This is a genomic window from Cyclobacterium xiamenense (genome assembly GCF_009467825.1).
GTDB lineage: Bacteria > Bacteroidota > Bacteroidia > Cytophagales > Cyclobacteriaceae > Cyclobacterium > Cyclobacterium xiamenense.
Genome location: NZ_WIOK01000004.1, coordinates 115,344 through 230,686 on the forward strand (window position 1 = coordinate 115,344; position 115,343 = coordinate 230,686).

82 protein-coding genes, 1 tRNA gene and 1 pseudogene (1 of these 84 only partly in view) are annotated in these 115,343 nt (G+C 49.0%); 58 read left to right on the plus strand and 26 right to left on the minus strand.

Annotated elements, in window-relative coordinates; translation table 11 throughout:
• Both GCU44_RS04330 and GCU44_RS04335 read left to right on the plus strand, forming a co-directional pair.
• Positions 1-1,192: the 3' portion of an arylsulfatase gene (locus tag GCU44_RS04330; protein ID WP_154854287.1), read on the plus strand. 320 nt of this gene lie to the left of the window's left edge; the window shows 1,192 of its 1,512 coding nt (coding positions 321-1,512); its start codon lies beyond the left edge, outside the window; the stop codon is at positions 1,190-1,192.
• An 8-nt stretch (positions 1,193-1,200) separates the two neighbouring features.
• Positions 1,201-3,336, plus strand: a complete 2,136-nt coding sequence (locus GCU44_RS04335) for a pyrroloquinoline quinone-dependent dehydrogenase (protein ID WP_154854290.1) — start codon at positions 1,201-1,203, stop codon at positions 3,334-3,336.
• 255 nt (positions 3,337-3,591) lie between these two features.
• Here the strand turns inward: GCU44_RS04335 and GCU44_RS04340 are convergent, their stop codons facing one another.
• Together GCU44_RS04340 and GCU44_RS04345 are read right to left on the minus strand one after the other, a co-directional pair.
• Entirely contained in the window at positions 3,592-5,154 is a 1,563-nt protein-coding gene (locus tag GCU44_RS04340; RefSeq protein WP_154854293.1) for a purple acid phosphatase family protein, read from the minus strand.
• Positions 5,155-5,495: 341 nt separating this feature from the next.
• Positions 5,496-5,569 (minus strand) — tRNA-Asp (locus tag GCU44_RS04345).
• A gap of 573 nt (positions 5,570-6,142) precedes the next feature.
• Here GCU44_RS04345 and GCU44_RS04350 point away from each other — a divergent pair.
• The 3 genes and pseudogenes from GCU44_RS04350 to GCU44_RS04360 all read left to right on the plus strand — a co-directional run bounded on the left by GCU44_RS04350 (position 6,143) and on the right by GCU44_RS04360 (position 12,029).
• Positions 6,143-6,868 (plus strand): VIT1/CCC1 transporter family protein, encoded by a 726-nt coding sequence (locus tag GCU44_RS04350; RefSeq protein ID WP_241684834.1) that lies wholly within the window; start codon positions 6,143-6,145, stop codon positions 6,866-6,868.
• A gap of 634 nt (positions 6,869-7,502) precedes the next feature.
• Positions 7,503-10,484 (plus strand): annotated as a pseudogene (locus tag GCU44_RS04355) (SusC/RagA family TonB-linked outer membrane protein).
• 24 nt (positions 10,485-10,508) lie between these two features.
• Positions 10,509-12,029 (plus strand): RagB/SusD family nutrient uptake outer membrane protein, encoded by a 1,521-nt coding sequence (locus tag GCU44_RS04360; RefSeq protein ID WP_154854299.1) that lies wholly within the window; start codon positions 10,509-10,511, stop codon positions 12,027-12,029.
• Between the two features lie 117 nt (positions 12,030-12,146).
• On the opposite strand, the gene GCU44_RS04365 is transcribed toward GCU44_RS04360, so the two are convergent.
• From GCU44_RS04365 to GCU44_RS04385, 5 genes are all read right to left on the minus strand, one after another.
• The gene (locus GCU44_RS04365) at positions 12,147-12,986 is read right to left on the minus strand and encodes an alpha/beta hydrolase (protein WP_154854302.1); all 840 of its coding nucleotides are present in this window, start codon (positions 12,984-12,986) and stop codon (positions 12,147-12,149) included.
• A 233-nt stretch (positions 12,987-13,219) separates the two neighbouring features.
• Positions 13,220-14,428 (minus strand): 6-bladed beta-propeller, encoded by a 1,209-nt coding sequence (locus GCU44_RS04370; protein WP_154854304.1) that lies wholly within the window; start codon positions 14,426-14,428, stop codon positions 13,220-13,222.
• The gene (pckA, locus tag GCU44_RS04375) at positions 14,397-15,974 is read right to left on the minus strand and encodes a phosphoenolpyruvate carboxykinase (ATP) (RefSeq protein ID WP_154854307.1); all 1,578 of its coding nucleotides are present in this window, start codon (positions 15,972-15,974) and stop codon (positions 14,397-14,399) included. Before pckA ends, GCU44_RS04370 begins: the two co-directional genes overlap by 32 nt.
• 124 nt (positions 15,975-16,098) lie before the next feature.
• Positions 16,099-17,361 (minus strand): NAD(P)/FAD-dependent oxidoreductase, encoded by a 1,263-nt coding sequence (locus GCU44_RS04380; protein WP_154854310.1) that lies wholly within the window; start codon positions 17,359-17,361, stop codon positions 16,099-16,101.
• A 206-nt stretch (positions 17,362-17,567) separates the two neighbouring features.
• Positions 17,568-18,401 (minus strand): 1,4-dihydroxy-2-naphthoyl-CoA synthase, encoded by an 834-nt coding sequence (locus GCU44_RS04385; RefSeq protein ID WP_154854538.1) that lies wholly within the window; start codon positions 18,399-18,401, stop codon positions 17,568-17,570.
• A 117-nt stretch (positions 18,402-18,518) separates the two neighbouring features.
• On the opposite strand from GCU44_RS04385, the gene GCU44_RS04390 reads away from it, so the two are divergent.
• From GCU44_RS04390 to GCU44_RS04405, 4 genes are all read left to right on the plus strand, one after another.
• The gene (locus GCU44_RS04390) at positions 18,519-19,592 is read left to right on the plus strand and encodes an AMP-binding protein (protein WP_154854313.1); all 1,074 of its coding nucleotides are present in this window, start codon (positions 18,519-18,521) and stop codon (positions 19,590-19,592) included.
• On the plus strand, positions 19,577-20,011 hold the full coding sequence (locus GCU44_RS04395; RefSeq protein ID WP_092168364.1) for a DUF2141 domain-containing protein: 435 nt from the start codon (positions 19,577-19,579) through the stop codon (positions 20,009-20,011). Before GCU44_RS04390 ends, GCU44_RS04395 begins: the two co-directional genes overlap by 16 nt.
• On the plus strand, positions 20,008-20,184 hold the full coding sequence (locus GCU44_RS04400; RefSeq protein ID WP_154854316.1) for a hypothetical protein: 177 nt from the start codon (positions 20,008-20,010) through the stop codon (positions 20,182-20,184). The genes GCU44_RS04395 and GCU44_RS04400 overlap by 4 nt, the downstream gene beginning before the upstream one ends.
• 160 nt (positions 20,185-20,344) lie before the next feature.
• A complete protein-coding gene (locus GCU44_RS04405) occupies positions 20,345-21,187 on the plus strand; it encodes a universal stress protein (protein WP_154854319.1) in 843 nt (280 codons plus the stop codon).
• Between the two features lie 59 nt (positions 21,188-21,246).
• Here GCU44_RS04405 and GCU44_RS04410 read toward each other — a convergent pair whose 3' ends face one another.
• A complete protein-coding gene (locus GCU44_RS04410) occupies positions 21,247-22,974 on the minus strand; it encodes a phospho-sugar mutase (RefSeq protein WP_154854321.1) in 1,728 nt (575 codons plus the stop codon).
• A gap of 203 nt (positions 22,975-23,177) precedes the next feature.
• Here GCU44_RS04410 and GCU44_RS04415 point away from each other — a divergent pair, with 203 nt between their 5' ends.
• Together GCU44_RS04415 and GCU44_RS04420 are read left to right on the plus strand one after the other, a co-directional pair.
• Complete coding sequence (locus GCU44_RS04415) at positions 23,178-23,600, plus strand: hypothetical protein (RefSeq protein ID WP_092168370.1); 423 nt, start codon at positions 23,178-23,180, stop codon at positions 23,598-23,600.
• A gap of 329 nt (positions 23,601-23,929) precedes the next feature.
• Positions 23,930-25,228: a glycoside hydrolase family 99-like domain-containing protein gene (locus GCU44_RS04420; protein ID WP_241684835.1), complete on the plus strand. Its 1,299-nt coding sequence runs from the start codon at positions 23,930-23,932 to the stop codon at positions 25,226-25,228.
• Positions 25,229-25,275: 47 nt separating this feature from the next.
• Here the strand turns inward: GCU44_RS04420 and trpS are convergent, their stop codons facing one another.
• Positions 25,276-26,250 carry a tryptophan--tRNA ligase gene (gene trpS / locus GCU44_RS04425; protein WP_092168373.1) on the minus strand — a complete coding sequence of 325 codons (975 nt, stop codon included), beginning with the start codon at positions 26,248-26,250 and terminating at the stop codon, positions 25,276-25,278.
• 71 nt (positions 26,251-26,321) lie between these two features.
• Here trpS and GCU44_RS04430 point away from each other — a divergent pair, with 71 nt between their 5' ends.
• The 4 genes from GCU44_RS04430 (at position 26,322) to GCU44_RS04445 (ending at position 30,533) form a co-directional block, all read left to right on the plus strand.
• Entirely contained in the window at positions 26,322-27,419 is a 1,098-nt protein-coding gene (locus tag GCU44_RS04430; protein WP_154854327.1) for a DUF1573 domain-containing protein, read from the plus strand.
• A 154-nt stretch (positions 27,420-27,573) separates the two neighbouring features.
• On the plus strand, positions 27,574-28,545 hold the full coding sequence (locus tag GCU44_RS04435; RefSeq protein ID WP_154854330.1) for a tryptophan 2,3-dioxygenase family protein: 972 nt from the start codon (positions 27,574-27,576) through the stop codon (positions 28,543-28,545).
• A 3-nt stretch (positions 28,546-28,548) separates the two neighbouring features.
• The gene (locus tag GCU44_RS04440) at positions 28,549-30,135 is read left to right on the plus strand and encodes an NAD(P)/FAD-dependent oxidoreductase (RefSeq protein ID WP_154854333.1); all 1,587 of its coding nucleotides are present in this window, start codon (positions 28,549-28,551) and stop codon (positions 30,133-30,135) included.
• A 23-nt stretch (positions 30,136-30,158) separates the two neighbouring features.
• Entirely contained in the window at positions 30,159-30,533 is a 375-nt protein-coding gene (locus tag GCU44_RS04445; RefSeq protein WP_154854335.1) for a CoA-binding protein, read from the plus strand.
• A gap of 2 nt (positions 30,534-30,535) precedes the next feature.
• Here GCU44_RS04445 and GCU44_RS04450 read toward each other — a convergent pair whose 3' ends face one another.
• Genes GCU44_RS04450 through GCU44_RS04460 form a run of 3 tightly spaced genes read right to left on the minus strand, consistent with a single transcriptional unit; the run spans position 30,536 to position 33,394 of the window.
• Positions 30,536-31,402: a Brp/Blh family beta-carotene 15,15'-dioxygenase gene (locus GCU44_RS04450; protein WP_154854337.1), complete on the minus strand. Its 867-nt coding sequence runs from the start codon at positions 31,400-31,402 to the stop codon at positions 30,536-30,538.
• Positions 31,389-32,615 (minus strand): lycopene cyclase family protein, encoded by a 1,227-nt coding sequence (locus GCU44_RS04455; RefSeq protein ID WP_241684836.1) that lies wholly within the window; start codon positions 32,613-32,615, stop codon positions 31,389-31,391. The genes GCU44_RS04450 and GCU44_RS04455 overlap by 14 nt, the downstream gene beginning before the upstream one ends.
• A 26-nt stretch (positions 32,616-32,641) precedes the next feature.
• Positions 32,642-33,394 (minus strand): bacteriorhodopsin, encoded by a 753-nt coding sequence (locus GCU44_RS04460; RefSeq protein WP_092168390.1) that lies wholly within the window; start codon positions 33,392-33,394, stop codon positions 32,642-32,644.
• Positions 33,395-33,770: 376 nt separating this feature from the next.
• Here GCU44_RS04460 and gyrB point away from each other — a divergent pair, with 376 nt between their 5' ends.
• Positions 33,771-35,729 (plus strand): DNA topoisomerase (ATP-hydrolyzing) subunit B, encoded by a 1,959-nt coding sequence (gyrB, locus tag GCU44_RS04465; RefSeq protein WP_154854339.1) that lies wholly within the window; start codon positions 33,771-33,773, stop codon positions 35,727-35,729.
• Between the two features lie 111 nt (positions 35,730-35,840).
• Positions 35,841-37,964 carry a polyphosphate kinase 1 gene (gene ppk1 / locus GCU44_RS04470; protein WP_092168396.1) on the plus strand — a complete coding sequence of 708 codons (2,124 nt, stop codon included), beginning with the start codon at positions 35,841-35,843 and terminating at the stop codon, positions 37,962-37,964.
• Positions 37,965-37,998: 34 nt separating this feature from the next.
• Here ppk1 and GCU44_RS04475 read toward each other — a convergent pair whose 3' ends face one another.
• From GCU44_RS04475 to GCU44_RS04485, 3 genes are all read right to left on the minus strand, one after another.
• Entirely contained in the window at positions 37,999-38,889 is an 891-nt protein-coding gene (locus tag GCU44_RS04475; RefSeq protein WP_154854342.1) for a Ppx/GppA phosphatase family protein, read from the minus strand.
• Between the two features lie 145 nt (positions 38,890-39,034).
• Positions 39,035-39,244: a hypothetical protein gene (locus GCU44_RS04480; protein ID WP_154854343.1), complete on the minus strand. Its 210-nt coding sequence runs from the start codon at positions 39,242-39,244 to the stop codon at positions 39,035-39,037.
• An 83-nt stretch (positions 39,245-39,327) separates the two neighbouring features.
• Positions 39,328-39,603, minus strand: a complete 276-nt coding sequence (locus GCU44_RS04485) for a DUF202 domain-containing protein (RefSeq protein ID WP_154854345.1) — start codon at positions 39,601-39,603, stop codon at positions 39,328-39,330.
• Positions 39,604-39,706: 103 nt separating this feature from the next.
• Between GCU44_RS04485 and GCU44_RS04490 the strand changes: the two genes are divergently transcribed.
• From GCU44_RS04490 to nagA, 10 genes are all read left to right on the plus strand, one after another.
• Complete coding sequence (locus tag GCU44_RS04490) at positions 39,707-40,603, plus strand: DUF3078 domain-containing protein (protein ID WP_154854347.1); 897 nt, start codon at positions 39,707-39,709, stop codon at positions 40,601-40,603.
• Positions 40,604-40,806: 203 nt separating this feature from the next.
• Positions 40,807-42,189, plus strand: coding sequence for a TIGR00341 family protein (locus tag GCU44_RS04495; RefSeq protein WP_154854349.1), 1,383 nt, complete (start codon positions 40,807-40,809; stop codon positions 42,187-42,189).
• Between the two features lie 577 nt (positions 42,190-42,766).
• Complete coding sequence (locus GCU44_RS04500; RefSeq protein WP_092168413.1) at positions 42,767-43,663, plus strand: helix-turn-helix domain-containing protein; 897 nt, start codon at positions 42,767-42,769, stop codon at positions 43,661-43,663.
• Positions 43,664-43,814: 151 nt separating this feature from the next.
• Positions 43,815-45,197, plus strand: coding sequence for a glycoside hydrolase family 88 protein (locus GCU44_RS04505; RefSeq protein ID WP_154854351.1), 1,383 nt, complete (start codon positions 43,815-43,817; stop codon positions 45,195-45,197).
• On the plus strand, positions 45,194-46,024 hold the full coding sequence (locus GCU44_RS04510) for a sugar phosphate isomerase/epimerase family protein (protein WP_154854353.1): 831 nt from the start codon (positions 45,194-45,196) through the stop codon (positions 46,022-46,024). The genes GCU44_RS04505 and GCU44_RS04510 overlap by 4 nt, the downstream gene beginning before the upstream one ends.
• Positions 46,025-46,039: 15 nt before the next feature.
• On the plus strand, positions 46,040-47,182 hold the full coding sequence (locus tag GCU44_RS04515) for a Gfo/Idh/MocA family protein (RefSeq protein WP_092168421.1): 1,143 nt from the start codon (positions 46,040-46,042) through the stop codon (positions 47,180-47,182).
• A gap of 11 nt (positions 47,183-47,193) precedes the next feature.
• Positions 47,194-47,964: a 3-ketoacyl-ACP reductase gene (locus GCU44_RS04520; RefSeq protein ID WP_154854355.1), complete on the plus strand. Its 771-nt coding sequence runs from the start codon at positions 47,194-47,196 to the stop codon at positions 47,962-47,964.
• Positions 47,965-48,080: 116 nt separating this feature from the next.
• Positions 48,081-48,305, plus strand: coding sequence for a hypothetical protein (locus GCU44_RS04525; RefSeq protein WP_154854357.1), 225 nt, complete (start codon positions 48,081-48,083; stop codon positions 48,303-48,305).
• Complete coding sequence (locus GCU44_RS04530; protein ID WP_154854359.1) at positions 48,302-49,723, plus strand: sodium:solute symporter family protein; 1,422 nt, start codon at positions 48,302-48,304, stop codon at positions 49,721-49,723. Before GCU44_RS04525 ends, GCU44_RS04530 begins: the two co-directional genes overlap by 4 nt.
• 21 nt (positions 49,724-49,744) lie before the next feature.
• Entirely contained in the window at positions 49,745-50,953 is a 1,209-nt protein-coding gene (gene nagA / locus GCU44_RS04535) for an N-acetylglucosamine-6-phosphate deacetylase (RefSeq protein WP_154854361.1), read from the plus strand.
• Here the strand turns inward: nagA and GCU44_RS04540 are convergent.
• Positions 50,943-51,947, minus strand: a complete 1,005-nt coding sequence (locus GCU44_RS04540) for a Gfo/Idh/MocA family protein (RefSeq protein ID WP_154854363.1) — start codon at positions 51,945-51,947, stop codon at positions 50,943-50,945. The genes nagA and GCU44_RS04540 overlap by 11 nt on opposite strands.
• Before the next feature lie 412 nt (positions 51,948-52,359).
• Here GCU44_RS04540 and GCU44_RS04545 point away from each other — a divergent pair, with 412 nt between their 5' ends.
• From GCU44_RS04545 to GCU44_RS04575, 7 genes are all read left to right on the plus strand, one after another.
• Positions 52,360-53,760 carry a Gfo/Idh/MocA family protein gene (locus tag GCU44_RS04545; RefSeq protein WP_154854366.1) on the plus strand — a complete coding sequence of 467 codons (1,401 nt, stop codon included), beginning with the start codon at positions 52,360-52,362 and terminating at the stop codon, positions 53,758-53,760.
• Between the two features lie 103 nt (positions 53,761-53,863).
• Positions 53,864-54,250: a VOC family protein gene (locus GCU44_RS04550; protein WP_154854368.1), complete on the plus strand. Its 387-nt coding sequence runs from the start codon at positions 53,864-53,866 to the stop codon at positions 54,248-54,250.
• A 372-nt stretch (positions 54,251-54,622) separates the two neighbouring features.
• Positions 54,623-56,464, plus strand: a complete 1,842-nt coding sequence (locus tag GCU44_RS04555) for a rhamnogalacturonan lyase (RefSeq protein WP_154854371.1) — start codon at positions 54,623-54,625, stop codon at positions 56,462-56,464.
• An 81-nt stretch (positions 56,465-56,545) separates the two neighbouring features.
• Positions 56,546-56,794 (plus strand): hypothetical protein, encoded by a 249-nt coding sequence (locus GCU44_RS04560; RefSeq protein WP_154854374.1) that lies wholly within the window; start codon positions 56,546-56,548, stop codon positions 56,792-56,794.
• A gap of 309 nt (positions 56,795-57,103) precedes the next feature.
• Complete coding sequence (locus tag GCU44_RS04565) at positions 57,104-59,917, plus strand: DUF1553 domain-containing protein (protein ID WP_154854377.1); 2,814 nt, start codon at positions 57,104-57,106, stop codon at positions 59,915-59,917.
• A complete protein-coding gene (locus GCU44_RS04570; protein ID WP_154854380.1) occupies positions 59,914-61,401 on the plus strand; it encodes a DUF1501 domain-containing protein in 1,488 nt (495 codons plus the stop codon). Before GCU44_RS04565 ends, GCU44_RS04570 begins: the two co-directional genes overlap by 4 nt.
• A gap of 5 nt (positions 61,402-61,406) precedes the next feature.
• Positions 61,407-62,858, plus strand: coding sequence for a c-type cytochrome domain-containing protein (locus GCU44_RS04575; RefSeq protein ID WP_154854383.1), 1,452 nt, complete (start codon positions 61,407-61,409; stop codon positions 62,856-62,858).
• 2 nt (positions 62,859-62,860) lie between these two features.
• On the opposite strand, the gene GCU44_RS04580 is transcribed toward GCU44_RS04575, so the two are convergent.
• Entirely contained in the window at positions 62,861-63,940 is a 1,080-nt protein-coding gene (locus GCU44_RS04580; protein ID WP_154854386.1) for a serine hydrolase domain-containing protein, read from the minus strand.
• A gap of 392 nt (positions 63,941-64,332) precedes the next feature.
• Here GCU44_RS04580 and GCU44_RS04585 point away from each other — a divergent pair, with 392 nt between their 5' ends.
• From GCU44_RS04585 to GCU44_RS04665, 17 genes are all read left to right on the plus strand, one after another.
• Positions 64,333-64,923 (plus strand): LemA family protein, encoded by a 591-nt coding sequence (locus tag GCU44_RS04585; protein ID WP_092168468.1) that lies wholly within the window; start codon positions 64,333-64,335, stop codon positions 64,921-64,923.
• 11 nt (positions 64,924-64,934) lie between these two features.
• A complete protein-coding gene (locus tag GCU44_RS04590; protein ID WP_154854388.1) occupies positions 64,935-65,369 on the plus strand; it encodes a TPM domain-containing protein in 435 nt (144 codons plus the stop codon).
• Positions 65,370-65,375: 6 nt separating this feature from the next.
• Entirely contained in the window at positions 65,376-66,173 is a 798-nt protein-coding gene (locus GCU44_RS04595; RefSeq protein ID WP_154854391.1) for a TPM domain-containing protein, read from the plus strand.
• A gap of 527 nt (positions 66,174-66,700) precedes the next feature.
• Positions 66,701-67,756 (plus strand): linear amide C-N hydrolase, encoded by a 1,056-nt coding sequence (locus tag GCU44_RS04600; RefSeq protein ID WP_154854394.1) that lies wholly within the window; start codon positions 66,701-66,703, stop codon positions 67,754-67,756.
• A 249-nt stretch (positions 67,757-68,005) separates the two neighbouring features.
• Positions 68,006-70,345, plus strand: a complete 2,340-nt coding sequence (locus GCU44_RS04605) for a hypothetical protein (RefSeq protein WP_154854396.1) — start codon at positions 68,006-68,008, stop codon at positions 70,343-70,345.
• 260 nt (positions 70,346-70,605) lie between these two features.
• On the plus strand, positions 70,606-70,860 hold the full coding sequence (locus tag GCU44_RS04610) for a DUF6364 family protein (RefSeq protein WP_154854399.1): 255 nt from the start codon (positions 70,606-70,608) through the stop codon (positions 70,858-70,860).
• 205 nt (positions 70,861-71,065) lie between these two features.
• Complete coding sequence (locus GCU44_RS23165; protein WP_206670806.1) at positions 71,066-71,272, plus strand: twitching motility protein PilT; 207 nt, start codon at positions 71,066-71,068, stop codon at positions 71,270-71,272.
• A gap of 213 nt (positions 71,273-71,485) precedes the next feature.
• A complete protein-coding gene (locus tag GCU44_RS04620; RefSeq protein ID WP_154854402.1) occupies positions 71,486-72,769 on the plus strand; it encodes a DUF2157 domain-containing protein in 1,284 nt (427 codons plus the stop codon).
• Positions 72,762-73,343: a GDYXXLXY domain-containing protein gene (locus tag GCU44_RS04625; protein ID WP_154854405.1), complete on the plus strand. Its 582-nt coding sequence runs from the start codon at positions 72,762-72,764 to the stop codon at positions 73,341-73,343. Before GCU44_RS04620 ends, GCU44_RS04625 begins: the two co-directional genes overlap by 8 nt.
• A 474-nt stretch (positions 73,344-73,817) precedes the next feature.
• Positions 73,818-74,054 (plus strand): DUF4160 domain-containing protein, encoded by a 237-nt coding sequence (locus GCU44_RS04630; protein WP_154854408.1) that lies wholly within the window; start codon positions 73,818-73,820, stop codon positions 74,052-74,054.
• Positions 74,035-74,271 (plus strand): DUF2442 domain-containing protein, encoded by a 237-nt coding sequence (locus GCU44_RS04635; protein WP_154854411.1) that lies wholly within the window; start codon positions 74,035-74,037, stop codon positions 74,269-74,271. Before GCU44_RS04630 ends, GCU44_RS04635 begins: the two co-directional genes overlap by 20 nt.
• Before the next feature lie 292 nt (positions 74,272-74,563).
• Positions 74,564-75,046: a DinB family protein gene (locus GCU44_RS04640; RefSeq protein ID WP_154854414.1), complete on the plus strand. Its 483-nt coding sequence runs from the start codon at positions 74,564-74,566 to the stop codon at positions 75,044-75,046.
• The gene (locus tag GCU44_RS04645; RefSeq protein ID WP_154854417.1) at positions 75,033-76,106 is read left to right on the plus strand and encodes a DUF2279 domain-containing protein; all 1,074 of its coding nucleotides are present in this window, start codon (positions 75,033-75,035) and stop codon (positions 76,104-76,106) included. Before GCU44_RS04640 ends, GCU44_RS04645 begins: the two co-directional genes overlap by 14 nt.
• 202 nt (positions 76,107-76,308) lie before the next feature.
• Positions 76,309-77,922 (plus strand): phage tail sheath family protein, encoded by a 1,614-nt coding sequence (locus GCU44_RS04650; protein ID WP_154854420.1) that lies wholly within the window; start codon positions 76,309-76,311, stop codon positions 77,920-77,922.
• A 192-nt stretch (positions 77,923-78,114) separates the two neighbouring features.
• The gene (locus GCU44_RS04655) at positions 78,115-78,648 is read left to right on the plus strand and encodes a GRAM domain-containing protein (protein WP_154854422.1); all 534 of its coding nucleotides are present in this window, start codon (positions 78,115-78,117) and stop codon (positions 78,646-78,648) included.
• Positions 78,649-79,409: 761 nt separating this feature from the next.
• The gene (locus GCU44_RS04660; protein ID WP_154854425.1) at positions 79,410-80,858 is read left to right on the plus strand and encodes an arylsulfatase; all 1,449 of its coding nucleotides are present in this window, start codon (positions 79,410-79,412) and stop codon (positions 80,856-80,858) included.
• A 26-nt stretch (positions 80,859-80,884) separates the two neighbouring features.
• Positions 80,885-82,456 (plus strand): sulfatase, encoded by a 1,572-nt coding sequence (locus GCU44_RS04665; RefSeq protein WP_154854426.1) that lies wholly within the window; start codon positions 80,885-80,887, stop codon positions 82,454-82,456.
• Here the strand turns inward: GCU44_RS04665 and GCU44_RS04670 are convergent.
• The 3 genes from GCU44_RS04670 to GCU44_RS04680 form a co-directional block, all read right to left on the minus strand.
• Positions 82,453-84,222: an SLC13 family permease gene (locus tag GCU44_RS04670; RefSeq protein ID WP_154854429.1), complete on the minus strand. Its 1,770-nt coding sequence runs from the start codon at positions 84,220-84,222 to the stop codon at positions 82,453-82,455. The two genes, GCU44_RS04665 and GCU44_RS04670, sit on opposite strands and share 4 nt — an antisense overlap.
• On the minus strand, positions 84,222-86,519 hold the full coding sequence (locus GCU44_RS04675; RefSeq protein ID WP_154854432.1) for an acyl-CoA dehydrogenase family protein: 2,298 nt from the start codon (positions 86,517-86,519) through the stop codon (positions 84,222-84,224). Before GCU44_RS04675 ends, GCU44_RS04670 begins: the two co-directional genes overlap by 1 nt.
• Before the next feature lie 132 nt (positions 86,520-86,651).
• A complete protein-coding gene (locus tag GCU44_RS04680; protein WP_154854435.1) occupies positions 86,652-88,082 on the minus strand; it encodes an alanine/glycine:cation symporter family protein in 1,431 nt (476 codons plus the stop codon).
• Positions 88,083-88,388: 306 nt separating this feature from the next.
• On the opposite strand from GCU44_RS04680, the gene GCU44_RS04685 reads away from it, so the two are divergent.
• Positions 88,389-89,216 (plus strand): CvfB family protein, encoded by an 828-nt coding sequence (locus tag GCU44_RS04685; RefSeq protein WP_154854438.1) that lies wholly within the window; start codon positions 88,389-88,391, stop codon positions 89,214-89,216.
• A gap of 168 nt (positions 89,217-89,384) precedes the next feature.
• Positions 89,385-90,308, plus strand: a complete 924-nt coding sequence (locus tag GCU44_RS04690; RefSeq protein WP_092168603.1) for an ROK family protein — start codon at positions 89,385-89,387, stop codon at positions 90,306-90,308.
• Here GCU44_RS04690 and GCU44_RS04695 read toward each other — a convergent pair.
• From GCU44_RS04695 to GCU44_RS04715, 5 genes are all read right to left on the minus strand, one after another.
• Positions 90,298-90,687: a hypothetical protein gene (locus tag GCU44_RS04695; RefSeq protein WP_154854440.1), complete on the minus strand. Its 390-nt coding sequence runs from the start codon at positions 90,685-90,687 to the stop codon at positions 90,298-90,300. The genes GCU44_RS04690 and GCU44_RS04695 overlap by 11 nt on opposite strands.
• 78 nt (positions 90,688-90,765) lie before the next feature.
• Positions 90,766-93,066: a hypothetical protein gene (locus GCU44_RS04700; protein WP_241684837.1), complete on the minus strand. Its 2,301-nt coding sequence runs from the start codon at positions 93,064-93,066 to the stop codon at positions 90,766-90,768.
• Complete coding sequence (locus GCU44_RS04705) at positions 93,050-97,003, minus strand: heparinase II/III family protein (protein ID WP_154854443.1); 3,954 nt, start codon at positions 97,001-97,003, stop codon at positions 93,050-93,052. The genes GCU44_RS04700 and GCU44_RS04705 overlap by 17 nt, the downstream gene beginning before the upstream one ends.
• A gap of 198 nt (positions 97,004-97,201) precedes the next feature.
• Complete coding sequence (locus tag GCU44_RS04710; protein ID WP_154854446.1) at positions 97,202-99,616, minus strand: TonB-dependent receptor plug domain-containing protein; 2,415 nt, start codon at positions 99,614-99,616, stop codon at positions 97,202-97,204.
• Positions 99,617-99,801: 185 nt separating this feature from the next.
• Positions 99,802-100,815 carry a nucleoside hydrolase gene (locus tag GCU44_RS04715; protein ID WP_241684838.1) on the minus strand — a complete coding sequence of 338 codons (1,014 nt, stop codon included), beginning with the start codon at positions 100,813-100,815 and terminating at the stop codon, positions 99,802-99,804.
• A gap of 295 nt (positions 100,816-101,110) precedes the next feature.
• On the opposite strand from GCU44_RS04715, the gene GCU44_RS04720 reads away from it, so the two are divergent.
• From GCU44_RS04720 to GCU44_RS04740, 5 genes are all read left to right on the plus strand, one after another.
• Complete coding sequence (locus GCU44_RS04720; RefSeq protein ID WP_154854449.1) at positions 101,111-103,021, plus strand: hypothetical protein; 1,911 nt, start codon at positions 101,111-101,113, stop codon at positions 103,019-103,021.
• A complete protein-coding gene (locus GCU44_RS04725) occupies positions 103,018-104,166 on the plus strand; it encodes a PKD domain-containing protein (protein WP_241684839.1) in 1,149 nt (382 codons plus the stop codon). The genes GCU44_RS04720 and GCU44_RS04725 overlap by 4 nt, the downstream gene beginning before the upstream one ends.
• An 89-nt stretch (positions 104,167-104,255) precedes the next feature.
• Positions 104,256-105,266, plus strand: a complete 1,011-nt coding sequence (locus GCU44_RS04730) for a Gfo/Idh/MocA family protein (RefSeq protein ID WP_154854452.1) — start codon at positions 104,256-104,258, stop codon at positions 105,264-105,266.
• Between the two features lie 13 nt (positions 105,267-105,279).
• A complete protein-coding gene (locus GCU44_RS04735) occupies positions 105,280-106,314 on the plus strand; it encodes a Gfo/Idh/MocA family protein (protein WP_154854455.1) in 1,035 nt (344 codons plus the stop codon).
• A 57-nt stretch (positions 106,315-106,371) separates the two neighbouring features.
• Positions 106,372-113,700, plus strand: coding sequence for a PAS domain-containing protein (locus tag GCU44_RS04740; RefSeq protein ID WP_154854458.1), 7,329 nt, complete (start codon positions 106,372-106,374; stop codon positions 113,698-113,700).
• Positions 113,701-113,821: 121 nt separating this feature from the next.
• Here GCU44_RS04740 and GCU44_RS04745 read toward each other — a convergent pair whose 3' ends face one another.
• A complete protein-coding gene (locus GCU44_RS04745) occupies positions 113,822-115,291 on the minus strand; it encodes a Gfo/Idh/MocA family protein (protein WP_154854461.1) in 1,470 nt (489 codons plus the stop codon).
• Between the last annotated feature and the right edge of the window lie 52 nt (positions 115,292-115,343).

The window sequence follows — 115,343 nt, forward strand, 5'->3', positions numbered from 1 at the left end:
CGGTAACCGAGGTCTGAACGGGGGCCAATACCCTTTACCGGAATCCACGCAAACCTTACCAAAGGTATTGAAAAATGCGGGGTACGTAACGGGCGCTTTTGGGAAATGGGGATTGGGCTATCCCGGTTCTACGGGCGATCCCCTGGTACAAGGCTTTGATGTTTTTTTTGGATACAATAGCCAGACCATTGCCCATAATTACTACCCCAGGGAATTAAACGATAACGATGCCATCTTGACCCTGGAGGGCAATCAGGGTGCCGAAGAGGGGCAATATGCGCCGGAACTGATTCAGGAACGACGGTTGCAGTTTATCGAAGCGAACAGAGACACTACCTTTTTCCTATACATGCCGTCCATTATTCCCCATGCGGAGTTATTCGCGCCGCAAGCGTATATGGAAACGTTTCTGAAACGAACCAATCCGGAGCCACCTTATCAATACGAAAGCCTGCTGGGCCCCGAAACGCCCTACCAAGGGGTAGACGATCCGGACCATCCCCGGTACAAAGTGGGCGGTTATGGATCCCAGCCCTATCCCCATGCCGCTTTTGCGGCCATGGTGACCCTGTTGGACGATCAGGTAGGACAGATTGTGGCCAGGCTGGATTCCCTCGGTATTCTGGAAAATACCCTGATCGTATTTAGCTCTGATAATGGTCCCCATCTGGAGGGAGGAGCAGATCCCGATTACTTTAACAGCAATGGACCCTTTCAGGGATACAAGCGGGATTTACACGAAGGAGGGATTCACGTACCCATGATCGCCAGCTGGCCGGCAAAGGTGAAAGCGGGCAGTCAAACGGATCATGTCAGCGCTTTTTGGGATGTTTTGCCCACACTGGCCGAAGCAGCGGGTGCGCGTTACCAACAAAGCATTGACGGAATTTCCTTTTTGCCTACCCTTTTGGGAGAAGGCGAACAGGAGACCCATCACCATCTTTATTGGGAATTTCACGAGCAAGGAGGCAAGCAGGCGGTACGCATGGGCAAGTGGAAGGGAATCCGCCTGAATGTTTTTGCAGGTAATCAGGAAATTTTGCTGTATGACCTTGAGCAGGACCCCGGCGAAACCCGAGACCTGAGCAAAGATCATCCCGAGATCGTGGCAGAAATGGATCGATTGATGGAGGCGTCCCGGATGGAAGATCCGGAATGGCCTTTCCGTTCGAAAATAGAAACCGAAAACTAGTAGCAAGAATGAGTAACGTAACGACTTGCCTTTTGATGCTGAGCGCTTGTGCGCTTTGGACGTCGGGTTGTACCTCTGATGAAGATCCGTTTAGTAGCTGGGAACAGTACCGGGGGAGTTCCACGGCTGCTCAGTTTTCCAGTTTGGATCAACTTACCAAAGAAAATGTACACCTGCTCGAACCCGCCTGGACCTTTCACACGGGCGACAAGCGGGAGCGAACACCCATGGAATGCAATCCCATCGTCCTGGGAACGACCATGTACCTGACTTCGCCACAGTTGGATCTCATCGCCCTGGATGCAGCGACAGGCGAGGAGCTTTGGCGTTTTGATCCGGAGAAGTACGGGCAATCTGGTGGCGTCAATCGAGGCGTTACGGCGTATACAGCAAGCGGTAAAACCCGTATTTTTATGGCAGCCGGGCACCTGTTGTTTGCCCTTGATGCGGAATCAGGAGCGCTGGTAGAAGCATTCGGGGAAAAAGGCATGTTGGACCTACGCAAGGACCTGGGGCGGGATCCGGAAACGCTTTCGGTATCCTTAAACACGCCGGGGATCGTCTATAAGGATCTGTTGATCATTGGATCGGCAACCGGGGAAGGATACGATGCCTCTCCGGGACATGTCCGCGCCTATTCCGCCGAAACGGGTGATTTTCGGTGGATTTTCCATACCATCCCGCAGGAAGGGGAATACGGATACGATACCTGGCGCTGGGTGGAGGGCGAAAATTACGGGGGCACCAACAATTGGGGCGGTTTGAGTCTGGACGAAGAAAGCGGATGGGTATACGTGGCCACCGGATCGCCCACCTACGATTTTTATGGGGGCAACCGCATCGGGGAGAACCTTTACGGCAATTCCATCCTTGCCCTGGATGCCAGCACCGGGGCCTACCAATGGCATTACCAGGCGGTAAGTCACGATATTTGGGATTACGACCTGCCCTGCGCACCGACCCTGGCAGACTTTCCCATGGATGGAAAAATGGTCAAGGCGCTGATTCAGCCGACCAAGATGGGGGAATTGATACTGCTGGACCGGGAGACCGGACAACCCTTGCTTGATTTGGAAGAGCAACTGGTGCCACCTTCCTATGTGCCCGGAGAAGTAGCCCATCCAACGCAAAAAATCGGACAGGGAATTCGGGTCGTCCCGCAGGGGCTGGACAGTACGTATTTGACGACGATTTCCGAGGAGGCAGCGACCTATGCAAAAAGCGAATTCAGAAAATACCGCAACGAGGGTATGTACACACCGCCCAGCCTGGAGGGCTCCCTTACCTTTCCGGCCACTCGTGGCGGCATGCTGTGGGGCGGGCTTTCCCACGATCCGGAAAACCACATGGTCTATGTGAATGCCAATGAAATCCCCATGGTACTTCAGCTAAGGAACCTTTCCGGGGATTTCGAGGAGGGAGATTTGGTCAGCGGGCCCGGTTCTGGCAGGTACATTTACCTGTCCAATTGTTCCAATTGCCATGGGGCAAATCGACAGGGCCTGGGGGAGGCATTCCCGGCTCTGACGGACCTGAAGGAGCGGTACGACCGTGAATCCGCAAAAAAGATCATTACCGGAGGCAATGGGGTGATGCCTGCTTTTCGCGGTTTTGGAGAGGAGCAATTGGACGCCTTGCTCGGTTATCTGTTGGACGAAGTACCCGCTACGACCCCTGAGGAATCGGGTGCAGCAGAAAAGGAAGCCATGGACCGGTACGTATTGCAAGGGTTTCGCATTTTTACAGACGAGGAAGGTTTTCCCGCGAGTCGACCACCCTGGGGAACATTGAATGCCATTGACCTGACCACCCAAACCATCAAATGGAAAGTGCCCTTGGGTGAATATCCCGAATTGAAAGCCCGGGGTGTGGCGCCTACGGGTACCCAAAATTTCGGAGGTTGTGTGGCCACAGCCGGAGGACTGGTGTTTATTGGAGGATCAGCCGACGAAATGTTCCGGGCTTTTGATGCGGAAACGGGAGAAGTGCTTTGGGAATACCAGCTGCCTGCCGGAGGCTATGCGGTGCCTTCGGTGTATGAAGTGGAGGGCAGGCAATACGTGGTCATCGCCGCTGGAGGGGCCAATCGCCTGGGTACCCCGGCCGGAGATGCGTATGTGGCCTTTGCTTTACCGGAGGAGTAAATTTGAGCAACGAGTTTGAAATCGAAAATGTGAGGACGTAAACAAAATCGTTCACCACAGATGGTCACAGATTAGCGCGGCTATTTTTAATACGATGCATTTGGATCACATGCCGCTTTCGCTGGTACTGCGAAGTAACAAGGTAAACGATAGGCTCTAAAAGACAAAACTCCCTCTGCGATTGCGGAGGGAGTTTGCCTGTTCTGTTTTTTAAGATGTTATTTTTTTGCAAAGGGAACGCAATCCGGCAAGCATTTATTCGCTAATAGTTCCCTGCTCGTCAATGCTGAGTTCTTTTCTTTCGCCGTCTTTCTCCAGTCGCACGGCAAAAATCAGGTTGTTCGCTTCTTTCCGGGCGCTTACCCGCGTGATGGCGTAATCCGGGTACTTGCTTTGAAGAATCGTTTGCAGGTTTTCCGGTAAGGGGTCTTCGTAAGGGATGGTGTTGGAAAACCGCCGTTCCGAGATGGCTTCGGATTTTCGCTCGATAAATTTGTTCGTGCCGTCTGCTTGTTTTTCCAGATCGAAAGCATCGTATAGCTCTCCAATGGCGGTATAGGACTCAAAGCTCAGCTTGTCGCCTTCGATGTGAATGACTTGAAACAATTGGGTGTTTTCAGCGGCCCGGTCGCGGTCGGCCTCTAGATCATCCCATGCGTTTTTGCGTAGCTCGTACATCTTTCCTCCACTTACGGACACCACGTATACCGTTCCGGTTTTGTCCCGCGCGTTCACGCCGTCCAACACATTGTCTCCCGGAGATACGCGTCCCCGTGCGTAGCTGTGGTCGTGTCCCTGCAGGGCCAGGTCGACCTTGTATTTGTCAAAGAGTGGCTTCCACGCTTCCCGAAGCCGGGCATTGTCTCTTCCTTCGGAGGCAGAGAACAGTGGATGGTGGTAAGTGACAATGGTCCATTTCTGGGGATTATTGGCCAAAACTTCTTCCAGCCAGGGGATTTGTTCTGCCTGCATCACGTTGCTGTTCAGAGAAATGATCCGGGCGTCCTGGTAGTCCATGTAGTAGACCGTTTCGGCTAATTCGTCCAGGCCTTCGGGTCCGTTTTCGGGCAAGGTAAACTGGGGTTTCCACTGCAGGGAAAGTCTGCGTTCCGCGTCTGCCCCGTCCCATTCGGGAATGCTGCGGTATTCGTGGTTTCCGGGCGTAGAGAGGGAGGGAACCATGCTGTGTATAAAACCTCCTGCGGTAAACCATTCGTGCCATTCCTGATCCCGGTGGGCAGTATTCACCAAATCTCCCGCGTGAATGATAAATTTGGCATCCGGTGCCTTACGGTACCCTTCCCGAATCAGCCGGGCCCACAGTTCCAGAATGTAATTTTGTGTGTCGCCCACATAGAGAAAGGCAAACGGTGCGTCCTTGTCGGTGGATGCCGTGCTAAATTGAATCCATTCGCTCCAGGTATCCCCATCGCCGACCCGATAGGCATAGGTGGTGGCTGGCTGCAGGTCGGAAAAGGTTACGGAATGGTAATGCGCCTTAACGCGGGCTACTTCCACCGAGGAGGCATCCAGTAATTCTGTTTTGGCAGGCAGCGTAGTTGCGTTACGCCAGAACTTGGGTGCGCCATCTGCCACCGCAATTTCCGCAAAAGTCTGGGTGATGCTGGTGTCGGTTCTCCAGGTGACACTGGCCTGATGGGCGGGGTCCGCGCCAAAATTCAGCACAATCCGATCCGGATAATACGAAGGTTTGCTCCATTCTTCGCGAAAAGATGGGGCTTTGTAGATGCGGTATTCCTGGGCCATGCTCCATTGGCAGGCGGCAATTAGTAACAGGGTAACAAGAAGGTTTTTCATTTTTTGGGAATGCTTTGAATGGATATCGAGCAAGGTACGAAAATCAGGTTTGGATTTCAACGAATGGTATCAAACAAAGCTACGAAAGCGGGGTTACACGTGTGTTACGAAAATGGTAAGTATTGATGAAAAGATTGTGAAAAACCGGATTGGTATAACAGCAGAAACCGAGGCAGTTTTCGTACCAAAAGACAATTGGTTGGTCTCATATACTTTAAAAACTCGTTTTAAAGGAGGACCAGCATAAGCTACCTTCCCGACGCGTCGGGACAATCTACCCAGCTGAATGGGTTAAGAAAAGTTTTAAATCAAAAAAGCCTGGGGAACCCCAGGCTTTTAAGCGGAATGGACGGGACTCGAACCCGCGACCTCCTGCGTGACAGGCAGGCATTCTAACCAGCTGAACTACCACTCCAATATTTATCTGTTTAATAGCTCGAACTCGCGACCTTCCCGATGCGTCGGGACATTCTAACCAGCTGAACTACCACTCCAATATTTATCTATTTAATAGCTCGAACTCGCGACCTTCCCGATTCGTCGGGACATTCTAACCAGCTGAACTACCAATCCAATTTTAGTCATTAACAGCGATTAGCCATCTTGATCACCGAATTTTTGCTAGCGAACTCCCTCGATTAATCAGGTATCCTTTCGGTTTTTGGTGTTAATTGTTTTGTACCTCTCTTTTGAAGTGATGCAAAGGTAGGCGATTGTTTTTTTTCACACAAGGCCAACCAGAAAAAAATATGATAGGGATATTTATTGGTTTCATACTCAACGAGATTAATTTCCCTGGTCGCCGCTAATCCGCAGGCGAGGTGGCGCGTTTCTAAATGCATTAGGGGTGGCACAACCGTTTAGGGGGATAATTTCACTCCCAAACTGGCCGGGGGATCGTAAGTTTTGCTGAGTAAAGGCCGTTTTAATCGAAATTTATTTTTACCTTATGCTATTCGTTTGTAAACGTTTTAACCGTATCCAGCCTTTGAAAGAATCTCAATTACATCAGGAAATACCCATTTTTAAAAACTTACAGGAATACCTGCGGGAATTCGTTTATGGTGGAATCGACGGTGCGGTCACCACTTTCGCTGTAGTGGCCGGCGCGGTAGGAGCCAACCTAGATCCCATCGTAATTATCATCCTCGGATTTGCCAACCTATTTGCAGACGGGCTTTCCATGTCCATCGGAGCCTACTTGTCCTCCAAATCGGAAAAAGAAAATTACGCCAAACACAAAAGCATCGAATACTGGGAAGTAGACAATTTACCCGAAAAGGAGCGCGAAGAAATTGAAGTGATTTACCGCGAAAAAGGCTTCAAGGGAGAATTACTCCAGCAGGTAGTGGATGTCATTGTATCCGACCGGCACCGCTGGGTGGACGAAATGATGAAAGATGAATTGAACATGATGGAAGAAACCAAAAGTCCGTTCAAAATCGGATTGGCCACCCTCATTTCATTTATTCTCGTTGGGTTTATCCCCTTGACCGTTTACGTGTGGGATTACTTTTACACCGTTGCCTTTGATGTGTTTTTCTGGACTTGCCTTTTGACCGGAATGGCATTTTTATTTGTGGGCGCACTGAAAAGCTGGGTCAATCAAACAGGACTTTTTCGAAGTGTTATGGAAACACTTTCTCTCGGCTTCATCGCTGCCTTGGTAGCTTATTATGTGGGAGATTTGTTGGAAACCTTCCTCCTGCAATAATAAAAAAAGGAGCCGATGGTTTGCAAAGACTCCTGGTATGGGTTTATAGTAACTGACTACAGCTATATTTTTTGGCAAAAGCCTCATTTCGCACGTAGTGTTTTGGAATGATTGCTAAACTTAGTAAAATCAACTGGAAGGACAAGCCGCTTGCCCAACTATCTGCCAGAAAAAAAAGAAAAAAATACAAAAATCTGTATATTTTATTTTCACGAAATAAAATTATGTGTTTTTCAGTCGGTTAAGAGTAAAATAAGTGTTTTAATTACATTTAATAATACTAGTTAGTGCTACCATTTTTGCTTTACGCAGGTCGGTGTAGAAGGGTTGTTGGCCCAAATTAATCCTTGCATTTGCTCAATTTTTCATGACGGGCGAGTACTAATTTTTATTAGCTAAATTTTTGGTTATATGCGTAAAAATACCTAAAATTAGCTATCATTCTTAAAAAGATGCTACCTAAGGTGCCGTTTTCATTCAGTACGGTTAACAGGTGCGTTGGGCTTGGCTTTTTAAGATCGTTCTAATTCAATTACCTATAAACCTAATTTTGTAATCTATGAAACACCTTATCAAACGCAGGGTTAGACAGACCCTGCTTCGCGCATTACTGTCCCTCTTTTGGGTCGGCAGTATGCTGGGTAGTGGCAATCAACTGTTTGCCCAGCAACGGACCGTCACCGGGACCGTAACCTCTGCCGATTCCGGCGAAACCCTTCCAGGCGTAAACATTTTAGTGAAAGGAAGTTCGGTCGGAACGGCTACCGACATTGAAGGAAAGTACAGCATTCAAGTGCCTTCTGCCGACGCCGTACTGGCTTTCTCCTTTATCGGTTTTGAAGTACAAGAGATTCGGGTTGGGAATTCGAGCAGCCTGGATGTGGCCATGCAGCCAGAGCTGTCTGCACTTTCAGAAGTGGTGGTGGTTGGCTACGGTACACAGGAACGCGCCAAGGTTACCGGGGCCATTTCTTCGGTAAGCAGCGAGCAAATTCGTGCCCTGCCGGTTCCTAACCTCGCCTCCGCCATTCAGGGCAGGGCAGCCGGGGTAAGCGTGACCAACTCGGGAGCTCCGGGGAGCAACCCCATCGTCCGGGTACGGGGTATCGGGACAGTCGGAAACAACGATCCCTTGTATGTAATCGATGGGGTACCTGCTGGAGGCCTGAATCAGATCAATCCGGCGGATATCGAGTCCATAGAGGTATTGAAAGACGCTTCGGCCGCGGCCATTTACGGGTCAAGGGCGGCGAATGGTGTCGTATTGGTGACCACCAAGAAAGGAAAGCAGGGTGCCCCCCGGGTGTCCGTAGATTCCTATTACGGCACCCAAACAGCCTGGAAGCAATTGGATTTACTCAACCGGGAGCAGTACCTGGATTTTGGCAGGGATTTATTGGCCAATGGGGGGGAGCCTGCCCCGCAGCGTTTTGATAACCTCGGGGAGTTTGCCAATGTGGATACCGACTGGCAGGCAGCGATGTTTCGCTCGGCGCCCATACAAGATCACAATGTGGCGATCAGTGGAGGTACCGAAAGCGTCTTGTACAATGTGTCGGTCGGTTATTTCCAGTAGGAGGGTATCATGCGGGGAACGGGTTTCGAACGGGTTTCTTTCCGAAGTAATACCGATTTTAAAATCAACGACCGCATCAGCATCGGGCAGACGTTAACCCTCGCCTATTCGGACCGGGACAACGAACCGTTTTCCGGTGGTAGAAGCCAAATCGAACACATTGTCAAGCAGGTGCCGTATATTCCGGTCAGGGATGCCAGCAGGCTGGGAGGCTTCCGTTCCCCGGACCGAGTGGACGGTTCCGATCCGGAAAATCCGGTGCTTAATGCCGAATTGCGTACCAACCGCCAGCAAGATTTTAAAATTCTGGGTACCGGCTATATCGATGTGGATATTTACGACGGCCTTTCCTACAAGTTTCTGGTCGGTTTGGATATAGGCCTGGGCACGCAGGATCAATATACGCCGCGGTTTGATGCGGGAGATTTTAATTTCCAGCCTTTTGCATCCATCCAGCAAAACAGGTCTACGTTTGTGTCTCCTTTGATCAGCAACCAACTTTCCTATAGCAAGACTTTTGGAGATCATTCCATCGATGCGCTTGCGGTACTTGAGCAACAGACCTTTAAACAAACTGGCCTGCAGGGTTCCGGGCAAAATTTCCTGACCAACGACGTGCGGGTGTTGCAAGGAGTACAAAATCAAACCACCAGCGGAAATCAAACCGAATATGCATTGATAAGCTACATCGGTCGGATTAACTACGACTACGCACAAAAATACCTGATTAGTGCCTCTGTTCGACGAGACGGTGGTTCCCGATTTGGTCCGGCCAATAAGTGGGGTACGTTCCCTTCCTTATCGCTGGGTTGGAGGATCAGCGAAGAGGGATTCATGCAGGCCCTTCCTGCGGTCAGCGACCTCAAACTTCGCGCAAGCTACGGAGAGACCGGAAACGACCGCATCGGCGATTACGTGTATCAAGGGACCATCAACAGTAACTTCTTTTACAACTTTGCCGGTTCGCTACAGGGAGGAAGTACGATTTCCTCCCTGGCCAATGCCGATTTGCGATGGGAGACCACCATCATGCGGAACATTGGCCTGGACCTGGGATTGTTCAACGACCGGTTTAGCCTTTCTGCAGAGTGGTTTGATAACACCACGGAGGGAATGATCCTGGGCGTGCCAATTCCCCCCTCACTGGGATACGACGGGGCACCGGTAGCCAATGTTGGAAACGTGTCCAACAGAGGGCTGGAATTTACGGCCGGTTACCGAAAGTACTCCGGCGCCTTTCAATTCTCCGTGGATGGAAATATAGGTTTTGTCAACAACGAATTGACTTCTCTGGGCACGGGCAATACCATCTTTGGACCCGGTTTTCAGGGGGATCAGATGACCTTTACCGAAGAGGGGCAACCCATTGCGTATTTCTATGGCTGGCAAACGGACGGTATCTTTCAGCAGGGTGAAGATACCAGCATGCAGCCAAATGCGTCACCTGGCGACATTCGCTTTGTGGATGTAAATGGAGATGGCACTATCTCAGATGCGGACCGAACGTTTTTGGGGCATTACCTTCCCGACTTCACGTATGGAGTAAATTTTTCAGCCAATTACAAAAATTTCGACCTGAACGTCTTCATGCAGGGCGTCCAGGGAAATGAAATTTTCAACTTGTTGCGTTTTCATACCGAAGGCATGACCCGTTTGTTTAATGCCGGTACCCAGGTGTTGGATCGTTGGACGCCCGAACGTCCCGATACCGATATTCCCCGAGCGGTTTCCGGTGATCCCAACCGAAACGCCCGGGCCAGTTCGCGCTGGATAGAGGACGGTTCGTATTTCCGGATAAAGAACCTTTCTCTTGGGTACACCATTCCGGGGGCAGCTCTCGAATCGTTTAGTCGAGGCACCATCTCCTCCCTACGGCTATACCTTTCCAGTCAGAATTTGTTGACCCTGACCAATTATTCCGGTTACGATCCGGAGATTGCCGTGCGCACAGGCGTGGATTCTACCCTGGGTACCGGCATTGATTACGGGCAGTTCCCGGCTGCACGAACCCTGATGGCAGGTGTACAACTTACCTTTTGATTCCACTTACAAGACACGAAAACCATGAAAACGAAATATATAAGCATGTTTATAGCCCTCTTTGTAGGAATGGTTTCCTGCGATGAGGAAAAGTTGGAACCGGTAAACCCCAATCAGTTGGGTATTGAAACCTTTTACCGCTCCGGTCCGCAATTGGAAGCGGCGGTCAATTCAGTCTATGCGGGACTACAGGCAAATAATTTGTACAACCGCGAATACTTCTTCCTGCAAGACCTCCTCTCTGACGACTGTGATACGGGTGGACCCCAATTGGAAGCTCCCCGTGCCCAGGTTCTCAATCATGTGTTCGATGCATCGAATCCCCTGGTCACGGCCAATTGGCGGGGTTGGTTTCGCGTGGTTCACCGGGCAAACCTGGTTTTGGAAAATGCCGACAAGGCGGTAGAAGAGATTACGGATGGCCTTCGAAATAGAATTTTGGGGGAAGCCTATTTCCTCCGGGCATTGGCTAATTTTGAATTGGTGAGTTTGTGGGGTCCAATCCCATTGATGACCTCTTCCGCCGAGTCGCCGGACGGCTTACCCCGGACCTCGGAGGGAGAAGTATACCAGACTATCTTTGCCGATCTTGGGGAGGCTATTTCTCGCCTGCCATTGAAAAGCGAGTATGCCTCGGAAGACATCGGTAGGGCCACCCGTGGGGCGGCACAGGCACTAGCGGCCAAGGTGCACCTATTCCGCGGAAACTTTGCCGAAGCGCGTCCCTTCCTGGAAGCGGTCATCAATTCCAACGAGTATGCATTGGTCGATCGCTATTTGGATAACTTTGAAGCAGAAAATGAAAACAATTCCGAATCCGTATGGGAGGTGCAGTTTTCGGAAGAATTCGGTAATGCGGGTGGCTGGAACGCAGATGGAAGCAATATCGCGGAGGTAACGTTTCGCGGTCAGGAATACGGACCTACTGCCTGGAGAAACGTCATCCCTTCCATCAGCCTGGTGGAAGCCTACGAAACCGTAGAAAACGGTGCCGAAAAGGACGATCCGAGAGGAAGGTATACGTTCTTCCGAATTGGAGATACGTACAATAACGGACAAAGCGTATTGACCGCAGATAAAGTACAGGGTGCGACCGATCGTCCCAGCTGGAGAAAGTACCAGGCCATTTACAAGCGAGAAAACGAAGACACCAACTCCGGCATTAATTTCCGGGTGATCCGCTATGCGGATGTGTTGCTGATGATGGCTGAGGTGGAAAACGAGACATCCGGACCCGCAGCTGCTTTGCCGTATATCAACCAGGTACGAGCCAGAGCAGATGTGGACATGCCTCCGTACCCGACGGCCCAGTATCCAACCGATAGCCGGGAAGAAATGCGGCTGGCCATCATGCACGAGCGTCGGGTGGAGTTGGCAGGCGAACAGATTAGAAACCGGGATATCCGGAGATGGAGGAGACAAGGAACCCTTCCATCCGAGCCAATTCCCGCCTTCCAATCCAGGAACGACGTATTGCCTATCCCATTGGTGGAAATTGACAACAATTCCGCCTTATCCAATGCCGATCAAAATTCCGGCTATTGATCGAAAAAAATTCATGAAAAAAGCCGTTGCAATGCATGCAGCGGCTTTTTCTATTTTCCAGAGAGCGTGTCTTGGCATACCAGCTGGCAACAGCACGCCGTTGGACAGAGTCCGGTGTCACCTGCCTGCTGGTAAGAAGCCCTGGGCAACCAGAAAATCTTCAGTTTCTTTCACGGTCTTCTCGTAAATCTCGCGATTTCGGTAATTAAAAAACCCATGTTCCTCGCCTTCATACAGGATCAATTGACAATCACTTCCCACTTTTTCCATGACCATGGCGTAGTATTCCGCCGTGATAACGGGGATCAACCGATCCCGGGTTCCCAGGAAAAACAGCGTGGGAGGGGCACCCTCAGCCAGGTTGTGCAGGGGAGAAAATTCCGGGTAACGCGAGCCGATGCGTTCGTAACCGTAGCCTCCCGGCCCATTGTCAATGACCGGATTAAACAGCAGCAGTGCCGCCGGTTTGGGACTGATTGGCGGATCCGCCGGCGCGTTGAAACCGGGAATAAGTGCCGTGGCTGCAGCTAGATGGCCTCCTGCCGATCCACCCGAGGCAATGATTCGGCTACTGTCGATTTTCAGTCGTTCCGCATGCATTTTCAGGTATCGGATCGCAGACTTGGCATCTTCCAGAGCGTCAAAGGGGCTTGTCTGATGCCGGGAGCGAACCCGGTAGTCGGCAAGTACAGTTACCAGTCCCTTTTTGGCAAAGTGTTCCGCGTGGGGTTTGAACTGATGCAGGCTTCCTCCATTCCAGCCCCCACCAAAAAAAAATACAATGGCCGGTTGGGAATCTGCCGGGTTTTCCGGGAAATATATTTCCATCTCCAGGCTATCGGTGCCTGCTACTTTGTATAATTCTTTTGCCATCGATTGAGCCACCGCAAAAAACGTGGAAGTATTGCCCGATACTCCCAAAAGAAGGAGCAGAAAGAATGTGATTTTTTTGTTCATGTATGCATGGGTTTTTTGATTGTCATTTGTTGATTTCACTACCTTCCCACTTTTGAGCAGACCACGGACTTACCTGACATTTACCGGCAGCTGAGCCGCCTCTGTCGGAGTCTCCAAACGGACCTGGCTTCCCTATTTTTTTGGCAATATAAGGCCATTTCCGGAAAACCACCATTTCCTTTTAGTCCGGTACAGCTTGCTTTTTTACCAGGTTTCGCTCGGCTAGTCATCGATTAAAACACGACTTTGTAGGTTACGATTATCGGATCCTCCCGGTCTGTTAATTGCTCAACCGTCTCAAGGAGTTTGTTTTCGTGGCTGCCGAAATAGCCGATATCCAACGCTCGTTGCCAATCGGACGGCTGCATCACCTGGTAGAAGTATCCATCTTTTGAATAGCTTTGATTGCGGATACCCAATAGCGACTTTGTAATTTTTTTCTTACCGGTATCCCGATGGATGAATACCTCGAAAAAGGGAAAGGTGACAAGGTCTTCACTTGAGAAGTTGGGGCTTCTTTCAATCCCGTAGACCAGGACCTTTGTAACCCCCTCGGTGAAGTCAATTTGCCCAGTATTGAAGGCATAGTTTTGAGAGAGCAGGACGTTTTCCATAAATGCTTCGCCGCTCAGTTCAAAGTCAGCGGGTAGCATGCCTTTTTCGCCAAAATTGAGGTGGATAAAGGTAGAAACCGAGTCATCGATGAATTGATAAATGGTGTCGCTTAGCCCGAAACTCAATAAATGGCCGTTTTGCATTTTTGTGATCATTCCGGGGTTAAGCTCGCCGCTGTGAGGCAAGGTAGCGATCGGAAGGGTTTTCGACGTTTTTGTTTCTACATTCACGGCATGAAATACCTGATTCCCGACATTTCCAACCGGTTCTGATGCGATCAAAAAGTTTTCGGGTGATAGTAGTGAAACCGTGGGAACAAAACCATAGTCGCCCAGCGTGATTTCTTGCTTCAGGTCAAATTGGGGTAGCTGGTACTTGAGAAGCGTTCCTCTTCCGGTATTGATATAGAGATCGTCTTTTTCCACAATCATGCCGTGAAGGGACGGATATTCTCCGGGACCGTCTCCTTTTCTATTCCAGCTTTTCAAGTGATTGCCCGCTAAGTCAAAGGAATGAATGGATAGGTCGTTAACGCATTTGTTGGCGTAATAGATTTTATCCGTTACGACCAATTCGAATACGCGACAAGACAGGTTAATGAGGCTATCTTTTGGCGCTACCAGGGGAATGAATGCAACCTCAGAAGCACAATTTTCAAAATTGACTAGCGTCGAATTGTCCAATTCCACGCTGGAGTAGTCAAGCAATTCGTTGTTTTTGGTTTGACAACTCAGGGAAATGCAGCCGCCAATCAAAACCAAAAGCAGGTATACCTTGACTTTACCCATGGTCGCTTCACCGAGGTCCGGCATTCGTGATCGCCGCATCAACCTGCTTTTCAAATTGCTTGAAGTTTTCGTTGAAAAGACGAACCAGTTTGGTTTTTACGTCACGGAATTTATCTGCGTCATCCCAGGTGTTTTCCGGTACCAATAGTTCCGCTGGCACACCAGGGCAGGACAGCGGTATGGTTAAGCCAAATTCTTTCTCCTCATGGGTAGCTACGTCTTTGAAGTCGTTGTTGTGAATGGCATCCAGGATTGCCCGTGTGTAGCGGAGTTTGATTCGGGCACCGGACCCGTAATCCCCACCACTCCAACCGGTATTTACAAGCCAGGCATTTACCTGGTGGTCTTTCATTTTCTGCGCCAGGAGTTTTGCGTAGGTATTCGGGTGCCACATCATAAAGGCTGCCCCAAAACAGGCACTAAAGGTGGCCTGTGGTTCTTTGACGCCCATTTCTGTACCGGCTACTTTTGCCGTATAGCCCGAAATAAAATGGTAACTGGCCTGCTCGGGACTGAGTTTGCTCACCGGTGGCAACACACCGAAGGCATCGCAGGTGAGAAAAATAATATTTTTGGGGTGCCCTGCGGTGCAGGGGATTTGCGTGTTGTCAATAAATTCGATCGGGTAGGAAGCCCGGGTGTTTTGAGTAATGGAGGTATCGCTGTAGTCTACCTCTCGGGTTTTCGGATCGTAGACCACATTTTCCAACACGGTGCCATAGCGGATGGCGTTGAATATGTCCGGTTCGTTTTCCGCACTTAGATCAATGGCTTTGGCATAGCAGCCGCCTTCGATGTTAAACACGCCTTCCTCATGCCAGCAATGCTCGTCATCGCCGATTAACCTGCGTTTGGGATCGGCACTTAAGGTGGTCTTACCGGTTCCCGATAGGCCGAACAATAAGGATACGTCTCCTGACTCGCCTACATTTGCCGAACAGTGCATGGGCAGTACATCCTTCATCGGCATCAGGTAGTTCATGATAGAAAACACGCCTTTCTTCATTTCTCCTGCATACTCCGTACCCAAAATGACCATTTCTTTCCGCTCGAGGCTAAGTCCGATGCTGGTTTTGGAGGTCATGTTGGTAGTAAAGTGGTTGGCTGGAAAGCTACCCGCATTGAAAACGATGTAATCCGGCTCTCCAAAAGATGCCAGCTCTTCGCTATTGGGCATAATCAGCATGTTTTGCATAAACAAGGCATGATAGGCCCGGGTACAAATAATCCGTATTTTCAGGCGGTATTTGGGTTCCCATCCGGCAAAGGCATCCACGACATACAGGTGATCCCGGGTATTCAAATAATCGATGGCCCGCTCTCGGTTCACAAGAAAGGTATGTTCATCCATCTCGTAATTCACGGCACCCCAGTCAATGTTTTTTTCCGACGTGGGATGCCGGACAACGCGCTTATCTTTGGGACTTCTACCGGTTTTGTTACCGGAATACACCATCAGTGCCCCCTTGTTGGAAATTGCGGACCCTTTTTCCAGCCGTAATGCCGACTCGTATAAAATCGCAGACGCACTATTACGAAAAATATCCGCCACGTTAATCCCGTAAGCCGTTAAATTAAAATCCATAAATGGGTTTGATTTTGGTCCAAATGAACCTAAAAGTACAAACCGATCCATGGATTATCAACTTATTAGTCGAATTAAGCAAAAAAACCTGAAGGGTATCAGGTTTTTTGGGGTTCCAACTAAATTACATTTTCCCTTTGAGCATCCGGTTCCAATAAAGGTAAGGCAAGCCGTATTTTTTTAGCAGCCACATGGGATACAACTCTTTTGACGTATCGAAAAGCTTGCTTAATAGCGGATCGCTGTCCCGAACATTGTCGTATTTAAACTCAGCCAATACCATTTTTCCATAGCCGGTAACCAAAGGACAACTGGAATACCCCTCGTAGATCTTTTCTCCCAATTTGTTGTTTTTGATTAGATGGAGCAGGTTTTCGGCAACCACCGGGGCTTGTTTGCGAATGGCCGCTCCGGTTTTTGCCGTGGGCAGGGCTGCCACATCCCCCAGGGCGAAAATATCCGGATAGTCTAAATGCTGCATGGTGTTGATATCCACCTTTACCCATCCCTTGGAGGGTCCGTCCTGATGTGCTATCGGGGAATCCTGGATGAACCGCGGGGCCTCCTGGGGTGGGGCCAGGTGCAGCATATCGTAGGGCATAACAATCTCTGTTTCTCCCACGATCTCTTCGCGAATGCTGCTATCTTCGGTTCCCACGCAACTATTAATACCGGATTGGGAATACTTGAAGTGTATCTTTTTGTTTTTAGAATCAATTTTGAACGGTGTATAAAACGGCTTAAAGAAAATATCCCGCTCTTGTATAATCTTATTCAGCGTATCTGCAAATGCCTTGACACCGAAAATGACGGTTCCCGGAGTGGCAAAAATCACGTTTGACTTGTCCCGCAACCCATTTTTTCGTAAATAATCTTCGGCCAGGTACATGATTTTTTGTGGCGCCCCGCCGCATTTGATAGGCGTGGCGGGTTGGGTAAATACGGCATTGCCACCCTTAAAATTCTGCAGCACTTCCCAGGTATATTCCGGATCCACGTAGTTGGAACATACCCCATCTTTTCCAAGGCTTTCCCGCAACCCTTCGATCCCATCCAGATTCATTACCAGCCCCGGCGCTACCACGAGGTAGTCGTAGCTAAATTGCCCAGATGATTGGGTGCCCACTACTTTGTTTTCGGGATCAATGGAAGTGGCCGCATCCTTGATCCAGTCAACGCCCTCCGGAATGTATTGCGCTTCATCCCGTATCGTTTTCTCCATATCAAAGGTACCTGCGCCGACCAGGGTCCATGCAGGCTGGTAGTAATGCTTTTCGGAGGGTTCGATGATAGCCATCTGCAGCTGCTTGTTTGCGCGTTTTAGTCTGGCTGCCACCATGATTCCGGCCGTGCCACCTCCTACGATTAAAATTTTATAGTTCTTCATTGGTTTTATTGGTTAATAATCAACTAAAGAAGACGAAAAAACCAGTAGAAGTATGTAATAAACATCACAAAGCCCAAAACCTGGACGATCTAGCAGAGGTTTAATCCAAGGGATCCCGTCGGAGAGGGTATCGGGGCCGTAAAAAGAAAACCCTACTTATCCGGTTTATACCCAGCGAAAAACTGCACGGAGTCCCACCTGGCGCTTTAGGGAATCCATTTAATGTGCTTGAAGTTGGGTTTTCGTTTTTCCAAAAAGGCATCCCTTCCTTCCTTGGCTTCGTCCGTCATGTAGGCAAGGCGGGTTGCTTCCCCGGCAAACACCTGCTGCCCTACCATCCCATCGTCAGTCAGATTGAACGCAAATTTTAGCATTTTGATGGAAGTGGGGGATTTGGCGAGAATCTCCTGCGCCCATTCAAAAGCCCGGTCTTCCAATTCTTCGTGTGGATACACCGCGTTGACCATTCCCATGTCGTAGGCTTCCTGAGCCGTGTAGCTTCTCCCCAGAAAAAATATCTCTCGTGCCCGTTTTTGCCCAACCATTTTCGCCAGATAAGCGGAACCATAGCCCCCGTCAAAACTGGTTACATCCGCATCGGTTTGTTTGAATAGGGCGTGTTCCTTGCTGGCCAGGCTGAGGTCACAGACCACGTGCAGGCTGTGTCCGCCACCAACGGCCCAGCCGGGGACCACTGCAATGACCACCTTAGGCATAAAGCGAATCAACCGCTGCACTTCCAGGATGTTTAAGCGATGCATGCCATCTTCTCCCACATATCCCTGTTTTCCACGGGCCTTTTGATCACCGCCGCTGCAAAAAGAATACACGCCGTCTTTGGGAGAAGGGCCCTCTGCCGACAAGAGAACCACACCAATACGGGTATCTTCCCGGGCATCCAAAAAGGCTTCGTACAGCTCACTGGTCGTTTGCGGTCGAAATGCATTCCGTACCTCTGGTCGGTTGAAGGCAATTCGGGCCACGCCCTCGCATTTTTTATAGGTTATGTCTTTGTAGTCTTTTACGGTCTTCCAATCCATCATTGTTAGCAAATTTTTACCTGCAAGATAGCAGTCAAATGTGAATTTTCAGAAAGAATCCCTTCCGCAGTCCGATCAATAGGTTTATTTTTTAGTTATTTTACAAAAAAAGTAGCAATGGTAATTTTTGGTGACACATCTTTTACATCCGAGGCAATCAAAACAGGGGATCGCAGAGGCCTGAAACCAGAATTTGAGAAGGCGTTTGGTTTTTGCCGGCAGTGGTTGGAGGGTACCGACTCGTTTCGTGTTCGTACCTCCGGCTCAACGGGTTCCCCCAAGGAGATTTCCGTGACGCGCGAGCAAATGCTGGCCAGCGTCCATGCTACCCGTCGATTTTTCGAAATAGAAAAGGGAAGCAGCCTGTTGTGTTGCCTGGATACAGAGAAGATCGCGGGAAAAATGATGTTGCTTCGTGGGCTAGAATGGGAAGGCGTCCTGCAGGTAGTACCGCCGGTAGCCAATCCACTCGAGAATATGCAGCAGGAAAGCCTTGATTTTGTGGCCATGGTACCCATGCAGGTTGCCGCTTGTTTCGATCATCCCCATACGCGGGAGGCACTAAACCGGATCAAAATATTGATTATCGGCGGAGCCCCGGTAGGCCCGGACTTACGTGAAAGAATTAAGGGATTATCTGGTAACGTTTACCAAACCTTTGGCATGACGGAAACGGTATCTCATGTAGCGCTGGCGGACTTAAAGGCATCCGGACCGCTGGAATACCGGGCACTTCCAGAGGTAAGGCTGGCTATGGATAGCAGCAATCGGCTTTGTATCCACTCACCTATGAGCGGGGTGGACTGGCTAGTTACCCATGATGTGGTAGAATTGACTTCCGACCGATCGTTTTTGTGGAGGGGTAGGGCAGATTTTGTGGTGAATTCCGGGGGAATCAAACTGTATCCGGAAGAAATTTCTGAGCAAATAGCTCCCCTGGTCCAGGAACTATTCCCGTCCAGGAACTTTTTTCTGACCGGAATCCCAGACGCCAGGCTGGGAGAAGTGCTGGTACTGGTGGTAGAAGGGATTGGAGATGACCGACGTGCCGAACGCCTCCTGAAAGCAGCGAAGGCGCTTTTGCCCCGGTATTGGAATCCAAAAGACATCCGGTTTATTCCTCGTTTTTGCTGGACTACCACTGGAAAAATCGATCAAATACGTACCTTAGTAGCATGGGAAAACGAATAATGTGTACGCTTTTTGCCTTGCTTATGGTCATTACTAGTGAAGGAAATAATGGGTTTTTGCAAATAACCGTCCATATCCCGGGTGAAAACAAGGGATTGATTCAATTGCTGGTTTTTGATTCAGCTGCGGGTTTTCCTGACCAGCCCAAAAAGGCCGTTCGCTCCAAATCAGCGCCTGTCGATGCCGGCAAAGCTATCTTTCTGTTTTCTGGGTTGAAAGAGGGCTTTTATGCCGCATCCGCTTTTCATGATGCAGACGAAGACGGGGTCATGCGAAAGTCGATCTTTGGGATGCCCAAGGATGCCTACGGTTTTTCCAACGATGCCCGTAAGCCTTTCTCAATTCCTTCGTTTACTAACGCTTCTTTTTTTCATTCCAAAGGAGGATCATCCGTGGAATTTACCCTTAAATCACCATGAATCGGACCCTTCAGATTGCTGTAGCGATTGTGGGCCTCCTGGCTGCCGGCGTATACATGCTCCATTTTTTCGGACAGATTAATCATCCCTACATACCTGCCATTAGCGGCGGTGTGCTGATCGTTGCTTACCTGTTTGGCTTGTATGCGAGAAAAAAGCAGGAGAAGGAATAATTTCCGTCAAGTAAACACCACTTACCCACCATAAAATGCGTGTACAATCACAAAATATGACGTTTGTCATGGTTTCGATTGATGGAAGTAAGTAATTTTTTTCGGCCGCTGTGTTATCTTTAAGCCATTAATCAGTGCAAACCTTTCAATCCAACTTGATATGAAAAAGCTATTGGTTCCCACGGATTTCTCGGCGTATGCAGACGCCGCGCTTGATTTTGCCAGGCAATTGGCCCAGAAGTACGATGCCGAGATCTATTTGACGCACGTGGTGTTGACGCCAGTAAACTGGACGAAATTAACCAAAGAACAAGAAAACCTGTATCCGGATACCCTGGAAATCATCCGGAAAGCAAAGAAAGAACTGTCTTTACGCTTGGAACGGTTGAAAGAGGCCGGTGTTCGTGCCAGTGAATGGTTGCATTTTAGTGATGGCAAGGAGCGCCTTATTTCGTACATTTCCGCAGAAAAAATTGACATGGTGGTCATGGGTTCCCATGGAAAGTACGGGTTTAAAGCCCATGTGCTTGGTTCCAACACTTACACCGTACTGCGAAAAGCCGGCATACCCGTTGTTGTGGTGAAGCCTTCTGAAGGCGCCTTTACCTTCGATAAGGTGGTATTGGCCACCGACTTTAAGGAAGCCTCAGGAAAAGCCTTTCAGACCCTTGGGGATACGATACGGTTTATGGGGGGGACTCCTGAATTGTTGTACGTAAATACCCCGGCCAATTTTATGGAAAACTCCCAAATCAAGCAGCTAGGGGAAGAATTTCTACAAAAGTTTGGCTTATACCCCCACGAAATCCATATCTACAGCGCCTATAATGTGGAGCGGGGCATCATACAATTTGCTCAGGAAGCCGATGTGGATGCCGTGGCGCTCATTACCCACGGTAAGACCGACTTGCAACAGCTTTTTTCACCCTCTGTGACCGAGAATTTGGTCACCTATTTGGATAAACCTGTAATCAGCTTAAACGTAACAGCGTTTGACCAATGAAAAATGCCCCGCTATTTTTTTAGCGGGGCCATTTTCGTTCCTTCTCGAAACCGGATGGATTAACCGAAAAATTGTTTCAGGGATTCAATTTTCTTGTCCAGGGAAGCTTCCGTTGCCCGATAGGCCTCCCGATTCGGTAAGGGTTCATTTACTGAAATATAGTATTTTATTTTCGGCTCGGTTCCCGAAGGTCGTGCAGATATTTTGCTCCCGTCTTCGAGGTAAAACTGAATCACGTTTGATTTTTCCAGATCCAGGGGATGGGTTTTTCCATCTTTCATGGAGTAGACCTTGCTTTCCTGAACATCCACGATTTTTTCCACCGGAATACCGTTGATCGAGGTGGGTTTATTGGTCCGGAATCCACGCATCAACTCCTGAATCTGTTCCGCACCGTCTTTCCCCTTTTTGGTAATTGAAATCAGGGATTCTTTATAAAAACCGTACTTCATATATATTTCCGCCAGTACATCGATGAGGTTCATGCCTCGCTGACGGTAGTAGGCGACAATTTCGGCCACGATTGCGCAGGCAGAGACGCCGTCTTTGTCCCGCACAAAATCTCCAACCAGAAACCCGTAGCTCTCTTCCCCTCCAGCGATAAATTCCTTTTTGCCCTCATTTTCCAGAATAACGGCAGCGATGTTTTTGAACCCGGTAAGTACGTCGTAATACTCCACATCAAAATCCTTGCTAATAACTCCGAGTAGGTCGGTAGTAACGATCGTACTTACCGTAAACTGCTTGCCTGTAAGCCGGTCTTGTTCCCGGTACAGGTTGAGTAGGTAATAGATGATCACGGCACCGGTTTGGTTGCCATTCAGGAGTTCGTACTCTCCCTTTTCATTGGGAATAACGGCCGCATAGCGGTCTCCATCCGGGTCGCAGGCAAGGACCAGTTCTGCCTTTACCTCCCGGGCCAATTTGATGGATAGGTCAAGTGCCTCGGCTTCCTCTGGATTGGGATACTTTACGGTGGGGAAGGTACCATCTGGCTCGATTTGTTCTTTGACCAGGTGGATATTTTCAAACCCAAAAACCTTTAGCGCTGCCGGTACCATCTTACCGGAAGCGCCGTGAATGGGGGAGAAGACAACCGTCATGTCCTTTGCCACAAGGTTGTTCTGAGGAGATAAACTCAGTTTTTTGACCTCATTGAGGTAAATTAGATCAAAATCCTCTTCGATAAATTCTTTCAGTTCATCGTTTTTTTCCCAATTGACATCATCGATGGATTTAATTTTTAGCACTTCCGTGATGATATTTTTGTCGTGTGGGGAGACCACCTGCCCGCCATCGTCCCAATAGACTTTGTACCCATTGTACTCTTTTGGATTGTGCGAAGCGGTGACCATTACGCCACTTTTGCACTGGTAATGGCGAATGGCAAAAGACAGCATGGGGGTGGGGCGCATGTCCCGGAAATAGCAAACGCGAATACCATTGGCAGTAAGCACATTGGCCGTGGTTTCGGCAAATAGGGTATTATTGATTCGTGAATCGTGGGTAATGGCTACCTTGATTTCCTCCTCGGGAAAGCTCATTTTCAAGTAGTTTGCTAGGCCTTGAGTAGCCATGCCGATGGTATAGACGTTCATTCGGTTCGAACCGATTCCCATCACGCCGCGTAAACCTCCGGTTCCAAATTCCAAGTCGCGGTAAAAAGCGTCTATTAATTCCGTGGGGTCCTCCGCATCCAGCAAAGCGCGGATCTCTTCTTTACTTCGTTCATCCAGATTACTGCTAAGCCAGGATTGGGCTTTGTTGACGATGGCTGCATCTTTCATGGGTAAAAAAAATTCGTTTTGGTTGATATTTGAACGCCAAAATATACACATTAATATGCATTTCCGCCTACTTTGGAAGGCAAATTTTAAAAGCATAAGCGGCTGACTACTGCCCTCGGGAATTTTTAAAAGCGGTTGTTGGAATATGCGCTCATATTCTCTACCTTCATCTTTTAAAACATGCAAAACAGCTTTTTGTCTTTATGGATTTTGATAAACTTGATAAGGATCTTTCCACCATCGTGGAGTTACGAATTCGTCTGAGTACCATTACGTATGCGGACCCGGATTACGACGATATCGAAGAAGAACTGCACGACCTGGAGGATACGCTTAACGAGCAATACGGAGAGGAATTAGAGGCCCGGTTGGAAGAGATTTACGAAGCGCTTTCTTCAGACAACGACGTGCTTTTGCCCTCGGCCTATCTGGCGAATACATATGTCCCTATGCAGCCCGATGCCCGGGGTGTGGTGACCTACGATGTGCAAGGGATGGAAGGCGTGCCCATCGAATCCGAGCAGTTTGACGGGCAAGACGTGCGCATTGCACTGGTGCCGAATCCAGCGCGCTTTGTCATGGTAATCAACGGGCGTTCGTTAAAAGATCTTTGGCGTTCGAGGTAGGCAGTGATTTGGAAATGGTTACCAAAAAGTGGAAGGATATGGGACCAACGGCCTGCATTTTTGCCGGTACGAATCCTGCTTCTCGGCTTGTTGGACTCGTTCTATTGATACACGGTTTGTTCGGGTGTTCCGGTCTCCGTTCCAATCCAAACGGTGTAATTGCCTCGTTGCCAGGGGAGGAGGCGTTGCAGAAAGATGCCGCCGACGTTTTTTCAGATCCCATTCAGGTAGGCGTATTTTTTATGCCATCTTGGAATGTTTCGGGTAACCCTATGCAGGATATAGACAGCTTCTGGTCCTGTCTCCGTGGGCGTGAAAATTGCCGTTTTTTGGCTGACAAAGGTGCATGGGGTCCAAACGGCAGAATTTATACGACTAAATATCCCTACGAAGGTCCTTTTCTGGATAAAATGCCCGCAAAGCAATTAAAAGGGTTTTACAAGCGGGATGATCCGGAAGTTGTCCGAAAGCAATTGGATTTCATGTACGATTATGGCATCGACTTTTTTGCGTACAATTGGTTCTTTGGGCGGCATTACTATTACCATCGAAATTTCGCTCCTCAGTCGGACGTCTATTATCCGAAGGGTTGGAAAATTGACGCAGCGCGTGACGGCAGGGTAGCGGTGCCAGGCGTGGAGGAATGGACCGATCAGCTCGATGTGTTACTTCAGGAGAATTACAAAAGACCAGAAGGTAAGCGGTTGAAATTTGCGCTTAATTGGTGTGACGATAGTGAAGATCGATGGATTCAATGGCTTCGTATGGCTTCTCCCGAAAATCTTCGCTCGAAGACCAACTATCGTGGAGAAACTCCCGACAAAGACCTTTATTTACGTGTACACGATAAAATAACCCTGCTGTGGATTGATAAATATTTTCATCGGTCCGATTACTTGACCGATGAAATCGGGAGGCCGGTCGTCTATTTTTATTTTCCTCACGATACGGAAGCGAGGGCGAGTTACTACGGTGTACGATTGAACGAATTGTTGCAACGTTCTCAAAATTTGGCGAAAAATGCGGGATTTCCGGGAATCAAATTTATAGCGGTAACTTCCGGGGCCATGACTTCCTCGCTACAGGCCTATGGTATGCCTACATCCTGGAAACCGTTTGATCCCGATCAGCCCTGGAAAGGGGGCAACTATTCCGATCGTTTGCTTTTTCAGGACTACGTTCCCCGGCTAAAAGCCTTGGGATTTGAGGGATTGACGGCCTACATTTACCATGACTTTTACGATCAGAATAATAAAAGTTATGCGGATATGCGGAAGACTTATCGGGGGCATTGGGATAAGTGGTCTGCGTATTTTCGAGATGACGATCAGTTCGACTATCAGGTTCCCGTGGCAATGGGCTGGGATAGAAGGCCTGCAGGAGGTACCTGGCCCCAGAAAAGTGGGCTCCCCAGTGAACCTTTGAAAGACCGGGTCCGTTCGGACAAAAGCACCTTCAAAGCCAAGCTGACGGATGCCAGAGACGTCCTATTGGAAAACAGGTCATCGAATGGAAATACCTTGATGGTCTGCTGTTGGAATGAATACCTGGAGGGCAATCATATTGAGCCGTCCAGGGGCCATGGGTTCGATTACCTGGAGGCCATCCGAGAGGTACTTAGCCCCTGACAGGCTATTTTTGGCTTCATTCTTACCGGGGCTCGCTGCCTGCTTCTCTACCTGAAGCCAAGATGATTCCTGACTTTGTTGAGTAGCACCTGTGCCGTTTCCCGCGCCCGCTTTTCCCCGACCTCCAGTCTCGACTCCAATTCCTGAGGGTTATTCATGAAATGATCGAATGTTGTTCGTTCTGATCCGAAATTTTCCAGAATGAGCTCCAGAAGTTCCTTTTTCGCATGGCCGTACCCAAAATTTCCTTGCAGGTACCTGTTCCTCAGGGCGGCCGTCTGTTCTTTTTCGGCGATGAGGCTGTACAAGGCATATACCGTGCAGGTATCTGGGTTTTTCGGCTCTTCCAGAGGGGTACTGTCGGTGACAATGGCATTGATGTTTTTCTTCAATTGTTTCTCTGGTAGAAAAATATCGATGTAATTGTTGTACGATTTGCTCATTTTTTGCCCATCGGTACCTGGAATAATTTTCACATTATCGGATATTCTGGGCTCAGGAACGGTGAGCAGTTCTTCTCCCACCCGGTGGTTAAACGTATTGGCGATGTCCCGGGATATTTCCAGGTGTTGCAACTGATCCTTTCCCACGGGTACCAGGTTTGCTTCGTACAGAAGGATATCCGCGGCCATTAAAATAGGGTAAGTAAACAGCCCCGCGTTTACGTCTGCGAGTCGGTCAGACTTGTCCTTGAAGCTGTGGGCATTTGCCAGCATGGGGTAGGGAGTAAAACAACTTAAATACCAGGTGAGCTCGGTGACTTCCGGAATGCGGGATTGGCGGTAGAACACCGTCTTTTCTGTGTCCAGCCCGAATGCCAGCCAGGCAGCCGCCACAGCATTTACATTTTCCACGCGCTGCGCCGCATCCTTGATGGTGGTAAGCGAATGAAAATCCGCAATGAAGATAAATGACTCGTTGTTTCCCTCTCGGCTCAGGTCGATAGCTGGCTTAATAGCGCCCAAAATGTTCCCCAAATGGGGCTTGCCCGAACTCTGAATTCCTGTCAATACTCTTGCCATTACTGTATTTTTGCTGCAAATTAAGGGAATTAACGCAATAATTTGCGGTAATTTTGCCGTTATTTGTACGCATGAAAAGGACAACATTTTTGGTAGCGGTGTGTGGGTTTTTGTTTTCCTGTTCCGTAGACGTTAACAGTCAGGACGTTGTAGGTTCTGGTTTGGTGTGGGAAAATAGCCTGGTTAATGTTGGAGCAGTTTTGGCGGAAGATGGTCCGGCGACGGCTGATTTTTACTTCGTCAACAAAACCGATTCATCGGTATACATTCGTTCGGTGGAGACGGATTGCGGATGCACGGTAGCCGACTATTCCAAAGACAGCCTTGCTCCCGAAAAAGTTGGTTTGGTGAAGGTCAGGTACGATCCACAGTCCAGGGGAGGAACCTTTTCTAAGTTGATTATTGTCCGATCCAATGCGTATCCGGAAGGAGACTCCTTATTTCTTGAGGGAGTGAACGTGCCTTATCCGAAAGACCCGCAAAAGCATTACGGGGTTCGAAAAGCGGGTCTGGGATTTGTATTCCCGGTCATCAACCTCGGCACCTTGTTTACAGATGCGCCAAAAACCAAGTTTGTGGATTTTTATAATTTCAACGACTTCCCCATCCAACTCAGTCAAAAACAGGCACAACTTCCCGAACACATTGCAGTCGAGATGATTCCTTCCGTAGTCCCTGCGGGTTCCAGGGCGGTCTTTTCAATTACCTACGATGCGGCGCTAAAAAAGGACCTGGGTTTTGTGGAAGACGCATTTTCGTTGTCCCTGCTTTCCGGCGAGCGCATGGATGTGTCCATTGCGCTCATGGCTACCATTCACGAACATTTTGATCCGATACCAGTCGATCAGGTGGACGAGGTACCCAGGCTAAACATTGCGGAACGGGAAATCGATTTGGGTAAAATCAGTTCTGCCAGCAGCGTTTCGGGAAGAGTTAGCCTGGAAAATACAGGTCCACTCCCTCTTAACCTCCGGAAAGTAGTGTCAAATTGTGATTGCCTGGAATTTGCGATTCCCACCAACGACTTGGACCCGGGAGAAGAAATGGTATTGGTTTTTACCTTTGATCCGAAGGGAAGAAGGGGGATTGACCACAAGACCTTGACTTTTTTCAGTAACGATCCCTTGAATCCAACGCAAACCGTTGTCATCAAAAGCCGGATTGACTAAGGCGGGCATGGCCCGTTCGGATTGTACGGTTTGCGCGTTCAAATTCGCTTAATTCTGTGAGTGGATTTGTAATTTTGGGTAATATGATGGAATTTTACCGATCAGGCGGCCGCTGTTTCTCGTTTTGGTCAGCACAAACCCGGCAATGACGCACATGGAAAAGGAGTATCCTAAAAAGGAAATCATTGAAAAAATAAAGCAACTGGAAGAGAAGTTTCGATCTTCGGGTCAGGATTTGTCCTCGTATTTGGAAGGGTTACTTCACGCAGACTACCTGAATTACTGGGACTACATCAATCTGGACACCTTGCTTACCTTGCAGCAGCCGCGCACCTCGTTTCGGGACGAAAAGATCTTTATCGTCTATCACCAGATCACAGAGTTGTATTTTAACCTCATTTTGTGGGAACTGGAGCAGATGGCGGCGGAAAAAGAAATTGGCCTGGAATTCTTTAAAAGTAGGCTCAAGCGGGTGATCATGTATTTCGATTTGTTGATTTCTTCTTTTGCCGTAATGTGGAAGGGAATGGAACGGGAGCAGTTTATGAAATTCCGTATGTCCCTGCTTCCCGCCAGTGGGTTTCAAAGTGCCCAATACCGGATGATCGAAATCATGTGTACGGATATACAAAATTTGGTATACCTGGAAGCGAGAGAGGATTACAAGGACATTAACCTAACGAGCATCGATTCCTTATTTGATATTTTGTACTGGCAATATGGAGCAAAGGAGCTGGCCACGGGAGAAAAAACGCTGACACTCAAATCCTTTGAACAAAAATATGGGCCCGAGCTGAAAGAACTGATCGCCAAATTCAGAAAAAATAATTTGTGGAAAAAATACCTGTACCTTCCCGAAAAGGACGAAGCACTCACGGATCTCATGCGGGAATTGGATCAAAAAGCAAACGTATATTGGCCGCTCGCCCATTATAAATCCGCTGTAAAATACCTGCAGAAAGATCCCATGGATATCGCAGCAACCGGCGGCACCAATTGGCAAAAGTTTTTACCCCCCCGGTTTCAGAAGGTGATTTTTTATCCGGAGTTATGGACTGATTCAGAAATGGACGATTGGGGAAGAAATTGGGTGGAAAAAGAGCTTTTGGGAGGAGTTTCCGGCTAAGCGATGAGAAAGGAATTGCACCTGGTCCTCCGTCCCGAAGAAGTGTACGACGAACCGATTTTTCATCAACTTGTGGCAGGCAAAGCGGGGTTTGCATCAAGCGAAGAGCTCGTGATCCGTCAGGTTCGTAGGTCCATTGATGCCCGTAGCCGGCAGGTCAAAGTCAATGTGACCGTAGAGGTATTTGCAGGTGAACCGCCTCCAGCACGCGTAAATGCAGGAAAGACCTATCCCAACGTACGCAACTCCGATCCATTAATCATTGTGGGGGCGGGACCCGCAGGATTGTTTGCTGCGCTGCGCGCCATTGAGTTGGGCGTCAAACCCATCGTTTTGGAACGAGGAAAGGACGTGCGCTCCCGGAGACGTGACCTTGCTGCCCTCAACCGACGGCACCTGGTAGATCCCGATTCGAATTACTGTTTTGGTGAAGGAGGGGCGGGCACCTACTCGGATGGTAAGCTGTATACCCGGTCCAAGAAAAGAGGTGATATCCGGAGGGTCATGGAAATTTTGGTTTCTCATGGAGCAAAAGAAGATATTCTGGTGGATGCCCATCCCCACATCGGTACGAATAAACTGCCCGCACTGGTCGAAAACCTGCGGGAGCAGATCCTGCAGGCGGGCGGGGAAATCCATTTTGAAACCAAGGTGGTGGACCTGATTTTGGCCGGCGATCGTATTCAGGGAGTGGTTACGCAGGCAGGTGCCCGGGTCTTGGGTATGGGGGTGATTTTGGCTACCGGCCATTCTGCCCGGGATATTTTTTACCTTCTGGCAAGAAATAAAGTATACCTGGAAGCCAAACCCTTTGCTCTGGGCGTTCGTATCGAGCACGATCAGCAATTAATCGACCGTATCCAATACCATTGTCCGATAGATAGGGGGCGCTTTTTGCCTCCAGCCTCGTATAGCCTTGTTCAACAGACGGTTCTCGATGGGAAACAGCGTGGGGTTTTTTCATTTTGTATGTGTCCCGGTGGCTTTATCGTTCCCGCTGCCACCGCTCCGGGCGAAATTGTTGTCAATGGAATGAGTCCCAGTAGGAGAGATGGCAAATTTGCCAATTCAGGTATGGTGGTGGCAGTGGAACTGGAGGATTTGAATGGATACCATCAGCACGGACCCCTGGCTGCGATGGTTTTTCAGCAAGAGGTAGAACAGGCAGCATGGGCCGCTGCTGGCAAAAGCCAGGCGGCGCCGGCTCAACGTCTTATAGATTTTGTTCAGAAAAAAGAAAGTAGCGAGCTGCTAAAAACGTCCTACCAGCCCGGGCTCACTAGTTCCGACCTACACGCCGTTTTGCCGGAATTTATCGCCAAGCGGCTTGCCCTGGCGCTGCCAGGGATGGATCAAAAGATGAAAGGGTACGTAACAAATGAGGCACAACTGATCGGGGTGGAAAGTCGAACCTCTTCGCCGGTACGCATTCCGCGAGACAAGGAATCACTTGAGCATCCCCAGATTCAGCGTCTTTACCCCTGTGGAGAGGGCGCGGGATATGCAGGTGGGATCGTTTCGGCAGCCATGGACGGGGAACGCTGCGCCGAAAGGCTTATCAGTAAATACAGTCGCCCCAGACTGGCCTGATAATTGATCGAATACATACACCTATGAATCCTAAAAAAAAGACAGTCATCCTGGGAGCCAGTCCAAACCCCTCCCGGTTTTCCTACACAGCAGCCAGAATGTTTAAGGAAGCGGAGATTCCCTTCGTTCCGGTCGGGATCAAACAGGGAACGGTATTTGGAGCAGTGATTCAAAATCTCCGCGAGAAACCAGCGATTTCAGATGTGCACACCCTTACGCTTTATCTGGGACCCCAAAACCAGAAAGAGTGGTATGATTACATGCTTTCCCTAAATCCCCTACGCATCATTTTTAATCCCGGGACCGAAAATCCGGAATTGTATGATTTGGCAAAAGACCAAGGAATCGAGGTCTTACCGGCGTGCAACCTGGTATTGCTCCGAAGCGGCCAATTTTAGTATCACCGGGATTCCAAAAATCGGTTCATGTACCAAATATGCGGAGCCGATATCAGGGATACCAGTACAAAAAACAATAGGATAAGCTCTTCCGTACTGCTGCGTGGATATACAATCGCCAGGATAGCCGACATGCCAAGGATGCTTGCCGCCGTAAATGGAATCATTTTCCCAATAAATGTTTTCAGACCCTGAGGGCCAAAATGATGCTTTAGCGTACTGTATTCTACCTGCATGCTGGGAAGGGCATGCCAAAAACCAAAATAGAGGATGAATCCCAGCAAGAGGGGTAAGTGGTAGAAGAGGGAACCCATCAGGAGCATCTCTACCAGGTGTAGCCACCACTTTCTCGGTAGGTTACGGATGATAAGAATAGCACTGATGCTAAAACTGCCGATAATTACGTACCACCCGTACGGCGCCAGGGGGCTGGTATCGGCGATCCCACCGAGGATTTCTGTAGTGGATGCAAAGTCTCCCCAAAATAGTACACTCAAGTAGAAGACCCCGGTAAGCAGGTAGGTGGTTTTTTTCAGGAAAAAGAGGGGGGTATGGATGAAATGACTTTGCCCAAAATGGTAGGCCGACATCGCAAGAAATGCCAGCAGCGCAGGAACCGGCAAGAGCAGCCAAACCGATAAGTAGACGAGTATGATGGCCAGGTACTTCCCGATAAATTTCAGTAAGTGGACCTTACCAATACTGGGATTAAGCAGCAAATGATCCAGGGACCCGTGAGGAATGCCCACTGTGACCAAAACGATGCCAATTAGCACCCACTCAAACACGGGATTGTCCCGAAAAAAAAACAGGTAGATCAGAGCGATCGCAACACCCGCCAATTTCCCACCATTTTCAATGCTTCTCATAGTGTAGCAATGATTTGATAAAGATGGAAAACTTCAATCGGGATAGAAGCTTCAATTCTCCCAGGAAGTTTGACTCTTCGTTTAAAAAACGTAGGATTTCAGTTCCAGAATTGGTTTCAAACAAGTTGAAAAAAACTCCGGGAAGTGCATTCGGCCATTTTTTCGCAATGTTGAGAATGATGTTGTCATAAAAGGCAAAGCGCCTTTTTCGTTCCCAGCTCGCTTCAAAAGACTCCTGGGAGCGTTCAAGTTGTTCGACAATGGATTTGCAATGTTTTTGTATGGTGTGGAAGGTGTAGCCGGTACTGGCTTTGCTGCATCCTGCCAACGTGCCCAGGAGGGTGACGTGCGGGCTGCTGGATTTGGCGGCAGCAAACGTGGTCATCGGTATGCTTCCCTCTTCCTGGAACGTGACCTCAAAGGTTTCCTGCCCCAGGTTTTCCGCTATGTACCGGCGCAATGTTGGTTCCATGTCCCGGTAGTCCATTTTTTCGGTAGTAAAAACGGTATACTCTACCAACGCCTCTGTTTCACTAAAAGGTAGAAGATAGAAAAAATCTGTTTTGTCGTTGGAATCTGACAGGAAGTTCATCATCACTGCCGTACTTTTATCAAAACAAGCCCGTGGTGTTTTTATCTTCCAGCCGACGAACACTTGTTTCAATGCCGTACTTTCGGGTCGGAGAAATCCGGAATCCGGAATGCTATTGAATACTTTTCTGCCCGAATAGCGTGTGCCTTGTTCGGTGATAATTGACACCTGTCCAAATGCATTTTCCTTGATTTCACAGACGGAATCCCTGACAACCCGAACGTTCGGGTGCTCCTGAATGCGCTCTTTGATCTCGGAATAAAAGTCGGATGATTTTATATGAAAATATTTAAGACCGCCAAGTTGTTTTTTAACTTCTCTATTACCCAGGCGAATACTGATGTTTTCCCAGTGGATTATGGGACTGTTCTTTGGGTGAATTTCCAGCGGCTTTTCTGCCCAGTAACACCAGGTACGGTCGTTTACTGTTTTTGTGGACGAATCGATGACCAGAATGGAAGCATTTTTCAAACTGCTAGTTAACAGGTAGTGTACAAGACTCATTCCAGCACAGCCGAATCCGGTAATAACGAAGTCATAGGTCACATTGGGAGCGGTCATGGAAGGTGTACGTAGGCTAAGGTACTTTAGGAAGGGAAGGTAGAAAAAAAGCTGTCCCAAACCCGTTGGGACAGCTTTGAAGAAGTTTAGGCCATGGCCGCTTTTCTGCTTTTAGCAGTTTCAGCTATGGCGACGGTGTAAATCACCAAACCAAAACCAATCTTGTTTATGGCATCTGCCAAATTGTAAAACAAATCAATGCTGCTAACCTCAAAAGCTCCGGAAAGGAGATTTCCTGGTAGTACCATGTATCCAATTGGGTAAATGGACCATCCCAACGTAATGAAGATTTTCAACAAAAACATAGCCTTACCTAAGGCTGGACTGTCTGAAGTTTTGGCAAGCTTCGCAATGTCGCCAGCAAACACTTCGTATACGATGTAAAGGTAACCCAGGGTAGAAAGAACGCCCCACAAAATATTATTTTCGATTCCAGACGTCTCTCCGATGTATCCGGTGATCAACATCACGAGTGAAGCAACGATCAATTTGAACAAGGTGGCACCTTTCGCTCCAAAGGGCTTGGTTAGTAGATAAAATTCCACACACATCAGCGGAACTGTCAGCGTCCAGTCTACGTAACGGAATGCGGTAGGACTTTGACCGGTTTCCAGGTAGAAGTCACGCATGTAGTAATAATGTACGGCTGCTATCCCTGTGATGAGTGCAGATACGAGCAGGGATGTCTTCCATTTTCCATCCACCGAACCCCGTTCGACGATGAAAAATACAGCAGATGCAAACATGGCCATATACCCCATAAAAAAGGTGATGGCTACTGGGTCGCTGTTGATGATCTTGTCCAGACCAACCAAATCAGCAGTTAATACGGTGTTCATAGTTTTTTTTTTAAAATGAGAAATGGGATTATGAAAATTTCAATCTGGTAAACTTTTACAGAATAGGATTTGTTTAAATTTTAATCTAATAAAATAAACAAATGTTGTAAAGTGTAAACCAATTGCTGGAAAAATGTAGTGAAACGGTAGAAAATATAAATTTTTATAAAACCAGGCTAAACGACGTTAATTGAAAGAATCCATAGGCATTTCAGCCATTTTTCCAAAGACTTCTTCAGGTGACTGTATTCGTCGGCAATGGTAATTTACTTCGGCAAAAAGGTATGTGCTCTCGAATTTTTTGCGTAATATTGCGGGTTGATTATTTAATGAGAAAATAGCTTTTTTTATCAAAAAAGGGCGTTTGATACATGTTATGAACGAAAACAAAGAAGGAAATCGAAAGGATTACTCAGCCCAAAATATTCAGGTTTTAGAAGGATTGGAAGCGGTCAGGAAGCGACCTGCGATGTACATCGGAGATATCGGGGTAAAAGGACTGCATCATTTGATTTGGGAGGTGGTTGACAACTCCATTGACGAGGCACTTGCCGGACATTGTGATACCATTTCTGTCACGATAGAGGCGGACAGTTCGGTCACCGTAGAGGATAACGGCAGGGGCATTCCGACTGACTTGCACACCAAAGAAAACCGTTCTGCGTTAGAAGTAGTCATGACGGTGCTTCATGCCGGCGGTAAATTTGATAAAGACACGTATAAAGTTTCTGGAGGACTTCACGGAGTAGGGGTCTCCTGCGTCAACGCCTTGTCGTCTTCATTAAAGGCCACCGTTCACCGTGGGGGAAAGGTTTTTGAGCAGGAATATGTACGGGGCGTTCCGCAGTATTCGGTACGTGAAATCGGAGAAACGGAGAAGCGGGGCACGTACATCCATTTCAAACCCGACCACGAGATATTTCAGGTACTTGATTTCAAGTACGAAACGATTGCGACGCGATTGCGTGAAATGTCCTTTTTAAATGCTGGCATTCGTTTATTTTTAAAAGATCTTCGGGAAAAAGACGAGGAGGGAAATTTTCGATCCGATGAGTTCTTTTCCGAGGGTGGCCTGGTGGAGTTTGTCGAGTATTTAGACGAAAACAAACAAAAGATCATCGAAAGTCCGATTTACATCGAAACGGAGAAAAACAACGTTCCGGTGCAGGTGGCGATGGGGTACAATAACTCGTATACGGAAAATGTGGTTTCCTATGTAAATACGATCAATACCTACGAGGGAGGGACGCATGTTTCGGGTTTTCGACGAGCGCTTACCCGAACGTTAAAAAGCTATGCGGATAAATCCGGCATGCTGGACAAGGTGAAAATAGATATTTCCGGAGACGATTTTCGAGAAGGTTTGACAGCAGTCATCTCAGTAAAAGTGGCCGAACCCCAATTTGAAGGGCAAACGAAAACCAAATTGGGAAATTCCGACGTAACCGGAGCAGTAGATACGGCAGTATCTGAAACCCTGCAATTTTGGTTGGAGGAGCATCCAAAGGAGGCAAAGATCATCGTAGGCAAAGTGGTGTTGGCTGCGCAGGCCCGACATGCAGCCAAGAAAGCACGGGAGATGGTTCAGCGGAAAAATGTGCTGGGCGGAGGAGGTCTTCCGGGAAAACTCGCCGATTGTGCCAATTCGGATCCAGCTATCTGTGAGCTTTACCTCGTGGAGGGCGACTCGGCCGGAGGATCGGCCAAGCAGGGTAGGGATCGGGATTTTCAAGCCATTTTGCCCTTGAAGGGAAAGATTCTTAATGTAGAAAAGGCACACGAACACAAGATTTACGATAACGACGAGATAAAAAATATTCTGACGGCACTGGGCGTAAAATTCGGTACGGCCAACGACGAAAAGGAGCTCGACTTGTCCCACCTGCGGTACCATAAAATCATCATCATGACGGATGCGGATATTGACGGGTCGCATATTCGTACCTTGATTTTGACGTTGTTTTTCCGGTACATGAGGAACCTGATCGAAAATGGCTACGTATACATAGCACTTCCCCCGTTGTATTTGTTGAAGCGAGGAAAAGAAGAGCGGTATTGTTGGACCGAAGATGAACGAAAAGCCGTGACCCAGGAGTTGGCGCCCGATGGTAAAGTTGACAGCGTAGGCATCCAACGGTACAAAGGGCTTGGAGAGATGAATCCGGAGCAGCTTTGGACCACCACCATGGATCCGGAAACCCGAACCTTAAAGCGTGTGACGATCGACTCTGCAGCAGAAGCAGATCATCTGTTCAGCATGCTTATGGGCGACGAGGTTGCCCCGCGTAGGGATTTTATTGAGAAAAACGCGAAATACGCTAAAATCGATACCTAATCGATGTAACGATACGTTCAATTTAAGCAAAAAGGGCGTCATGCCCTTTTTTTATTCTTCGATTAATTTGTTATCATTGGCCTACTTTTTTCCCTTTAAAAACGAGAAGTTATGAAACTGATCCAACATGATAAAACAGAAGAAACCATAAAAAACAGTAAACTTATCAGTCGGGACCTAAGCTGGCTAAAGTTTAACGAAAGGGTTTTTGATCAAATAAAAAAGGAAAAACGCAATATTTTCGAAAAATTTAAATTCTTGGCCATTGCTGCCTCCAATCTGGACGAATTTTTTATGATTCGGGTGGGCTCTCTGTACAACTACCTGGATTACGATAAGGTTCGTATCGACTATTCCGGGCTGAGAGAAGACGATTTCAAAAAGAAATTGATGATCGAATCCCAGCATTTTCACAAGCGACTGCAGCATCAGTTTGTGAAAGAGTTGCTGGGCAAAACCCAGGAAGCCGGATTCCTGCTGAGCAACGTACGAAACCTGCAGGAAGACGAACAAAAAACGATTAAGGACTACTATTACAAAGCCGTGTACCCCATGCTGACTCCCATGGTGTTTGATGGCTACCATACGTTCCCCATTTTGATGAATAAATTATTGATCTTTGGGGTCGTTACCATTGGTCCGGGTGAAAAGAAAGACAATAAAAAACTGTCATTTGTACAGATTCCTTCCAACATCCCCCGCTTTTTTGAGCTGGAGCGTGAAGACCAAATGATCTATGTACCGATCGAGGAGATGATACGGGAGCACCTCGTTTCCCTGTTTCGGAACGTGACGATCGAGTCCGTCAACCTATTCCGCATCACGAGAAACGGCGATTTTACGTTGGAGGAGAGCGAAGACATGGATTCCAATTTTTTGGAGGAAGTAAAAAGGAAACTAAACGAGCGAAAAACCGGTAGGGTGGTACGCATCGAGATTGAAGAGGGATACAGCAAGTGGATGGTCAACTTGCTGAAACAGCGGTGGACACTGAGCGACGATAGTATTTTTAAAATCGAGCGTAAAAGCCTAATGGATTTTACAGGCCTTTGGCAGGTTATTGGAAACAAGCGGTTTAAGGACAAAATTCCGCCCACGCCAGATCCGGTTCCACCGCTTTCCTATCCCGAAGCTGCATCCGAGGACATTTTTCAGGTACTGAAACACAAGGATGTCTTGTTGCATCATCCGTATAACGACATGGAACCCATCCTGGAGTTACTGGATAAGGCGGCAGATGATCCCCATGTGATGGCGATAAAGATGACCATTTATCGGCTCGCAAAAAATTCCCGAATTGTGGGAGCCCTGTTAAAGGCCGTAGAAAACGGCAAGCACGTTTCGGTGCTCTTCGAAGTGAAAGCCAGGTTTGACGAGGAGAACAATATCCGTGAAGCAAAAAAGATGCAAAAGGCGGGTTGCTTCGTCATCTACGGTGTGAGTAATTTCAAAACGCATACCAAGTTGATGCTCATTGTAAAAAAGGAAGAAAACAAGGTGACACGGTATGTCCACGTCGGCTCTGGAAATTACAACGAGGAAACCAGCCGAATTTATACAGACATTGGTCTATTGACGACAAATGAGACGCTGGCCAACGATGTTTCAGAATTCTTTAACGTTATCACGGGGCATTCGGCACCGACCAACTACCAGAACCTGATCACTTCCCCCCGGGACATGCGGAATAACCTGATCGAATTTATCGAGATCGAAGCTGAAAATGCCAGCAAAGGCCTGCCTTCTGGAATATTCATCAAAATCAATTCGCTGGAAGACTCCGAGTTTATCTTCGCCTTGTACCGAGCTTCCCAGGCGGGGGTACCCATCAAATTGATCGTCAGAGGTATTTGTTGCCTGCGGCCAGGAAGAAAAGGGTTAAGTGAAAACATCGAAGTGATTTCAATCGTCGGAGATTTTCTGGAACATTCCCGTATTTATCATTTTCACAACAACGGCAACTACCGGACCTACGTAGGAAGTGCAGACGCGATGGTTCGGAGTTTTGACAAAAGGCTGGAATCTTTGTTCAAGGTGGAGAGTGAATTCCTCCAAAAACAACTGATGAACATCCTCCGGTACAACCTGAAGGACAACGAAAACGCCTATGTCATGCAAGAAGACGGGCAATATATCAGCAAGCACCCCAAGGAGGGAGAAGAGCCGTTTAATATCCATCAAAAGTTCTTTGAGTTAAGGCCAGAAATGATTGAAGACGTGCGGCTGATCGAATAAGCCAACCGAATGGTTGTCAGGATAGCCGTCCTCGCTAGCGCTGCTCCTGTTTACTTCGATTTCGTTCAAATAGCTGCAGCAGCATGCCGTCTTTAAGACCCAATTCGGGTACCTTAATTCGCTGGATACGGGCAGCATCAAAGGCAGCCAGGTAGATTTTAGTTGCCGGAACAATGACATCCGCCCGGTCTTCATTCAGTTGAAGCAGGTTTAGTTTTTCCTCATTGCTATGGCGTTCCAGCAGGGCGAGTACCTCCCTCATTTTTTCGATGGAGAGGTAATTCGTCCGTTTCTGAGGTGCTGACAAGTCGAAAACCTTGTTGATGTTTCCACCTGTACCGATGCCATACACGGTTTTTTCCCCGAGTAGGTGGCGATCGATAAACCGTTTCATTTGTTGAAGCACGGCCTGCGGAAGTTCCTGATTTAACGTACGGACGGATCCCATTTGGAAGGATTTTGCGGCTACTTTCTCTCCTTTCTTAAATACATTTAGCTCCGTACTGCCGCCCCCAACGTCCAGGTGAAGGTAGGTTTTCCCGTCAATGTGGCTACCAAGCGACTTGTTGATCAATTCGGCTTCTTTGTTTCCATCGATGATGGTAATTTTCAGGCCTATTTCCTCCCGAACCTCTTTAACCAGCGATTTCCCGTTCCTCGCCTCCCGCATCGCGGAGGTGGCGCATGCCATGTAGTCGTTCACCCCATACAATCGAATAAGGATGTAAAACGCCTTCATTAGTTCTTTGAATTTATATTGATTTTCCTCTGAAATCTGCTGATTCAAAAAAACGTCCTTACCCAAACGTAAGGGAAAGCGAAGGTATTCCAGTTTTTTGAAGGTGTGCTGCCCCTGAAAATAATGTATTTGGGTGACCTGGAGCCGGACCGCATTGGAACCGATATCTACTGCTGCGAATTTCAATGAAAAGTGGTTGTGTTATCGAATAAGGTTTGTTACAAATTAGAAAAGGAGCTGCATGCACGGAATTCAGCATCCGGACAAACAACTCCCTCCGCTACTCTTCTCAGGGTATGAGGAAAAATGGCTGACGAAAGATACGATATTTTTACTGTTTTTTCCCGATTGCGACAAGCACAAAGCCGGCAATTACTGCAATTCCTCCGGCATAGGGAGGCCAATTAAGGGATTCCTCGTTTTCAGCATTTACTTCGATTGGGCCGGCATCAATGACCGTTTCTTCGGTGGTGTACGAAATGCCAGTGACTAAAAACATAACGATACCGGCGACTATGAGGACGATTCCTAAAATTTTCATGGTTTGTAAACGTTTGGTTCGTTAATTACCGTTACAAATAGCTTACCAAACTTCCTCGCGTAATAAAACGGCGCCATAGAAAACTACATCTTCTCGTAATTTCCCTTTTGTAATTTCTTTTTTAGTCTGAAGAAATTGATAAAGCCAAGGACCAGCAGGACGATGCTTATCAAAAAAGAAAGGTACCCCAGGTCTTTGACATTTTCGAGGTCATTCACTTTAATTAATGCCGTTCCACTCACTACAAAATACAAACTCGTACGGACATAAGATAATAGCGTTCGATCATTGGCTAGTTTTGTTCGTTGTCTTGCCAAAAAATCGCGAACGATCAACGGTTCTTCTGTTTGATTTTCCATAAATTTGCGGATTATTTATGATTTTACGCACAAATTTAAAGGTATATCTTTGAATCAACTGTACAATTTGTCACATTAAACGTTTCAACCAAATATATTTTCCATGAGAAGCTATTTACTTACGTTAGTTGTTACGCTGGTGTTTTGTCAGGCATTGCTTGCACAGGAAGCCGAGGCACCCACCAACGAGCAAGACACCACTTTCTGGCAATCTGAGTTCAGTGCCGGTCTCAATTTTAATCAGGCAGGTTTTAGTGCTAACTGGAAGGCCGGTGGGGTAAATTCCGTTGCCTTTGGAAGTATCGTAGCGGGGAAGGTTGCCTACAAAAAAGATCGGTTTTCCTGGGATAACGAGATGGAATTATTATTCGGAATTGTACGCAACGAAGGGGAGCAAACCAGAAAATCGAATGATCGAATCTTTCTCGATTCCAAATTGGGCTACCAAATGACCGAGCGATGGTCTGCCTACCTTTCTGCAAACTACCTGACCCAATTTGCAGAAGGGTACAATTACAACGATGACGGGACCCGGACGCTGATTTCAAAATTTATGGCTCCTGGATTCCTCACCTCTTCGCTTGGTTTCGAGTACAAGCCGAACGAAACCTTTTTTGTACGTATCGGGCCCTTTTCGCCCCGCTTTACTTTCGTCACCGATACAGAAATCATCAATAACGTCCCCTCGAATTACGGTGTCCTGCCTGGAGAAACGATGCGAATCGAATGGTTGGCAATGAATATATTCGCCAGCCTAGACAAAGACCTTTCCGAAAGTCTTAACCTGAAAACGCGTTACGCACTATTTGCGAATTACGAAACCCTGGCATTCGACTCCATCGACCACCGCCTTGACGTAACCCTGACGGCCAAAATCACCAATGTTATCAACGTGACGCTAAATGGAATTGCCCTATACGATTTGGATCAGGACCCGGGCGTGCAAGTTAGTCAGGCGCTGGCATTGGGTATTCTGTATAAAGTCGGTGGTAAAAAATAAACTTTTGTTTACTTTTTTTCGCTGAAATTTTGATTTCTGTCAGTTATTATTAATTTTGTTCGTATTATGGTAGTTAAATAATAGTTGGTTTAGTTTTCAAAAATAAAAAGCAGGAGAGGTTCTCCTGCTTTTTTGTTTCCAGTTATTTTTTTTCAGCGAATGGTTTTTTAGGTAACTTGCAGGCGTTTCTTTTAACGAATTCGATGAACAACGACCGACAGCAACTGAATGTCTTGTCAGAGCGAATTGCCGGCTTTCTGACATTTATCCGGGATAGATTTGATCTTCACGAAGGCAAAGAGGATGAATTAGAAACCATTGAATACATACGAAAGAATGTGGAATTCCGGGGTGCAAACCTATGGATTCTTATTTTTGCGATTTTGGTGGCTTCCGTCGGGCTGAATGTCAATTCAACCGCGGTAATCATTGGGGCCATGCTAATCTCGCCCTTGATGGGCCCGATTATGGGGATTGGCATGGCAGCTGGGGTCAACGATTTTGAATTGATAAAAAAGTCGATGAAAAATCTCGGGATCGCCGTACTGATCAGTATCATGACCTCTACGCTGTATTTCTCATTTACCCCGCTGGCGGATGCGCAATCCGAATTGCTCGCCAGAACGGAACCCACCATTTGGGATGTATTGATTGCCCTCTTTGGGGGGCTGGCTGGCATCATTGCAGGATCCAGGAAAGAAAAAAGCAATGCCATCCCTGGAGTAGCCATTGCTACCGCCTTGATGCCGCCTCTCTGTACTGCCGGGTACGGGCTGGCTACCTGGAACCTGTATTATTTCATGGGGGCCTTTTACCTGTTTTTTATCAATTCGGTTTTTATCAGCCTCTCCACCTACCTGATTGTTCGGTTCATGGGATTCCCAAAAAAAGAATTCATTGACAGTCAGCGAGAAAGACGGGTTCGAAATTACATTTCCATTTTCATTGTCATCACGATTGTACCCAGTATCTACCTGGCGTATAATATCGTTAAGCGGACCCTTTGGGAAAAATCAGCGAAGGAATTTGTGCAAATGGAATTTGATTTTCCCAGCACCCAAATAATTACGAGTAATTTCCACTATAACCCAGATAGCAGTACCATCGAAGTAGTGATGGTGGGACAGCGCATCAAAGAAGAGGAAATTGCCAGCATGCAAAAGAAAACCGAGGCCTTTAAATTGAACCGGACCTTTCTACTGGTCAAGCAGAGTGGAGATACTGGAATGGATATGAATATGCTCCGTTCCGATGTATTGAAAGATCTGTACGAACGAAACGAAGCCATGGTACGCGACAAGGACCAGAAAATCGCCTTTTTGGAGCGCGAAGTGGCGCAATATGCAGCGTCGACAGGGATGGTCGTAGACCTGGCGCAGGAAGCCCGGGTCAACCACAAAGATTTGATTGCTTTCTCGGTAAACCGAACCGTAGTGGCCAATTTGTTAGAAGACCGGCAGGATACTGTTTTGGTAGCGGTTGCCACCTTTTCCAATACCCCTGGAAAACCGGAAACCGACCGACTTAAGTCCTGGTTGAAAGTTCGAACCAAGGCTGATTCCATCTCGCTGATCTTAGATCAATAAAAGGGAAGTAGCCGAGGTAATGGCATGAAAAGGCAGCTGGAAAACAGAGGCACTTTGGCAACCCTGTGCCGAGATACCCGTCTTTTTTCCCGCATCAACTGGGAGTAATACTCAGGGAAACCAATGGGCCAGTCCGGGGATGGTAAGGAGCCGCTATAAATCAAAAAAGCTATGAAACAATGTCTCATAGCTTTAGTCAATTAACAATAAACCCAAAATAACCTGCTGTAGGAGAAGGACTCGAACCTCCACGGGGCAGTTAGGCAAAATACGAGCTCGCTACTTGCTTTGTCCTGTGACCCCACCCCCGAGACAGGAGGGCATGTCTGCCAATTTCATCATCCTACAGTGTAAAAAGACCATTTGTCTTTATTTGATATTCCAAAGGTAGTATAACCGGTTAGAAATTAAAAATAATTGAATAAGTATTTCAAAAAAATATGATATTTTTAATTATTTACCCGTTTTTTATTTAACAATGTAATTTTTACAAAAGGAATGACCGATCGATTGACGAATTGTAAACGGGTCTTTTTCGGATTTTCCTTACCTTGGAAAAAAAAGTGTAAAAGGGTCCATGGGAGAGCCGATAAAAATCTACGAAATGCCGACGAATACCAATCAGCGGGCGTTTCAACTGTATGAAGTTCAGGGGAAAACCATACAGAACACCACCTATCCCCACGAAACGGATCGTCCCCACCGGCATACGTACTACGAAATTTGCGTGTTTATTACCGGGGCGGGGAAACACGAGATTGATTTTGAAGCACATCCCATTCATTCAAATAGCGTCCATTTTCTGTCTCCAGGCCAAATTCATTTAATAAGTCGCGAAAACGACTACCATGGCTACCTAATGGTTTTTTCCAGGGAATTTTACGGACTGGAGCAGGGCAATGAGGACGTCCTATTTCAATTACCCTTTTTTAACAACCCTACGCTTGTGCCGATTTTAAACCTGACCCAAGCGGATTTCAGCGAACTTCTTAATTTAATTTTATCGCTTCGTAAAGAATACATCCATTGGAATAACTTTTCCTCAGACATCCTTCGCCATTATTTGCAAATTTTCCTTTTAAAGTGTAAGCAATATTACCTGCGGTATTTTGCGGATACGAACAAGACCTTGGACCCCCATTTTTCGCTGGTACAGCAATTCAATGCGCTGGTTGAGCAGCGGTTTCGTCAGGTTCATCAGGTGCAGGAGTATGCTTCCCTTATGGCCATGACTCCCTCCCTGCTAAACAAGCATGTCAAAAACATTACCGGGTTTACAGCTGGTGAGATTATTTTAGACCGATTGATGCTGCAGGCAAAGCGGTACCTGATTTATACAGACCTTTCCAACAAAGAAATTGCCTACCAGTTAAACTACCCGGATCCATCCTATTTCAGCAGAATTTTCAAACGGAAAACGGGAAAATCCCCGTCGGACTTTAGAAAGTCAGAAAACGAAAAGTACCAGCTTTAATTTGAAAAACACCTTTGTAGGAGTGGTTTTTAAAGGTAACTTTATCCTTGGAAGTAAAATGTGCAAGATTTAACAAATTGGTTCCGATTTAAATTTTGAATTTCGGGACATTTGTCGGATATCCGGAATAATTTTAAACCCATTTAAAAATATGATAGCAATAGATTTTGAAATTCAGCCCAAGGATTTGAAAAAAAGGCTGGAGCGTTTCTGGGATCTTTCTGCGGAGAAGATCCATTCAATTGAGCACGAGTATCCACAAAACCAAGGTTCACCGGTATTTACCAAGGATGGAAAATACACGACCCGGGGATGGACCGAATGGACTCAGGGCTTTCAGTTTGGTTCATCTATTTTGCAGTTCGACGCCACCGGCGAGTCACAGTTTCTGGATAAGGGAAAGATGAAAACCTTGCAATTGATGGCGCCCCACATCAGCCATACGGGTGTACACGATCACGGTTTTAACAACGTCAGTACCTACGGAAATCTCCTTCGTCTCATGGTGGAGGAAAAAATACCCTACAACGAATGGGAAAAGAATTTCTACGAATTGGCCCTGAAAATTTCCGGTGCCGTACAGGCCAGCAGGTGGACCGGTCTACCCGACGGAGGATTCATCCACTCCTTTAACGGTCCCCATTCCCTATTTGTGGATACCATAAGAACCGTACGTATACTCATGCTGAGCTACAGCCTGGGTCATGTGCTTCAGGAGGAAAACGACAAAAAGGTAAACTTGCTGGTCAGAGGCCTGCAACACGCCAAAGCCACGGCGGATTATTCCGTGTTTTACGGGGAGGGTAGGGACCGGTACGATGTCTGGGGCAGGACGGCCCACGAGAGCGTTTTCAATACCCGGGATGGTAATTTCCGCTGTCCCAATTCCCAGCAGGGATATACGGGCTTCTCTACCTGGACCAGAGGCCTTGCCTGGGCCATGTGTGGCTTTGCTGAGGAATTGGAATACATCGACAACTTATCCGATGATTCCTTAAAAGCCTATGGCTCACCCGTAGAAATTGAGGCGTTTTTATTGAAAGCCGCAACGGCAAGTTGTGATTTTTACATCGATCACACTCCGGTAGACGGCGTCCCGTATTGGGATACTGGTGCGCCTAACCTGCATAAATTGGGGGATTACCTGGATAAGCCGGCCGATCCGTACAATGCCTACGAACCCGTAGATAGCTCTGCCGCTGCCATTGGCGCTCAGGGCTTGCTGCGTCTGGGGCACTACCTCCAACGCAAGGGGCAGACCGAAAAGGCAAAAAAGTACTGGCAGGCCGGACTGACCGTACTGAAAACCCTGTTGGAAGAACCCTACCTGAGTACCGACAAAAACCACCAGGGTATCTTGCTGCATTCCATCTACCACCAACCAAATGGTTGGGACAATGTGCCCAGGGGACAAAAAATTGCCTGCAATGAGTCCAGCATGTGGGGGGATTACCACGCCAGGGAACTAGCCCTTTACGTACAACGAATCGTAGACAAGGATCCCTATTACACCTTCTTTAATTGTCTATCATGAGCGCACAACCCATCAACGACTTAAGCAAGCTGTGTATTCACACCATCACCACCAAGCCCTGGAGCCTGGAGGAAGCCGCGGAAAATTACGAGAAGGCGGGTGTTAAAGGAATATCTGTCTGGAGGCAGTATTTGGGAGGCCGCGATATCGCCGCTGCAGGCGAGCGGATTCGCAGTCACGGTCTGGAAATCGTTTCCCTCGTGCGTGGCGGTTTTTTCCCCGCCGTTTCCGAGCGAAACAGAGAACTAGCCATCCAGGACAACCTCAAAGCAGTGGAGGAAGCTGCCGCGTTAGGGGCCCCCATGATCGTGTTGGTTTGTGGAGCCGACCCAGGCCAGTCCCTGGAGACCTCTCGGAAGCAAATTAGGGAGGGCATTGAAAAAGTATTGCCGCAAGCCATTGAGCACGGTGTAAAACTGGCCATTGAGCCCCTACATCCCATGTATGCCGACACCCGTTCGGCCGTCAACACCCTGCGTCAGGCAAACGAAATGGCAGAGGCGATTGGCTCCGATTACGTGGGAGTGGCAGCTGACGTTTACCACCTTTGGTGGGACCCCGACCTACGGGAGGAATTGCTCCGCTGCGGGCGAAACGGGAACCTTTTCGCCTTTCATATTTGTGATTGGATGAGCCCAACGGTAGATTTCCTGAACGACAGGGGCCTGATGGGAGAAGGATGCATCGACATACCGACCATTCGAGGCTGGGCAGAGGAGGCAGGATTTTCCGGTTTCCATGAGGTGGAAATTTTTTCCGACCGCCATTGGGCCGGGGATCAGAACGAGTTTTTAAACAAAATTGTATCGAGTTATTATCATTGCTAGTAAACACCAATATACATGGAACATAAAGTAGGAATTATCATGAACGGTGTCACCGGAAGGATGGGTACCAACCAGCATTTAATGCGCAGCATCGTGGAAATTATCAAGCAGGGGGGCGTCAAGCTGGCCAATGGCGATCGCATCATGCCGGACCCCGTATTGGTAGGCAGAAACGAAGCCAAATTGCAGGAATTAAGCAAGAGGTCCGGTGTACAGGCGTATACCACCGATCTGGATTCCGTGATGCAAGACAAGCGCTATAGCATCTATTTCGATGCACAGACCACCGGCCGCAGGGCAGATGCAGTCAAGCAGGCCGTCGCTGCGGGTAAGCACATCTATTGTGAAAAGCCGGTAGCGGTGGATACGGCCACAGCACTCGAACTCCACGAGATATGCAGCAAGGCAGGAGTAAAAAACGGCGTTGTTCAAGATAAATTGTGGCTGCCTGGGCTCAGGAAGTTAAAACGCTTGATCGAAAATGATTTCTTTGGAGAAATCCTTTCCGTACGGGGGGAGTTTGGCTATTGGGTTTTTGAAGGACATACCGTACCCGCGCAGCGGCCATCCTGGAATTACCGGAAGGAAGACGATGGAGGCATTATCGTTGATATGCTCTGCCATTGGCGGTATGTGTTGGACAATATTTTCGGCGCAGTGAAGGCAGTCTCCTGCACTGGAGCCACCCATATCAAAGAACGGGTAGACGAGCAGGGGCAACCATATACCTGCACAGCCGACGATGCGGCGTATGCCACCTTTGAATTGGAGGGAGATATTATTGCCCATTTTAATTCATCCTGGACCGTACGCGTTCGAAGGGATGATTTGTTGACCGTTCAGGTGGATGGGACAAAGGGTTCGGCCGTGGCTGGTTTGCGGGAGTGTTACATTCAGCATTACGGCAATACACCAAAGCCCGTTTGGAATCCCGATATCGTGCAGCCGATCGATTTTTACGAAGGATGGTCCAAGGTCCCGGAGCAAGAGCCCATGGATAACGCATTTAAAGTGCAATGGGAACTGTTTTTAAAGCATGTGGTTGCCGATGAGCCTTTTCCCTGGGACATGAAAGCAGGTGCCAAAGGGGTACAGTTGGCAGAAAAAGGCTTGGAAAGTTGGGCAAAGCGCGCCTGGGTAGACATTCCTGAACTATAAAATATATGGCTATGAAACGAGTAGCGCTGGTTACTGGTGGCTCAAGAGGCATCGGTTTGGGAATCGCCAGGTGTCTGGCCCGGGAGGGATTTGACTTGGCTATTAATGGCATGCGAAAGGAAGAAGATACCCGAGCGAGCCTGGACGAGTTGCGCTCCCTGGGAGCGGAGGTAGTGTATTGCCAGGGGGATGTAGGAAGTGCTGCAGAACGGCAAGGAATAATGGACGCCATTGATGCGCATTTTGGTCGGCTTCACGTATTGGTAAACAATGCGGGGGTAGCGCCCAAGGAACGAAAGGACATCCTGGAGGCGTCGGAAGAAAGCTTTGACTACGTGTTAAAAACGAACCTTCACTCCGCTTATTTCCTTTCTCAGCTGGCCGCAAACCGAATGATTTCGCAGAAAAGGGAGTCTGCAGATTTTAAAGGGGCGATCATTAATGTCTCGTCAATTTCTGCGACGGTAGCCTCTGTCAATCGAGGAGAATATTGCGTAGCGAAGGCGGGTATGAGCATGGCCACACAGCTTTTTGCCGTGCGGCTTGGCGAATTTGCTATCCCCGTGTACGAGGTGCGTCCCGGCATCATTGCAACCGACATGACCTCGGGCGTCAAAGAAAAATACGATGCCTTGCTTGGTCAGGGCCTATGCGTACAGGCCAGATGGGGGCTGCCGGAAGACGTAGGGCTGGCCGTCGCCTCCCTGGCCAAAGGAGACTTTCCCTATTCTACCGGTCAGGTGATCATGGTAGATGGGGGACTAACCATCCCAAGATTATAATGGCATGCGCCACCAACCGGGAGGAAAATCCGGTTAGTGGCGCATTTTTTAAAAATTTTGGACTAATCCAGTCAACAAACGTATATTGTCAATCAAACAAACGAAACCCAACTCAAATGGAAAAAAAGAAACTTTATTGGAGGATTTGTTGCGTCGCTGCGATCGGTCTTTGCATCCTGACATTTACTCCTCTCGTCATTCCACAAGGAATAGCTACGCCTGCACTTGGGGGAGTTCCCTATAGCTTGTGGACCAGTTTTATTATTACCGTACTTTTGGTCGTACTTACCTACATCGGTACACGTGTACACCCGGGTATGCAAAATGAGGAGGAGTTATGATATTCTGGGTATGGGTATTTGGCCTCATTTATGCAGGCCTATTGGTTTTCGCTTCGTTGAAGTCGTACAAGAAGAATCGGTCTTCAGAAGAATTCATGATGGCCGGGTCCAATATTGGATTGACGCTGGGGGTATTGACCTTTGCTGCGGCCCTTTTTAGCACCTTTACGTTTTTGGGAATGCCGGATTTTTTCCGGATAAATGGGGTAGGCGCCTGGATTTTCCTCGCGGTTTCCGACGGGGCCATGGTCTTCTTACTCCTATGGTTTGGCTACCATATTCGTAACCGGGTCAAGGGAATGGAATTCCGGGGTGTTTCCGGATTGATCAGCAGGTGTTACGAAAACAAACTTGCCGGGTATGTATTCTTTCTCAGCGCGTTTTTGTTTTTGATTCCCTACGTGGGAATTCAGATACAAGGCATTGCTATCTTTATGGATGCGGCCTTCCCAGGGTCTTTTCCGGCATGGGGCTGGTCGGCAGGCATTGTGCTTATTATGCTGGTGTATAGTGAAATCGGTGGGCTAAAGGCAATTATTTTCAGCGATGCCATTCAAGGACTCCTCTTATTGGGCGTCATTTGGATCATTGGCTGGGCTTGCCTGAGTCATTTTGGAGGTATCGGACCTATGTTCGAAAAGGTCGGTGCAATGCAAGAGGACCTCTTGTCTACGCCCGGTCCGCAGGGCCTGCTGACGCCACAGTTTTTGATTGCTTCGTTGATCGCGATTCTGATGATTCCGGTCACGCAGCCGCAATTTACCACCCGGATCGTGGTAATGAAAAGTATGAAAACCATGCAACTCATGGCCGTATCCCTGGGGGCTTTCGCAATTTTGGTGATCCTTCCTACCATTTTTATCGGCATGTACGGAGCGGACCTGTATTCGGAATACGGCAGAGACGAGTTTTTCGCCAACGCATTTCTGTACGATCAACCGGATGCAGTGGCCGCTTTGGCGATTATCGGCTTGATTGCGGCGGGGCTTTCGACTACCAATGCGCAAATCTTTGCTTTGGGATCCGAATTGCGGGGTCTTTTGCGAGGCAATGAAAACAGCATCATGCGAAAAACAAAAATTGGCATTTTTGTTTTTTCGATCATCGCTTTCTTTTTCTCGATCATCGTGTTTGACCAATTGGTTTTGCTGGCCAGGGTCAGTTTTGCCGGTACCGGAATCATGGGCCCCATGATCATTTTGGGGATTCTTAGTGACCGAAAGGTTTCTCCGGCCATTATCTATTTTTCCCTCGGCGGATTGCTCGTATTCTTGAGTTCACTGGCCGGCTTTATTCCCGACATGTATGCGGGCTTGAGGCTAGACCTCTTGCTCTTTGTATCTTTGGGGCTGGTAGCACTCATTAGTCACCTTACGGGTAAAAAACAACAGCTGGTTCCTCCGGTCAAGGACCGATAAACCGAAAATACCCGCTATGGTATGAGCAAGAGATCCTTACAAATCATCAATGGGCAGGTCATTACGCCTTTTGAAATAGTACGCAACGCGTCCGTCCTGATACGGGACGGGCGCGTTGACGCTATTTTCCCTGATAATCGTGCGCTGCCGGATGTGCTGACCATCGATGCCGCTGGCCGTTTTGTTTCGCCCGGATTTATTGACTTGCACGTGCATGGGGGAGGGGGACACGATTTTATGGACGGAGAAGTGGAGGGTTTTCAGCAGATTGCGCAGCTGCATGCACGACACGGAACGACGGCGATGGTGCCTACCTCATTGACAAGTACTGGGGAGCAGCTTTTACACTTGCTCCGCATCTACGAGGAGGCTTCCCGCTACACGGATAAGGGAGCCACTTTTCTGGGGATGCACCTGGAAGGGCCGTATTTTGCCATGAATCAGCGGGGTGCTCAGGACCCCCGGTACATCCGGGATCCGGATCCCTCCGAATACGAAGCAATCCTGGAATATTCCCATCTCATTGCGCGCTGGAGTGCGGCTCCCGAGCGCAAAGGTGCCCTGGACTTTGGCAGGCGCTTGCGTGAAAAAGGTATCCTGGCTGCAATCGCTCACACAGATGCCGTGTACGAGGAAGTTTTGGAAGCGATTGAAGCCGGTTATTCGCTGTCAACCCATTTGTATTCGGGTATGTCCGGTGTGACCCGAAAAAACGCCTACCGCTTTGCGGGCGTAATCGAAAGCAGCCTGCTTTTGGACGCCTTGGACGTGGAGATCATTGCAGATGGGGTGCATCTACCCGCTCCGCTTTTAAAACTGATTTACAAGGTAAAGGGCCCGGAGAAAATCGCACTGATTACGGATGCCATGCGTGGAGCCGGTATGCCGGAAGGAGAGAGCATACTTGGACACAAAGACGATGGGCTCAAAGTCATAATTGAAGACCAGGTGGCAAAACTACCCGATCGCAGTTCGTTTGCAGGCAGCGTGGCCACCGCAGACCGCTTGGTTCGAACCATGATCGGCATGGCCGATTTACCGCTGTTGGAGGCAGTGAAAATGATAACGCAGACCCCAGCGCGCATCATGGGAATTGGGCATAAAAAAGGCGCCATTCGCCGAGGAATGGACGCCGATATCGTACTGTTTGATGCGGATATTCGGGTAAGCCTTACGCTGGTGGAGGGTAGGCTGGTTTACTCGGAAGCATCCGAGGAAATCAGTCAATAGCCACCCATTTTTCACTCCGGTCGGATTCGAAAATAGCCTGTAAAATTCGGGTGTTTGCCCGGGCGTTTTCCAGGCTTACCGGAACCTCGGTGTCCTCCAGAATTGCCCGGGAAAAATCATCCGCCTGCGCCGTGTATTGATTGCTTACCGGCAAAACGATCCGTTCCGGGTTTGGTTCAAGGAAGTTGCCATCATGGATGTACAATTCGTTACCTTGATCCGATGGGGCATTGAAGGGAATCCGTACCTCCAGGATTTTTTCCTCTCCATAAAACAACATGCGCTGATAAGGCGTAAGTTGTGTACTTACCGTGAATGTCATTTGAATTTCATGGTAATCTATAAGAACAGACCCCAACTTGTCGGTTCTGAATTGGGGGTCAAATTCCAGCATGGACACGACTCTTCCCGGTTCTTTTTCAAGGACAAACCGAGAGGTGAAGACAGGATAACATCCGATATCCCAGATACCTCCGCCCCCCTTTTCCTGGATATTGCGGATATTGTCACCCTGCACGTTAAAATAGCTGAAGAACCCGTGTACGGCTTTGATGCGTCCCAGATAGCCATTTCGAACCAATTCCCTAGCCTTGATCCATTGGGGATTGGATGCGACCATAAAGGCTTCTCCTACTTTTACCCCCATTTTGTCTCTGGCAGCGATCAAAGCATCGATTTCATCTGCGTCCAGAGCTAGGGGCTTTTCACACAATACGTGTTTTCCAGCCTCAATGCACTGCAGGGTATAGGGTACATGTAAATCATTGGGAAGGGGGTTGTAGATCACGTCAATTTCCGGATCCTGGATCAATTCTTCGTAGGAACCGTAAATCTTTGGGATTCCCAGCTCATTGGCCACGGATCGTGCCCGCTCCAGCTCTCTCGAAGCCAGGCCATAAATTTCGTAATCGGTGCTGTTTTGCATGGCAGGGATCACTTTTTCCCGGGCAATTTTTGCGGCGCCCAGGACGCCCCATTTAAGTTTTCTTTTCATAGAGATGGGTATATTGGTTAAAACAAGACCTGCAGCTAGCATTCGTTGCAGGTGACAATTCGCAACAACAAGTTACGGGTATTCGCAACCAAACCCAACCTAAGGCCCGGGGCCCTATGTATAATCATTATAAATAAGTAAGTAGTCGCTAGCCGCATGGATTTCATAACTCAATAGTATCGTTTGTTTAATCAGGTAAAAAAGTAAAAAAACGTATATATTAAACATGAAAATATTTTTATCAAAATAAATTTTTATATCGATCCGCGAGTTCTTGGAAGCGATAATTTCTATACTGCTGGAAAATAGTTGGCAAATTCTTAAATAATAGGTAAAATGCAATCGATTGCGCAACGGAATCAGGCGTTGATTTTCTGAGCGATCGATTCAATCATCAATCAATTCGTATACCATGGAAAATAAATTTTCAAGAAGGTCTTTTCTTCACGCCGTGAGCTTGCTGGCGGCTGGAACTGCTGTGAGTACCCCCCTGATGGGATTTGGAATGAAGCGCAAGCTACGCATAGCCCTGGTGGGTACCGGGGTGCGCGGTACCTCATTTTGGGGAAGAAGACTGGTCGAGCAGTATTCGGATATTTTGGAGTTTGTGGGATTGAGTGACATCAACCCTGGGAGGTTGGATTATGCGTTGGAATACATGAAAGTGAATTGTCCCACCTTCGTGGATTTTGACGAGATGATGGAAACTACCAAGCCCGACTTATTGATCGTGACCACCATGGATTCCACCCACCACGAATTCATTATCAAAGGACTGGAGTCCGGAACCGATGTGCTTACCGAAAAACCCCTCACTACGGACGAAGCCAAATGTCAGCAAATTTTAGACGCTGAAAAGAACTCCAATAAAAACCTGATCGTCGGATTTAACTACCGCTGGAGCCCGTATATCACCAAGATAAAGGAACTGCTCCAAAATAAGGAAATCGGAGAAGTCACATCGGTAGATTTTCATTGGTACCTCAACACCCACCACGGGGCTTCCTATTTTCGTAGGTGGCACGGGGTTACCGAAAACGGAGGATCCCTTTGGGTGCACAAAGCGACCCACCATTTTGACCTGCTCAATTGGTGGCTGGATTCGGACCCAGAAGAAGTATTTGCCTACGGTGCCCTGGAGCATTACGGCAGCAACGGCCCGTTCCGTGGCAAAAATTGCCGCAGCTGTGCACACAAAAATGATTGCACGTACTATTGGGATATTACCAAAAGCCCACGTGACATGAAGTTGTACGCGGAAAATGAGCACCACGACGGCTATTTTAGAGATGGCTGCGTATACCGGCATGAAATCGATATTTACGATAAGATGTCTGCGAATATCAAATACGCCAACAAAGCCGTGGTCAATTACTCCCTGACCACCTATAGCCCCTACGAAGGGTGGAAGATTGCGTTTAATGGGCAGAAGGGACGAATCGATGCCTGGCTGGATATTCCTTTTATGAGCAACGAAACAATGGATCAGGAGGCGCTTCACGCGGCCGAAATGGACCAAAACCTATCCGAGGACATGAATCGGGAACCATTGGTGCTCCACAAGAACTGGGAAAAACCCCAAATCATTCAGGTCGTCAGCGAGCGTGGGGGGCACGGAGGAGGCGACAAGCGGCTACACGATAAAATCTTCAAGAACCCCGAGGCAGCCGATCCGTACAAACATTCCGCAGGATTGCGGGACGGTATCATGTCGGTCTTGATCGGCGTGGCTGCTAGAAACAGTATCGAAAGCAATGGACCGGTAAAGATCGCCGATCTTACCAGCATACAACCAAGCCCCAACCGGACCTAAGTACTTAATTTTTCCCCTCCATACGGCCTTTTTTGGCTAATGGAGGGGTTTTTTAGTGCCTTTTGGGATTTGATGATCCTTTCACCCTATCTTTCTTTACCCTATGAAAATCGAACACCTGGCAATCAACGTAACAAACCCCCACGCAGTCTCCGACTGGTACGAAAAGAATTTGGGATTAACGGTCGTAAAAAAAATGGACGAGGCGCCCTACATGACCTTTCTGGCCGATGATAGCGGCAAAGTGATGATCGAACTCTACCAAAATTCCAAGGCGTCGGTATTGGAATTTGCCAAACTGGATCCTTTGATGCTACACCTGGCCTTTGTATCCGAAGATCCGGAGCAGGAAAAATCGCGCCTTGTTGCGGCAGGAGCCGTGTTGGTGAGCGACGATACCCTGGCAGATGGAACCCGGTTGTTGATGCTACGGGACCCCTGGGGCCTGGCCATTCAGTTTTGTAAGCGGGCAAAACCCATGCTGAAATAGTATTCCGGCCAATCCGTTTAGGGAGATTGCCAGTGTCGATCCACTAGAAAGCAATCACGTTTATGGCAGTCAATAATCCAAATGGATTCCGAATCGCCTTTGGTAGGGTTTTCGCGCCTTTGCTTGCCGATCCATGTGTAGGATACGTTAATTTTCGCCTGCGATTTTTTTCCATAAGCGGTGGTACGTACAGCCTGTACCTTGAAGGTTATTTCGGGAAAGTTGTTTATCTGGGTACTGCCCCGGTAGACATTTCTCCTTTTTAATGATGCTAGCGTTTTTATTGGATCGTTTCACGTTTTTTTGGAGGACTTTACGCTATCTTCGAGTCGGTAGTTGGGTTTTGAGAAAAATCGAAAATTAACGAAAACAATGGGGTTGAATCGAGTTTACCTGGCAAGCTGTTTAGTTGCAAATTTCGTCACACTTTCCCTTTTTGGACAACGACAAATGGAATACCTGGACCGCGGCCTGATCGCCCTGCCGGACGAGAAGGGTGGGGTTTTTCTGAGCTGGCGCCTTCTGGGCGACGAACCCGCGGATACTGGGTTTGACCTGTACCGTATCTATGAAGAGGAGCCCGCAGTAAAGATGAATACCTCGCACTTGATTCAAAGTACAACGTTTATTGACCCCAAAGTCGATTTGAGCCGGAATCCCAGGTATTTCGTCCGGACAGGAACCCAAGATCAAAGCAAGTCTGTAGTGGTTTGGGAAAATTCCTTTTTGGAAATATCCCTACAGACACCGGAAGGCTATCGGCCCAATGATGCCTCGGCAGGCGACCTGACCGGAGATGGTCGGTATGAATTGGTCGTGCACATGACCGGCAAGTCCCGCGATAATTCCCAAGATGGATTTACTGACCCGCCGATTCTTCACGCCTATACCCTGGACGGAACCTTATTATGGGAGATTAACCTGGGCATCAATATCCGGGAAGGGGCCCATTATACCCAATTCATTGTGTACGACCTGGATGGAGACGGTGTGGCTGAGGTTTCCTGCAAAACGGCCGATGGAAGCAGGGACGGTTTGGGTACGGTCATTGGAGACGGCAGCAAGGACTGGAGAAACCAAGCGGGAAAGATTTTGGACGGTCCGGAGTATTTGACGGTTTTTTCAGGGAATACGGGACAGGCCTTGTCCACCGTAGCCTACATTCCGGATAGAGGCGATCTTTGCGGATGGGGTGGGGAAGGAGGAAATGCTGGAAACGACTGCAATGGTAACCGGGTGGATCGCTTTCTGGCGGGGGTTGGGTACCTGGATGGAAAAAAGCCCTCCTTACTTATGGCACGAGGCTATTATGGTAGATCGGTCATTGCTGCCTGGGATTTTGATGGGGAAACCCTTCGTTCCCGTTGGGTTTTTGATTCGGAGGGTAGAGAAAACCCCTTTTCCGGACAAGGAAACCACAGTTTGAGCGTAAACGATGTGGATGGAGATGGACGGGATGAAATGGTATACGGAGCGATGGTGGTAGAGGATGACGGAAGCGGTCGCTACAGTACCGGACTGCGGCACGGAGATGCCCTGCATGTGAGCCGCTTTCACCCGGATTATCCGGATCAGGTGGTATGGGGAATTCATGAAAACGAAACCAACGAATCAGGCTTTGGTGTAGCCTTGTTCAACGCCAGAACCGGCGGCATTCTCTGGGGAGCCGAAGAGGGAAGGGACGTGGGAAGGGGCCTTGCTGCCGATATCGATCCCCGGCACGAAGGCGCGGAATTTTGGTGGAATGGATCCGGTGGATTGTATAATTTTAAGGGTGAAGAAATTGGGAAGAAACCAGGCAGCATTAATTTTGCCCTCTGGTGGGACGGGGATTTGTTGCGGGAATTGCTGGATAAAAACCGAATCGATAAGTGGGATTACGAAGCGGAACGGCTGAGCAATTTACTGACTGCAACGGATTGTGCAGCCAATAACGGCTCTAAGGCCACGCCTGCATTGTCTGCAGATTTGTTTGGCGACTGGCGGGAAGAGGTCGTGTTTCGAACGGAGAACAACCAATCGTTGAGAATTTATACCAGTAGGGAGGCAACGTCCTACCGGTTTCCAACGCTGATGCATAACCCGCAGTACCGTCTTGGCATTGCCTGGCAAAACGTGGGGTACAATCAACCTCCGCATACGGATTTTTATTTGGGTGAAGGGATGGAAGCTCCTAAATGGCCCAAAATAGCGATAGTAAGAAAAAGTAAATAAAATATCATACGTTCAGGACACTTCATCCCTGGAATCCGTACTGGCTATACTGTGAAATACTTGATACATTAAGCCGTACCCATGAAAAGTAAATGGTTGTTTTTCCCCGATGTCCTTTTGGTATTGGTCCTATGCCTTACCTGTGAGCGGCATGAGCTTCAGCAGATGCGGGAAAAAGGGCATGCAGTGCTTGCGAATGCGCCTTCGACACCCGAATCGGAAGAAAAAACATACGCACCCACCACCGAAAAACAAAAAAGCTGGAAAGAATTGATTCAGACGGCGAATGGCTCATCCTTTCGTTTGATGATGTATCATAGAAAAGAGTAAGTTGGTGATTTTTTAATCCTTCTTTTTAGAAAAGGTAGGTGGTTACACGCTTACCTTTTTTTATTTTCGCAATACTTCCTGTTTTTTACCACAGCCTTTTCGTTTTCAATCAGGTAAACCATTGCTTGCTTTGGAACGGGTAGGAAAAAGAGTACGGACTTTATCCGAAGGAAGCCGGTTCGCGGTTGCCCAATTGGTGTCATTAACGCCGTTTATCCGGAAATCGCCACCGAGCTGGTATAAATGTTTGAAATCAAGGCTTTTTTAATTACTTTGGTTCGGAAACTGACGCAGTCAGCAAAAATGTGTATGCGCCTTTTAGTAAAAAATATTCGTTACCCCCTTTCCTTCTTCTTGTTCCTCGGTCTGTTGGTTTGGGTGCTTCGTGTAATGCCTATTGAAAACAAGCATCGGGTCATTCCGGAATTTGTTCTTGGCGAACGAATCGATTACAACCGGGATATTCGTCCCATTGTCAATAACAAGTGCATTGCTTGTCATGGAGGGGTAAAAAAGTCCGGTGGATTCAGTCTTTTATTCGAAGACGAAGCACTCGCTGTCAACGAGTCCGGTGAGCGAGCCATTGTACCGGGAAATGTCTGGAAAAGTGAACTCATCAAACGGATCAAACACGAGGACCCGGAATACCGCATGCCGCTGGAGTCGGATCCTTTGTCCGAAGAGGAAATCGAACTATTTACCAAATGGATCAATCAGGGGGCTACCTGGGATGACCACTGGGCGTATAAGGCACCGCTTCCGCAAGAGGTTCCTTCTGCAGGTTCCGGATGGGCCATCAACGATATCGATCGATTTGTTGTCCAAAAACTGGAAGAAAAAAACCTGCGACCCAACCCCCTTTCGGATACGTATTCCCTCATCCGTCGGTTGAGTTTGGACCTTACTGGCTTGCCGCCAACCTTGGAAGCCGTACAGTCCTTCTCGGAAGACGGATCCGCAGATGCGTACGAGCGTCTGGTGGACCGCTTGCTCGCCTCCCCGGCCTATGGGGAACGCTGGGCGGCAATGTGGATGGATTTGGCCAGGTATGCGGATTCCAAGGGATACGAGGCAGATCGCCCCCGAAAGATCTGGAAATACCGGGATTGGCTGATACGCGCCTTCAATGATAACATGCCTTACGATCGTTTCATTACCGAACAGCTGGCAGGGGACCTGCTCCCCAATCCCACGGATGAAAATTACATTGCCACTGCCTTCCACCGCAATACGATGAACAACGACGAGGGTGGAACGGATAACGAAGAGTTTCGAGTGGCGGCCGTATTGGACCGGGTAAACACGACTTGGACCGTGGTACAGGGAACGACCATGGAATGCGTTCAGTGTCACAGCCACCCATACGACCCGATACGGCACGAGGATTACTACCGTAGTCTGGCCTTTTTTAATCAGACTGCCGATGCAGATATTCCAAGCGAAGCCCCCGTACTCGTCGAATTCAAATCCGAGGAAGATCAGCAAAAATTACAAAAAATTCAAACCTGGGTAACGGACGTGGCTGCAGGGAATCAGGCCTCAGCAGCGGATTATTTTACCGAACTTATCCGCCTGGGCGAACCCAAGCTTCATCCGCACTACTTTGAGCAAATGGACCGGGGTATACCCGTGAGAGGGACCGCTACTTTTAAAGTGGATCCCAAAATCCATTCGATTACGCGGCAACTCCCCTTTTCGGGGGAGGACCGGATGATGTTTAAGGTGCGCGTAGAGGGGGAGGCTGGTGCGATTCGCTTTCGGTTAGATAGCCTTCAGGGAAGGGAAGTAGCCGCCTGGGACGTTCGTGCCAAAACGAAAACCCGCTTTGATGAATCGAGGAAAAAGCAGGTCAGCTATTCGGTAAGCGAAGTGCTATCCATACCCCTTGAATCCCTGCAGGGAACGCACGATCTGTACCTGGTTTGGGAGGGCCCAGATGGTAAGGAGAGCACCTGCATCTTCGAATGGGTGATGCTGCACCATTCCCTTCCTGGCAAAGATCGGGCAGGGTATAAAGAAATGGAACAGACGTTCTATGAATTGTCTAATTCAGAAAAGGAAAAAGAGACGACGCCCGTGATGGTTTCCCTTCCGGAGCAATACCGACGCGAGACACGGATATTTGAAAAAGGTGCCTGGATGGTTCCGGGAGAACCTGTCAGCGCTGGCGTTCCGGCGATTTGGAACCCGTTTGATGAGGGCTATAGCCAAGACCGCCTGGGATTCAGTGAGTGGCTTTTCAGTCCCGATAATCCCTTGACGGCACGGGTAATGGTCAATCGGCTTTGGGAGCAATTGTTTGGCAGGGGCCTGGTATCGTCCCTGGAGGATTTTGGTTCACAGGGATTTGCTCCAACACACCCGGAATTATTGGACTGGTTGGCCTTGCGTTTTTCCCGGGACCTGAACTGGGACATCAAGCGATTGCTGAAAGAAATCGTGCTATCGGCCACCTATCGCCAGTCTTCTCATTTCAAAAATCCTCAAGAGGATTTGGATCCGCTGAATGAGTGGCTGTCCAGAGGGCCCCGGCTGCGGTTGACAGCAGAGCAGGTGAGGGATCAGGCATTGGCTGTTTCCGGATTGTTGAGTGACAAAATGTACGGGCCAAGTGTGATGCCGGAACAGCCGGAGGGAATCTGGCAGGTGGTTTACAGCGGGGATCAGTGGAGAACAAGCAAAGGAGAAGACAAGCACCGCAGGTCGCTGTATACCTTTTGGCGGAGAACCAGTCCGTACCCCTCCATTATAGCGTTTGATGCGCCAAGCAGGGAGTTCTGCCTGCCCAAACGGATCGCTACGAATACGCCCCTTCAGGCCCTGGTTACGCTCAATGATCCGGTATACCTGGAAGCGGCGGAAGCGATGGGAAGAAATGTGCTGGCAAACGCAACGTCAAACGATGAACGGCTGGCGCTGCTATATAGCCAGGCCACGGGAAGGGGGATCAGCGAGGAGAAGCTTTCGGACTTGCAGGTTTTGCTTGAGCAAAGTCGTGCATATTTTGACACACAGCCGGAGGCCGTGTGTCAATTAGTGGGAGAAGAAGACAAAGAATTGGCGGTCTATACCGTGGTAGCCAATGCGGTAATGAACCTGGATGAATTTCTAATGAAGTCATGAGTAAACGCATAAGTTTAGCCGACGAACAACGGTTCCGATACCTGCAAAGCAAAACCCGCAGGCATTTCCTGAAGCAGTGCACCACCGGATTGGGTGCCCTTGCCCTGGGAGGGATGATGGGCTGCCAGAGGTCCCCGGGCTTGGAGGCCTCCGGCCAGAAGGTGGAAAGCCTGCTCCGACAGGTACCTCATTTTGCACCCAAAGCCAAACGCATCATATACCTGCACATGGCCGGTGCTCCTTCCCAATTGGAGCTGTTTGATTACAAGCCCGAGTTGGCCAAATTGGACGGGAAGGATTGTCCCCAATCCCTACTGGAGGGAAAGAAATTTGCCTTTATTCAGGGCATTCCCAAGATGCTGGGGCCTCAGGCCGTATTTCGGCCCAGGGGGGAATCTGGTATGATGGTATCCGATAATTTGCCCCATTTTTCGACCATCGTCGATGACGTGACCCTGATCAAAACCATGCACACGGACGAATTTAACCACGCTCCTGCGCAGTTGCTCCTGCAGACCGGTTCGCCCAGGTTGGGGCGACCCAGCATGGGGAGCTGGGTTACCTACGGGTTGGGTTCCGAAAACGAGGATTTGCCTGGATTTATGGTATTGGTATCGGGAGGAAACACCCCGGATGCTGGCAAATCGGTATGGGGAAGTGGTTTTTTGCCTTCTGTATACCAGGGCGTGCAGTGCCGATCCGAAGGAGATCCGGTCCTCTACGTGACCAACCCCTCCGGAATGGACGGCTCCCTGCGCAAACAAACCATCGATGCCATTAACCGAATCAATGAAAAGGAATACCAGGAATTTGGTGATCCGGAGACCCTGACACGCATCTCCCAGTACGAAATGGCGTACCGCATGCAGACGTCCGTCCCTGAGGTGATGGACATCAAAGATGAGCCGGCTTATATCCACGAGATGTATGGAACCGAACCCGGTAAAACCTCCTTTGCCAACAATTGCCTGCTGGCCCGGCGACTGATTGAAAAAGGGGTTCGGTTTGTACAGTTGTTTGACTGGGGCTGGGACATGCACGGGGTAGCGGAGCGTGAATCGCTGGATAAAGGATTGACGATCAAATGCAAGCCTGTAGATCAGGCCATGACTGCGTTGGTGAAGGACCTAAAGCAGCGGGGCCTGCTGGACGAAACCCTGGTGGTTTGGGGAGGAGAATTTGGCCGGACACCCATGCAGGAAAACCGGGGCGGCCGGGAATGGCCGTACAAAGGCAGGGATCACCACACCGAGGCCTTTCCCATATGGATGGCCGGCGGAGGGGTGAAAGGAGGGTTTACGCTGGGAGAAACCGATGAAATCGGCTATTACGGGATTAAGGATAAAGTGCATGTGCATGATTTGCAGGCAAGTATTTTGCATTTGATGGGCATGGATCATGAAAAATTTACCTATTTTGCCCAGGGAAGGGATTTTAGGTTGACCGACGTGTCAGGAAAAGTAGTACATAAACTATTCGCATAAATTACATGGAGCAATCATCAGACATCATCATCTTTTTCGGGAGATTTCACCCCTTGTTTCTACATCTACCCATTGGCTTTTTAGCCTTGGGGTTTCTTATGGAATTCATGTCTCGCCGGGAGAAGTTTTCGTACCTGAAGCCTGCCATTGGCTTTGTACTCGGACTGGGAGCGCTTTCGGCGTTGCTTACAGCCATACTTGGACTGATGTTGGCCCAGGCGGGAGATTACGGTGAAGAGTTGTTGTTTATCCATCAGTGGTCCGGTATCCTCCTGGTGCTCTTTGCATTTGGTACCTGGTGGCTATATGGGCAAAAAGAAAAAAAGGCTAGCCTGAAAATCAACCGGGCCTACCTGGGTTCATTTTCGTTAATGATGGTTTTTTTGGCAGTGGCCGGTCATTATGGTGGATCGTTGACCCACGGGGCAAATTATCTTACACAATACCTGCCCAATGGAATCAAGCAACTGGCGGGGATGCCTGTGGAAGAAAAAGGTCCCAAATTAATTGAAAACCTGGACGAGGCCGTGGTGTATACCGATATCATCCATCCCATCATGGAGATTCGGTGCAATTCCTGTCACAATGCCAGTAAGAAAAAAGGAGATTTGCAGATGCATACCCGGGAAGCCCTGTTAAAAGGCGGGGAAAACGGTCCCATCTTCCTCGCGGGAAATGCCACGGAAAGCGAGATGATCAAGCGAATTCACCTGGATCCCAATCACGATGACCACATGCCTCCCAAGGGAAAATCCCAATTGACGGACGAACAGGTCCTGCTCCTGGAATGGTGGATCAACGAAGGAGCGCCTTTTGATAAAAAGGTCGCAGAACTTAAGGCAGATCAGGAGGTACAGTCGGTATTGCTCACCCTCGCCGATCCCAATGCAAACAAGTCTGCCGTGGAGATATTGCTCGCGGAAGGAACAACAGCCCCCGATCAGGAAAAGCTAAGGGCTTACGCCGAAAAGGGGATTTCCGTGAAGGCGCTTTCCAATGATTCGAATTGGTTGCAGGTGACCTTATATAAAAAAGATTCGGTAGATCAGGTATTGGAAAAACTAGCTGTAGATTTTCCCGAGCAAATCACCTGGCTTGATGCAAAAGATACGCCGTTGACCGATGCAGGCCTGGCTGCGGTTGGAAAGATGAAAAACCTTACCCGCCTGCGGGTAGAGAAAACGCGCATTTCCGACGCAGGGCTGGCGCATTTGGCTAGGCTGGAATACCTGGAATCCTTGAATCTCTATGGGACCGAGGTCAGTGATGCCGGGCTGGAACACCTGGCAGGATTGCCTAATTTGAGGCGTCTCTACGCATGGGAAACGGGTATCAGTAAGGAAGCCGTTGCAGAATTTATTGCTACAGGAGGGAAAGTCGATATCAATCTGGGCTACGAAGTTAACGTCATTGACTCGCTTAATGTAGAGGTAAAGCCAGTGGCCGTGAATAACTAGCCCTATTTCTCAAGTACCTCCCAGATGCGGTTCATAAACAGAAATGGTACCGGGCTCTGATCGGGGTTTTCTCCCAGCCGTACCAAAACCAGGCGTTCCGAGGGAACCACGCAAAGGAACTGCCCATCCCGGCCCATGGCGCAAACCATGTCCGAGGGTCCTTCTGGTATAAAACTTCCCGGGAAAGTGGTTTGCACACCGGGAAGCATAAAGCTTTCCTTGCCATTCAGCCACCAAAGGTAGCCGTAACTTTCGTTGTAGTCCTGAGAAGGCGAAAGCATCGCGGAGAAGTAGTTTTTGTCGCGAATGATCTCCTCTTGTTCCCATCGGCCTCCGGCGAGAATCATCAACCCAAACCGGGCCATGGAGCGTGCATCACTGAAAAACACCTGGTTGAATCCTATTTTCTGCCAAACACCGTTCATTCCTATCTTCGACCCGATTTTTTGGTGAAAAAAGTCGGGAAAGTTCGAACCGGTGGAACGGGTCAGGATGGAATCCAACAACGTGTAGGGTGCGTTGTGATAGGCCCAGCGTTTCCCGGGGTCGGTCAGGTACCGCAGGCTTTCGGGCCTGTAATCATCCGGATTGCTTGCGTCATCGTCCAGTCCCGTGGTCATGCTCAGGTGGTGGTGCACCTGAATACGGGTTTCTTTCTCGGTAGGAAGGCTACTCCATCCGGGACCCAGGATTTCACTGGTGGACGCGTTTAAGGAAAGGTATCCTTCCTCTTGGGCAATGCCGACCAATGTAGCCGTTAGTGTTTTTCCCGCAGAGGCCCAGTACCAGAAGGAACTTTGCTGAAAGGGTAGGTTGGAAGCCAGCCGGTTTCCGGAATAGAACTCCAGGGCGATTTTTCCATCTTTCAACAGGATAAAGGCTCTGCTGCCGTTCTCGACCAGCATCTTTTCCAGTTCTTGTACCTTCGCCTCCTCCAGCTGAATCGATGTGGTTTCCCAGTTCTCGGAAAGTAGCGGTGGAAAGTAAAGGTCGCTTGCCGGAAAAGGGTCGGGCGCAGGCTCTTGCTCGCAACCACAAAAAGTAAAAATCAAAAAACTGACAATGAGAGCACTGTTTTTCATTGCATATACGACTAATTGTATCAAAACTAACGATTTTTTGTGGGAATCGTATCAAGAAATCCTAGAGTCATTCTACCCGATCAAAACGGCTTCGGTGGTCAATTGATCTTTAACGGTAATCCGGTCGTACGTTGACCAATTGGCTGGCCCATAAAAACCGAACCGGCAAGCGTTTAAATTCCATAACCGATAGTAACCTACCTGTGCTGCAAGCCAACGAATGTGTTTTTTTAACCTCAATGTTTTTTGAAGCTAGTAATAGACAGGGAATTGCACAGCCAATTATCCGTTTTGTCACCTGCAAAGTCGGCGAAAAAAAGCGATTTTCACAACCCCTGTGCCTATATTTACGTCCAATAGCTGCACCGTTTTTTAACAGCCATACACTAATTATGAAAAAAGTACTCATTCCCATTGGTATCCTTGTTTTGATCGGCATCTTTGTATACAGCAAAGCCGTAGGGGTCTACAATACGTTTGTCCAAACCGAAGAATCCGTCAACGGTCAATGGGCCGAAGTGGAAACCCAGTACCAGCGCCGGGCAGACCTGATTCCAAACCTGGTGAACACCGTAAAGGGCTATGCCGACTTTGAACAGGAAACCTTGACGGGTGTCATCGAAGCCCGTGCGAAGGCCACTTCCATCACCTTGCAGGCAGATGACCTGAGTCCGGAAAATATTGCCCGATTTCAGGACGCGCAGGATCAACTCAGCGGATCGCTTAGCCGGTTGTTGGTGGCCGTGGAACGGTATCCGGACCTGAAAGCGAACCAAAACTTTCTCGAACTGCAAGCCCAGCTCGAAGGTACGGAAAACCGGATTGCCGTGGCGAGAAGAAACTTTAACCAATCCGTGCAAGGGTACAACGCCAACCTGCGGACCTTCCCCAATAATATCTTTGCCGGCTGGTATGGATTTGAACGAAAGGGATATTTCGAAGCCGCTGCAGGCGCTGAAAATGCACCTACGGTAGAATTTTAACGATAGGACATATGGCCGAGAAACTATTTAGTACAGCAGACCGGGCCATCATCACCGAGGCCATCCGGAACGCAGAAGCCAAAACATCCGGCGAAATCCAGGTTCACATCGAAAGCCACTGTAGCGGTGAAGTGCTGGACCGGGCTGCGGAAGTATTTGAAAAACTCAAAATGCACCGGACTACCTACCGCAACGCGGTGCTATTCTACCTGGCAGCAGAAGACCACAAATTTGCTATCTTGGGTGATGCAGGCATCAATCAAGTGGTACCGGAGAACTTCTGGGAAGCCATCAAGGATGAAATGGTGGTGCATTTTAAAAAGAGAGAATTCACCGAAGGACTTAGAAAAGGCATCGAACTATCCGGGCAACAGTTACAGCAACATTTTCCATTTGACCAAAAGGGGGATATTAACGAATTACCCAACGAAATTTCCTTTGACTAAGCTACCATGACCAACATACCGTTTTTTTCCTTATTGCTTACCTTATCCCTTTCATTTTCTGGCTGGGCGCAGGGAGATTTTCCGGAAAAACCCAATCCACCCCGTCTGGTAAATGATTTCTCTGAGACCCTTTCTGCACAGGAGATCAGACAGCTCGAAAACAAACTGGTTGCGTACGACGACAGCACCTCCACTCAGGTCAGCGTTGTTTTGATCAACTCCGTTGGGCCCTATGCGATCAGCGATTATGCCTTTCAACTGGGAGACAAATGGGGGATTGGAAGAAAGGACAAGGACAACGGCATCCTTATCCTCGCCGCGATGAAAGACCGCAAGGTGTTTATCGCGACGGGATACGGCATGGAAGGTGCCGTTCCCGATGCCTTGGCCAAGCGGATTGTCGAGCAGCTCATCGTGCCCAATTTCCGATCAGGGAATTATTTTGCCGGCCTGGATCAGGCCACGGATACGATCATTCAACTTGCGTCGGGAGAATACGATGCAGCGCAATTGTCTGAAACGGACCGACCAACTCCTGTGTTTCCCCTGGTACTGCTTTTTATGGGTGGCCTGCTGATTTTGACGCTGATCAAAAACCGACGGGATAATAACAATCACATGGGCGGAAAACGTGGAGTCGTGGACATCTTCACTACGCTGCTGCTCGCCAACATGCTTGGCGGCGGCCGGGGAAAATTCGGTGATTTTTCCTCCGGCCGGGGAAGCTTCGGTGGGGGAGGAGGAGGTTTCGGTGGCTTCGGTGGCGGCAGCTTTGGTGGCGGTGGTGCGGGTGGAAGCTGGTAAGCTAGAAATTGACATCCCGGCTATTTTTATCAGGCGGAAAAGCAAACGCAAGCGAATTTTCCGCCTCGTCCCGGAATGGGGCCCTGTTTCAAAGAAGGTCTTGCTTTAGGACTGGAAAACCTGGACCGTCATTAGAATACAAGCACATTAAATCAACAAAAACTTAGTTTTCAGTAACTAAGTGCAAGAGAATTTGCCTAATAGTCGTGGAAAGCGCATGCCCCCGGCAGCAATTTTTCATCTGAGTTCCGGGAAGTTATAATGGGCAAGGCAAATGTATTTAAATAAAGGAATAGTAAAGGACTGGTTTTTCCTTTTTCCATAAAATTATTCCTGGTAAATACTTAAATTACTGACAACTGCCCTGAAATTATCCCCTGCAACGAGCGAAATATGGTAATTTATTTCAATTGGGAAAGGTTTTGTTTACAAAAACATCGCTTTTGCCGATATAAGTAAATCATTCTATGAAATTATTGGGCTGAGGTGTCATTGCTAGAAATCAATTGAAAATAAACGTTCAAAATATGTTACTCCGAAAAAAAATTGTTCCCCTCTTCCTGGCCTTGCTAACCCCCTTTGGCTTTATTTCTGAATCTGAAAGTTGTACCCGGGAGGTGTATAAAGGGCCCAATAATACGGTGCTCACGGGCAGGACCATGGATTTTTCTATAGAAATTCCTGCCAATCAGTGGATTTTTCCCCGGGGAATAAAGCGCAGCGGGGAAGTAGGTAAAAACTCCATTGAATGGGTGTCCAAATACGGTAGCCTGGCGGTAAGCTCCTGGGATATTTCCACCACCGACGGAATGAACGAAAAGGGCTTGGTAGCCAACATGCTTTGGCTGGTGGAATCCACCTATCCTTCCTTCGATAAAGAAGGAAACAAGGAGGGCCTGGCCATTTCTCTCTGGGCGCAATACATGCTCGACAACTTTGCTTCCGTGGAGGAGGCGGTCGAAGCCATGCGGCAGGCTTCCTTTGCCATTGTTTCGGATTTTATACCCGGGACGAATAAATTCACTACCGTACACCTTTCCCTTTCCGATGCGACCGGCGACAGTGCCATTTTTGAATACATTGGTGGAAAACTAGTGATCCACCACGATGCCTCCTACCAGGTCATGACCAATGATCTGCCCTACGAGCAGCAGCTCGCCATTGGCAAGTACTGGGAAAACATTCCTGGCAAGACTTTTTTGCCCGGATCGGTCACCTCCTCCGACCGTTTTGTTCGGGCGTCTTTTTTCCTCAACTCCATTCCGCAGACGGACAACACCCGGGTGGCGGTAGCCAGCGTGTTTAGCGTTATCCGAAACGTATCCGTCCCTTATGGCTTCGAAATCGAAGGCTACCCCAATTTGTCTACCACCCGCTGGCGCATGGTGGCCGACCAGAAAAACCTGGTGTACTATTTTGAAACAGCGCTGACGCCCAATGCCTTTTGGGTGGATTTGAAGAAAATCGATTTTAACGAAAAAGCAGCGGTTCGAAAGCTGGATTTAGCCAACCACCGTACCTATTCCGGTGAAACCTCCGGTGATTTTAAGAAATCCCCACCTTTCCGGTTTATTGGGTTGTAAGGCGGCAGGTGTTCTAGTGAGGTAGGCACAGCGTTCGGTTTTCGCTTGAAAATCTCTTTTTGAAAATTAAAAAAACCGATTGGTGAGATGTTTTTTTGAAAAAAAGTAGGCCATTCCCTGGTAAGATTTACCTTTTTCGGTGTATTACCCTTGGGGGACAAGTGATTGTGCCGCCATTTTTGTCAGGTACCTCCTTCGTTGTGCCGGCAATCGGTTAATTGACAGAAGACCAACATAAAACGTCAGTTCATGAAAAAATTTGCATCCATTTGGCTGCTTGCCGTATTTATCTGGGGGCTGGTTTCCTGCTCAACGCAGGAGCAACAAATCCTGGACCTTTCACAGGCCGTGATTTTGGTTTCACCGCAGATTGCTGGCCCGATGCAGGAAACGGTGTCAACCATTTTGGTTGAAGAAATCGAAAACAGGAGCGGCATCCGGCTGGAATTGGGCAGTGATTGGGAATCCGATACCCAAATTGCCCTCGCGCTGTCCTCGGATGAAAGCTTGTATGGAAAGACCGTTCCTTCACGCAAGGGCTTCGATGCGCCTGAACAAGAGAAAGAGGGTTACCGTATTTTTCAAGAATCCAGCGAGGCAGGGAATACGTTCTGGGTGATCGGTGCGGATAGCCGGGGCATTTTGTATGGCATCGGCAAGCTGCTTCGAACGGCCCACCTGAGCGAGGGAACGGTTGCACTCAGCAGGGACATCGATTTTTCCGAATCCCCGCAGTATGGCCTTCGGGGACATCAGTTTGGGTACCGAAATACGGCCAATTCCTGGGATGCCTGGACGGTGGAGCAGTTTGATCAGCATTTTCGGGAGCAGGTGCTCTTTGGGGCCAATGCCTTTGAAAACATTCCTTTCCAGGAAGTGGGTTCCAGCCCGCACTTTAAGGTGAATCCGCAGCAAATGGAGGTGGAACTCAGCCGAATCTGTGAAAAATACGACGCCGATTATTGGGTTTGGACCCCGGCTCCCCGAGACCTGAGTGCGCCCGGAGCCCCTCGGGAGGGGCTTCAGAAACAGGAAGACTTTTATGCGCGTGTTCCCCGATTGAATGCAGTATTTGTTCCAGGTGGCGATCCCGGGGATAACCATCCTTCCGAGCTAATACCCTATCTGGAGGAGCTGTCGGCGGTGTTGCAGCAATACCATCCAGATGCAGGTATCTGGGTTTCCCTGCAGGGATTCAACGAAGAAAAAGTGCGGTATTTTTTTGACTACCTGCAGACCAATAATCCGGATTGGTTGGCCGGGGTGGTGAACGGGCCCAGTAGCCCGCCGGTTGCGCTGGAACGGGAACTCCTACCGGAAAAATACCTCCACCGGTTTTACCCCGATATTACCCATACCGTACGCTGCCATTATCCGGCAGAAAACTGGGATCAGGCTTATGCGCTGACCCTGGGCAGGGAACCCTGTAACCCCCAGCCGCAAATGTATACACGCTTGTTTAACCGGGACAGTCCCCATACCGATGGGTTTATTACGTATTCCGATGGTACGCATGACGATGTAAATAAAGCCGTCTGGAGCCAATTGGGTTGGGATCCCGGAAAAGATCCGGAAACCATTTTGCGGGAATATACCCGGTTTTTCTTTGGTGCGGAGCTGGCGGAAGAAGCCGCTCTGGGGATTTTCGCGCTGGAAGACAATTGGGATGGACCCATTTTGGAGAATCCAGACATAGAGAAAACGCTGGCCCTTTGGAAAAAATTGGAGGCAGAAAACCCCGAACTGGCCGGAAATTGGCGCTGGCAGCAATTGCTGATGCGGGCCCATTACGATGGATACATCAAAAAACGCCTGGCTTTTGAAAAAAAGCTGGAAACCGAGGCCTACGCCATTCTGGCCAAAGCCGACTCGATCGGGGCCGAACAAGCGATGGAGAAAGCTTTGCAACGCCTGCAAAAAGCGAAAACCGAGCCGGTTTCTCAGGACCTTAAGGAAAAAGTATTTGCTTACGGAGAAATGCTTTTCAAGAGCGTGGGGGCCCAGACTAGTGTGGAAAAATACGGTGCCAGTGGTGCCGAGCGGGGTGCTATTCTGGATTTTATCGATTACCCGCTCAACAACCGCTGGTGGTTGGAAGACGAGTTTGAAAAGGTACGTTCGCTGGGATCCGAGGCCGAAAAACTCGCCCGGTTGGACTTTATCCGAACCTACGAGTACCCGGGAGAAGGAAGCTTTTACGACAACGTCTCCAGCGCCGATGCCAAACACGTGACGTCCAAAACCGATGATGCCATCGACTTCTTGTGGGAAAACAACGGGATCAACCGCAAGCGCCTTTCCACGCAACTGTTCCAGTTTACCCCCACCTTGTCCTACGATGAGCTAGACCCGAATTCCGATTACCTCATTCGGGTTTCGGGCTATGGGGAAGCCCTCCTACGGGCCAATGGACAACGGCTTGCACCTACCATATACGAGAAGGGATACGAGGAATTCAAGGAATTTCCGCTTCCCAAGGAATTGATCTCGGATGGCAAATTGGAAATCAGCTTCGATAAGCCCGACGAAGAGCACCTGAACTGGCGCCAGCAATCGCGCGTAACGGATGTTTGGGTCATCAAACAATAAATGGTTAGTTAATTATTTCAGGCCGGAAAGGAGTTTATTCTTTATAATGCATATAAAAAAAATCAAATTTCTGATCTCATTTCTCAGAGCGAATAACCACTTGATGAACTGTGCGACTATCTGGTTAAAAATACATAATTGGGATTTTAAGAATAGGTTTTCGGTTTCCCAGGTTTTTTTGGTCCGATTTAGACCTTTTTTCTAATCCACTACACGTATTGCAAATCTACCATAGAATACGTATTTTTGGTAAAAAGCACATGCATACGAAATTAACTTTAAGCATTGAGAAGGTGATCATTAAGACAGCGAAAGACTATGCAAAAGAAAAAGGGCAGAGCCTTTCCGACCTGGTTGAAAATTACTTCAAGCTGATTGCCATTAGCCGAAAGAAGATTCAACCCAACCAATTGTCTCCAAGGATCCAAAGGTTAAGAGGGATCATTCAGGTAGACAGTGATTTTAATTACAAGGAAGTACTAAACGAAGAATTATCCAAACAGCATGGCCGCTAGGATTTTTTTAGATTCAGATGTGGTAATCGATTTTTTCACAGATCGGGAACCGTTTGCGAATCCGGCAAGTGAAATATTTGATTTAAATGAACGAGGCCAGTTGCAACTTTTTATTTCGGCAGTTAGTATTAATAATATTTAGTTTATCGTAAGGAAATACCTGGACCATAAAAGAGCCATTCTAATAATTGAAGAACTCACGGCTATGATTCAAATAGCAGGACCAACCCGAAATGAAATTATTCAAGCATTGAAAAATAATTTTAAGGATTTTGAAGATTCAATTCAATACTCCACGGCTTTGTCGATAGAGGGAATAGAAGCGATACTTACCCGCAATGTAAAAGATTATTTGAACTCGGAGATCGCGGTATTTTCTCCGGAAAATTATTTGAAATCAAGAGCAATCTAGTACAAACCAGGTTTGAGAATAACTACGAGGAATTCAAGCAAATACTCAATCGATAGCTGAGTGGCAGTTCAGAGTCTGGAAAAGTTTATTGGTACCTTATAATTACACCATCTTTAATAAATTCAGACCATGGTGAGAGCGGTGTCAAATAAAAGAGAATTGCTTTCATTCTTTATACAGCGCACCTGAAACCTGACGCCCATAAACAAAATAATGAATCTGACTAACGGCATTACCGAACTTGTAGAAGCCGGTGTGATTTCTCCCGAAACAGCCGCCAGTATACGGGCGTATTACAGGGAAAAAGGCGGACAGTCAAGCAATCGGCTATTTGTCGCCTTTGGGATAATTGGCGCGGTATTGGTTGGCCTTGGAATCATCTTGGTACTTGCGCACAATTGGGATGCGTTTTCGCGAACGGTAAAAACCTATTGGGCCTTTCTTCCGCTGCTCGTCGGACAGATTCTAGGTGGATTTGTGCTGCTAAAAAAACCGGTGAGTGTGGCATGGCGTGAAAGTAGCGCAGCTTTTTTGTTTTTCACTGTGGGAGCAAGCCTATCACTCCTTAGTCAGATTTACCACCTACCGGGAGAATTGAGCGTATTCCTGCTTACCTGGATGCTGCTTTGCCTCCCATTGATCTATGTGATGCAATCGTCCATCACTTCCCTACTTTACCTGATCGGAATTACCTTCTATGCTGCCGAGACAAGCTACTGGACCTACCCAGGCACCGAAGCCTATTATTACTGGCTACTATTGCTGTCTATCATGCCTCATTATTACCTGCTGGGTAGGAAAAATCCAGAAAGTAATTTCATGATTTTCCATAATTGGATCCTTCCGCTTTCAGTGATCATTACCCTGGGGACGATTGCAGGTACCGTAGATGAACTAATGATTCCGGCTTATTTTAGCCTTTTTGGGCTTAGTTATTGGATAGGGGAGCTGGACTTTTTTGCCAGGCAGAAGCTGATAAACAACGGGTACACGGTTCTGGGATTCGTGGGGACAATGGTGCTACTGCTGACGGTAAGTTTTGGTTGGTTCTGGGAGCACTTGAGAAACGAAGATTTCACTTGGAACGAGGTCATTGCATCACCGGAATTTCTGGCAGCGGTCGTACTCACCGTACTTGGGGCCAGCCTACTTGTCCTGCACCTGAAAAACAAATCATGGAAGGAAGCCAAGCCAATGGGGGTTGTTTTTATTTTATTTATTCCCATTTTCATTAGTGGGCTATCCTCATCCCTTTCCGTCCTGTTCGTTAATCTATTGGTTTGTGCAATCGGTATTTTTAACATCAGAGATGGCGGCAGGTTAAACAACTTAGGGACATTGAACCTGGGTTTGCTGATAATTGTCGCTTTGGTGGTTTGTCGGTTCTTCGATACGAATTTAAGTTTTATCCTAAGAGGAGGCTTGTTTGTTTTGGTTGGCATTGGCTTCATCGTTGCCAATTTCTGGATGCTCAAAAAGAGAAAATCAAATGAGTAGCAAAAAGATCGCATTGCTTGCATTTGTTTGTATCGCCCTGGTGCAGTTGTATGTGCCGGCCAGAATGATTCTTGACAGGGAAGACATTCTGAGTACCGGGAAGGAATATAGATTCAAGACCCAGCCAATTGACCCCAATGACCCATTTAGAGGAAGATTTATAGCGCTTTACTACGAAGAAGCGGTGATTGCGGTTCAAAACGAGGCGGATTGGCTGCCCGGTGAAACGATTTTTGTGCTGCTGACAAGGGACAACGAAGGATTTGCCAAAACGCAGGGCGTTTCAAAGGAACCCCCCACTATGAATCGAGACTTTTTGAAAGCCAAGGTGGCTTACGTGACGGATAACGGCACAAACAAGCTAACGCTTGACTACCCATTCGACCGGTACTACATGGAAGAATCAAAAGCGTACGATGCCGAATTGGCTTACCGTGAATCCCAGCTGGACACCACGCAGACGGCCTATGCGGTGGTACGTATCAAATCAGGAGAAGCGGTTTTACAAGAGGTGGTGATTAATGGGGTTCCTATCCGGGAATTGGTACTAAACAGGCAGAACCATCAAGAATAGACGAAGGCAGGAAATAGGGCGGTGCCATTTACTTTGTAGTGCACGGCTATGGTTTCTTATTCCGCAATGAATAATGGCAACATCAGTAGTACCTGCACATTTACAATCTTCCGAAAGGGGGTACATGGGTATTTCGAATTAAGGGAGCTGCATACACCAACTGGGGTAGTAGTCCCGGGTAATGGATGTAGGGCTGATCAGGCATAGAATGGAACGTCTTATGCAAAAGCAAACCAGGCTATCAAATAGCTGCCGAAAAGGCGGGAAGCAACTGTTTAGTGGGTGTTTTCTTAGGTTCTGAACAAGATAATTACTGATTCCGATGGTTTTATGATCCTAAGTTCTTAATTTAAATCCGGAAATTGAGGATCAAGAGGGGGGCAAAGGATTCGTTTACAAGCAACGCCGCTGCCTTCAGGAGATAGCGTTATATGGTGTTACTTACTGTTTTACATACAACCAACTTCCAATTATATGCCAACAGTTTTGCGAATAGGCCCTTTCCGGTTTTTCTTCTTCAGCAATGAAGGAAACGAACCTCCCCATATTCATGTTGAATCAGGTGAAGGCTATGCGAAATTTTGGCTGGAACCGGTTGAATTAGCTAATTCAACAAATTTTAGTGCACCTGAATTAAATAAATTACGTAAATTAACAGAGGAACACAAAGAGTTAATACTAAAGAACTGGCATGAGTACTTTAACGGATAAAAAAATCAATAGAGCCAAAAAAGTCTGGTTTACGGAAGAAAGGCTTTATGTACTTTTGGAAGATGGAAGAGAAATCGGTACTCCAATTGAATGGTTTCCCAAACTTCGGCACGCTTCAAAAGAACATTTAAATAATTGGAGGTTAATTGGAGGAGGAATTGGAATTCACTGGGAAGGCCTTGATGAAGATCTCTCAGTTAATGGATTATTAAAATAAGGGAATGTTAGCTCAACGCTGTCTGGCTTCCCTTCGGGGGCCAGCCTCACAGCCGGATCATGATGCCATGCTACCGTTCTTAGCAAAACCGTTGCCTCCAAGCCATTTGCGTCTCAATCAATACTTTTCGGTTTTAACTGTAATCTAATCAGCTATAAAACACTGCATTTCTGTACAGTTTCGAAAAAATCGCCTCTTGACCCTGGTCAATACAGGCTTCCAAGCTTAGTTGTTAAGTGCGGCGGCACGTACGTCTATATTTCTGGTAAGTCGAACCAACCCCATTCCTACGATGCCCTTAAACCAAACGGAACGCCAGATTTTACGCACACACCTCATCGAATCGCTAAGTGGCGAAAAAGCACACATGACTTTCGATAGGGCCGTGACCGACTTTCCGCTGGAGGCCATCAATAAAAAAGTTTCGGGCATTCCCCATTCTCCCTGGTTCCTGGTAGAACACATGCGAAGGGCGCAGCGGGATATCATCGAATTTATAAACAACCCCAACTACCGGGAAAGGAAATGGCCGGAGGACTATTGGCCAACATCCGAAGCAGATCCGCATACCTGGAACCAATCTACAGAAGGTTTTTTTGCCGACCGAAAAGAACTGATCCAGCTGGTAGAAGATGATTCAATTGACCTGTTTGCCCCCATTGCGCATGCTCCGGATTACACGATACTCCGGGAAATTATCCTCATGGCCAATCACCACTCCTACCATACCGGGCAATTGATATATCTCAAACGAATTTTCGATGAATGTCGGTAACCTTTTTCCACAGGCGCTGTACCGGCAAGCCTTACGTTTGATGAGCGTAGTTTTGCCGGTACCCGATGCCTTCCGTTCCTTTCTGCAATTTCCAGGTATGCAGGGCATGAGGTTTGGAACCCAACGTTCGAATAAATTCCCTGCAGGTATTGGCATGGCGGCGTCCGTATGGCTACTTTTCTTTGTAGGGGGTTTTTCCAGTTCCGCTCAAACGGCAGATTCCGCAAGCCACGAAGGTGCGCCCAAAGCAAGGCTCACAGTAGTGGCCGGTACCGGGGTCCTGGGCTTTACTGCTGGCCTGCTTTATCTATCCGAGATTTGGTATGCAGATAGCCAACGCGTCCCTTTTCAATTCTACAGGGACCACACCGGTTGGTTGCAGATGGACAAGTTTGCCCATAGCTATGTGGCGTATCAGCAGAGTTATTGGGGATACGAAGCCTTGCGCTGGGCGGGCGTAAGCAGGTCAAAAGCATTGTGGATAGGTGGTTCATTGGGATTTGTTCTGCAACTACCTATCGAACTGTTTGACGGCATGTACGAAGGATACGGATTTTCCTGGTCTGATGTGGCCGCCAACACGGTAGGATCGGCAATTTTTATTGGCCAGGAAATGGCATGGGGTGAGCAACGCATGCTTCCCAAATTCTCTTTTTACCCCTCACCGTACGCGTCTTTACGTCCCGGCACACTAGGTAGGACGCTTGGGGCCCAACTTGTGCAGGATTACAATGCACAAACGTATTGGTTTTCTTTCAGCCCGGGTAGTTTCTTTGATTGGGACAACTGGCCGCCATGGCTATGCCTGTCAATAGGGTACAGCGGGGAAGGAATGCTGGGGGAATTTGAAAATCCCGATTTTATCAACGGTGAGTCGGTTAAGCACATATACCGGTATCGGCAGTACTTTATCAGCCTTGATATGGATTTGCGCAAGATCAAAACCCGACATGGATTTCTTAAAGGACTTTTTCATGCCATGAACATGATCAAGATTCCGGCGCCCGCTATGGAGTTCAATACAAAAAACGGCCTGCGTTTTAGACCCGTATATTACTGAGGGTACTATTGCCGGAGACGTAATCAGTTTTGCCGGAGCCGTCGCTATTCCTGCATCGAACGCATGATTTTTGGGTACCGAACGAACGTGGAGGGAAAAAATAAGTATCGGTAGCCTCATAGAGGGTATTTTAATGCGGCATTCCCAGCAGATTTCGCCTAATATTCCTTACCTTAATCCTCAGGCAACCGAAGATCCAACTATGGGAACAATCAAAAAACCAGGAATATATATCGAAGAAAAAAATGCCTTCCCTTCTTCGGTGGTGGAAGTACCAAGTGCGGTTCCGGCTTTTATCGGGTATACGGCCAAAAGCCCAGCAAACCAACACAGACGTATTACCTCATTTGCCGAATTTGAACAGTTTTTTGGTGGACCACCTTCCCGCCTGTTTCGGCTTTTTGGGCACAAAGAAGAATCGAGCCAATTGGAACCGGGAACGGCGGCTAAGGAAAGCACCAACAAAAAAGTAGTAGATGAACCGATTGGCGAAATTCATGGCTATAGCCTGACTAGGGTAGGACCGGAATACCGGCTCTACGCCGCCATGCGCTTGTTTTTCGGAAATGGTGGCGGTACCTGCCATGTTGTATCTGTTGGAAACTACAAGGATACAGAAAAGATTCAGGCAGCGAGCCTACTTGAAGGTCTGGAGGCGTTGGAAAAGGAAATGGAACCCACCCTGGTACTGGTTCCCGATGCCGTAGCGCTGGATACAGCCGAGGCATTTTACGGCGTTTGCCGCGAGGTAATTGCCCATTGCGCGCAGATGGGGAACCGTATGGCCATTTTGGATGTGTACCAGGGCTACAAAGCTTTGCAAAATCCCTGGGGCGGGAAGTCCGTTGTGGAATGGTTCCGCGAAGAGATCGGCACTGAATCACTCAGCTACGCCGCCGCCTATTATCCCTGGCTGGAAACAACGATCGTAAACGAATCGGATCTGTCCTTTCAAAATCTGACGGACGATAGCCTGGGCCGGCTGGTTGAAATGATCTGTGGGGAACTTTCCTTAGTCGATCACCCCGAAAATGAATCAAAAAGCGAAGCCCTACGAAAGGAGCGGATTTTATCTCTGGTAAAACAACTTCCCGATTATACATCAGCTGCCTTGAATAGCTGGGACGATAATCCCGATACTTCCGGTAAATTGTCTCCCGCTGACTTGCACCGCACGCTTTTGACGGTAAGTCATTCCTATAGCTCACTAATGGGATTGCTGCGAAAGTACCTCAATCAGCTACCTCCGGCGCCAGCAATGGCCGGGTTGTACACCTTGGTGGATTCCACGAGCGGGGTTTGGAAAGCCCCCGCCAACCTCTCCCTTAATTCCGTCATTGCCCCGTCGGTATCCATTTCCTCAGAAGAGCAGGAGTACCTAAATACCCCCTTGGATGGAAAAGCGGTCAATGCCATCCGCTCATTTGTGGGAGCAGGGGTGCTGGTTTGGGGCGCGCGCACGTTGAATGGAAACAGTACCGACTGGCGATACATTCCTGTGCGACGGACCGCGATGGTACTCGAACAATCGATGCTGTTTGCGGTCAAAGCCTATACCTTTGAACCCAATCAGGCTGCTACCTGGATCACTATCAAATCCATGCTGGAAAACTTCCTGACACAGCAATGGAAAACGGGCGCCCTGGCCGGTGCGCGTCCTGCGGATGCTTTCTCGGTACATATTGGTCTGGGGGAAACGATGACGGTAGAGGACATTCGGAACGGTATCCTGCGGGTAAGGGTTTTGGTAGCCCTGAGCCAACCCGCTGAGTTTATCGAAATATCCTTTGAACAACCCATGGAAAAGCATAACTAATTCCGAAAGTTGGATGGCCCCGGGTAGGATTTTCCGCTTCCTTGAGAATACAAAAATGGCAGGCCAAATGGAGTTGGAAGAAAGCGATGGAGGTAATTGCTACCGGCGCATGTGTGCAAGGCCATTTCAAGTCGGAGTCGGCCCAGGTGATGACCGCTAGAAAATGATTTTAACACCGCATTACAGATAAAAATGAGAACAGACTGGAAATACCGCCTGATGCTTGCTTTTCAAATGGGCGTGCTATACACCCTTGGAATTTGGGCAATGGACTATTTTTCGGGTGAAACCCGGTATTCGCCAGAGGGCTTACTGGTTCGGGGACTGTTTTTTGGTCTTTCCTTTGGTTTGGTATTCCCCTATATCTTTAATCGGCTGGGGGGAGCGGTGTTTAGCAAAATTGACGCGGGCATCCATCCGGTACTGGATCCGGGGGAAGAAATCCAGCGAGAAGCATCCGCCACCCTTTTCAAAGGCATGGAAGGAGTAGGAGGCAAACTGTTTTTAACTAACAAAAAACTTATTTTCAAGTCCCACGCGCTGAACATACAAAAAGGGCAAACGGATATTGACTATAAAACGATCTCCGGGGTTGAAAAAAGGGAGGCGAGAAAAAGGGGGTATCCCGGTATTCGCGTTCACACGAAAGCGGGTAGGGAATACCAAATAGTCGTGGAAGAAGCTGAGGATTTGATCGCAGATCTCAGCAAAAGGATTGTGGGATGATTCGTCCCCTTTCGTTTGATTGTAAGCAAATTTTATTAACTAATTTATCAATGATTAAACGAATTAAATAGATAGTTCACGGTTTTTCTTTTTACCTTTTCCCTATTGGTGAGCAACGAATGATGAACGGCAGTAATTGGATTCAGCGTGTATAATTGAACAAAATGACACCTATGGTTTGATTTTTTTTACCCTTGATTGCCAGATTATTCTCCCGATCCGCTCGGTAAAACAAACGGTTGCCTATTGGAATCTGGGTTTGAACCGGGTCCAGTAACTACCAATTTGTAAGGGATTAATTGGCCTACCTTTCATTTTTTAGGACTATTTCTCATGCTTTATGGAAATACTTCGACTGGTACGGCGTTTTTTATGCTTTGGGGGGGTAAAGCCACTTTATGCGGTAGCGGTGTTCTTTTTTGAGCGGTTCCATGGCCGTTTTTTTCCAAAATTAGGGGTGGATTCACAGAAAAGCGTACAGCGCTTATGCATACACCAATCAACATACATCGAGACACATGGCTGTCGTAAAAAAGCGAATGCGAAACAATGCTCCACCGGGCTTTCCCGAAGTAAGGTCGGTTTTTCAACGCGGGCTAATCGGTTACCAAATGCACCATTGCCCGCCAACGAGATACGGTTCCCACCGTTGTTGTGTATTTTTAGGCGGCCGCATGCAATTGCCGCCGGACGTTTTCCTTTTCTTTTTGTTGAAATTATTGGTAATTTGACCGCTGTACAATTTTCTAAAATAACCATCCATGCATCGTACCATTAGTTGCGGCCTTTTTGGCCTGGCTTTTTATGCCTGTTCCTCAGGTAATACCGATCAAACAGTTCAGACGGAGGGTCCGAAACCCAACATCGTATACATCCTGGCCGATGACCTGGGCTATGGGGATTTGGGATTTACCGGACAGGAATACATCAAGACGCCTAATCTCGATAAATTGGCCGAAACAGGAATGTTTTTCACCGACCATTATTCCGGATCTACGGTTTGCGCGCCTTCCCGAAGTACCCTCGTTTCGGGACTTCATACCGGCCACGCGCCGGTCCGGGGCAATTATGAAATTCAACCCGAAGGGCAATACCCTTTGCCTGATTCGGTTTTCACCATTTTCGAATCCTTAAAAGCGGCCGGGTACACCACCGGGGCCTTTGGCAAGTGGGGACTGGGGTATCCCGGTTCCGAGGGAGATCCCAATAATCAAGGGGTGGATGTGTTTTACGGGTACAATTGCCAGCGCATGGGGCACAATTATTACCCCTACCACCTTTGGCACAACCAGGATTCGGTGGTGCTTGAAGACAACGCCGGAACCAATCTCGGTGTTTACGGACCGGATTTGATTCACGAGCAGACCTTGAAGTTTATCGAGGATTACCAGGACCGGCCCTTCTTTCTCTATGTTCCCAGTATCATTCCCCATGCGGAATTGATTGCTCCGGAGGAGGAGATGGCAAAGCACCTGGGGCGGTTTGAGGAAACACCGTATAAAGGGGTGGATGAAGGGCCGACCTATAAAATCGGAGGCTACATGTCTCAGGACAATCCCCGGGCAGCTTTTGTGGCCATGGTGGAACTCTTGGACCGGCAGGTAGGAGAAATACTCGATAAACTGGAAGACTTGGGTTTGCGCGAAAACACCCTGGTGGTGTTCACTTCCGACAATGGCCCGCACCTCGAAGGGGGAGCGGATCCGGAATTCTTTGACAGCAACGGGCCGTACAGGGGACACAAGCGGGATTTGTACGAAGGAGGCATCCGGGTTCCCATGATTGCCAATTGGCCAGGAAAAATAGCACCGGGTAAAAGCGATCATCCCTCTGCGTTTTGGGACATGTTCGCTACGATCGGGGACCTTACCGGAGCGGAAGTACCCGCCACTACCGACGGTATTTCCTTTGCACCCACACTATTGGGTCAATCGGAGGAGCAAGCCCAACACGCGTACCTCTATTGGGAGTTTATCGAGCAGGGAGGTAAACAAGCCGTCCGACAGGGCAATTGGAAAGCGATCCGTGTTCGGTTGAATACCGATCCAAATCCACCCATAGAGTTGTACAACCTGGCCGAGGACCCCGGTGAGCAAACCGACCTGGCTGATCGCTATCCGGAACGGGTGGCGGAGCTAAAAGCCCTGATGGAGCGGAGTCACCGCCCCAACCCGGTATTCAAACTTTATGCCCAAGAAATCGAAAACTAGTCATCAATCCCCTTAGTATTTACCCCATGAAAAAAGCAACTGTTGTTCTTCCGATTGCGCTGCTGGTATCGGTTTTATTTGCTTGCAAGCAGGAAACGCAAATACCACCCAACGTACTTTTCATTTTAGTAGACGACCTGGGTTATGCGGATTTGGGTTTTTCCGGGTCTCCCTTTCATGAGACACCTCATCTGGATCAATTGGCCAGCGAAAGCGTTCAGTTTATTCATGGCTATTCGGGAAGCAGGGTATGCAGTCCGGCCCGGGCAACCATCATGACGGGTCAGTTTACCGCTAGTCACGGCATTACCGACTGGATCGGGGCAAAGACAGGAACCGATTGGCGAACCCATCAGCGACATGATCCCATGTTGCCGGCGGATTACCAGCACGAACTCTCAGCCGATGGGACCACCCTTGCGGAGGCGTTTAAACAAAACGGTTACCGTACCTTTTTTGCCGGAAAATGGCATTTGGGAGGGGAGGGGAGCTATCCGGAAGACCACGGTTTTGATGCGAACGTGGCGGGTTGGGACAAGGGCTCACCTGCCGGTGGCTTTTTTTCGCCCTATAACAATCCAAAAATCACGGATGGTCCGGATGGGGAGAACCTAACCCTTCGGCTGGGGCGTGAGGTTGCCGATTTCATTACGAACAGCAAAGAAGAACCCTTTTTCGCTTTTCTGTCCTTTTATGCCGTCCATGCACCCGTGCAAACCAGCAAGGATCGCTGGGAAAAATACCGGGATAAGGCCGAATCCATGGGGATTCGTGAAAAGGGATTTGAAATGGGTGAAAAATTACCTTTCCGGACGGTTCAGGACAATCCCAACTATGCCGGATTGGTGGCTTCTGTGGACGATGCTGTGGGGATCGTTCTGGATCGCTTACGGAGCCTGGGATTGGATGAGCGTACCATTGTGGTATTTACTTCGGACAATGGAGGAGTGGTGGCAGGTGACGCGTTCGCAACGACTAACCTTCTGGTAAAGGGTGGCAAGGGCCAGCACTGGGAAGGGGGGATTCGGGTGCCCTATTTGATCAAAGTCCCCGGCAAACCGGCCGGTAAGACGCTGAATTATCCGGTGGTGGGGGCTGATTTTTTTCCCACATTGGTAGACTTGGCAGGATTGAAAACGGATCCGGTCCAGGAAATCGAGGGGATGAGTTTGGTCCCGCTGCTGGATGGGGAAACTCCTTCAGCGCGCGCCATTTTCTGGCACTACCCCCATTATGGCAACCAGGGCGGCGTTCCTTCGGCCATGGTCCGAAGAGGCGATTGGAAGCTAATTCGCTATTTTGAGGACGGGCACGAGGAATTGTACCACATCCCCGATGATCCCTTCGAAACGCAGGAATTATCTCAGGAAAATCCAGCCGAACACGCAAGGCTAACCGCCCTGCTTAGCCGGTACCTGGAAAAAAAACAGGTGTCTCTGCCCGTTCCGGACCCCGAATTCGATCGGGAGCTGTACAACAAGCGGTTGGAAGAAATGGAGCAGGTGCTATTGCCCCGGCTGGAAAAACAGCGCCTGGATTTTCTCAAGGAGGATTGGGAACCCAATTCGGACTGGTGGGGTAGCATCACTACCGACTAAAGCGGCCAGAACCAAAGTATCAGGGGCACACCTACCACCATGACCAGCAGTGTCAGGGGAAGTCCGGGTTTCCAGTAATCTCCGAAGCGGTAGCCACCCGGACCCATCACCAGGGTGTTGGATTGGTGGCCAATAGGGGTAAGAAACGAGGCGGAGGCTCCGACTGCAATGCTCATCAAAAAGGGGTCTGCAGAGAGGGCGAGGCTTTCGGCAATTTTAAGGCCAATTGGCGCCATCAAAACAACGGTAGCCGCATTGTTTATGACGGCAGATAGCAGCATGGTCGTGAGCATGATGACAGGGAGCATGCTCCAGGCAGGGAAGCTATCGGAATAGATCAGCATGAGTTCGGTAACAGACGCTGCCCCTCCGCTGGTCTCAAAAGCCGTTCCTACCGGAATCATGGCTGCCAGCAAGACGATGACAGGCCAATCGATGCTGGTATAAAAGTCCTTTAGCGGAAGTATTTTGGAAAAAACCATCAGCATGGCCGCCAGGGTAAAAGCGATCGCTACCGGTAATAGTCCCGCGACAACGGAGATAATGGCCGCAACAAAAATACCCAGTGCGGGCAGGGATCGGTTGGGCTTGCCCAAGTCCAGGTTTCTTTTTGCCAAAGGCAGGCATTTCATCTCCTGAAAGATATCCGATAGCTGACTGCTTCGAAGCTGCAGCAACAAAACGTCCCCTGCACGAAATACTTCGTGATCGATTCGTTTGATTAGGGTTCGGTCACCCCGGGACAAGGCCAGCAGGTTTACATCGTATCGGGAACGCATGTGGATATTTGCTGCCGTTTGGCCCAGTAGGGGTGAGTTTTCCTGGATAATTCCTTCGGCCATGGTAATGTCTGACTCGTCGGTTACTTCGTCGGAAAAATCTTCGGTACCCACCAGTTTTAAGCCATGGGTCCCCAGGAATTCCTCCAGGTTTTCGGTATTGGATTCAAGAATGAGAATGTCGTTTTCCTCTAAAAGGAGGAAAGGTCCGGGGGCATGAATCCGTTCCTTATTTCGGATAATTGCCAGGACTTTCATGTCCTGCTCGTTTTCGTTGAGCAGTTGCCGAATATTTTCACCCTTCAGATCGGACTCTGGGGCTATGCGTACTTCCGTAATGTAGTTTTCAATGTTAAACAAGGATTCATCCGGATCGCTGGATTTTCTTCGGGGAATTAGTCTCCAGCCAACCAGTGCGATGAATACCACTCCCGCCAGTGCGATGCCGGCGCCTACCGGTGCAAAATCAAACAGGCCAAACGGTGCATCCCCGTTCTGGCTGCGGAAGGTCGCAATGATGATGTTTGGTGGTGTGCCAATAAGCGTGGTCAATCCACCCAATAGGGAGGCAAAGGCAAGGGGCATCAGCACCAGAGATGGGGAGAAGTTGTTTTTTCGGGAAATCTGAATGGCTACCGGCATAAACAAGGCCAGGGCGCCGATATTGTTCATAAAGCCCGAGGCCAAAGCCACTACACCTGCCATGACGGCTATTTGCAGGCTGATGATTTTGCCTACCTTTTCCATTAGCCGTACGACTACCTGAACAATCCCGGAATTCTCCAGGCTCTTGCTTACAATCAGCACCGCAGCCACTGTAATCACGGCGGGGTGGGCAAATCCGGAAAACGCGTCTTCGAAGGGTACCAGGCCCGTCACGGCAAGGGTTAGCAACGCCAGTAAAGCCACCAGGTCGTAGCGGATTTTTCCCCAAATAAACAAGATCAAGGAGATGCCCAGTACGGCGAAAACAATGAGCTCGTCCATTACAAGGCGATCGGAGCAGCCAGGCAGGCGTCTGGTATGGCGAATGCATTGACAAGGGGGACAGCATCCTTCCGGATTTCCCAACAGAGTTGGTTGACCATCTTTCGGATCGCCTTGGTCTTTACCCCCTCCATATAGCCTTGTTCCAGATACCAACCCTTATGGGTCTCAAGCTGGTACAGGGCAAATAAATTACACAACTTATTGAGTACCGTTTGGATGGCCGAGTCCGGGGTCTGCTTGACTTTTTGGATAAATTTTCCCAGGATCACCCGCTCAATATAGGCCTGCCCCACGTTTACCAGGTGATGCTGGGACACGTTTACGGCATCGAAGGGGTCCATGCCCTCGTCCATAAGGCGTTTCAATCGCCGGGCAGCGGCATCCAAAATGCTGTTTTCCCGGTATTCGAAAGCACTCAAATGGAAATCGGGATCCAGCAGGTGGTTTTCATCCGTATTCCGAATGATTAGCGGGTTTTTTTCGGTAATGGACGTTTTGGTTTTGGAAGCCACGTAGTTGATGATGGTAAACAAATTCATGTTCTCAAACTGCTCCTTATAGGCGCTTAGGCGGCTTTTCGCGACCAACTGCATGAGTACGGTATTGTCTCCTTCAAAAGTGGTATAAATATCGGTATCGTTCTTTAGGGCATCGATTCGGTTTTCGGACAAATACCCTTTTCCCCCACACGCCTCCCGGCATTCCTGCAGCGTAGCAGTAGTGTGCCAGGTCACGTAGGCTTTCATGCCGGCTGCCAGGGCCTCGATTTCCTGCATTTCCTCCTCCTGTCGCTTAAGAAACCGATTGGTGACGTATTCCATCGCAAAATGGCAGGCATAGGTTTTCGCCAGCAAGGGGATTAGCCGGCGCTGGTGCATGCGGTAATTGAGAATGGGGATTTCTTCGCCTCCCTCCGGGCCGAATTGTTTTCTCCGATCCCCGTACCGAATGGCGATCGTCAATCCGGATTTAGCTGCTGCCAGCGCCGAGCGGGGAATGCCAATTCTACCCCCAACGAGGGTGCCCAACATGGTAAAAAAACGCTTGTTATCACTGGCGATGGGACTTTGGAAGTTTCCTTGCGCATCTACCGAAGAAAAACGATCCAACATGTTTTCTTTAGGAATCACCACGTTGTCAAACGAAATCAAGCCGTTATCTACACCGTTTAGTCCCATTTTTCGACCACAGTCGGTGATGGTAATGCCAGGCAGGGTAGTGCCTGCTTCGTCCCGTAGTGGGACCAGGAAGGTACTTACGCCATAATCTTTCCCATCAATCAGGAGTTTGGCAAACACCGTAGCCATTCGGCCGTGAAGCGCAGCGTTGCCAATGTATTCCTTTCGGGCATCCCGGTGTGGCGTGTGGATCGTAAAGGTTTTACTTTCGTGATCGTAGCTTGCCCGGGTTTCAATTCCTTTCACGTTTGACCCATGATTGGTTTCCGTCATGGCGAAACAACCGGGAAGTTCCAGGGTGCCGATTGCTTTCAGGTACTTGTCGTGGTGTTTTTTGGTACCCAGGGACAGCACACTCATTCCCCAAAGGCCAAATTGCACCCCAAACTTGATGACCAGGCTCAGGTCCCGATAGCTCAATGTCTCCATCACGGTAAAATAGGCTTCCATGTCGTCCTTTCCCCCGTAGTCCGTCGGATAGCCAATGGACCCATAGCCTTTTTCCGCCAGCAGGCGACACCAGGTAAGCACTTGATTGCGGTATTTTTCCAGGTCATCCGGTTGAATGTAGGCAAAGTCCTCCGTAGCAAGGTACTGCTTGAGTGAATCGATCAAGGGTTTTCGTGGACCATCCAGTAGTTCCGTGAGTGCCTGAACGGCAAAGTCCTCCCGGGTTTCGTATTGGGTAGAAACATTGCTGTGGGAAGATTTAAAACTTAACGCCGCAGCTTGCCCGACGATTCCAAGGTCCTTTTCAAGTTGGGCCAATTCTTTTTCCGCCCGTTGCAGGGGAAAAGAATACAGGGCCTCCGGGCGCGCTTTTTTTAGCAGGTCGATGCCCAGGGATACAAGGTTGGGGTAGTTTTTGGATTCTTCAGTAGCCGCATGAACGGTCTCCCACCAAAATTCCATTTCTTCCCGTGTGGGAGGGGATTCTGGGTTAAGCTTCTCTTTGAGAAAGGATTTGTCTTCTTCGCTAAGCCAGTCTGCCTGGGACAGAAACTTTAAAAAAGGTTTGTTTTCCTGACCATCAATCAGGGTTTCGGACCACACCATGTACACCACCGGTAAGAGTACGAGAGCTCCGGGAGTAGGTAAGTTTAAGGTTTGTTGCATGCCTGAATCGTTTGTTGTCTGATAACGATTAAAAAGATAAGAAAATTATTCCATCCTTTGCGGGCTTGCCGGCAAAACTTAACGCTAATTACAGGGCAGGTAGGGCGCCTTTCCGGAGCAAGGCTCGTCTGTTTAGTCTATTTTGTCCCATTCTTCCGTATTTTTTAGGTCCAGGCTGTCGGAATTAAAGGTGGGGTCCAGGCCTTTTTTCCGTTGCTCCACGTAGTCCTTCAAGGCATCCATGGCAGGCTTTCGTAAAAGGAAAATGGCAATGATGTTTAGCCAGGCCATCATGCCCACGCCAATATCTCCCAGTGTCCAGGCCAGTGCGGCTGTACGGATCGTCCCATAGAAGGTGGCTATTAAAATCAGGGCACGCAGCAAAAAAAACGGCCACTGTCGGTGTTGGTCCCGCTGAAGAAAACTTAAATTGGTTTCTGCAATATAATAATAAGCCATGATCGTGGTAAAGGCGAAAAATGTCAGGGAAACGGCAATAAAACCCGGGCCCAGGTTCGGAAAATGCTCGCTAATGGCAAACTGGGTAAACTCGGGTCCAATAGGGACTCCCGGAAGATTTTCCACAATGAACCCTCCTTCCGGGTCGACCACATTGTACTGCCCCGTAAACAGGATCATAAAAGCGGTCGCGGTACAAATGAACAAGGTGTCCACATAGACCGAAAAGGCCTGAACCAGGCCCTGTTTTACCGGATGGCTTACTTCGGCGGCTGCTGCAGCATGGGGTGCGGTTCCCTGCCCTGCTTCGTTGCTGTAGATGCCTCGTTTGATCCCCCAGGAAATGGCCATCCCAAATATCCCGCCAAAGGTGGATTCCATATTGAAAGCCGAACTGACGATTAACCGGATGACCCCCGGGATTTCCGTGATGTTAAGTACCATGATAATCACCGCCATCAGAATGTAGGCCGCAGCCATAAAAGGCACCACAATCTGCGCCACCTTACCGATTCGCTTCACGCCACCGAATATGATCAGCGCCAGAAAAAAACAAATTACCAGTCCGGTTATCCAGGTGGGAACCTGAAATGCATTTTCCACGCTAAGCGCAATGCTGTTGCTTTGTACACCGGGTAAGAAAAAGGCCGTACTGAGGATGGTTGCGAAGGCAAACAGCATGGCGTACCACCGGATGCCCAATCCTTTTTCTATGTAGAAAGCAGGCCCGCCACGGTATTGTCCCCCCTTTATCTCCTTGAATAGCTGTCCCAGCGTGGCTTCGATAAAGGCAGAGGCACTCCCCAGAAAGGCAATGATCCACATCCAGAAAATGGCTCCAGGGCCTCCCATGGCAATTGCCGTAGCTACACCCGCAATGTTTCCCGTTCCCACTCTTCCGGAAATGGCAATGGCAAAGGCCTGGAAGGAGCTGACCCCCTTGTCGGAGGACTCTCCTCCAAACAGAAGTTTGATCATTTCCCGAAAATACCGGACCTGTAGAAATTTGGTAACAATGGAGAAATAGATCCCGGCACCCAAACAAAGGACGATCAAGGCATTGCTCCAGATAATATCGTTGATGGCGTAAATAATCGATTCCATGGAAAAGGTTGGCTTTGGTCAAATGGTGTATGGAACACAAAGAAAACCAAAATAAGTTTACATTTGGTTTTGCCGTCAAAAATTATCGACCTTTTATAAAAATTGGGTGCCTTTTTCTGCAGCGTGTGCATTTTGGATGCCGATTTTACTGTTTTATTCGTTTTTTGCAGTTTTTAGGCACCATCTGGAAATGAGGTGGTAGCACTGGTCTCTTCAATCACCGATTTCAGCCCGCCGGAATTCCGTAAAATCACTACATTTGTGTCGTATTGCACGGAACGTGTCCGTCCTGTAACCACACATTGCATGAAAGAATTAGGAGTAATCAGCACCCTTCCCATCAACCGGTTTACGGAAAACGGCGCGTATTTGCAGCTGAGTGATTCCGGCGAAGTACTGCTGCCAAAGCGTTACCTCAAGGGGGAGGAAAAAGAAGGAGACCCGGTGGAGGTCTTTGTGTATACCGATAGCGAAGACCGTCCGGTGGCCGTAACCGATCGTCCAGTGGCCCTACTGGATCAGTTTGCCGTGATGGAAGTCAAGGATTTGACGGCGATTGGTGCCTTTTTGGATTGGGGACTGGAGAAGGACCTTTTCCTCCCAACTTCCGAAATGCGGGAGAAAGTGGGGAAAGGGGATCGGGTATTGGCCATGGTTTGCCTGGACCACCGGACCAATCGACTCGTGGGGGTATCCAAATACGAAGATTTTCTACTATCCGATACCAGTGGGTTTCAGGTGGGACAGGAAGTGGAGGCACTGGTTTTTGATCGGACGGCGCTCGGCTACAAGGTCTTAATACAGGACTTTTACGAAGGGCTGATTTACGAAAACGAGGTTTTTACACCGGTCCAAATCGGAGAGTCGGTTCGGGCATTTATTAAGAAATTACGGGAAGATGGTAAGATCGACGTACAACTAACACCGGTAGGGCGACAGAAATACGAAGAGGGTGCAGATTTTATTCTTCGGAGGGTACAGGAAAATGGTTTCTTGCCCTTGTCGGACAAGTCCGATCCCGAGCAGATTCGAAACGAATTGGGTATGAGTAAAAAGCAGTTTAAACAGTGCATAGGCCAACTTTACAAAAAGAAAATGATAGTAATCAAAGAAGACGGGATTTATTCGGTTTGAAACCCACACCGGGTTTATTTTTTCCATTCCTGGCCTTGTTTCGAGAATTTCACGGAAAAACCATTATTTTTACCCGTCGACTTGCGCGGTCATTTTGGCTGGGAGGTGGAAGCTTGTACGTTCCCTTGCAGGTCTTAACAATTAACACATACTTGATTCGCAGATACTATGGATAAAAAAACGGAAAACTTTTTGGGTATAGACGTAGGGGGTACGCATGTAAAAATTGGGCTGGTTGATACGAAAGGCCAGATTCTTCAGTTTGCAAAAGAAATTACCGCTTCCCTTCGAGAGAACCCATTGGGTTTTAACCTGGCTTTCGTTGAGGTGGTGGGAAAATACCTCGCTAAGTTCCCCGAAGTACAACACGTTGGAATCGGCCTGCCGGGATTGGTAAGCAAGGACCGCACGACAACGCTTGAAATACCGGCCATTTCCGAGTTAAACGGATTTGATCTCAAAAGCGCCCTACTAGAAAAATATCCGAATACCATCTTCCACCTGGAAAACGATGCCAGTGCGGCAGCGGTAGGAGAGCTGCATTTCGGAACAGGACAGACCTCGCAGGACTACTTGTTTATCACCCTGGGAACAGGAATTGGAAGTGCACTGATTTTGGATGGGGAAGTATTTAAAGGCGTTCGCGGAAATGCGATGGAAATGGGGCACATGCTTTCCAGGGGAAATAGTCGTTTGGAACCATTAATCGGACGAAATGGGATACTGAAAATTGCCGCACGCATGATGGATACATTCCCGGAGGAAGTAGGCCAACTAGCCGGACAGGAATTGGGCATGCATGTGTTGGTGGGAGCCGCCTCAGCGGGCAATTCGATCGCACTGAAAACCTTCGCTGAAGTAGGGGAGATCCTTGGAGAAGCCATCGTATCCACGGTTCGCATACTGGATGTAAACGAGATTTATTTTGGAGGTGGCATCTCTGCAGCCCTGCCTTACATTATGCCTTCTCTGGACAAAACGGTGCACCAGTATTTGAGTCCGTATTACCTCTCTGATATTAAGATGCAGCGGGCTACCCTCGAAAACGATGCCGGAACGCTTGGAGCAGCCGCTCTTTGCTTTATGGATTGAGATAGGTAATCGTTACTTCACTCACCTTGCTTACCGCATTGAGACGAAAAAGGACCTTCAAAGGTTCTTTTTCTGGTTTTACCCCACACTCATCCGACGGTTCTAAAAAGTAAACGAAGAAACTCTGGCTTTTGTCTACCAACACAACCCGGTCCGGCCGACCAAATGTCTTGATGAGTTCCTGGTTGTAACTGGCCAGAAAGCTGTTCTTTAGTTCCCGCAACTCCTCCAGGTCCTGGATGCGCAAGCCCAGGCAGCCGTTGCGGTCCTTTTTCCAGTTAGAAATATCAATGGAACCGGTATCGAGCTTGCTGGTACACGAAACCCCGAGTAATAGCAGGCAAAAGATAAAAAAGACAGGCAGCGTTCCGTTTTTCATGGGTGTGATTTGACGGTGATCGTGATCAGGAACCCAAATTTACCCGGATTGTTTGACTTAGACCTACGAAGTGAGGAATTATTCTTGCAAACGATGGTTTATCTGAAGCGGCTGGTAGGCGGAGAGTTTGTAGGTCTTTCCCCGGTACTCCAGATCCACCTCCCGGTCCGTTTCCACGGCCTGAACGAGGCCATTCTCCATTTGCAGGACAAATAGGCAGGATTTGTCGAAAACTACCTCGGATTCGCCATCCCCGTCCAGGTCCAGGGATTTCCCCTCTCCCCCGGCCAGCTTTTCTCCGATGTAATGGGATGCTCCAACACTGGCCAGCGGTGTTTCAAACCCGCCTCCCGTCCATCGAAATCCCCTCCTCAGGGCAGTAGCTTCCAGCTCCCCGGATTTTCTCGGGTACACCAATAGGTCGGTAGATGGCTCGCTCGTTTCAAACCGTACCGGTTGCAGCCAACCATAGGTGCTTTGTATGGCTGTAGCACCGGTATCGATGCGTACCTGCTCGTTTAAGGCGATGAAGTATTGCCGATCTCCCTGATCCGTATACCCGGTATGGGCCATTTCGTTGGTAATTTGGGTAGAGAGGGGACGTCCGTCGTTTTCAAGCAGTGGGACTGTAAGGCCAAAGGGAATATCCTGGGCACTTTTCAGCCGGGTTACCAGCATGTCTGGAGTCAGGATAAATTCCTGACTAAAAAACGGCCCCCCTCTTCCGGTCACGTAGCTGTAGTGAATGGTGAATCGCACCAACAAGGGGTGGACGAAGTGAATTTCTGCTTCTCCCTGGTAATTGGCGGGCAGGTCAGCGATCCGTACCCAGTGCTCGTTTTCCATCCATTCCGGACCAAAGGAGATTCCGGATTGCGGACGGTACCGATCCACCCGGTCGCCACTGCCAGTAACCAGGTCAACCGTGTTGCCTCTTTTCAGCTCATGCTCGCCATCGGCAGGGCCCAGCCTTCCGTCCCAGCCTTCCCGGATCATGCGCACGGTACCCAGTGGAGTCCAACTCAGGCCGTACTTTGGTACGCTTGCACCCCGGAGGTTTACCATCACCTGGAAGCCCCCTGCGTTGGCAAAAAAGGCTCCGAACCGATCATCTATTTCAAACGCATACCCACCCAGTTCGGCAGGTGCCGGCTTTTCCGGGATGGCTGATTTCCTGCTCAGGTAGGCTTCTGCCAGGTGCTGCACGATGGCTCCGCTGTAGTTACCCCATTGACTGGCCGGCTGGTATCCGATTCGATCTCCGGGCTCAAACCAATTTTTGGTAATGAAAAAAGAACCGGCCCAGGGATCCGCTGTGCGCTGCCAGCGCAGAATGCTCCGAAAAGCCAGATTGGCCGCCCGCCGGTATTGACCGGCCAGGTAGTGGTTTCCCTGTTTCCAGGCGTCTTCTGCCAATACATCAAATGCCAATTGGTACAATACGTCGTTAAAAATGTGGTTATCTGTCCGCCCATTGGGGGGAGCCTGCCCATCCGGGGCCTGCAAAAACAGGCTTGTGTGCGTCCCGTTTTTCACCGCAGACAGGATTTCCCCGGAGGAAGGGCCGTCGTATCCCTCCATCGCCAAGGCAAGGAGGTTGCCCCTGCCTACCGCTTCTACCGCAAGAGATTGGGGGTCACTGCTCCAGTCCTGGTAGAGATTGTATCGGTCGTTTACGATTCGGATCCGTTGGCTGTACTCTTTCCATGCTTTTTCGATAAATTTGGTAGCGCCTGCTTTTTCACGCAGCCCTTTACCTGCCCGGCTCCATTCGCCCTTCATGGCGTAGGTACGCCAATTGTTGATCCGCCCGTCGAAATTCTGCATGACTGCGGAAAGAGGCGTTTTCATTCGTTGCGTCCAGCGGTCGTGCCGGGCGTTGTCCACATGGTCCTCATAAAGTTCCAGCGCATGCGTTAACGGACTAATAAAAAATTCCCCGTGCTCATCCGGTATGGATTTCGTTCCGTTCGAAAAATTCAGGGTGCTGTGCTCCATCGCCAGGATTCCGGCTTCCTTTAGCTCGTTTCCAGCCCCGGCATCCAATAAAACCCCGACGGCAAATGCGAAATAAGGGGTAGCATATTGGTGCTCCCGCTTCAGGTAGGGGTCAATGATGGCACCAGAGGCATCCTGTTGTGCCGCCATCACCCTGCACGTAGCTTCAATCACGCGTAATAGGTCCTCGTTTGCTACCCCGCTTTCCTGCCATCCGGCCTGGGTAAGGTGAAAGGGAAGGTGCGGAGGGAGCTGAGCCAGCACCGGTAATGCGGTCCCTAAACTACCCACCAGCAGCAGGATACGAAGAGAGAAGCGTATCAGAAATGGAGCAAAGGTACATACAGAATTCATGGAGTGCCGTTCATTTTGGTAATTCATACGTAATGGTTTCTTCAGTGCCCTGATAATTGACTGTCAGGCGTATTTTCCGGGAACCGATTGCGGGATTTCCCTGAATATGGGCAGATACTTCGGGAAGTTCCTCCCGAAAGGGGAGTAGCAATGTGAGAAAGCGCGTTCCTTTGGACCGGTTTTTCAGTTCCTTTTGGAAGGAAAATGCCGTTCGAGGTTCTTTTTTGGTGTAAACAAACGATACCTGACCCTCCGCTTCTTCCAGGCTCAGTGCTTGCTGTTGCAGGGACTGTACGTGTAAATTGTACCCGGTGTCAAATTGTGTGGTCGCTGCCAGATTTTCCTTGTCCAACCTTGCCGGTCCGGGGGCCAATTGAAAATTTAGGTCCAGTGTACCGCTCGCCTTTCCAATGGCCTCATCGATTAGGATAAAAAAGGAATGATCAAAAAAGATGACAGCGCGTCGATGAGCGAGGCCCTCGTAATTTTGGTTTTCTACGACCAGTACATCGTGTTTCGTACCGGGTTGCCACAGCAGCAAGCGTGGAGCATAGGCAATGTTTTCGCCGTCGAGGGTAAGGGTTTGGTGTACCCGGCTTTGGCGGAACCAGGCCCTTCCCTCCGGGTCGCCACTGTAGATAAAACTCCCCGAGTCTGGTGTCAGGTTTCTTCCACCTACATACAATTCGAAGGTGCCATTATCGGGTTGGCTGTGTCCTCCACCGTCGGGGCCGCATTTCAGGACCAGGCAGGTAGCCATTGGGTCCCAACTGTTTCGCATGGAGTATAGTCCACTGTTCGGATAGGCAAAGGCCAGGCTATCAGGTTTTTCTCCTTGTTTTTCCCCGGTGGCCACATACAAAAAGTCAGGCCGGTCAAAAAGTTTCGCCCATTCGATCAATCGTGGGTAATATTGCCCCGGTTTGCCTGTCCAGGCGTCGCCAAACTGTGGCGTGGTACCGTCCGGAAAGGCAAGTTTCACGGGCACTTCGGCCATTTTCTCGATCATAGACAGGTAATCATCCGTAAACAAGTGGCTTTTCCCATTCATTTCAGCCATAGCATACGTTCGTAAAAACCACCCGATACTGCCCATATGGTAGCCAAAGGCGAGTTCCCGCTGATGCCCGTCTGCATATACCTGGTTATGAATTTCTGCATTGAGGCGGCGAATCGCCTCCGTCAACCACTCGTCCGCCTCTTTAAATTCGGGGAAGTTCATTGCAATAAATGCCAATCCCTCCGCTTCCATCAAGGCCCAGTTGCTTCCCTGGCTGTATTTGCTCATGAGGAAATCGGCGTGTTCGTGCAAGGCCGCCAAAAAACTGACCAGTGCTTCCGGTGTAAAGGAGGGGGCCTCGATAAAATAGTGAAAAAGCTGCGTCCAACGGTGACCTCGTATCCCCGTTTCTATGGATCTCCAGGCGTAGCGATGATCTTCGTCTCTCGGGTTTTTTTCTATCCAGTCCATCAGTTGACGTGCCCATTCCCGGGCATATTTCTCCTCTCCAGTTTGCCTATAGGCCTTACCCATGGCATCCCAAAATGTCATTCGGTTCAACTGCCAGACCCATTCGTTGTCGGGAACCGGTCTGCTGGCCCAATCGATGTCCTCCCCGACGAAAAAGGGAGGATAGGCAGGCTGCCCTACCATGCGGTGTTCCAGCGCATTCCGGGCTATTTCCAGTTCTTTCTCCGTTGCCAGGTTTATAGGATCGGTGCGTAATTGACGGCGAAGCGGATGGTTTACCTGGGTTCTCTCCCGAAAATGGTACACCATGCGGCGGGCGGCCAGAAGTGGATTACCGGCCTGCTGTATGCCACCTGCCCAGGGACTTGATTCGAAATCCATCAGGGTACGTACCTTTTCAAAGTTTCGGTGAAAAGCCTTCGTGGATTTTCCATGGCGTAAGTCGCCTTTATTGTCCACCGACAAATTGTATCCCATGGTTCCCTGATTCCACTCGGAAACCTGGCTGCCCTTTTCGCCATTGTTGCGAAAGATGTTGTTTTTTGCCTTTAGGTTCCGTACGCCTTCCAGCCAATTGTCTGAAAACAATCCGTGTCGGTCGTTTCCTTCCAGCAGGTTGTTTTCGACCAGCAGGTTGCCGCTTTCGGTAAGGTGGATGCCATGCAGTTTGTTTCTGGAGGATTCGTTGCCTTCCATCACAATGGCTTCCCCATATGACAGGTGGATGCCACTGCCCCAGGGAGCGTTGGAAAAGCGACCCTTGCTGATAGTTGCGTTCTTGATCCGCGAGAGGTGGAGGTTGTGATGCAGTCCCTTTCCGGGGACTACATTGGATCCATTATCGCTGAAGTCACAGCGGATGATTTCCAAATTTTCGGCACCCCGGATGGAAACACCGTGTTTGGTAAAGTTTCGAACGGTAACCTGCTCCAGTCGGATGTTTTGAAGTTGACCCTCGGTATCGGCAGAAAAAACCAACCCTTCCCTTCGCAAGGCGGACTGTTGCGCACGTTGACGCCGCCCTTGATTGGGATCCGTGCCAGGATCTACCGATTCCGCGCCCTCGATCAACAGGTGACGGATGACCACGTCTTGTATCTCCGGATCGCTGTTACCGATCGTCAATCCTGCTTTTCCTGCTTCCATCATCAACACAGTGGCCGCTCCCTTGCCTTCCAAATGTACACCGCCGGGAATCAGCAAGGTTTCCTCCACTTGGTATATTCCTTCCTGCAACCAAACTTTCCTGCCTGTACCGGAAGTTTGCTCAAGTGCCCGTTGGATAGACTCGCCGGGCTTTACGATCAGATCTCCCTCGTTCGGATTCCATTCCGGGTTTTCCTGTGCTCCGGTCTGCGGTCGGGCGTTTGCCAATGGGGGACTAGCCCAATCGGTAGGTGCTGCCGGAGCTGGGGCTCGGTGAGCTACCAGAAAATACCAGGAGGAAGCAGGTCGGGTGTGCTGAATCGCCCGCTCGGTATAGGGCATTTGCAAATTTTTTAGTTCGGTGTAGTGTTGGTACACAGATTCGTAAATGTCGCGGAATTCTCCCCTTCCTCTGGGAGAAATCGTTCCGTATATGGACACTTCTTCCCCCAGCATGTATTTTGCGGTGTATTCGAAACCAAGTGCGAGTCGCTGCTCCGCTACCTGGTAAAAATCCATCCCTTGTGTCCAGGCTACCTGTGCCGCCTTGGCCAATTCCCCAAGCCCCAATTGCACGTGAGGCCAATCCCGTGTCGATTCCTGCACCTGTCCGTTGGGGTAGATGTATTTGGTAATGCCTCCATTATTTGGTCCCCAGTAAAACCGCTCGACGGCGCGTTGAAAAAGCGCTGGTCGGTCCGTGAAAATGCCGATACAAAGCATGGTGTTGATCATGGCGGCATCCCAGTTGCCGTTCGCCTCTGTGAAAAAGTCGTGGATATATGGATAGTACACGGTGAGCATCATCCGTTCGAAATCTTTCTGATCTTCGTCTTTCCAGCCATCGTAGGTATGCTTAATGAGTTCAGCAGCATTGAGGAAATGTTGTCCAGTTAGGGCGACAAGTAGTTTGGCATCGTTGTCATCGAAATCCCACAATCTTTCGGACCAGGCAGCCAGGATAGAAATGGTCTTTTCTGCGTGGGCCCGATTTTCGGTAACGAACCACAACAAGGCATGCCGGTAGGCTTCCAGCGCACTGGCGGACAACTCCCGATGCCCCTTCCCCTGCCTTCCATACGATCCCCTCACGACATGGGTAAAAGGTTGCGGCTGAAAATCCAAAGAAGCCTCCTGTTTCAAGCGCTCAAAAGCGGCTTGCCAGTCCGGATCGCCAGAGGCGATTTTGGCCTTCATGTAGTCTAAGTCCTCCTGATTTTGTAGTAAGCCCGGATGGATAAATTGGCGGGGAAAAACCAAAGGTGGTGCGGTAGCTTCGGTCTGGCAAACCGAGGGAAGCGTGGGCAAGAGCAACAAAAATAAAAATGCAGCACGTTTTATTCTCATCCGTACATTGGGTTTAAGGTCAATTCAACAACCTAAAGTAAGGAGTTCGCATCAGAAATGCTAAAAATCAACCCTTCATAGGAGTCAATCGATTGCCTGTTCCCGAATTGATTGCTCCTCCCTTGCTGGATTTTAGGGTATCGCAAATTGACCTCTAGAATAAACCCAGAACGGCTACTCCCGTTTGAACCGTGCTGTCTAATAGACCTCTAGCAGCAGTTCTGCCTCACCGACTTTTCCTTTTCCGGAAATACCTTCTGCTACCACCCGGTACAAACTACTTCTGTCCGCTGTATAGAACCGGAGGGTAGCGGTACCGTTTTCGTCGGTTTTGACCGTTGGATTCCAGTAGATGGTGCTACGCAGGTCGGAAACTGTCGGCTGGGAATTCTCTCCATACCTGGGAGAATAAAACTGTCTTGTTTTGCTGAAACCGCCGACCCGTTGAACGATGATGTGATCGCCGGTTTCCGGTTCTTGCATCTCTGTTGGTCCTCTATGGGTGAAGAGAGCGATCACTCCACCGCCGCCTCTGCCACCGTAGATGGCAGTGTTGCCCGGACTTTTCAGGATTTCTACCCGGCTGATATCAAATTGACTGATGCTCTGCAGCATGCTTTCATCCACCGGCACGCCGTCCAATAGGTAGAGGGGAGTTCCTTGTCCCCGTATGACGGCCCGGAATTGGTTTGGGCCGGAACGCAGCACTTGTAATCCTGCGACCCTTCCCTGCAAAGCTTCCAGGATGTTTCCGGATGGGGAAACCGGCAATTGGCCGGACTCAAGCACCACATCCGCATCGCGGTGTAGGGTAAATGGCCTGGAAATCTCTGCCCGACCTTCTACAACTACCTCTTCCAGCAGAACTTCACCCAATTCAAGACCGCCGATTTCGTTTTCCATACCCTGAAAGAGGGGTGTGCCTGGTGCCCGTTTTTGCCGGTTTAGTTGTTCCGCGGAGGGGCCCAGGTAATCGGACCGAATCTGGGGAATAAAGGGTTTCTGATCAATGGTGACGTTTACATTGCGGGTTCTCCCGCGTGCGTCGTTTCCCTGTATCAATACATCAATGGAATCCCTGAAATAGAAACCTTCGAACACAAAATTCCCCTTTTCATCGGTTTCGGTGGTTAAAAAAGTCTGGTACTTATCCTTAAGGAATAGCACAGCGTCCCCGTTTTCGATGGCGCTCCCGTTGTCGGTTGCCAGATTTCCGCTAATTCGAATATCCAGCTCGGGTGCGTGGGAAATGGCAGGAAAATCATTTTCCACGATCTCTTTCCAGGTAAACTTTCGCCAACCCTGCGTCATCATTAGTAGGTCCAGGGCTTCCCGACGGTTTTGCTTGCTGGCGTCAAAATAGTACCCGGGGGATTCGATTTGCCCGCGTAGGTCGGAGGAGAGCAGCAGGTAGGATTCGATGTTTGTGGCATGGGCATCCTTGCCGGCCAATTGGTCGTCGGTGACGGCTAGCGAAAACTCGGCTTCGACGGGATTGCCCTGCTGATCACGTGCCTCAATTTCAAGCAGCACCTCCTCACGGCTTTCAAACTGTTCTTGGTTGGCACGAATCCGTACATTTAGTTGGTCCTCATGGTGGACAAATACCAGCCGTTCAGCCAGCGGTTCCCCGGTAGCTTTTGCCAGCGTAAGGCGTACGATGCCCGTGGGAAAAGCCGACTTGGGAATTTCCAGGATTTTTTTTTCGTATGGGGACAGGTGAAACTCCCGGGAGTAGTGCAGGTGTTCCCGGGCGATCCCGGTAAGCAAGACGTTTTCACCGCCGGGCTTATTGGTGGAGGTGGTAATGGTTATCAGTTCTCCCTCGGATTGAATGCCCATTCCGTACCCCAGTCCGGCAACATCCGGAAGGAGGTATTCCTGTGAAACGCCGTTTTCAAATTCAACGTGGGCAACATAGGTTTTCGAACTGTCGGGAGTCAAGGTAAAATACCCCATTCCGGCATGACTTGTCCGGATATCACCTAATGTTGATCCGGAATCATCGTATACCGCACCCGTTACGGGTAACCCTAGCCCATTGCCTCCGGTAGCTTTAAAGGCCACTTTTCCGGAAATTCCGTGAACCATTTCTCCTCCCTCAGGAAAGAACTGAAAATCCGGACTACCAGGGTCTCCTGCATCAGGGGAGGCAGCCGATGCATCGGGCGACCAGATGTACAGGTCTTTTTTGAAAAAATTTTCCTCGCCAAAGTTTTTCATCCAATTGGTGTACGCAACCAGGGTGTATTTGCCTTCCGGCAAGTCGGCAGGAATCGACAAATCTCCCGGTGTACCCCCCGCTGCCGCATCCAACCGGAGTTTTTTTACCAACCCGTTGTTTTCGTCGAGCAAGTCGACGTAGAGGATGTTACTTTTGGTACCGGGCGTTAAATCCGAGGCATGTACCAGGTACCCTTTGAGCCAAATGATCTCTCCTGCCATGTAATAAGGTTTATCCAGGTGCAGGTAAACCTTTTCGGGAGCGTAGTTGATTCTCCAAACCGAGAGGTTGGTTTCAATTTTTTCCAGAATAGGGTTGGTAAGAAATATCCACGCCGATAGAGCCAAAAAAACAAAAATACATACGACTACTGTCTTTAGGAGGTTCATTGGTCTCGAAATTTTGGTGATGAAATCCGCTACTAGGTGCAAGCCGGGTAAGGCCAGCAAGCATTATACTTCGAAATGCAACCAAACCTACCTCAATTATTGGGCCATAGGTACTCATTTTTTCGTGTATCATTCACCGGCTGCTACTTCCGGCCCGTTCCGAAAGCGTCTTTCTAATGCTCCGCTCAGTTTTCGCTATTTTGGTGAATCTTTCTGAAAAGATCTCCAAATATTTTGTCCCGATTCAGGTAGGTGGCTACCCGGTACAGGTGGCGGGTATTATCGATGCTGTAGGTAAGTTGGTCGGTAAGCAGGGGGCTGCTTCGGATTTCTGTTGTAAACCAGTCGGGATTAATCACATACGCGATGGCAGAAATATCCCAAATCACCTTTGACCAGCCAAAGGGATCTCCTTTATGGTAGTCCTTGAAAATTTCAACCAGGTAGTCCCCGATTTCTCCTCTTCCCTGCAGATAGGTTTCCATTTCGGCCACCGTAGTTAGCAAGTGCGAGGTCACCGGCTGGGTTGGTAATTGGATAAGCGGTACTCCCGAGTCAAAAAGCACCTGTGAGGCGATCGGATCCTGCATCAGGTTAAATTCAGTTGCCGTGCGCCAGTTTAGCCCTTTGCCTCCCAGCCACACTACCACGATTTTGTGGAGGATGTCCGGCGCCAACAGAATGGCTGATGCCACGTTCGTGGGAGCACCCAGGGTAAGGACGTACAGCGGTCCATCCGAGTTTCTGGCCCGCTGTATCAGGTCGCTTGCAGCAGGGCTTTCCAGGGGTTTATCCAGGCTAGCCAGGAAGTTTTCCGATCCGCTATAGACAAAACCGTCTTGCGTGCGATCCAATTTATCCAGCAACCGCTCAATTTCTTCCAGACTTTTTTCCATCCCGTCCTTTGGACTTTCCGAACGATTATTCAGGTAGGGGGCGGCATAAATGGCACGAACATCCAGGTGCTCCGGCGATAGCAGGGCATATACCACCGCAAATTGATCGTCGATTTCATTGTAGGTATCTGTGTCGATGACCACCTGTACCCTTCCGGTCGGGGCTTGCAATCGGTCCAGCCTAAACTGATCGGTAAGATCGGGGTATTTTTGGGAATATACGGTCGTAATCGATAACCAGAGAATCAGACCTAAAATGAGCGTGTTTTTCGGCGACAGGGTTTGCATAACGATGTGGTTCATGGCGATTCAGGAAAATGAATTACAGTAGTGAGATACGGATTTTCAGTAGGCAAAAGGTAACCACAACCGGACTAATTTCCAACTATTTCTTAGGTTGCTTGCTTTGCTGCCCCGGTAGTGATCATTTGTCAAGCTGGCGGGAAGAAACCTGGTTTTTGCCAGTCGATTCTCTACATTGTGCGCCAACAAATAAAGCGGATGAGGGTATTCCGCTACCTTACAAAATAGCGGACCCATTGATTTTTTATTTTACTGGTATATTTTAGTATATTCCATTTCCCAAAATACTACGACGATGAATTCCTTGCTTAGAGATGGTTTGTTTTTTTCGTTACTGCTGGTTTCCACCGAAGTTTTTTCGCAGACCGATTCGGTACCCCTAAAATCTGTTCCCTACGGCACGTCTGCCCCGCCTCCGGAATGGGCCCTGTTGCAGCGGCACTTAATGGATGCCCTGTACCCGGCGGCGATGGAATTTGTAGATAAATACACCCTTCCGGACGGCAGATTAAAGTGGCGAACGGAATGGCCGGGAATGGATGGATCGGATGATGGCTACGAGAGTTTTTACAATTTTCCCTTGTATTACGCACTAGGCGGGCCGGAGGAAATAGACGCCCTTTCAAGAAAACTATGGGAAGGAGTAACCCGGCAATTCACCGAGTACGGGCAAATTGTCGACGAATTTGACGCGGGATACGACTGGATGCATCACGGAGAAGCGTACACGAATTTTTATTTTTTCGGATTGGCAGATCCCACCGACAAAAAGATGCGGGAACGCGCCTTGAAATTTGCTGCCTTGTATTTTGATGACGGTACAGATAGCTCCAACTTCGACAGTTCGCTGAAGATTATTCGTTCGCCACTTAATGGCAGCCTGGGACCCAGAATGGTAAATACGGCAGAGGATTGGGTTACGCACCGACCGATCCTATCCAACTATCCGCTTCCATATGACGATATACCCACTGTCAGCTCCGGAAAAGCATGGAATGACGACGAAAAATTTGCCTTGATCCTGGACGCGCTAAACGAACGGATGATGAAAGGAGACGTCCCTCTCAATTTGGCGGCTACCAGTTTGATGCTGAATGCCTTTATGTACACGGGAGATGAACGGTACAAAACCTGGGTGCTGGACTACGTCAGCGCCTGGATGGGGCGGGTGGAAGAAAATGGAGGCATCATCCCCGATAATGTAGGCCTGTCCGGACAGATCGGTGAGCACATGAATGGCAATTGGTGGGGAGGATACTACGGCTGGAAATGGCCGCATGGTGTGCGAAATAAATTGGAAGCGACTACGATCGGAGCGTCTAATGCGTACCTGGTTTCGGGGGATGACCGGTACCTCGCCCTGCCAAATTCAGTAATTGAAGCGATAAGCAAGGAAGGCAGGATCGAAAACGGAAAGAAGTTGTTGCCCCATCGGTACGATCAGCGGGGCTGGTACGATTTCAGGCCGTTACAAGCCATGTACCCCACCCATATTTGGTACATGTCCCGAAAAAAAGAAGATTGGGATCGGGTAATGGAACTGGTGGATCCAAACGAAATGCGGGAACTGAATTACGTGAAAGGCAAAGGCGAGGAACGAAATACCGCTACCTGGATCGGCTATCTTGCAGGAGAGGTACCTACTTATCCGGTGGATATTTTGAATGCTACGTATCGGGAGATGCAGGACCGGTTGGAGCGCATCCGAAAGGACACGACCACCCCGGATCAGCAGGACGTACACCACTGGTTGAACCTCAATCCGGTAATCCTGGAGGGGCTGGTGCAAACCATGCTGGGAGCTCCCAACCATATTTACCACGGGGGACTGTTGCATACGTCGGTTCGATATTTTGACCCGGAAAACAAGCGGTCCGGCATCCCTTCGGATATGGCAGCACTGGTAGAACAGATTACCGAAGCCGGTGTTTCCCTGACACTGGTCAACCTGCATCCTACCGAAAGCAGAAAGGTAATCGTGCAGGGGGGCATGTTTGGGGAGCATCATATCAAACGAGTAAACCAAATTGAGGTATATCCTTACCAATTCGACACGGTCAACCACCACTTTTTTCAGGCAGAATTGGCGCCAGGAGCCGTAGTGAAATTGGAACTGGAAATGACCCGATTTCAAAATGCTCCCAGCTATGCCTTCCCCTGGCATGGGGACAAGATTCCGGTGACAGAAAAATCGTACGAAGAATGATGGTTTCAAAAAATTGCCTGAGGTTTGGCTGCCTCGCGGGTTTGTTGCTGTTGATCAACTCGCCGGTTTGGGCGCAAGAAGAAGCCGGACTTCATCCGGCAACAGCCCGAGCGGGGCGTGTGTTTAAGATCTACCAGTTTACCCCGGAAACCATGCCCCAAATAGATGGAATTGCCTCGGATTGGGACCGGGTTCCGTCCTCCTATACCTACGGGACTACCGAACTTAACGACACCGAAGACGGGCATGGGACAGATATTGACACCTCTGATATCGATGTGACCGTTACGGTAGGATGGGTGAAGGGCCTGAATCGGCTGTATGTTTTGTACCAGGCTTACGATGATTTTTGGGATTTCGAGCGATTTAATCCCCAGGGATACCTGAACGATATATTTGAACTGGTGGTGGATGGAGATCTGTCGGGAGGTCCGTTTATTTACAATCCCCTGCTACCAGAGGCCAGGAAATGGGGGGCAAGCCCTGCGCATGTCCAGAACCATTTGGCGTTTAGCGGATACCATGCACAAAATTACCACATTTTCACGCCCCCCGCACGCGGAAGCTGGACGCTTATTTGGGGCTCTCAACCCTGGATTGCCGCCTTTCCGTATGCCCATCGGGCTTATTCGTACGATTTCACGCAAGGAGAAGCTGGTAAATTGACACTGGAGTTTTGGATTACGCCCTTTGACTATGCACCGGTGGAAGGACCCCAGCAGGCCAAAGTATCCCAGTTAGTCGAAAACAAACTGATTGGCTTGTCCTGGTCGGTATTGGATTTTGACGGGGGCGAACGGGACGGGCATTACAATTTATCCCACGATACCCGAATGGTGTCCGATGCCTCCTATCTCTGTGCATTTCGGCTGATGCCCCTCGAAGGGGATCAGGTACCGGACTTCAAGGCGGACTGGTCCTTTTCCCTGATCGAGAACCGGGAACGGACGGTTGCCTTTCGAGACGAATCCGTAGGCGCTATCGAATCCTGGCATTGGGATTTTGGCAACGGTGATTTTTCGACGGAGCAACACCCACTTTACCAATACCCGGAATCCGGCGTGCACTACAACGTGACCCTGGAAATAATGGGCGTCGGAAAAACGGACAGGAAGACCCGGTTTTGGGAAGTGATGATTCCTTAAAGCTGTTGGACGAAATGATTTACCAGCAAAATGAAATCTACCGTGTCGATCGGTACGCGCATTTAAAAAATTTTCCTAAGTTTATCCCCATGAAGTTAATTCAGGATACAGAAGTACGGTGGGGCGTCCTTGGTGTGGGGGCCGTGTGTGAAAAGAAGAGTGCACCGGCCATGCAAAAGGTACCCGGGTCTCGCCTGGTAGCCGTTATGCGTAGAAACGAAGCGAAGGCAAAAGATTACGCCGAACGGCACGGTGTCCCGAGGTGGTACGGGGATGCGGATGCCTTGATTGGAGATCCGGAAGTGAATGCGATTTACATTGCTACGCCACCGGATGCCCACCTGGAGTTGACAAAGAAAGCGGCGGCCGCCGGAAAGCCGGTCTATGTGGAGAAACCCATGGCCAGAAATTATGCGGAATGTCAAGAGATGATCCGTGTCTGTGAGGAAGCGGGGGTGCCACTATTCGTCGCCTATTACCGAAGGACACTGCCGAATTTTCTGGCGGTAAAACGCCTGGTAGCCGAAGGACAGATAGGGGATCCCCGCTACGTGAGCATCACCATCAACCAATCCAGGCATCCCGATTTGAAGGAAGATTCGGCGGCGAACTGGCGAATCAACCCCGAGGTAGCGGGAGGGGGATACTTTTTCGACCTGGGTTCCCATCAATTAGACTACCTGGATTACCTGTTCGGTCCGATAGAAACGGTACACGGAATCGCTGAAAATCAGGCGGGACACTACCCTGCAGAAGACATTGTTTTTGCTACGTTCAAGTTCCAAAACGGAGTTTTGGGTACCGGAAACTGGTGTTTTTCCACCGGAGAGTCTTCTAAGAAAGACGAAATAAAAATTATTGGGAGTTCGGGTGAAATATCGTTCCCTTGTTTTTGGGGTACTTCGGTGCGTCTGCAAAAGGACGGGGAAGCAGCAAAGGAGTTGACATTTGATATGCCGGAAAATATTCAGTACTTTCTGATTGAATCCATCGTCGGTCAACTCTTGGGTAGGGGGAATACCTGTCCGAGCACGGGAGCGACGGCAGCCCGCACCAACTGGGTAATGGAAGAAATGACCAAACAGTATTATAGTAAATAAGCGGTAGATTAACATGACTCAAAAAAGACCACTAGGATTTGGAATTATTGGGACCGGTGCCATTGCAGGGATGCATGCAGCGGCAATAAATGCATGCGAGGATAGTCAACTACTGGCGGTATGCAGTTCCAGTCCGGAGCGAGCGAAAGAAGCGGCGGAAAAATTCAAGGTGCCTGCCGATGCAGACTGGCAGGCATTTTTATCCCGGGAGGGCCTTGACGTGGTGTGCATTTGTACCCATAGTGGCAACCACCTGGAGCCTGCCATAGCAGCGGCAAGAGCGGGCAAGCATATTTTGCTGGAGAAGCCGATTGAGGTTAGTTTGGAGCGGGCCGATGCTCTGATTCAGGCGTGCACCGATTCCGGGGTAAAGCTTGGCGTTATTTTTCAAAACCGCCTCAAGCCCGGCTACTTACAATTGAAAGAGGCCGTGCGATCGGGAAAAATTGGAAAACTATTAATGGGGACAGCCGCCATCAATTGGTACAGAGATCCCACCTATTACAGCAGCAGTAGTTGGAAAGGAACGAAAGAAGGAGACGGTGGCGCGGCCTTGATCAACCAGGGGGTACATACCATTGATCTGTTGTTGGACATTATGGGAGATGCCGAGGCCGTGTACGGGCAGGTGCGCACCATGGTACATGCGATAGAAGGAGAAGATACTGCCACGGCCATCCTTAATTTTAAAAATGGCGCATTGGGTACCATCACCGGCGGTACCTCCTTGTATCCGGGAAATCCGGAGCGACTGGAAATTTATGGAGAAAATGGCACGATTATCCTGGAAGGCGGTAAAATTGTGGTTTACGCAATCAAAGGGCAAGAGTCGGTTCCTGTACCCCAATCGGAAATTGGAGGAAGTGGCGCATCGGACCCCATGGCCATCGATTACAAGCTTCATCAGGGCCAGGTGAGCGATATGGTGGAAGCGATTCGAAACGACCGGTCTCCTTTGGTAAGTGGGGAAGACGCCCGAAGGTCATTGGCGCTGATTTTAGGGATCTATCGTTCGTCTCAGGAGAACAAAAAGGTGCGTTTAACCTAGGCTTATCATCGCTTTCGCCTACGTTCCGAAAAGGATATTACTCTTTTTTAATTTTTTATGGAATCAAAAAAACAGCAACTGGTTGAGGATATTTTGGCAACCTATGGGGTATTAAACAGCGACCCAGAAGAGGAATTCGATACGATTTCTCAGGTGGCCAGTGTATTATTCGGTGCACCAATCGCGTTGATCACGGTATTATCGGAAAGGAAACAGTTTTTGAAGTCCCGAATAGGACTGGAGAGAAAAGAGATACCCATTGACATTTCTTTTTGCCGCATTGCAATGGATGCATCGGAAGAGATTTTGCTCGTGGAAGATGCGCGAAAAGACGCCCGTTTCAAGGATAATCCGTTGGTTACTGGGGAACCCAATATCGTTTTTTATGCAGGGGTACCGATTTTTACACCGGAAGGCTATCCCATGGGCGCACTATGCGTGATTGATCAGAAGCCGAGGCGGCCGGAGTCGGAAAAGCTAAGCGCATTAAAGGTCCTGGGTACGCAGGTTACCCGGATTTTAGAATTGAGAAAAAGCCACCAAAAACTCAGCATTGTCAAAGTAAACCTGGAAACAGAAACCCGGCGGCTGAATAATATATTGGAGGCTACGCAGGTAGGGACCTGGGAGTGGGACATGGTTGCAGATAAGGTGATCATCAATGCGCGCTATGCTGAGATGGCCGGATATAGCCTGGAGGAATTGAGCCCATTTACCATGGATACCTGGTATGCACTGATTCATCCCGAAGACCGGTCGATCTCGGATAAGATTCTTGAGGAGTGCTTTGCCAAAAAAAGGGATTATTATAGCGTAGAATGCAGGCTTGTTCATAAGAAGGGGCATTTTATCTGGATTAATGATCGCGGCAAGGTGACCAAATGGTCGGCAGATGGAAAGCCCTTGATGATGTCGGGCACCCATACCGATATCTCGGAACGAAAAAAGAGAGAAATTCAGTTTCAGTCCATATCGGACAACATTCCAGGAGTGGTGTACCGCTACCGCAGGCACGTTGATGGCAGGGATGCGCTGGAAATGGTGAGCAACGGGGCCTCCCGGTTGTGGGGAATTTCCGCGGAAATGGCCATGAAGGATAACCAGTTGATATGGGACAGATACCATCCGGAGGATATCGAAAAGCATTTGGAAACAATTCGCCGGTCGGAAGATAATCTTAGTTTTTGGATACATGAATGGCGCTACCTTCACCCAGACGGAAGACTTCGCTGGCACAAGGGCACCGGTAACCCGACGAAACTTAAAGATGGCAGTGTGGTTTGGGATGCGGTGATACTGGACATCACCCAGCGGAAGGAAGCGGAATTTCGGCTTGAAAAAACCCTGGACTCTCTCAGGGAGAGGGTCAAAGAGCAGGAGTGCCTGTACCGGATTACCCAGTTGAGGCATCCGAAGGGGGACCTCGATTCCCTACTCAAGCAAGCTGTGGCTATTGTCCCATCCGGTCTGAAATACCCGGAAAGCGCTATTGCTTCCTTGAGTTACGGCAATATACACCATTTCAGCTCCCCTTGTGACGGGTTTTCCACAAACCTAACCGCTACTTACGAAACGGTACAAGGCAAAAATCTGACCTTAAACGTTGGTTATCCATACAGTTTTCAAGGCAAAAAATCATATCCCATTCTCCAGGAGGAAGTTAGGATGCTGGATACCCTTGTCGCGCACCTTGGTTCTACGATTGATCAAATCGTGGGAGAGGCGGCATTAAGTGCTTCAAAGGATCGGATCAATACACTCATTCAGACCATAAATGGGATATTTTGGGAGGCAGATGCCCAAACGAATACCGTGCTATTTCTGAGTCCGCAGGTAACGTCCATTCTGGGGTACACCGTATCGGAGTGGTTGCAAGTCCCCGAGTTTTGGGAGAGTCTGCTCCATCCGGAAGATAGCGAGGGCGTTTTGTCCGAAACCTCGGAGAAAATTGAAGCTGGAAAAGATTATACCGTCGAATACCGCCTACGTGCCAAAGACGGGCGTTGGATCTGGATACAGGACATGGTACAGGTCGAACGGGAAGGGGACAGGGTGGTGTCACTACGAGGCTTAATGGTAGATATCACCGAACGAAAAACGGTCGAAGAAGCACTGGAGCAAAGTGAAAAACGGTTCAAGGCACTGGTTCAGGGAGGATCGGATTTGACGGCAATTCTTTCCAATGATGGTCGGTACGTGTATGTCAGTCCCAACTACCCCGACTATCTGGGCTATGCAGAGGGGGAGTTGTTAGGAAACGAGCCGGCAGACTATTTTCACCCCGACGATAAGGAGCGGGTATTTACTGATTTTGTTGATTTATCGGCAAAAAAACGCATAAAATCCAACCCGTATCGGTACAAGCGAAAAGATGGATCCTGGTGTTGGCTGCAGAGCGTGGCGACGGACTTACTGGACGACGAGGCGGTACGGGGCATAGTCGTCAATAGCGTCGAAATAACGGACTTGATTGAGGTACAGGAACGCTTGGAACGAAGTGAAGCCCGCTACAGGGGCTTTTATGAATCCCAGACCAATTATGTCATCCGTACGGATCTAGATGGCAACCTCACGTATGCCAATCCAAAATTCATTGAAGATTACGGCTGGTTATATCCGGAGGAATCTCCGTTAGAGAATAGCTACAGGTCATTTGTTTTAGGACAGGACCGGGAGAAAGTAGGGCAATCGATGGCTGGATGCATGGCCTTGCCAGAAGAGGTGCAGAAAGTGGAAATTGAAAACCCCAAGAAGGGAGGTGGTACGCTCCATACCTTATGGGAATTGATCTGTTTGCCGGATGCAAAGGGGCAACCCGGAGAAATGCAGTGGATAGGCGTCGATATTTCGTACCGTATTTCCATGGAAAATGCCCTTAAGAAAAGTAATGAACGCTTTGAGTTGATTATGCAAACCGGTTCGGAAAGCATTTGGGATTACAATCCAGCCACTGGCGAGCTGTTTTTGGGAGATGGTTTCCGAAAAAATTTCGGGTTCGAAGTAGGTTCACTTTCCCAAAACAATGCGATGATTAACCGGCAAATTCACCCGGATGACCTGGAGGCCTACCTTAGTGAAATTCATAAAATTTTACGCGAAGGGTCGGATATGCCTTGGGACTTCCGATACCGCCTGAAAAAATCCGATGGTAACTACGCCTATGTTCACGATAAGGCCATTGTCCTTCGTGGAGTGGACGGTAAACCTTACCGGGCGGTAGGGGCGATGAGGGACATCACCATGGAACATTATTACGGCAGCATGGAGACCATTGATATTGGGATTATGGAGACCAGTATGGATGCGTTTTCCGAACCAAAACCCCTGATAGCAAATTACCTAAAGCAAGTCGAAGACTTATTTCCGGGGATGAAAGCTTCCTTGCTTTGGATTTCCGGAAATCGCCTGTATAATTTTGCTTCGCCCTCCCTGCCGGATGAATACCTGGAAAGGATGGAAGGGCTGGAACTAGCTACGAAGAGTAATTCCTGGAACACCCTGGCCAACCTCAAAAAGAAAGTGGTGGTACCGGACTTGATGTCCGACGAAAAATGGGTGGATTACACGCCTCTTTTCAAGAAACATGGAATTAGAGCTTGTGCCTCCCAACCCATAGTTAATTCGGAGGGAAAGCTGGTGGCCTCCCTGTTATTTTATTTTGGAAAACGGGGGAACCCGGGAGAGTGGGGCTACTTTGCGATGGATCGTTGCCAGCGATTGATTTCCCTGTTACTCACCAAATACGAATTTTTGGAGGGACTCAGAAAGAGTAACGAACGGTATACCTATCTGAATATGGCGACGAACGACGCCATCTATGATTGGGACGTGCAGGCGGATAAATTTCTATGGGGAGAAGGGTTTTACAGGATATTCGGGTTTGAAAAAGGCGAGGAAATAAACCAAATGGCGGATTGGGCCGGCTTTATCCATCCCATTGATGCCGAGGAAAACCATGCAGATAGAAAAGAGTTTTTAGGAAATCCGCGGCAAAACCGATGGCACAAAGAATTTCGTTTTCTCCATCGGAACGGAAGCTTTCGGACGATTGAGGAAATTGGCTACATGATTCGGGACGACAGCGGTAAACCGCAGCGAATGATCGGCGTTTTGCGGGACGTCTCCGAGATCAAGAAGGTTTCTCAACAAAACGAACTGGAGCACGAAGTAGCCAGCTTTTTCAAAAAGGAGGTAAGTTTGCAAGAGACGCTGCGGGGGGTATTGGCTTACCTTACTCGCTACGGCGGATATGCCGGCGCAGAAATATGGCTTGTAGGGATCAATGGGAAACGAATCAATCTGGTACAAGGGTTTTGGAAAAAAGATGCGTTGGCCCGGCTGGCAGGAAAAGGCGGAAGTTTGACGTATGGAACCGGCCTCCCGGGGGAAATTTGGAAGGAGAAAGAAGCCCGTGCTTTTACGGATTCGGAAGTAGATGAGAAGCTACAGCGGAGGGCGCTGCGTAAAAAAGGAAAACTAACAGCAGCCCTCGGCATACCGCTGCTTCAGGGAGAACAGCTGCTTGGTGTCTTGCTTTTTTTTAGTGACCGAAAAAAGCAAGAGCTTTCTGCAGACAAATCCATTTTTAAGCCCCTGGGAGCCTTTCTTGGCGGGGAAATCAAACGAAAGCGGCAGGAGGAGGAGATGCTGTTGTTGTTTGAAAGCGCGCCGGAAGTTCTTGCTATTGCTGCACCGGACGGTCACTTTGCAAAAGTGAATCCAGCCTTCTGTCGCTTGTTGGGTTATACTGCGGAAGAGTTGACTTCCCAACCCTTTTCGACATTTATTCATCCGGAGGACCTGAATCCGACGGAAAACGAGTTTGCTGAAACCATTACAGGTGACAGAAAGGCGCGGAACTTCGTCAATCGCTACCGCACCAAATCGGGAGAAGTCCGCTGGATTTCCTGGAACTCCTCCGATGCATTTGGAGAGGAAGGATTGGTTTTTTCTTACGGGCACGATATCACCGAAATGGTGGAATTGCAAGCGCTGCTGGATAATGCGACACAGCTGTCTCGCGTGGGCAGTTGGGAACTGAATCTGATTGATGAACATTTGTTCCTCTCGAAAATCACCCGGGAGATTTACGAATTGCCTGACGATTATTTCCCTAGCCTCGAGCAAGCTCTTGAGTTTTATAGGGAAGATTTTCGGGAATTTGTAAAAGAACTCCTTAACGAAACCATTCAAACGGGGAAATCCTGGGATTTTCAAGCGCCAATTGTCACCTACACGGGTGAAGAACGATGGATTAGGAGTATTGGACAGGCGGAATTTGCCGAAGGCAAGTGCTTGCGGTTGTTTGGATCCTTTCAGGATATCCATCCGCAAAAATCGAACGAGATTCAGTTGGCAAAAAACAACCGCCTGTTAGAGGTGATCTCGGAGGTAATCGGAAAATTCTTGTTGGTGGACGATTGGCAGCAGGTATTGGAAGAAGTGTTTGAACTTACCGGCAATGCCGTCGGCGTGGATCGGGTGTACCTCTTTCGACACCAGGGATTTAGCAAAAGCGGCGACACCTCAAGCAACCAGCTTACCGAATGGGTAAGAAAGGATGCGTTTTCGCAGGGCGAAGTTTCTGGATTTCAAGTTGAGGCAGCAGACGATTTCGCAGAGCTCCTGCAACCCTTGCAAATGGGGACACTGTTTTCTGCCAACACCTGCGATTTGCCTCCAGGCAAACTAAAAGACCGGATGGAAGCGCGGGGGATTGGCGCATCGGTCCTGGTTCCGATCCGCATCAATCGCGAATTTTATGGGGTGTTGGGGATAGATGATTGCAAGGGGCAGCGGCACTGGTCCGAACACGAGTTGTCTTTTCTCCAAACCATTAGCTCTAATCTGGCATCGGCCATCCAACGCAGAAACAGTCAATTGGCACTTCAGGAATCTTTTGAAGAAAAAAACACCATTCTGGAGAGTATTGGCGAAGCATTTTTTGCATTGGATCGGGAACTGAAAATAAGGTACTGGAACCAACGCGCCGAAAATTTGCTCGGTGTAAGTCGGTCAAAAGTTGTTGGTAAGAGACTGTATGAGGTGTTTCCAGAAGTGAACAAGCCGGAATTTCAGGCGAAATACACCGAAGCCCTGGAAAAGCACAAACCGATTCATTTTGAGGAATATTACCGAGCGCTGGCCATATGGCTGGAAGTGAATGCGTATCCCTCCGGCGAAGGGTTTAGCGTCTTTATAAAAGACGTAACACGGGAGAAAGTAGCCTTCCAAAACGTTCGCCTTTCCAACGAACGTTTTGAGAAAATTGCCGAAGCAACCAACGATGCCATTTGGGATTACGATGTAGACAACGATACTCTTTTTTGGGGGAAAGGGTTTTACACCTTGTTTGGGTATGACCTGGAAACGACCGTTCCCAGCATGCAACTCCTGGTTGAATTAATGCATCCGGACGATCGGGAAAGAGTAGCCAATAAAATTCACCAATTCAAGCAAAGCAAATCCCTAACCAATTGGTTTGAAGAGTATCGGTTTTTGCGGAAAGACGGCTTTTTTGCCTTTGTGATGGATAGAGCGATTTTTATTCGAAATCAGGAGGGGCGCGTTACCCGCGTGGTTGGTGCGATGACCGACATCACCTACAGAAAGGAATACGAGGAATCGTTGGAAGTCATGAACCAGCAGATGGCGTTACATGCCCGTGAGTTGGAACGCTCTAATCTGGAACTGGAACAGTTTGCGTACGTGGCCTCTCATGACCTTCAAGAGCCATCGCGTATGGTTAGTAGTTTTATGGGCTTGTTGGAGCGAAAATACGGACCAGAGCTAGATGAAAAAGCCCATCAATACATTCAGTTTGCCGTGGATGGGGCGAAGCGGATGAAACAAATTATTTTGGATTTGCTGGAGTATTCGCGAATTGGGAAAAGCGAGGACAAACTGAAGCTAATTGCTACCAAGGAAATCGTTGACGAAGTCTGTCTCCTGCAAAAGCGGGCGATTCGTGAAAGTGGCGCAGCGATCCATTACGAAGCACTGCCTTCGGTCATTTCCTTTCGAGCACCCCTTTTACAAGTTTTCCAAAATTTGATCGGAAATGCATTGAAGTACCGTTCGCCTGGTACCTCTCCGAAGATTGAGATTTATGCGGAAGTTGCCGAAGAGTTTTGGAAGTTTTCTGTCCGGGATAACGGAATAGGCATCGATCCGATGTATCACGAGAAAATCTTTATTATTTTCAACCGGCTGCACAACAAAGCAGAATACGGGGGTACCGGCATGGGGCTCGCTATCGTAAAAAAAATAATCGATAACCTGGGTGGTGAAATCGGCCTGGAATCGACCCCCGGTAAAGGAAGCACCTTTTACTTTACCTTGCCGCGGGTTTCAGCAACTATCCCGAGCATACCTTCCCAGAATTAGGGAAAAACAAGGCCGATCTACACAGGGTTCATCGGCGAAGAACGAACAAGCCTCCGGTACACATTTTGATAAAAAAAACCCTGAAGCGAACTTCAGGGTTTTCGATGCCTATCCATGGGTGTTAAACCTGCGGGAGTTCAAAACCTGCCCGGTAGGTTTTGCTCACAAATTGGTTTGCGGGTTCGAAATTGGTCACCTTCATGTTTTTACCATCCCAGAGTAGTTTGATATCCCTGCCTGGATAATTGTATCCATTACCCTCTGACTTGGGTTCGCGGTAATCGTAGCTACGAATGGCCAGGTTGCCCATCAGGACGGATTCGGTCAGTGGACCGGCGATGGAAAACGGTGAACTCAGCTCCTTGTACTCCTTGCTTCCGTATCCGGCAATACAGGCATTTACCCATTGGGCATAATGCCCACCAATGGCGCCTTCTACGCGCGGCAGGGTAGGCGCCACGTTTACACTTTCGTTGATCGAGGTGGGTAATAGTTTGGGATCGATGCCGTAGGTCGAACACATCATTTTTCCGCGGGTTCCTTCGATGATGACGCCGTTTCCACCGTCTCCCATTTGCTCACTGGCGCCGAGTTCTTCCGGTCGGCTGGGTTTGATGCCCCCATCCATCCAATGGAATTCCAGGTCTTTGCCAGTCGGTCTTTTGAACCGAAGCGTGATATGCGAAGAAGGAGGGCAGCTTTTTGGGAAATAGCCCTGTGTAAATTCTCCGGTATAGACCGAGCCTACGCTGCACTCTGCTTCCGTTGGATATCCCAAATCCAGAGTGCGGAAGGCAGGTTCCATGATGTGGCAAGCCATATCGCCCAAAGCTCCCGTTCCAAACTCCCACCATCCACGCCAATTGAACGGATGTAAGTTTTCTACGTATCCTTTTTCCTCAGCCGTACCGAGCCATAAGTCCCAATCCAGATTTTTTGGGGCTTTTTTTCCGGATTCTCCGGGCCAGGGTACTCCCTGTGGCCATACAGGTCGGTTTGTCCAACACTGCACCTTGGTTGCTTCCCCAATTAAGCCTGCTGCATACCATTCGCGCATTTGCCGAACCCCATCGCCTGAAGCTCCCTGATTTCCCATCTGGGTTACCAGTTTGTATTTTTCAGCGGCTTCCGTCAACATTCGCGCTTCCTGAATCGTGTGGGTCAGTGGTTTTTGTACGTATACGTGTTTCCCCATTTTCATGGCCATAAGCGCCTGAACGGCATGGTTGTGATCGGGTGTGGAAACAGATACCGCGTCAATGGAATCGGCTTCTTTTTCAAGCATTTCCCGGTAATCTTTGTAAAACCGGGCTTTCGGATATGCTTCGATGCTTCGGGCGGCGCGTTCCGGATCCACGTCACAGAGGGCCACGATGTCGGCATTGCCACTTTCATAAAAACTGCGGATATCGCTGTATCCTTTCCCCCCTGCGCCAATGCCGGCTATCCGGAGTTTGTCACTCGGAGCCTTAAAACCCGGCCCGCCAAGTACATGGCGGGGGACAATGTAAAATCCGGCAACCGCCGTAGCGGATGTTTTAAGGAAATTCCTTCTGGAATTACCCTCATCGGGCATATTGTTTTTTTTCATTACATGTTTTTTGGTTATACGAATGGTCTAAAATAAAAATTTTTGCTGAAAG

What these genes read in the sequence shown, in the direction of transcription:
- GCU44_RS04605 (WP_154854396.1), top strand. Translation starts at nt 68,006, where the DNA reads ATGAAAAAATTTGCATCCATTTGGCTGCTTGCCGTATTTATCTGGGGG.
- GCU44_RS04550 (WP_154854368.1), top strand. Translation starts at nt 53,864, where the DNA reads ATGAAAATCGAACACCTGGCAATCAACGTAACAAACCCCCACGCAGTC.
- GCU44_RS04430 (WP_154854327.1), top strand. Translation starts at nt 26,322, where the DNA reads ATGAAAAGGACAACATTTTTGGTAGCGGTGTGTGGGTTTTTGTTTTCC.
- ppk1 (WP_092168396.1), top strand. Translation starts at nt 35,841, where the DNA reads ATGAAACTGATCCAACATGATAAAACAGAAGAAACCATAAAAAACAGT.
- GCU44_RS04640 (WP_154854414.1), top strand. Translation starts at nt 74,564, where the DNA reads ATGCCCTTAAACCAAACGGAACGCCAGATTTTACGCACACACCTCATC.
- GCU44_RS04530 (WP_154854359.1), top strand. Translation starts at nt 48,302, where the DNA reads ATGATATTCTGGGTATGGGTATTTGGCCTCATTTATGCAGGCCTATTG.
- GCU44_RS04670 (WP_154854429.1), bottom strand. Translation starts at nt 84,222, where the DNA reads ATGGACGAGCTCATTGTTTTCGCCGTACTGGGCATCTCCTTGATCTTG.
- GCU44_RS04720 (WP_154854449.1), top strand. Translation starts at nt 101,111, where the DNA reads ATGAATTCCTTGCTTAGAGATGGTTTGTTTTTTTCGTTACTGCTGGTT.
- GCU44_RS04635 (WP_154854411.1), top strand. Translation starts at nt 74,035, where the DNA reads ATGAGTACTTTAACGGATAAAAAAATCAATAGAGCCAAAAAAGTCTGG.
- GCU44_RS04735 (WP_154854455.1), top strand. Translation starts at nt 105,280, where the DNA reads ATGACTCAAAAAAGACCACTAGGATTTGGAATTATTGGGACCGGTGCC.
- GCU44_RS04630 (WP_154854408.1), top strand. Translation starts at nt 73,818, where the DNA reads ATGCCAACAGTTTTGCGAATAGGCCCTTTCCGGTTTTTCTTCTTCAGC.
- GCU44_RS04445 (WP_154854335.1), top strand. Translation starts at nt 30,159, where the DNA reads ATGAATCCTAAAAAAAAGACAGTCATCCTGGGAGCCAGTCCAAACCCC.
- GCU44_RS04380 (WP_154854310.1), bottom strand. Translation starts at nt 17,361, where the DNA reads ATGAAGAACTATAAAATTTTAATCGTAGGAGGTGGCACGGCCGGAATC.
- GCU44_RS04450 (WP_154854337.1), bottom strand. Translation starts at nt 31,402, where the DNA reads ATGAGAAGCATTGAAAATGGTGGGAAATTGGCGGGTGTTGCGATCGCT.
- GCU44_RS04560 (WP_154854374.1), top strand. Translation starts at nt 56,546, where the DNA reads ATGAAAAGTAAATGGTTGTTTTTCCCCGATGTCCTTTTGGTATTGGTC.
- GCU44_RS04655 (WP_154854422.1), top strand. Translation starts at nt 78,115, where the DNA reads ATGAGAACAGACTGGAAATACCGCCTGATGCTTGCTTTTCAAATGGGC.
- GCU44_RS04525 (WP_154854357.1), top strand. Translation starts at nt 48,081, where the DNA reads ATGGAAAAAAAGAAACTTTATTGGAGGATTTGTTGCGTCGCTGCGATC.
- GCU44_RS04675 (WP_154854432.1), bottom strand. Translation starts at nt 86,519, where the DNA reads ATGCAACAAACCTTAAACTTACCTACTCCCGGAGCTCTCGTACTCTTA.
- GCU44_RS04680 (WP_154854435.1), bottom strand. Translation starts at nt 88,082, where the DNA reads ATGGAATCGATTATTTACGCCATCAACGATATTATCTGGAGCAATGCC.
- GCU44_RS04545 (WP_154854366.1), top strand. Translation starts at nt 52,360, where the DNA reads ATGGAAAATAAATTTTCAAGAAGGTCTTTTCTTCACGCCGTGAGCTTG.
- GCU44_RS04590 (WP_154854388.1), top strand. Translation starts at nt 64,935, where the DNA reads ATGGCCGAGAAACTATTTAGTACAGCAGACCGGGCCATCATCACCGAG.
- GCU44_RS04335 (WP_154854290.1), top strand. Translation starts at nt 1,201, where the DNA reads ATGAGTAACGTAACGACTTGCCTTTTGATGCTGAGCGCTTGTGCGCTT.
- GCU44_RS04410 (WP_154854321.1), bottom strand. Translation starts at nt 22,974, where the DNA reads ATGAAAGATGCAGCCATCGTCAACAAAGCCCAATCCTGGCTTAGCAGT.
- GCU44_RS04505 (WP_154854351.1), top strand. Translation starts at nt 43,815, where the DNA reads ATGATAGCAATAGATTTTGAAATTCAGCCCAAGGATTTGAAAAAAAGG.
- GCU44_RS04435 (WP_154854330.1), top strand. Translation starts at nt 27,574, where the DNA reads ATGGAAAAGGAGTATCCTAAAAAGGAAATCATTGAAAAAATAAAGCAA.
- GCU44_RS04620 (WP_154854402.1), top strand. Translation starts at nt 71,486, where the DNA reads ATGAATCTGACTAACGGCATTACCGAACTTGTAGAAGCCGGTGTGATT.
- GCU44_RS04585 (WP_092168468.1), top strand. Translation starts at nt 64,333, where the DNA reads ATGAAAAAAGTACTCATTCCCATTGGTATCCTTGTTTTGATCGGCATC.
- gyrB (WP_154854339.1), top strand. Translation starts at nt 33,771, where the DNA reads ATGAACGAAAACAAAGAAGGAAATCGAAAGGATTACTCAGCCCAAAAT.
- GCU44_RS04700 (WP_241684837.1), bottom strand. Translation starts at nt 93,066, where the DNA reads ATGAATTACCAAAATGAACGGCACTCCATGAATTCTGTATGTACCTTT.
- GCU44_RS04565 (WP_154854377.1), top strand. Translation starts at nt 57,104, where the DNA reads ATGCGCCTTTTAGTAAAAAATATTCGTTACCCCCTTTCCTTCTTCTTG.
- GCU44_RS04580 (WP_154854386.1), bottom strand. Translation starts at nt 63,940, where the DNA reads ATGAAAAACAGTGCTCTCATTGTCAGTTTTTTGATTTTTACTTTTTGT.
- GCU44_RS04510 (WP_154854353.1), top strand. Translation starts at nt 45,194, where the DNA reads ATGAGCGCACAACCCATCAACGACTTAAGCAAGCTGTGTATTCACACC.
- GCU44_RS04555 (WP_154854371.1), top strand. Translation starts at nt 54,623, where the DNA reads ATGGGGTTGAATCGAGTTTACCTGGCAAGCTGTTTAGTTGCAAATTTC.
- GCU44_RS04690 (WP_092168603.1), top strand. Translation starts at nt 89,385, where the DNA reads ATGGATAAAAAAACGGAAAACTTTTTGGGTATAGACGTAGGGGGTACG.
- GCU44_RS04715 (WP_241684838.1), bottom strand. Translation starts at nt 100,815, where the DNA reads ATGAACCACATCGTTATGCAAACCCTGTCGCCGAAAAACACGCTCATT.
- GCU44_RS04575 (WP_154854383.1), top strand. Translation starts at nt 61,407, where the DNA reads ATGGAGCAATCATCAGACATCATCATCTTTTTCGGGAGATTTCACCCC.
- GCU44_RS04395 (WP_092168364.1), top strand. Translation starts at nt 19,577, where the DNA reads ATGGGAAAACGAATAATGTGTACGCTTTTTGCCTTGCTTATGGTCATT.
- GCU44_RS04480 (WP_154854343.1), bottom strand. Translation starts at nt 39,244, where the DNA reads ATGAAAATTTTAGGAATCGTCCTCATAGTCGCCGGTATCGTTATGTTT.
- GCU44_RS04490 (WP_154854347.1), top strand. Translation starts at nt 39,707, where the DNA reads ATGAGAAGCTATTTACTTACGTTAGTTGTTACGCTGGTGTTTTGTCAG.
- GCU44_RS04730 (WP_154854452.1), top strand. Translation starts at nt 104,256, where the DNA reads ATGAAGTTAATTCAGGATACAGAAGTACGGTGGGGCGTCCTTGGTGTG.
- GCU44_RS04405 (WP_154854319.1), top strand. Translation starts at nt 20,345, where the DNA reads ATGAAAAAGCTATTGGTTCCCACGGATTTCTCGGCGTATGCAGACGCC.
- GCU44_RS04600 (WP_154854394.1), top strand. Translation starts at nt 66,701, where the DNA reads ATGTTACTCCGAAAAAAAATTGTTCCCCTCTTCCTGGCCTTGCTAACC.
- GCU44_RS04725 (WP_241684839.1), top strand. Translation starts at nt 103,018, where the DNA reads ATGATGGTTTCAAAAAATTGCCTGAGGTTTGGCTGCCTCGCGGGTTTG.
- GCU44_RS04705 (WP_154854443.1), bottom strand. Translation starts at nt 97,003, where the DNA reads ATGAGAATAAAACGTGCTGCATTTTTATTTTTGTTGCTCTTGCCCACG.
- GCU44_RS04745 (WP_154854461.1), bottom strand. Translation starts at nt 115,291, where the DNA reads ATGAAAAAAAACAATATGCCCGATGAGGGTAATTCCAGAAGGAATTTC.
- GCU44_RS04695 (WP_154854440.1), bottom strand. Translation starts at nt 90,687, where the DNA reads ATGAAAAACGGAACGCTGCCTGTCTTTTTTATCTTTTGCCTGCTATTA.
- GCU44_RS04390 (WP_154854313.1), top strand. Translation starts at nt 18,519, where the DNA reads ATGGTAATTTTTGGTGACACATCTTTTACATCCGAGGCAATCAAAACA.
- GCU44_RS23165 (WP_206670806.1), top strand. Translation starts at nt 71,066, where the DNA reads ATGATTCAAATAGCAGGACCAACCCGAAATGAAATTATTCAAGCATTG.
- GCU44_RS04500 (WP_092168413.1), top strand. Translation starts at nt 42,767, where the DNA reads ATGGGAGAGCCGATAAAAATCTACGAAATGCCGACGAATACCAATCAG.
- GCU44_RS04595 (WP_154854391.1), top strand. Translation starts at nt 65,376, where the DNA reads ATGACCAACATACCGTTTTTTTCCTTATTGCTTACCTTATCCCTTTCA.
- GCU44_RS04625 (WP_154854405.1), top strand. Translation starts at nt 72,762, where the DNA reads ATGAGTAGCAAAAAGATCGCATTGCTTGCATTTGTTTGTATCGCCCTG.
- GCU44_RS04665 (WP_154854426.1), top strand. Translation starts at nt 80,885, where the DNA reads ATGAAAAAAGCAACTGTTGTTCTTCCGATTGCGCTGCTGGTATCGGTT.
- GCU44_RS04515 (WP_092168421.1), top strand. Translation starts at nt 46,040, where the DNA reads ATGGAACATAAAGTAGGAATTATCATGAACGGTGTCACCGGAAGGATG.
- GCU44_RS04365 (WP_154854302.1), bottom strand. Translation starts at nt 12,986, where the DNA reads ATGAACAAAAAAATCACATTCTTTCTGCTCCTTCTTTTGGGAGTATCG.
- GCU44_RS04360 (WP_154854299.1), top strand. Translation starts at nt 10,509, where the DNA reads ATGAAAACGAAATATATAAGCATGTTTATAGCCCTCTTTGTAGGAATG.
- GCU44_RS04485 (WP_154854345.1), bottom strand. Translation starts at nt 39,603, where the DNA reads ATGGAAAATCAAACAGAAGAACCGTTGATCGTTCGCGATTTTTTGGCA.
- GCU44_RS04340 (WP_154854293.1), bottom strand. Translation starts at nt 5,154, where the DNA reads ATGAAAAACCTTCTTGTTACCCTGTTACTAATTGCCGCCTGCCAATGG.
- GCU44_RS04495 (WP_154854349.1), top strand. Translation starts at nt 40,807, where the DNA reads ATGAACAACGACCGACAGCAACTGAATGTCTTGTCAGAGCGAATTGCC.
- GCU44_RS04740 (WP_154854458.1), top strand. Translation starts at nt 106,372, where the DNA reads ATGGAATCAAAAAAACAGCAACTGGTTGAGGATATTTTGGCAACCTAT.
- GCU44_RS04385 (WP_154854538.1), bottom strand. Translation starts at nt 18,401, where the DNA reads ATGGATTGGAAGACCGTAAAAGACTACAAAGACATAACCTATAAAAAA.
- GCU44_RS04460 (WP_092168390.1), bottom strand. Translation starts at nt 33,394, where the DNA reads ATGAACACCGTATTAACTGCTGATTTGGTTGGTCTGGACAAGATCATC.
- GCU44_RS04645 (WP_154854417.1), top strand. Translation starts at nt 75,033, where the DNA reads ATGAATGTCGGTAACCTTTTTCCACAGGCGCTGTACCGGCAAGCCTTA.
- GCU44_RS04415 (WP_092168370.1), top strand. Translation starts at nt 23,178, where the DNA reads ATGGATTTTGATAAACTTGATAAGGATCTTTCCACCATCGTGGAGTTA.
- pckA (WP_154854307.1), bottom strand. Translation starts at nt 15,974, where the DNA reads ATGGATTTTAATTTAACGGCTTACGGGATTAACGTGGCGGATATTTTT.
- GCU44_RS04520 (WP_154854355.1), top strand. Translation starts at nt 47,194, where the DNA reads ATGAAACGAGTAGCGCTGGTTACTGGTGGCTCAAGAGGCATCGGTTTG.
- trpS (WP_092168373.1), bottom strand. Translation starts at nt 26,250, where the DNA reads ATGGCAAGAGTATTGACAGGAATTCAGAGTTCGGGCAAGCCCCATTTG.
- nagA (WP_154854361.1), top strand. Translation starts at nt 49,745, where the DNA reads ATGAGCAAGAGATCCTTACAAATCATCAATGGGCAGGTCATTACGCCT.
- GCU44_RS04370 (WP_154854304.1), bottom strand. Translation starts at nt 14,428, where the DNA reads ATGCGGCGATCACGAATGCCGGACCTCGGTGAAGCGACCATGGGTAAA.
- GCU44_RS04540 (WP_154854363.1), bottom strand. Translation starts at nt 51,947, where the DNA reads ATGAAAAGAAAACTTAAATGGGGCGTCCTGGGCGCCGCAAAAATTGCC.
- GCU44_RS04650 (WP_154854420.1), top strand. Translation starts at nt 76,309, where the DNA reads ATGGGAACAATCAAAAAACCAGGAATATATATCGAAGAAAAAAATGCC.
- GCU44_RS04685 (WP_154854438.1), top strand. Translation starts at nt 88,389, where the DNA reads ATGAAAGAATTAGGAGTAATCAGCACCCTTCCCATCAACCGGTTTACG.
- GCU44_RS04570 (WP_154854380.1), top strand. Translation starts at nt 59,914, where the DNA reads ATGAGTAAACGCATAAGTTTAGCCGACGAACAACGGTTCCGATACCTG.
- GCU44_RS04660 (WP_154854425.1), top strand. Translation starts at nt 79,410, where the DNA reads ATGCATCGTACCATTAGTTGCGGCCTTTTTGGCCTGGCTTTTTATGCC.
- GCU44_RS04440 (WP_154854333.1), top strand. Translation starts at nt 28,549, where the DNA reads ATGAGAAAGGAATTGCACCTGGTCCTCCGTCCCGAAGAAGTGTACGAC.
- GCU44_RS04710 (WP_154854446.1), bottom strand. Translation starts at nt 99,616, where the DNA reads ATGAACCTCCTAAAGACAGTAGTCGTATGTATTTTTGTTTTTTTGGCT.
- GCU44_RS04400 (WP_154854316.1), top strand. Translation starts at nt 20,008, where the DNA reads ATGAATCGGACCCTTCAGATTGCTGTAGCGATTGTGGGCCTCCTGGCT.
- GCU44_RS04610 (WP_154854399.1), top strand. Translation starts at nt 70,606, where the DNA reads ATGCATACGAAATTAACTTTAAGCATTGAGAAGGTGATCATTAAGACA.